101 protein-coding genes and 1 pseudogene (1 of these 102 running past the window's edge) are annotated in these 115,343 nt (G+C 47.2%); 48 read left to right on the top strand and 54 right to left on the bottom strand.

Features of this window, described 5'->3' with window-relative positions; all coding sequences use genetic code 11:
* Together EDC63_RS06790 and EDC63_RS06785 are read left to right on the top strand one after the other, a co-directional pair.
* Nucleotides 1-562, top strand: the 3' end of a protein-coding gene (locus EDC63_RS06790; protein WP_223248210.1) for a phenylacetate--CoA ligase family protein. The gene continues 836 nt to the left of window position 1, outside the view; the window shows 562 of its 1,398 coding nt (coding positions 837-1,398); its start codon lies beyond the left edge, outside the window; its stop codon occupies nucleotides 560-562.
* The gene (locus EDC63_RS06785) at nucleotides 562-1,878 is read left to right on the top strand and encodes a putative O-glycosylation ligase, exosortase A system-associated (RefSeq protein ID WP_124945776.1); all 1,317 of its coding nucleotides are present in this window, start codon (nucleotides 562-564) and stop codon (nucleotides 1,876-1,878) included. Before EDC63_RS06790 ends, EDC63_RS06785 begins: the two co-directional genes overlap by 1 nt.
* On the opposite strand, the gene EDC63_RS06780 is transcribed toward EDC63_RS06785, so the two are convergent.
* Nucleotides 1,865-3,718 carry an asparagine synthetase B family protein gene (locus EDC63_RS06780; RefSeq protein ID WP_124945775.1) on the bottom strand — a complete coding sequence of 618 codons (1,854 nt, stop codon included), beginning with the start codon at nucleotides 3,716-3,718 and terminating at the stop codon, nucleotides 1,865-1,867. The two genes, EDC63_RS06785 and EDC63_RS06780, sit on opposite strands and share 14 nt — an antisense overlap.
* Before the next feature lie 81 nt (nucleotides 3,719-3,799).
* Between EDC63_RS06780 and EDC63_RS06775 the strand changes: the two genes are divergently transcribed.
* The 9 genes from EDC63_RS06775 to EDC63_RS06735 all read left to right on the top strand — a co-directional run bounded on the left by EDC63_RS06775 (nucleotide 3,800) and on the right by EDC63_RS06735 (nucleotide 13,993).
* On the top strand, nucleotides 3,800-4,726 hold the full coding sequence (locus EDC63_RS06775) for a sulfotransferase family protein (protein WP_124945774.1): 927 nt from the start codon (nucleotides 3,800-3,802) through the stop codon (nucleotides 4,724-4,726).
* A gap of 10 nt (nucleotides 4,727-4,736) precedes the next feature.
* Nucleotides 4,737-5,747 carry a hypothetical protein gene (locus tag EDC63_RS06770; protein ID WP_124945773.1) on the top strand — a complete coding sequence of 337 codons (1,011 nt, stop codon included), beginning with the start codon at nucleotides 4,737-4,739 and terminating at the stop codon, nucleotides 5,745-5,747.
* Nucleotides 5,711-7,180, top strand: a complete 1,470-nt coding sequence (locus EDC63_RS06765) for an MBOAT family O-acyltransferase (RefSeq protein WP_223248209.1) — start codon at nucleotides 5,711-5,713, stop codon at nucleotides 7,178-7,180. The genes EDC63_RS06770 and EDC63_RS06765 overlap by 37 nt, the downstream gene beginning before the upstream one ends.
* Nucleotides 7,181-7,333: 153 nt before the next feature.
* Entirely contained in the window at nucleotides 7,334-8,584 is a 1,251-nt protein-coding gene (locus EDC63_RS06760; protein WP_124945772.1) for a hypothetical protein, read from the top strand.
* The gene (locus tag EDC63_RS06755; RefSeq protein WP_124945771.1) at nucleotides 8,581-9,510 is read left to right on the top strand and encodes a glycosyltransferase family 2 protein; all 930 of its coding nucleotides are present in this window, start codon (nucleotides 8,581-8,583) and stop codon (nucleotides 9,508-9,510) included. The genes EDC63_RS06760 and EDC63_RS06755 overlap by 4 nt, the downstream gene beginning before the upstream one ends.
* Before the next feature lie 2 nt (nucleotides 9,511-9,512).
* Nucleotides 9,513-10,658, top strand: a complete 1,146-nt coding sequence (locus tag EDC63_RS06750) for a glycosyltransferase family 4 protein (protein WP_124945770.1) — start codon at nucleotides 9,513-9,515, stop codon at nucleotides 10,656-10,658.
* 22 nt (nucleotides 10,659-10,680) lie between these two features.
* Nucleotides 10,681-11,862, top strand: coding sequence for a glycosyltransferase family 4 protein (locus EDC63_RS06745; RefSeq protein ID WP_124945769.1), 1,182 nt, complete (start codon nucleotides 10,681-10,683; stop codon nucleotides 11,860-11,862).
* Between the two features lie 128 nt (nucleotides 11,863-11,990).
* Nucleotides 11,991-12,866 carry an FkbM family methyltransferase gene (locus EDC63_RS06740; RefSeq protein ID WP_165922932.1) on the top strand — a complete coding sequence of 292 codons (876 nt, stop codon included), beginning with the start codon at nucleotides 11,991-11,993 and terminating at the stop codon, nucleotides 12,864-12,866.
* Nucleotides 12,867-12,970: 104 nt separating this feature from the next.
* Complete coding sequence (locus EDC63_RS06735; RefSeq protein ID WP_165922931.1) at nucleotides 12,971-13,993, top strand: tetratricopeptide repeat protein; 1,023 nt, start codon at nucleotides 12,971-12,973, stop codon at nucleotides 13,991-13,993.
* Nucleotides 13,994-14,032: 39 nt separating this feature from the next.
* Here EDC63_RS06735 and EDC63_RS06730 read toward each other — a convergent pair whose 3' ends face one another.
* From EDC63_RS06730 to EDC63_RS06715, 4 genes are all read right to left on the bottom strand, one after another.
* A complete protein-coding gene (locus tag EDC63_RS06730) occupies nucleotides 14,033-15,676 on the bottom strand; it encodes an ArnT family glycosyltransferase (RefSeq protein WP_124945766.1) in 1,644 nt (547 codons plus the stop codon).
* Nucleotides 15,677-15,901: 225 nt separating this feature from the next.
* Nucleotides 15,902-16,273, bottom strand: a complete 372-nt coding sequence (locus EDC63_RS06725; RefSeq protein ID WP_124945765.1) for a GtrA family protein — start codon at nucleotides 16,271-16,273, stop codon at nucleotides 15,902-15,904.
* Nucleotides 16,273-17,223 (bottom strand): glycosyltransferase family 2 protein, encoded by a 951-nt coding sequence (locus EDC63_RS06720; RefSeq protein ID WP_124945764.1) that lies wholly within the window; start codon nucleotides 17,221-17,223, stop codon nucleotides 16,273-16,275. The genes EDC63_RS06725 and EDC63_RS06720 overlap by 1 nt, the downstream gene beginning before the upstream one ends.
* A 459-nt stretch (nucleotides 17,224-17,682) precedes the next feature.
* On the bottom strand, nucleotides 17,683-18,072 hold the full coding sequence (locus EDC63_RS06715) for a sulfatase-like hydrolase/transferase (protein ID WP_223248219.1): 390 nt from the start codon (nucleotides 18,070-18,072) through the stop codon (nucleotides 17,683-17,685).
* A gap of 292 nt (nucleotides 18,073-18,364) precedes the next feature.
* Between EDC63_RS06715 and EDC63_RS06710 the strand changes: the two genes are divergently transcribed.
* On the top strand, nucleotides 18,365-19,213 hold the full coding sequence (locus tag EDC63_RS06710) for a hypothetical protein (RefSeq protein ID WP_124945762.1): 849 nt from the start codon (nucleotides 18,365-18,367) through the stop codon (nucleotides 19,211-19,213).
* Between the two features lie 122 nt (nucleotides 19,214-19,335).
* On the opposite strand, the gene EDC63_RS06705 is transcribed toward EDC63_RS06710, so the two are convergent.
* The 13 genes from EDC63_RS06705 to EDC63_RS06645 all read right to left on the bottom strand — a co-directional run bounded on the left by EDC63_RS06705 (nucleotide 19,336) and on the right by EDC63_RS06645 (nucleotide 36,398).
* Nucleotides 19,336-22,509: a sulfatase-like hydrolase/transferase gene (locus EDC63_RS06705; protein ID WP_124945761.1), complete on the bottom strand. Its 3,174-nt coding sequence runs from the start codon at nucleotides 22,507-22,509 to the stop codon at nucleotides 19,336-19,338.
* A complete protein-coding gene (locus tag EDC63_RS06700) occupies nucleotides 22,485-23,459 on the bottom strand; it encodes a sulfotransferase family protein (protein ID WP_223248207.1) in 975 nt (324 codons plus the stop codon). Before EDC63_RS06700 ends, EDC63_RS06705 begins: the two co-directional genes overlap by 25 nt.
* Nucleotides 23,460-23,461: 2 nt before the next feature.
* Nucleotides 23,462-24,307 (bottom strand): DUF2334 domain-containing protein, encoded by an 846-nt coding sequence (locus tag EDC63_RS06695; protein ID WP_124945759.1) that lies wholly within the window; start codon nucleotides 24,305-24,307, stop codon nucleotides 23,462-23,464.
* Nucleotides 24,304-25,218, bottom strand: a complete 915-nt coding sequence (locus EDC63_RS06690; RefSeq protein ID WP_124945758.1) for a glycosyltransferase family 2 protein — start codon at nucleotides 25,216-25,218, stop codon at nucleotides 24,304-24,306. The genes EDC63_RS06695 and EDC63_RS06690 overlap by 4 nt, the downstream gene beginning before the upstream one ends.
* Nucleotides 25,219-25,242: 24 nt before the next feature.
* Nucleotides 25,243-26,037: a polysaccharide deacetylase family protein gene (locus tag EDC63_RS06685; RefSeq protein WP_223248206.1), complete on the bottom strand. Its 795-nt coding sequence runs from the start codon at nucleotides 26,035-26,037 to the stop codon at nucleotides 25,243-25,245.
* Nucleotides 26,034-26,999 (bottom strand): glycosyltransferase family 2 protein, encoded by a 966-nt coding sequence (locus tag EDC63_RS06680; RefSeq protein ID WP_124945757.1) that lies wholly within the window; start codon nucleotides 26,997-26,999, stop codon nucleotides 26,034-26,036. Before EDC63_RS06680 ends, EDC63_RS06685 begins: the two co-directional genes overlap by 4 nt.
* A complete protein-coding gene (locus tag EDC63_RS06675) occupies nucleotides 26,996-28,153 on the bottom strand; it encodes a glycosyltransferase family 4 protein (protein ID WP_124945756.1) in 1,158 nt (385 codons plus the stop codon). Before EDC63_RS06675 ends, EDC63_RS06680 begins: the two co-directional genes overlap by 4 nt.
* Nucleotides 28,150-29,997: a hypothetical protein gene (locus EDC63_RS06670; RefSeq protein WP_124945755.1), complete on the bottom strand. Its 1,848-nt coding sequence runs from the start codon at nucleotides 29,995-29,997 to the stop codon at nucleotides 28,150-28,152. Before EDC63_RS06670 ends, EDC63_RS06675 begins: the two co-directional genes overlap by 4 nt.
* A complete protein-coding gene (locus EDC63_RS06665; RefSeq protein ID WP_124945754.1) occupies nucleotides 29,994-31,049 on the bottom strand; it encodes a glycosyltransferase family 2 protein in 1,056 nt (351 codons plus the stop codon). Before EDC63_RS06665 ends, EDC63_RS06670 begins: the two co-directional genes overlap by 4 nt.
* Nucleotides 31,046-33,031 carry a glycosyltransferase family protein gene (locus EDC63_RS06660; RefSeq protein ID WP_124945753.1) on the bottom strand — a complete coding sequence of 662 codons (1,986 nt, stop codon included), beginning with the start codon at nucleotides 33,029-33,031 and terminating at the stop codon, nucleotides 31,046-31,048. Before EDC63_RS06660 ends, EDC63_RS06665 begins: the two co-directional genes overlap by 4 nt.
* Nucleotides 33,032-33,340: 309 nt before the next feature.
* Complete coding sequence (locus EDC63_RS06655; protein WP_124945752.1) at nucleotides 33,341-34,120, bottom strand: class I SAM-dependent methyltransferase; 780 nt, start codon at nucleotides 34,118-34,120, stop codon at nucleotides 33,341-33,343.
* Nucleotides 34,121-34,311: 191 nt separating this feature from the next.
* Nucleotides 34,312-35,577, bottom strand: a complete 1,266-nt coding sequence (locus EDC63_RS06650) for an ABC transporter ATP-binding protein (RefSeq protein WP_124945751.1) — start codon at nucleotides 35,575-35,577, stop codon at nucleotides 34,312-34,314.
* A 2-nt stretch (nucleotides 35,578-35,579) separates the two neighbouring features.
* Nucleotides 35,580-36,398 (bottom strand): ABC transporter permease, encoded by an 819-nt coding sequence (locus tag EDC63_RS06645; RefSeq protein WP_124945750.1) that lies wholly within the window; start codon nucleotides 36,396-36,398, stop codon nucleotides 35,580-35,582.
* Nucleotides 36,399-37,060: 662 nt separating this feature from the next.
* Between EDC63_RS06645 and EDC63_RS06640 the strand changes: the two genes are divergently transcribed.
* The 6 genes from EDC63_RS06640 (at nucleotide 37,061) to EDC63_RS06615 (ending at nucleotide 45,599) form a co-directional block, all read left to right on the top strand.
* Entirely contained in the window at nucleotides 37,061-37,963 is a 903-nt protein-coding gene (locus EDC63_RS06640; protein ID WP_124945749.1) for a hypothetical protein, read from the top strand.
* 98 nt (nucleotides 37,964-38,061) lie between these two features.
* Entirely contained in the window at nucleotides 38,062-39,372 is a 1,311-nt protein-coding gene (locus EDC63_RS06635) for a right-handed parallel beta-helix repeat-containing protein (RefSeq protein WP_124945748.1), read from the top strand.
* A 27-nt stretch (nucleotides 39,373-39,399) separates the two neighbouring features.
* Nucleotides 39,400-40,857, top strand: a complete 1,458-nt coding sequence (locus EDC63_RS06630; protein WP_165922930.1) for a VanZ family protein — start codon at nucleotides 39,400-39,402, stop codon at nucleotides 40,855-40,857.
* A complete protein-coding gene (locus tag EDC63_RS06625; protein WP_124945746.1) occupies nucleotides 40,854-42,140 on the top strand; it encodes a putative O-glycosylation ligase, exosortase A system-associated in 1,287 nt (428 codons plus the stop codon). Before EDC63_RS06630 ends, EDC63_RS06625 begins: the two co-directional genes overlap by 4 nt.
* 192 nt (nucleotides 42,141-42,332) lie before the next feature.
* Nucleotides 42,333-42,908: a PEP-CTERM sorting domain-containing protein gene (locus tag EDC63_RS06620; RefSeq protein WP_165922929.1), complete on the top strand. Its 576-nt coding sequence runs from the start codon at nucleotides 42,333-42,335 to the stop codon at nucleotides 42,906-42,908.
* Nucleotides 42,909-43,133: 225 nt separating this feature from the next.
* On the top strand, nucleotides 43,134-45,599 hold the full coding sequence (locus EDC63_RS06615) for an O-antigen ligase family protein (RefSeq protein WP_124945744.1): 2,466 nt from the start codon (nucleotides 43,134-43,136) through the stop codon (nucleotides 45,597-45,599).
* Between the two features lie 90 nt (nucleotides 45,600-45,689).
* Here the strand turns inward: EDC63_RS06615 and EDC63_RS06610 are convergent, their stop codons facing one another.
* Nucleotides 45,690-46,820: a VanZ family protein gene (locus EDC63_RS06610; RefSeq protein WP_165922928.1), complete on the bottom strand. Its 1,131-nt coding sequence runs from the start codon at nucleotides 46,818-46,820 to the stop codon at nucleotides 45,690-45,692.
* Nucleotides 46,821-46,957: 137 nt separating this feature from the next.
* On the opposite strand from EDC63_RS06610, the gene EDC63_RS06605 reads away from it, so the two are divergent.
* Nucleotides 46,958-47,923: an acetyltransferase gene (locus EDC63_RS06605; protein WP_124945742.1), complete on the top strand. Its 966-nt coding sequence runs from the start codon at nucleotides 46,958-46,960 to the stop codon at nucleotides 47,921-47,923.
* A gap of 2 nt (nucleotides 47,924-47,925) precedes the next feature.
* Nucleotides 47,926-49,644, top strand: coding sequence for a bifunctional sulfate adenylyltransferase/adenylylsulfate kinase (locus tag EDC63_RS06600; RefSeq protein WP_223248205.1), 1,719 nt, complete (start codon nucleotides 47,926-47,928; stop codon nucleotides 49,642-49,644).
* 68 nt (nucleotides 49,645-49,712) lie between these two features.
* Here the strand turns inward: EDC63_RS06600 and EDC63_RS06595 are convergent, their stop codons facing one another.
* From EDC63_RS06595 to EDC63_RS06565, 7 genes are all read right to left on the bottom strand, one after another.
* Nucleotides 49,713-50,453 carry a PEP-CTERM sorting domain-containing protein gene (locus EDC63_RS06595; RefSeq protein ID WP_132920901.1) on the bottom strand — a complete coding sequence of 247 codons (741 nt, stop codon included), beginning with the start codon at nucleotides 50,451-50,453 and terminating at the stop codon, nucleotides 49,713-49,715.
* 67 nt (nucleotides 50,454-50,520) lie between these two features.
* Nucleotides 50,521-51,924, bottom strand: coding sequence for an Ig-like domain-containing protein (locus EDC63_RS06590; RefSeq protein ID WP_124945741.1), 1,404 nt, complete (start codon nucleotides 51,922-51,924; stop codon nucleotides 50,521-50,523).
* Between the two features lie 497 nt (nucleotides 51,925-52,421).
* Complete coding sequence (locus tag EDC63_RS06585; RefSeq protein ID WP_124945740.1) at nucleotides 52,422-53,924, bottom strand: sodium:solute symporter family protein; 1,503 nt, start codon at nucleotides 53,922-53,924, stop codon at nucleotides 52,422-52,424.
* Between the two features lie 20 nt (nucleotides 53,925-53,944).
* Nucleotides 53,945-55,519, bottom strand: a complete 1,575-nt coding sequence (gene ubiB / locus EDC63_RS06580; RefSeq protein WP_124945739.1) for a ubiquinone biosynthesis regulatory protein kinase UbiB — start codon at nucleotides 55,517-55,519, stop codon at nucleotides 53,945-53,947.
* A 6-nt stretch (nucleotides 55,520-55,525) separates the two neighbouring features.
* Nucleotides 55,526-56,146: a ubiquinone biosynthesis accessory factor UbiJ gene (locus EDC63_RS06575; protein ID WP_124945738.1), complete on the bottom strand. Its 621-nt coding sequence runs from the start codon at nucleotides 56,144-56,146 to the stop codon at nucleotides 55,526-55,528.
* Nucleotides 56,147-56,178: 32 nt separating this feature from the next.
* Nucleotides 56,179-56,913: a bifunctional demethylmenaquinone methyltransferase/2-methoxy-6-polyprenyl-1,4-benzoquinol methylase UbiE gene (ubiE, locus tag EDC63_RS06570; protein WP_124945737.1), complete on the bottom strand. Its 735-nt coding sequence runs from the start codon at nucleotides 56,911-56,913 to the stop codon at nucleotides 56,179-56,181.
* Between the two features lie 22 nt (nucleotides 56,914-56,935).
* Nucleotides 56,936-57,331, bottom strand: a complete 396-nt coding sequence (locus EDC63_RS06565) for a gamma-butyrobetaine hydroxylase-like domain-containing protein (RefSeq protein WP_189836491.1) — start codon at nucleotides 57,329-57,331, stop codon at nucleotides 56,936-56,938.
* 295 nt (nucleotides 57,332-57,626) lie between these two features.
* Here EDC63_RS06565 and phoB point away from each other — a divergent pair, with 295 nt between their 5' ends.
* Both phoB and phoR read left to right on the top strand, forming a co-directional pair.
* Nucleotides 57,627-58,316 (top strand): phosphate regulon transcriptional regulator PhoB, encoded by a 690-nt coding sequence (gene phoB, locus EDC63_RS06560; RefSeq protein ID WP_124945735.1) that lies wholly within the window; start codon nucleotides 57,627-57,629, stop codon nucleotides 58,314-58,316.
* A 63-nt stretch (nucleotides 58,317-58,379) separates the two neighbouring features.
* On the top strand, nucleotides 58,380-59,708 hold the full coding sequence (gene phoR / locus EDC63_RS06555; protein WP_124945734.1) for a phosphate regulon sensor histidine kinase PhoR: 1,329 nt from the start codon (nucleotides 58,380-58,382) through the stop codon (nucleotides 59,706-59,708).
* 52 nt (nucleotides 59,709-59,760) lie between these two features.
* Here the strand turns inward: phoR and EDC63_RS06550 are convergent, their stop codons facing one another.
* The 4 genes from EDC63_RS06550 to EDC63_RS06535 all read right to left on the bottom strand — a co-directional run bounded on the left by EDC63_RS06550 (nucleotide 59,761) and on the right by EDC63_RS06535 (nucleotide 66,019).
* Entirely contained in the window at nucleotides 59,761-61,356 is a 1,596-nt protein-coding gene (locus EDC63_RS06550; RefSeq protein ID WP_124945733.1) for a hypothetical protein, read from the bottom strand.
* Nucleotides 61,357-61,380: 24 nt separating this feature from the next.
* Entirely contained in the window at nucleotides 61,381-61,788 is a 408-nt protein-coding gene (locus EDC63_RS06545; protein ID WP_124945732.1) for an HIT family protein, read from the bottom strand.
* Nucleotides 61,789-61,865: 77 nt separating this feature from the next.
* Nucleotides 61,866-65,672: a DUF3683 domain-containing protein gene (locus EDC63_RS06540; RefSeq protein ID WP_124945731.1), complete on the bottom strand. Its 3,807-nt coding sequence runs from the start codon at nucleotides 65,670-65,672 to the stop codon at nucleotides 61,866-61,868.
* Between the two features lie 122 nt (nucleotides 65,673-65,794).
* Nucleotides 65,795-66,019, bottom strand: coding sequence for a hypothetical protein (locus tag EDC63_RS06535; protein ID WP_223248204.1), 225 nt, complete (start codon nucleotides 66,017-66,019; stop codon nucleotides 65,795-65,797).
* Between the two features lie 187 nt (nucleotides 66,020-66,206).
* Here EDC63_RS06535 and EDC63_RS06530 point away from each other — a divergent pair, with 187 nt between their 5' ends.
* Both EDC63_RS06530 and EDC63_RS06525 read left to right on the top strand, forming a co-directional pair.
* A complete protein-coding gene (locus EDC63_RS06530) occupies nucleotides 66,207-66,671 on the top strand; it encodes a hypothetical protein (RefSeq protein WP_124945730.1) in 465 nt (154 codons plus the stop codon).
* Nucleotides 66,672-66,824: 153 nt separating this feature from the next.
* A complete protein-coding gene (locus EDC63_RS06525; RefSeq protein ID WP_124945729.1) occupies nucleotides 66,825-67,346 on the top strand; it encodes a tetratricopeptide repeat protein in 522 nt (173 codons plus the stop codon).
* 167 nt (nucleotides 67,347-67,513) lie between these two features.
* Here EDC63_RS06525 and EDC63_RS06520 read toward each other — a convergent pair whose 3' ends face one another.
* The 3 genes from EDC63_RS06520 to EDC63_RS06510 are packed head-to-tail and all read right to left on the bottom strand — an operon-like array spanning nucleotide 67,514 to nucleotide 69,520.
* A complete protein-coding gene (locus EDC63_RS06520; protein ID WP_124945839.1) occupies nucleotides 67,514-67,915 on the bottom strand; it encodes a YqaA family protein in 402 nt (133 codons plus the stop codon).
* 48 nt (nucleotides 67,916-67,963) lie between these two features.
* Nucleotides 67,964-68,710: a type 1 glutamine amidotransferase domain-containing protein gene (locus EDC63_RS06515; protein WP_124945728.1), complete on the bottom strand. Its 747-nt coding sequence runs from the start codon at nucleotides 68,708-68,710 to the stop codon at nucleotides 67,964-67,966.
* 30 nt (nucleotides 68,711-68,740) lie between these two features.
* Nucleotides 68,741-69,520, bottom strand: a complete 780-nt coding sequence (locus EDC63_RS06510; RefSeq protein ID WP_124945727.1) for a DUF4197 domain-containing protein — start codon at nucleotides 69,518-69,520, stop codon at nucleotides 68,741-68,743.
* Nucleotides 69,521-69,556: 36 nt separating this feature from the next.
* Here EDC63_RS06510 and EDC63_RS06505 point away from each other — a divergent pair, with 36 nt between their 5' ends.
* Complete coding sequence (locus EDC63_RS06505) at nucleotides 69,557-70,060, top strand: peroxiredoxin family protein (RefSeq protein WP_124945726.1); 504 nt, start codon at nucleotides 69,557-69,559, stop codon at nucleotides 70,058-70,060.
* Nucleotides 70,057-70,593 (top strand): DinB family protein, encoded by a 537-nt coding sequence (locus EDC63_RS06500; protein WP_124945725.1) that lies wholly within the window; start codon nucleotides 70,057-70,059, stop codon nucleotides 70,591-70,593. Before EDC63_RS06505 ends, EDC63_RS06500 begins: the two co-directional genes overlap by 4 nt.
* A gap of 5 nt (nucleotides 70,594-70,598) precedes the next feature.
* Here EDC63_RS06500 and EDC63_RS06495 read toward each other — a convergent pair whose 3' ends face one another.
* Nucleotides 70,599-71,144 carry a TlpA family protein disulfide reductase gene (locus tag EDC63_RS06495; RefSeq protein WP_124945724.1) on the bottom strand — a complete coding sequence of 182 codons (546 nt, stop codon included), beginning with the start codon at nucleotides 71,142-71,144 and terminating at the stop codon, nucleotides 70,599-70,601.
* A 77-nt stretch (nucleotides 71,145-71,221) separates the two neighbouring features.
* Between EDC63_RS06495 and EDC63_RS06490 the strand changes: the two genes are divergently transcribed.
* Both EDC63_RS06490 and EDC63_RS06485 read left to right on the top strand, forming a co-directional pair.
* The gene (locus EDC63_RS06490) at nucleotides 71,222-71,638 is read left to right on the top strand and encodes a CopD family protein (protein ID WP_124945723.1); all 417 of its coding nucleotides are present in this window, start codon (nucleotides 71,222-71,224) and stop codon (nucleotides 71,636-71,638) included.
* Nucleotides 71,639-71,649: 11 nt separating this feature from the next.
* Nucleotides 71,650-72,822 (top strand): THUMP domain-containing class I SAM-dependent RNA methyltransferase, encoded by a 1,173-nt coding sequence (locus EDC63_RS06485; protein WP_124945722.1) that lies wholly within the window; start codon nucleotides 71,650-71,652, stop codon nucleotides 72,820-72,822.
* Nucleotides 72,823-72,879: 57 nt separating this feature from the next.
* On the opposite strand, the gene EDC63_RS06480 is transcribed toward EDC63_RS06485, so the two are convergent.
* Nucleotides 72,880-74,016 (bottom strand): PilT/PilU family type 4a pilus ATPase, encoded by a 1,137-nt coding sequence (locus EDC63_RS06480; protein WP_124945721.1) that lies wholly within the window; start codon nucleotides 74,014-74,016, stop codon nucleotides 72,880-72,882.
* Between the two features lie 56 nt (nucleotides 74,017-74,072).
* A complete protein-coding gene (locus tag EDC63_RS06475; protein WP_124945720.1) occupies nucleotides 74,073-75,116 on the bottom strand; it encodes a type IV pilus twitching motility protein PilT in 1,044 nt (347 codons plus the stop codon).
* A gap of 191 nt (nucleotides 75,117-75,307) precedes the next feature.
* On the opposite strand from EDC63_RS06475, the gene EDC63_RS06470 reads away from it, so the two are divergent.
* The 5 genes from EDC63_RS06470 (at nucleotide 75,308) to EDC63_RS06450 (ending at nucleotide 79,834) form a co-directional block, all read left to right on the top strand.
* Nucleotides 75,308-75,997 carry a YggS family pyridoxal phosphate-dependent enzyme gene (locus tag EDC63_RS06470; RefSeq protein ID WP_124945719.1) on the top strand — a complete coding sequence of 230 codons (690 nt, stop codon included), beginning with the start codon at nucleotides 75,308-75,310 and terminating at the stop codon, nucleotides 75,995-75,997.
* A gap of 88 nt (nucleotides 75,998-76,085) precedes the next feature.
* Complete coding sequence (proC, locus tag EDC63_RS06465) at nucleotides 76,086-76,898, top strand: pyrroline-5-carboxylate reductase (RefSeq protein WP_124945718.1); 813 nt, start codon at nucleotides 76,086-76,088, stop codon at nucleotides 76,896-76,898.
* Between the two features lie 47 nt (nucleotides 76,899-76,945).
* Nucleotides 76,946-77,521 carry a YggT family protein gene (locus EDC63_RS06460; RefSeq protein ID WP_124945717.1) on the top strand — a complete coding sequence of 192 codons (576 nt, stop codon included), beginning with the start codon at nucleotides 76,946-76,948 and terminating at the stop codon, nucleotides 77,519-77,521.
* 22 nt (nucleotides 77,522-77,543) lie between these two features.
* Nucleotides 77,544-77,882: a DUF167 domain-containing protein gene (locus EDC63_RS06455; protein WP_306307881.1), complete on the top strand. Its 339-nt coding sequence runs from the start codon at nucleotides 77,544-77,546 to the stop codon at nucleotides 77,880-77,882.
* On the top strand, nucleotides 77,879-79,834 hold the full coding sequence (locus EDC63_RS06450) for a dynamin family protein (protein ID WP_124945716.1): 1,956 nt from the start codon (nucleotides 77,879-77,881) through the stop codon (nucleotides 79,832-79,834). The genes EDC63_RS06455 and EDC63_RS06450 overlap by 4 nt, the downstream gene beginning before the upstream one ends.
* Here EDC63_RS06450 and rng read toward each other — a convergent pair.
* From rng to EDC63_RS06400, 10 genes are all read right to left on the bottom strand, one after another.
* Entirely contained in the window at nucleotides 79,826-81,277 is a 1,452-nt protein-coding gene (rng, locus tag EDC63_RS06445) for a ribonuclease G (protein WP_124945715.1), read from the bottom strand. The two genes, EDC63_RS06450 and rng, sit on opposite strands and share 9 nt — an antisense overlap.
* An 81-nt stretch (nucleotides 81,278-81,358) precedes the next feature.
* A complete protein-coding gene (locus EDC63_RS06440; RefSeq protein ID WP_124945714.1) occupies nucleotides 81,359-81,976 on the bottom strand; it encodes a Maf family protein in 618 nt (205 codons plus the stop codon).
* Nucleotides 81,977-81,991: 15 nt separating this feature from the next.
* Nucleotides 81,992-82,462: a 23S rRNA (pseudouridine(1915)-N(3))-methyltransferase RlmH gene (gene rlmH / locus EDC63_RS06435; protein WP_124945713.1), complete on the bottom strand. Its 471-nt coding sequence runs from the start codon at nucleotides 82,460-82,462 to the stop codon at nucleotides 81,992-81,994.
* A gap of 7 nt (nucleotides 82,463-82,469) precedes the next feature.
* Nucleotides 82,470-82,844 carry a ribosome silencing factor gene (rsfS, locus tag EDC63_RS06430; RefSeq protein ID WP_124945712.1) on the bottom strand — a complete coding sequence of 125 codons (375 nt, stop codon included), beginning with the start codon at nucleotides 82,842-82,844 and terminating at the stop codon, nucleotides 82,470-82,472.
* Between the two features lie 7 nt (nucleotides 82,845-82,851).
* Complete coding sequence (gene nadD / locus EDC63_RS06425; protein ID WP_124945711.1) at nucleotides 82,852-83,514, bottom strand: nicotinate-nucleotide adenylyltransferase; 663 nt, start codon at nucleotides 83,512-83,514, stop codon at nucleotides 82,852-82,854.
* A 143-nt stretch (nucleotides 83,515-83,657) separates the two neighbouring features.
* A complete protein-coding gene (locus tag EDC63_RS06420) occupies nucleotides 83,658-84,914 on the bottom strand; it encodes a glutamate-5-semialdehyde dehydrogenase (RefSeq protein WP_124945710.1) in 1,257 nt (418 codons plus the stop codon).
* 72 nt (nucleotides 84,915-84,986) lie between these two features.
* Nucleotides 84,987-86,003 carry a DNA polymerase III subunit delta gene (holA, locus tag EDC63_RS06415; protein ID WP_124945709.1) on the bottom strand — a complete coding sequence of 339 codons (1,017 nt, stop codon included), beginning with the start codon at nucleotides 86,001-86,003 and terminating at the stop codon, nucleotides 84,987-84,989.
* 4 nt (nucleotides 86,004-86,007) lie between these two features.
* On the bottom strand, nucleotides 86,008-86,493 hold the full coding sequence (locus EDC63_RS06410; protein WP_124945708.1) for an LPS-assembly lipoprotein LptE: 486 nt from the start codon (nucleotides 86,491-86,493) through the stop codon (nucleotides 86,008-86,010).
* A gap of 41 nt (nucleotides 86,494-86,534) precedes the next feature.
* Nucleotides 86,535-88,997: a leucine--tRNA ligase gene (gene leuS / locus EDC63_RS06405; protein WP_124945837.1), complete on the bottom strand. Its 2,463-nt coding sequence runs from the start codon at nucleotides 88,995-88,997 to the stop codon at nucleotides 86,535-86,537.
* A 187-nt stretch (nucleotides 88,998-89,184) separates the two neighbouring features.
* The gene (locus EDC63_RS06400; RefSeq protein WP_223248203.1) at nucleotides 89,185-90,504 is read right to left on the bottom strand and encodes a lytic murein transglycosylase; all 1,320 of its coding nucleotides are present in this window, start codon (nucleotides 90,502-90,504) and stop codon (nucleotides 89,185-89,187) included.
* 425 nt (nucleotides 90,505-90,929) lie between these two features.
* On the opposite strand from EDC63_RS06400, the gene EDC63_RS06395 reads away from it, so the two are divergent.
* The gene (locus EDC63_RS06395) at nucleotides 90,930-91,805 is read left to right on the top strand and encodes a phosphoribulokinase (protein WP_124945706.1); all 876 of its coding nucleotides are present in this window, start codon (nucleotides 90,930-90,932) and stop codon (nucleotides 91,803-91,805) included.
* 342 nt (nucleotides 91,806-92,147) lie between these two features.
* Here the strand turns inward: EDC63_RS06395 and EDC63_RS06390 are convergent, their stop codons facing one another.
* Nucleotides 92,148-93,062 carry a LysR family transcriptional regulator gene (locus tag EDC63_RS06390; protein WP_124945705.1) on the bottom strand — a complete coding sequence of 305 codons (915 nt, stop codon included), beginning with the start codon at nucleotides 93,060-93,062 and terminating at the stop codon, nucleotides 92,148-92,150.
* A 66-nt stretch (nucleotides 93,063-93,128) separates the two neighbouring features.
* On the opposite strand from EDC63_RS06390, the gene dsrE2 reads away from it, so the two are divergent.
* Nucleotides 93,129-93,815 carry a sulfur carrier protein DsrE2 gene (gene dsrE2 / locus EDC63_RS06385; protein ID WP_442267840.1) on the top strand — a complete coding sequence of 229 codons (687 nt, stop codon included), beginning with the start codon at nucleotides 93,129-93,131 and terminating at the stop codon, nucleotides 93,813-93,815.
* 147 nt (nucleotides 93,816-93,962) lie between these two features.
* Here dsrE2 and EDC63_RS06380 read toward each other — a convergent pair whose 3' ends face one another.
* From EDC63_RS06380 to EDC63_RS06370, 3 genes are read right to left on the bottom strand one after another with little or no spacing between them, the layout of a single operon-like run.
* Nucleotides 93,963-94,211, bottom strand: coding sequence for a MoaD/ThiS family protein (locus tag EDC63_RS06380; RefSeq protein ID WP_124945704.1), 249 nt, complete (start codon nucleotides 94,209-94,211; stop codon nucleotides 93,963-93,965).
* Nucleotides 94,208-94,768 (bottom strand): DedA family protein, encoded by a 561-nt coding sequence (locus EDC63_RS06375; protein ID WP_124945703.1) that lies wholly within the window; start codon nucleotides 94,766-94,768, stop codon nucleotides 94,208-94,210. The genes EDC63_RS06380 and EDC63_RS06375 overlap by 4 nt, the downstream gene beginning before the upstream one ends.
* Before the next feature lie 21 nt (nucleotides 94,769-94,789).
* A complete protein-coding gene (locus EDC63_RS06370; protein ID WP_124945702.1) occupies nucleotides 94,790-95,173 on the bottom strand; it encodes a rhodanese-like domain-containing protein in 384 nt (127 codons plus the stop codon).
* 157 nt (nucleotides 95,174-95,330) lie between these two features.
* Between EDC63_RS06370 and uvrD the strand changes: the two genes are divergently transcribed.
* From uvrD to EDC63_RS06350, 4 genes are all read left to right on the top strand, one after another.
* Nucleotides 95,331-97,508 (top strand): DNA helicase II, encoded by a 2,178-nt coding sequence (uvrD, locus tag EDC63_RS06365; protein ID WP_124945701.1) that lies wholly within the window; start codon nucleotides 95,331-95,333, stop codon nucleotides 97,506-97,508.
* A gap of 265 nt (nucleotides 97,509-97,773) precedes the next feature.
* Complete coding sequence (locus EDC63_RS06360; protein WP_124945700.1) at nucleotides 97,774-98,253, top strand: WapI family immunity protein; 480 nt, start codon at nucleotides 97,774-97,776, stop codon at nucleotides 98,251-98,253.
* Complete coding sequence (locus EDC63_RS06355; protein ID WP_124945699.1) at nucleotides 98,250-99,062, top strand: tetratricopeptide repeat protein; 813 nt, start codon at nucleotides 98,250-98,252, stop codon at nucleotides 99,060-99,062. Before EDC63_RS06360 ends, EDC63_RS06355 begins: the two co-directional genes overlap by 4 nt.
* 726 nt (nucleotides 99,063-99,788) lie before the next feature.
* The gene (locus tag EDC63_RS06350; protein ID WP_223248202.1) at nucleotides 99,789-100,739 is read left to right on the top strand and encodes a 2OG-Fe(II) oxygenase; all 951 of its coding nucleotides are present in this window, start codon (nucleotides 99,789-99,791) and stop codon (nucleotides 100,737-100,739) included.
* Between the two features lie 147 nt (nucleotides 100,740-100,886).
* On the opposite strand, the gene EDC63_RS06345 is transcribed toward EDC63_RS06350, so the two are convergent.
* The 4 genes from EDC63_RS06345 to EDC63_RS06330 are packed head-to-tail and all read right to left on the bottom strand — an operon-like array spanning nucleotide 100,887 to nucleotide 103,846.
* Entirely contained in the window at nucleotides 100,887-101,711 is an 825-nt protein-coding gene (locus EDC63_RS06345; RefSeq protein WP_124945698.1) for a BPSS1780 family membrane protein, read from the bottom strand.
* Between the two features lie 20 nt (nucleotides 101,712-101,731).
* Nucleotides 101,732-102,682, bottom strand: a complete 951-nt coding sequence (locus EDC63_RS06340) for a homoserine kinase (RefSeq protein WP_124945697.1) — start codon at nucleotides 102,680-102,682, stop codon at nucleotides 101,732-101,734.
* 51 nt (nucleotides 102,683-102,733) lie between these two features.
* Entirely contained in the window at nucleotides 102,734-103,066 is a 333-nt protein-coding gene (locus EDC63_RS06335) for a DUF2782 domain-containing protein (protein WP_124945696.1), read from the bottom strand.
* A gap of 48 nt (nucleotides 103,067-103,114) precedes the next feature.
* A complete protein-coding gene (locus tag EDC63_RS06330; protein ID WP_124945695.1) occupies nucleotides 103,115-103,846 on the bottom strand; it encodes an LOG family protein in 732 nt (243 codons plus the stop codon).
* A gap of 19 nt (nucleotides 103,847-103,865) precedes the next feature.
* On the opposite strand from EDC63_RS06330, the gene polA reads away from it, so the two are divergent.
* The 9 genes and pseudogenes from polA (at nucleotide 103,866) to EDC63_RS06285 (ending at nucleotide 115,033) form a co-directional block, all read left to right on the top strand.
* Nucleotides 103,866-106,607, top strand: a complete 2,742-nt coding sequence (gene polA / locus EDC63_RS06325; RefSeq protein WP_124945694.1) for a DNA polymerase I — start codon at nucleotides 103,866-103,868, stop codon at nucleotides 106,605-106,607.
* Between the two features lie 112 nt (nucleotides 106,608-106,719).
* Nucleotides 106,720-106,974, top strand: a complete 255-nt coding sequence (locus tag EDC63_RS06320; RefSeq protein WP_223248201.1) for a type II toxin-antitoxin system HicA family toxin — start codon at nucleotides 106,720-106,722, stop codon at nucleotides 106,972-106,974.
* The gene (locus tag EDC63_RS06315; RefSeq protein ID WP_124945692.1) at nucleotides 106,971-107,303 is read left to right on the top strand and encodes a type II toxin-antitoxin system HicB family antitoxin; all 333 of its coding nucleotides are present in this window, start codon (nucleotides 106,971-106,973) and stop codon (nucleotides 107,301-107,303) included. Before EDC63_RS06320 ends, EDC63_RS06315 begins: the two co-directional genes overlap by 4 nt.
* A gap of 169 nt (nucleotides 107,304-107,472) precedes the next feature.
* A pseudogene (locus tag EDC63_RS06310) lies at nucleotides 107,473-107,817 on the top strand (transposase); the annotation flags it as partial.
* Between the two features lie 96 nt (nucleotides 107,818-107,913).
* The gene (locus EDC63_RS06305) at nucleotides 107,914-108,897 is read left to right on the top strand and encodes a TIGR00341 family protein (RefSeq protein WP_124945690.1); all 984 of its coding nucleotides are present in this window, start codon (nucleotides 107,914-107,916) and stop codon (nucleotides 108,895-108,897) included.
* 22 nt (nucleotides 108,898-108,919) lie between these two features.
* A complete protein-coding gene (locus tag EDC63_RS06300) occupies nucleotides 108,920-109,318 on the top strand; it encodes a hypothetical protein (RefSeq protein ID WP_124945689.1) in 399 nt (132 codons plus the stop codon).
* 56 nt (nucleotides 109,319-109,374) lie between these two features.
* On the top strand, nucleotides 109,375-110,472 hold the full coding sequence (locus EDC63_RS06295) for an efflux RND transporter periplasmic adaptor subunit (RefSeq protein WP_124945688.1): 1,098 nt from the start codon (nucleotides 109,375-109,377) through the stop codon (nucleotides 110,470-110,472).
* Nucleotides 110,469-113,576: an efflux RND transporter permease subunit gene (locus EDC63_RS06290; protein ID WP_124945687.1), complete on the top strand. Its 3,108-nt coding sequence runs from the start codon at nucleotides 110,469-110,471 to the stop codon at nucleotides 113,574-113,576. The genes EDC63_RS06295 and EDC63_RS06290 overlap by 4 nt, the downstream gene beginning before the upstream one ends.
* Nucleotides 113,577-113,866: 290 nt before the next feature.
* Complete coding sequence (locus tag EDC63_RS06285; protein ID WP_124945686.1) at nucleotides 113,867-115,033, top strand: hypothetical protein; 1,167 nt, start codon at nucleotides 113,867-113,869, stop codon at nucleotides 115,031-115,033.
* Nucleotides 115,034-115,343 lie beyond the last annotated feature (310 nt).

The following is a 115,343-nucleotide window of genomic DNA, read 5'->3' as shown; positions in this document are numbered from 1 at the left end:
TTCTGGTGGAATGCACATTACAGCAGAAGACATTATTGTAGAAATCGTGGATGATGCTGGCAACCTGCTTCCCCATGGTCAAGCCGGTGAAATTGTCACCACCCACCTGGCCACAAATGACTTCCCGTTTATCCGCTATCGCACAGGGGATGTAGGAATCCTGGATGACAAACCCTGCAGTTGTGGTCGAGGCCTGCCCTTGCTTAAGGAAATTCAGGGTAGAACAACCGATTTCATCGTCGCCCAGAATGGGACAGTGATGCATGGTCTGGCCCTGGTTTATATTCTTCGCGATTTGCCAGGCGTGTCTAAATTCAAGATCATTCAGGAAAATTTACTCCTGACCCGAATTCAGCTGGAAACGGATTCGCAATTTGATGAAACAGCTATCCCTCTTATCGTTGCAGGCTTTAAACAACGTCTGGGAGAAGCTGTGCAAATTGACATTGAACGGGTAACCGACATTCCTAAAGAGTCATCTGGTAAATACCGCTATGTTGTCAGTAACGTAAAGGCAGCTTTATTCTCACCAAATGATACCGATAAGGTTTTGACCCAATAATGAGAGATATTTTTGTTACTGCCGTCGTATTTTTTATATTACCTTTTGTACTGAAAAACCCCTACATCGGTATTTATCTTTGGTCATGGATGAGCTACATGAATCCGCATCGGCTTGCATGGGGATTTGCGTTCTACTTTCCATTTGCCTACATCATCGCACTGACTACCTTTTCGGGTATGTTGATGTCAAAAGAACCAAAAGTCATACCATGGACCAGAGAAACTAAATTACTGATTACACTCATATTATGGATGGTAGTCACGACCATTTTCTCATTACACCAGGAGCTTGCCTGGATACAAATGGAAAAGGTTGCCAAAATTCAGCTGATGGTTTTTGCCACGCTCATGCTAATAACAACGCGTGAACGGCTTCAAACTTTAGTATGGGTAATAGCCCTTTCATTAGCATTTTACGGAATCAAAGGGGGTATTTTTACTATCATCCACGGCGGGGTTTATCACGTCCGAGGGCCGCTGCAGACTTTTATTGGGGGCGACAATGAAATTGGTCTGGCGCTGATTATGACCATTCCTCTTCTGCGTTATTTGCAGCTCACCACTAAAAATAAATGGGTAAACATTGGATTATCCATTTCAATGATGTTATGTGCGCTTGCTGTTATCGGAAGTCAATCTCGAGGTGCTTTGCTTGGTGCCGTTGCCATGGGTGGATTCCTGTGGCTAAAAAGTCGTAACAAATTCTTTACAGGGCTGGTCATCGCTATTTCTGCTGTAATGGTGCTCGCCATCATGCCTCAGCAATGGTTTGACAGGATGAACACCATTAAAACATACGAACAGGACCAGTCTGCGCTAGGACGTATCAATGCCTGGCACATGGCGTTTAACCTGGCCAAAGATCGTCCGTTGGTTGGTGGCGGCTTTGAAACTTTCAAACCCGATACATTCAGAATGTATGCACCAGATCCAAGTAATGTTCACGATTCACACAGTATATATTTTGAAGTATTGGGTGAACATGGCTTTGTTGGACTTGCCTTATTTCTGGCGTTGGGTATTGCCACCTGGAAAACGGGCGGATGGATAATCAAAACGGTCAAACATGATGAGAGCAAGAAATGGGCGTCTGACCTGGCCGCCATGACGCAGGTTAGCATGGTCGGATTTGCTTCAGCTGGCACATTTCTGGGCTTGGCAAACTTTGATCTATATTATCACATTCTCTGTTTGATCATTCTCAGCAAATTTATTATCGAAAAAGAGCCCTCACAGCCGGTACAGGAGCGTTCAAAACCTGTTAATAAAATTCTCTATGCAAGTGCTGCATGGCGTAAACCTAAACAGCTTTAGTCTGATGATGCTGAAGCCATTGCTCCAACATCATCAACACCCAGATCATGACGCCAAAATAAGCCGCATGACCGGATCGATGCTGCTCTATTAGCCCATCAATATATTCTGGCCGGATGTAGCCTCGTTCGCGCAAAGACTTCAGGCTATCGTACGCCAGCTTTTGCAATGGCGGATAAGTTTGCATCCAGACACCAAAAGGCAAACCGAACCCCTGTTTGCTTTTAGTCAGCGTCTCTTTCGGAAGAAAGCCTTTAAGCGCTTCTTTGAAAAAATATCTTAGCTTCAACCCTTTTACTTTAAGAGCGGGAGGAAGCTGAGCGGCAAACATAACGATCTCTTCATCCAGTAGCGGATACTGTACCTCTACGCCAGCAAGCTGGCACATCCGGTTCACTTTACGCAAGTCATTGTCGGCCAGCGTGAATTTTAAATCCAGATGCAACATCCGGTTAGTAGACGCAGTGGCATCTGTACGGCCATATTCTGTTCGCAATAACTCGTCTGGAACCTGGCTGTTCACCTGTTCAAGAAACTCACTGGTGAAAATTTCATCAAGAGATGCACGGTGCAAAAAATTATAAGACTCCAGTCGATCTGGTAAAGGAACACGCGCCTGGGAAATGTAACTTTTCAATTTTCTTAACGGGGGAATATGTTCAATACCTGGCAACCCGAACATGATTGGTTCAAGCACGGAGTCTCTCAGCAATGCGGGCAACATGAAATAAGCTTCAAAAATCTTTTGCTTTGCATAGCGAGCATTTCCTCCAAATATTTCGTCCCCGCCGTCTCCGGCCAGCATGACCCGAATACCCTGCTCTTTGGCTCTTTTGGCGCAAAAATAAGTAGGGACTGCTGATGCATTCCCGAAAGGCTCATCATAGGCACGGGCAATCATCGGAATCGCATCCACCACATCCTGGGCGGTCACATAATATTCATGGGGATGGGTGCCAAAATGGCGGCTTGTAATGCGCGCAAATTCCATTTCGTCGTAACCATCCGCCTCAAACCCAATAGAAAATGTTTCTGCTGGCTTGTGGAGTGTTTCTGTTAATACACCGGCAACTGTCGAGCTGTCAGTACCACCACTTAAAAAAGCGCCTGCTTTTTCGTCAATGACTGCTTTTTTTACAGCCTTATTAAGCAATGATTTCAGTCTCTCTTTACGTTCAGAAATGAGGCTACGACCCGAATCAGCATATTTAAGATGCCAGTAAAAATCCGTCTCAATCTTTCCATTCTGGAAAAAAGCATATTGACCAGGGAGCAACTTAAATACCTGTTTATAAATACTGCCTGGGGAAGGAACCATATGAAAAAACAGATAGTTAAACACCGCCTGAGGGTCAATTTCGTTACTGATCTCAGGATGTGCCACAACACCATCTGTGCTTGTTGCAAAAACAAAATTTTCACGTTGCAATGAATAACACAGGGGATAAATACCAAGCCGATCGATGGCTATCAGTACCCGATCAGCTTGCTCGTCCATGATGGCAACACAAAAAGCACCATGCATCTCTTCCAGAAAAGCCTTACTTGAGGTCGAAAATGCATTAGCAACAGCGGCGGCTGGCGAAGTCTCAAGGGAAAGCCTATTTAACGCCTCACTTTTCCAATGAACATTGCCTACCACCACCACTTTTAGTGAATCAATTTCATAGCAACTGGCCTGCCCCATTTCAGACCAGCCTGCCATGCCATCCCGTGCACCATAAAGCGCCTGTACAGAATCTTTTAGCTCACCCGACATGGAAACAACCAATGAATTGGTGATTTTCCTTGTATCAGGAATCGCTTCCTTAGTCCCGATCCAACCACACATTCCCTTCATGCAAACTCCCAGCTGCTTATACTTTTGTCATCATATTACCTTATAATGTAACAATATGATTATTTCCTCCAAAGGCATCCATTGAGTGAATTCTGGTTAAAAGTTGATAAAACACTGCGATATCATGGAAGGCAGATTCTTCGTGCAACGCGTAATGCCTGGTGGAACGTTCATCAAAAACAATCAGTTAACCCCGTTTTTGTAATAGGCTGCAGCCGTGCCGGTACCACACTTGTTTATAAAACCTTATCTGAATCAAAAGAGCTGGGCACGTTGCAAAGAGAAACCCATGACTTCTGGGTGGACTTGCATCCCTTAGCGGATAAAAACTGGGATACCCATGGGTTAAACTCGCAAGATGCCAACACAAAAGACCGTGACGAGGTAAGCCGCTACTTTTACACTTTCACCGGGAAAACACGGTTTATAGACAAAAACAACCAAAATGGATTGTGCATACCGTTTTTGCATGCTTTGTTTCCCAAGGCCCATTTCATTTTTGTCAAACGCAGTCCCGGTGACAATATTAATTCGCTCATTGAAGGTTGGGGAAAGCCTGAAGAATTCGCAACTTGGTCTCGGGAATTAAAAGAAAAAGTTACCGTAGAAAATGGTCGTTATACCCAATGGTGTTTTTTTCTTTCCGATGGCTGGCGCAACTATCTCAACAAATCCATTGAAGAAGTCTGTGCTTTCCAATACTGCGCCATTAACAATGAAATTCTTGCGGCAAAAAAACAGATTCCTTCCCATCTGTGGAGCGAGGTATTTTACGAGGATCTGGTACGCAACCCCGTATCAGGGTTTCGACAAGCCTTCGAACAATGTGGCCTGGCGTTTACGCAGGATATCGAACAACATTGCGCCCATGTATTATCCACTCCGTATAACGCTTTTTCCGAAATACGGCTGGATAAATGGAAAGACGGACGCAACCGAGAAAAAATCGAACGAATAATGCACTCTGTTGCTCCTACAGCGCAATCCATGGGATACCCAGCCGAATGATACCTGCAGTATGAGAATCTGGCCAGGTTTTGGCGCAGGCGTGGGTGTCGGGCTCATTTTGCTCGGCCTCGTCAACGCCGCTTTATTCAATGACTGGATTATTCAACGATATGGCGCAGTGTTTGCCGTTGGCCGGGCAATGGACAAGCAGTTGTTTACAGAAAAAACCTGCCCCCAGATCCTGATCATGGGGAATAGTCGAGTAGACAATGGTGTAGACCCACGCGCCATGCAAAGTGAATGGGGAACAACCCGCGAAACCTTTAATCTGGGAATTCCCGGAACCAACGCCCGGATAGGTTATGGCATGCTGACGCGTCTAGAGCAGGCAGGATGCCTCGCAAAAGGAAAACTTCAATTAGTCGTCATTGGCCTGGACGAAAGTTATTTGCAAAATGATGACTCTCTCGGCTATGCGACATTTTTCGCGGACAGCGAAGCGTTGCTGGATGAAGGCGCAATAAAAACCTGGCTAGGCACCTGGTTAAAATTATGGGCATACACGGACAACCTTCGACAACTGCGCGAACCTGATAAAGCTTTACGCTTTGTAGAAGCCACCATCAAGCCGCTTGAGCCAGTGGGTGGTGCAGCATGGCGTCATCTTGGGTATCGAGCAGGGTTTGGCGCAACAAACCAGAATGAAGCTCAAGCCCAGCAACAAGAAGAGGGGGCCGACATCCCTCCAACACCTGTCGTTCAGGACTATTTATTCAAAATAACCAAAATACTGCAGCAGCACAACATTTCCGTTGCTGTTTCGTTTCCCCCTTTGCTGAATCGAAGCAGTGCTTATGCAGACCCTGCTCGTGCAAATGGCGCCTATTTTCCCTTGTCAGCGCGCCTGAAAGAAAACGGTGTGTATGTCATCAGCCAACCCGACCCAGTTCCACGCCAACGCGCGTATTTCTTTAATGCCGGGCATCTGAGTGACAAAGGAGCACAGATTTACAGTCGCTGGCTTGCAAAGGAACTTGAAGCAAAATGGAACTGGTTGAGTGTCGAGGGACAGCCCAAGTGATTTTCAGCAGTTTCAACTTCTTTATCTTTTTCGCAGCTTTTTTTGCACTATATGCAGCTGCAACAAGCTATCGGCAACGTGCTGCCATACTGCTTCTGGCGAGTATTATATTTTACGCATCATGGAAACCGGCTTACCTGGTTCTTCTGTTTACGTCCCTGGGGATTAACTATCTCATTTATTCAGCACTTTTCCGATCGCGCAAGTTAAGCACATTAGTATTAGGTCTGGCACTCAACCTGACATTATTGGGCGCCATGAAATACCTCGTGCTTATGGTAGAAACATGGTTTGCAGGATTAGCATTTTTAAATGGCACTACACCTCAACATGCGCCGGACTGGATTCATTGGGCACTCCCTTTAGGCATCAGTTTTTATACGTTTCATATGCTGTCTGTCATGATCGATGTATACCGGGGTGACTGGACGCGCCACATACGTTTCCGAATCTGGGTTCTCTATGTTACTTTTTTCCCGCACATGATTGCAGGGCCCATTCTTAGAGCATCCGAGCTGGTCGACCAGCTGGAAAGTTTAAAGCCTCTCAGGGCAGAAGATGTCCGACTCGGCGCGCTGATATTTCTGGGTGGCCTCATTAAAAAAGTACTCTTCGCAGATAATCTGGCGGATCTTACGGATTTTCTTTTCGCACACCCTGATCAGTTAGGATTTGTAACCGCTTGGGCAGCATCCATTGCCTTTGGGCTACAAATTTATTTCGATTTTTCAGGCTACAGTGAAATGGCTATTGGTATGGCCTGTGCAATGGGAATTATATTGCCGCGCAATTTCTTATACCCCTACATCAGCCGCAACCCGCAGGAATTCTGGCGTCGATGGCACATGACACTGTCCCGCTGGCTTCGTGACTACCTTTATATATCCCTGGGGGGGTCACGTTGCAGTCCGATAAGAACCCATGCAAACATTCTGATTACCATGCTGCTTGGCGGGTTGTGGCACGGCGCAAACTGGACTTTTGTTTTCTGGGGATTTCTGCACGGAATGTATCTTGTTGGACATCGCTTGCTAATCAAGTTTTATGAATACCTTCATTTACCGAACAGTCCAATATGGTCGAAAGCGCTTTCCCTTGCAGGCTGGCCAGTTACCATGGCACTTGTCAGTTTCACCTGGGTCTTTTTCCGCGCGCCCGGATTTACAGAGGCATGGACAATCAGTGCGGCAATGCTGGGCATAGGCGTCACTTCAGTGGCGGAACCCGTGCTGCGTACTTTCGTATGGATCGGGCTTGGCTTAGCCACCTTGGCTGCACTCATAGAGCCATTTCTGGTTCAACTTCTTGAACGAAGCTACACCCGTTGGTGGAGCACGCCTTGGCCGATTAGAAGCCTGGCCTATTTTGGGATTGCCATGTTGTTGATTATGTTTGGGGGCTCTACCCAGAAATTCATTTATTTCGATTTTTAATGATTATCTTGGTTATTGCTGCAATGGGTTTTCGGGTCACACCCCTTAAGCTGGCCCAGTTTATGCTAGTATTAAACAGCTCTTTGATAATCGGAAGTTCATTTCAAAAGGATAGCAGGCCGGGTAAGAGCGTTATCAACCCGGCAATAAAAAATGGGGACTATAACCATTCTAATCATTGTTGCATGGTTTACCGGTATCGGATTGCTGCTCGGAATAATTTACCGAAAGGGGCTTATCGCACTGTGGCGAGAGCCTGTTTTGCGCCATCCCGTGCTTATTTTTGAAAGTGACGACTGGGGTGCCGGACCTCTCCAGCAGGCCGATGCATTAAATGCGCTACACGCCGTCCTTTCACGCTTTAAAGACTGCCGGGGGCACCATCCCGTTATGACCTTAGGTCTGGTGTTATCTATCCCAGATACCCAGCGTATAAACAAGTCCGTACCTCTGGCCTACCATGAATTGGTACTGAGCGAACCCGTATTCATCCCCATTTTGAATGCGATCAAACAAGGCATGGAGTCCGGCACATTTTCGGCTCAACTCCATGGCATGGCCCATTATTGGCCACCAGCATTAATCGCGTCTGCCGAACACAACGTTGAAATTCGAAACTGGTTGAGCCATCAAGAATATGCTTCCACAGAAACGTTACCCGATCATTTGCAAAGCCGCTGGACGGACGGATCTGTGCTGCCAACTCAACCTATCGATGACGCTGCGATTGAACGAGCCATCACCGAAGAAGTAAAGGTGTTCCAAGACATTCTGGGGGTTGCACCGGTGGTAGCCGTCCCGCCCACATTTGTATGGAATGACACTGTTGAACGAATCTGGTCAAAATTAGGGGTGCAAACCGTCATTACACCTGGCACGCGTTATGAATTCCGAGATGCGCAAGGTAAACTGAGCCCAACCGGGATAAAAATTCTGAACGGAGAGCGCAGCGCCAAAACCCTCTACCTGGTTCGTGACGAATATTTCGAACCGGCACGCGGCCACCGCGCTGCTGACACCTTGATGAAAATGGTTAAAAAGTCCGCCCTTGGACGACCCACTTTACTTGAAACCCATCGTTTCAACTTTATCAATGACAAGAACACCTGCAACAATGCACTGAAAGAATTAGAAATATTACTTAAAGCAGTCCTGCAGCGTTTTCCTGATGTGCGCTTTATTTCCACAGCCACCTTAAGCGCTCAGATAGCCGCACATCAAGGCAGCTTGATTAATACTTCATTCTTGCATCAGTTAAATGCCTGGCTGCTGAGGATCAAGGAGATTTCCGGGTTCTGGAAACTGGCGCGAATTAGTGGGTTTGCGCTTCCATTATGGTTGATTTCCCTGGCAGTAAGTCAAAGCAAACATAATGCCTCACACTCAGCAATGAACACACCATGAGTAACCCGACATTTTCCGTGATCATCCCAGCATATAATGCCGCAAAAACGATTAAGCGCGCGATCAAATCGGTATTAAACCAATCCTACCCCGCCAGTGAAATTATCATCGTAGATGATGGCTCCACCGATGCTTTGCAAGAAGCAATCACTGAGTTTACCGGCCAGATAAAGTATATTCGCCAGACCAATCAGGGTGTGTCTGCAGCGCGCAACGCGGGTGCCAAGGCAGCCACTAGCCAATGGCTTGCATTTCTGGATGCCGACGACTGGTATTTACCTGACCGTTTAAAGCATCATAGTGAATGGATTTCTCGCGATCCAACGTTGGATTTCCTTACAGGCGATTACGAATATCGTGACGAAAATGAAAACTTACTGGGGCGCTCTATGGAGGGCAAAGCTTCCGGCAGAATGATGCTTAAAAAAGCTGCAGGCAAGCGCGAAGTAATTATGGAAGAATCAGAGTTCGAAGAGTTTGTAGCTGACCATTTTGGTGACACCCATACTTTAAGCCTTCCGCGCGCTACATTTCTGGAACTGGGAGGCTACCCTCTGGGCTTCAAAGTATGTGAAGACGTCCATCTGCTGACTCGTCTGGTCGCGCGAAGCCATCATGCGGGGGTGATCTGCGAGCCGATGGCGGTATACAGCATTCACGGTACCAGTGCCACACGGGCCGACCCGGTGCGCGCGCAATTCGAGAATGTACGCACACTGATTGCACTCGGCAAAAGTGCAGAGCAGCTACCGCCTGCGGTTCGGCGCGGTTACGCAACCCGACTGCGTCAAGCCAGACTCAATCTTGCTTATTCGCTCACAAAATCAGGTCGAAGAATGGAGGCCATGCGCGCAGTATTGCCTTCACTGATTGAATCGCCAGGCGTTGCCAGCTTCCGCAATATTTTATCCTTGATAAAGAACTGAACATGCCTCGTTACCTGGTACTTACCGAATTATTCCTGCCCACCAAAGGGGGTACAGCCGTCTGGTTTGCAGAAGTGTACCGCCGTCTTTCAGGCAAAGAAACCCATATTGTCACGGCCGACGTACCTGGCGCTTCCGAAGTGGATACCAACCATCCCAATAGCATCCACCGTATCAATATGCGACGTGTGGCCTGGTTGCGCCCGGAATCCCTAAGCATGTACGTAAATCTGTTTTTTAAATCCTTGTATTTGGCAGCAACCCGACGTTTTGATGCGGTTCATGCCGGGCGCGCACTGCCGGAAGGCTTATGCGCATGGGCTGTGGCACGCCTGACCTTCCATCCGGTGGTGATTTACGCCCATGGAGAAGAACTCACCACCTGGGGCCACGGCGGCAAATATAAAGCCATGCGTTTTGCCCTGCGACACGCCGATCATGTGATAGCCAACAGCCAATTCACTCGTGATGAACTCATCAAGATGGATGTTGATCCCATGCATATCACGCTGATTTCTCCGGGCGTTGATATTGAACGCTTTCGCCCTGGCTTGCCCTGTGATGACTTGCGCCAGTCTGTCGGCGTAGCGCCAGAGGGGAAATTGGTTTTGTCGGTAGGGCGGCTATCACGGCGAAAGGGCTTCGACCAGGTGATCAAAGCACTCCCCGAACTCATCAAAGCCGGCATCAATGTTCAGTATGCGCTGATTGGTATAGGCGAAGATCAGGAGTATTTGCTTGATCTCGCGCGTGTACACGGTGTGGCAGATCGCGTACACTTGCTGGGTCATGTCAATGCCATCGACTTACCTCGTTGGTATAATGCCTGCAATGCATTTGCCATGCCGAACCGGGAAATCAATGGTGACACAGAAGGTTTTGGCATGGTGTTCATTGAGGCAGCTGCATGTGGAAAACCATCAGTCGCGGGAGATGCCGGGGGAGCCAAACAAGCCGTACAAGATGGCGTAACCGGAATAGTCGTGGACGGACAATCATGCACTGCAGTCATTGATGCGCTTTCGCAATTATTAAGTGATGCAAATGTTGCCGCAAAAATGGGTAGTGCGGGCTATGAAAGAGCTGTAAATGATTTTTCCTGGGACAGGGTGGCGGAGCAAACACGTTTGTTGTCAATTATAAATTGAAGTACTGATCAGAGACATTACTATGCTCCCCTCCTATATTGTGTTTGCAAGTACATCAGGCCGCTGTGGCCTTAGCGTTCACACTATAGATTGGGTACGTGCATTGGCAGAGGCAGGACACCCCGTTACATTAATAGTTTGTGCAAAAGACTACTTTACTCCCTACTTAAATGACACTCCAGTTCGTATCATTCAATTACCTCTGCCTGAAAATATGCCATTTTACAAAACATTCCGTTTCTGGTCCAAGGCATTAAAACCCTATCCGGCGCAGCGTGCAGTATACCCACGTGGTGTTGGAGGTTCTTCTTCGCTTTCCATCTTGGCTGCACTACGCTTTCGCTACCCACGGCTTTACACTATCGAACATGCCATGGCTAACCTGCCCCAGATTGCCTGGGGCAAGCCAGAACCTCGACATACCCCGGTTCGCACTATCAGAAATGTCGTAGCTTCTCGACTGGTGAGCCGCTCCATCGCCGTTTCAGAGTGCACCAGACAATCTGTAATACAACACTATGATTTTCCCGCTAATAGAATCGTGACACGTCATAACTGGGTAGATGTTAAGCGTTTCCAGCCCGCCCTAGCGGCTCGCACCCAACTACGATCAGGTATTGGCGTTGAAGAGCATGACTTCCTGATTGGTTTTGTAGGGCGATTAGTGATTGAGAAACGAGTAGATGCAATCCTACAGGGTTTTGCTGCATTCGTTTCCACATCACCTAGGAAAGCTCACTTGGTCCTAGTTGGCGACGGCATGTTAAAAGTATTGCGCGCCCTTGCCACAAAATTGGGTGTGGCTGACAAGGTACACTTCGTCGGCATGGTTAACGATACCGCACCTTGGATGAGCGCTGTCGATACTCTCATTCTGGCCAGCAACTCCGAGGCATTCGCACTAGTGGGCTTGGAAGCCATGGCAAGTGGGGCAATTCTGCTAGCTCAGCCGGTGGGTGGATTGCTGGAATATGTCGAACATGGAAAGAATGGCTACCTCGCTAATCTAAACACACCTGAACAGTTTGCTGCTTGGTGGACTACAATCAGCAAACTGCAGCCCGAGGAGCGTGAGCTGCTGCAAAAAAATGCACTACGGACAGCCGTTATATTTCGCCCTGCAGTCAAGCTAGCTGCTTTCTTAGAAGCTCTGGATGCACCTGTAGCAGCAAATTTCTTAAGAGAAAAAGAGGCAAAATCTTAATAGAAAAATTCATGTTTTAATTTTTTAAATTAAAACCAGTATGGTCTGGTGATGACTGGACATATATTATTAAAAAAATCATGGAGAAAATATATGGAGTTATTTTATAGATGTGGGAAGAGAGTCCAATGAAAACCTTGGTCTTCCGTATTATTAGCGCATATCTGCGCCATACCCCTTTTGAGAAAGGGCGATGGTCTCTAATGGTAATTTCGAAGAAGCTTGTTAAAGATACTCGCTTGTCTAACCCAGAAGTATCAATCACAACGAGGGCCGGATTTCCGATGCACGTGAATATCAATGATTATGTTGGCAGGGAACTATATATTTGGGGGGAATATGAGACGGGCGTCTCCAGAACGCTTCGCAGAATTCTCGCCGAAGGGGATGGTTTCGTGGATATTGGCGCCAATATTGGATATTACACAGTCATGGCGAGTAAATACGTCGGTCCGTCAGGAAAAGTAATAGCGTTTGAGCCCGCAACAGTGACTAGAGAAAGGCTAAAAGCCAACATACAGCTTGCTTCTGCTGAAAATGTAGAGATATTTGATTTTGCTCTTTCAGATGACGAAGGTGAGGCTGAATTTTTCCTTGGGCCCGAAGATAACTCAGGAATGGCGTCCTTGCGGTTTCAAGGGAGTGGGATCAATAAAGCTAAAGTAATGCTACGAAAATTTGACAACCTCAACATCAACATGCCCAATGTTCGAATGATCAAGCTTGATGTAGAAGGAGTAGAATTAAAAGTACTATACGGCATGCGTAAATTTCTTGAATCCTACAAACCCCATATTATAGTAGAAATCACCGAATCTTTCTTGTCCCAGTTTAGGCACACACCCGCTGAATTAATTTCATTTCTTGAGGACTTGGGTTATGTGAAAAAATATGAAATCACAGACAATGGCCTTATTCCTCTCGGTAAAAAATTGCCCAGGCAGTTCAATGGATTTTTCACAACTAATGCTAAGAGCTTAGGAAATTGGGCTTTGAAACCTTAATACATATACTATTATTGTTGCGTAAAATAAATGATTATCTCAATGCGATTTCGACTTTTTGAGAAATTGCAGCGCTCATGCTTCAGAAGAAAGGCAAGTCCCATATGAAACTGATATCTAAATATTGTCATTTGAAATTGCAGCAGATTGTTAAGCTCTCTGCAATTACTCTCCAGCGCTTCATATTATTGACTTTGATGGTAATCGCAATTGGCTATACTATTTCGGCAACTGCCGAAGGTTTTCTCCCGGATAAACGGGAAATTTTAATGATGCCCCAACTTTGCCAATGGATGTATGGCGCACGAGCAGGTCTGGATCCTTCAGCCGTTCCACAAAGCCACACCATGGACACAACGGGATGTACGCGTTATCACTATTACTGCGACGCACATACTGACCTGGTTCGTGCTGAAAAAAATGCTTATACCAACCCAGGTTTAGCAAAAGAAAAATTAAATAGAGCCCTGAATACACTCAAAGGCCAAATAGAATTTCATGATGGCGAAGGCAGTTGCTCAAAATACCTGCGCGCGGATATCAGATACACATATGGAAAAGCACTTGAGCGATACGCCAGACTCACCAAATCTTCTAATTATTACGCAGAAGCCATCAGCCCCTTACTTCAAGCAATTCAGCTAACACCCGAAGACTTCAGAGCGTACCAAGTATTGGGCGATGTTTATACCGCACTGAACAAACGTAAAGAGGCTCAAGAAATCCTTTACAATGGCCTTGAAATCAACCCGGATTCAAAAGCCTTATTAAGACGATATAAAGCAGTTGGCGGCCAACGCCCCATCCCTGAAAAAAAATCCGATATACCACCCGAAACTGTGAATACGGAAAAACCGGGAAAACCGGATACGACAGAAGAACCTGCAAAGACACAAGATACGCCTGCTAAACCCAGCGAACCCCTCAGTGTATCCAAAGATGCTTCAACGAGTGGCACTGGAGTTCAGGGCGCAGAAAGCAAAAATCCCCAGGACAACTCGCAATCATCCCCATATTGCCGGTTTTGCCCCGATCTTGGTAGTGACCAAAATACGGATACAACTACCAGCCCGGTTGACAGTGTGAATGCGGAAACAAATAAACCTGCCTGCAGATTTTGCCCTTAAACTCACTAATTGTTATTGCTTAACCGCAAGCAATAACAATTAAATATGATTTATTGTCTTTAATCTAAAAAGCTGAAAGCTATGGCCTTGGATATTTAGAGCGGTCATATCCCCATTATTTTTCAGCCATGTGTACAAACCGCTAGAAGCCAAATCCTTAGCTACATCCAACTCTAGAAGAAAATAGATAGCACCTTTAGGCCTGTTATTTTCTTGACTGATAAGCCGAAAGATTTGATCGGGGGTCGTGATGCTAGGGTGGATAGTACGACGTGAGTAATATGGGAGTATCTTACTATAAGGATTTGTTAGATATTTACTAATGGGCGCCAAGTTAGTTAGTATCTGATCGCCGATAGCAGTTGATCTCCGAATGTAATGGCCTAGTTCCGGAATGAAGTCGGGCTTCTCAAGACGATCCTCTCGCTGAATGCGAGTTTGTATGTTACCGAGTTGCCAAACATTAAAGAGCATAGAAATCAATACTGGGAGAATGACTGCAACAGTTATTCCTGCTTTTGTTGCCTGCTCATGTGAAGGTCTATCGTTATCTGCCAAACTGAGAATACTATTAATAGCTTCAGCGCTAAGAATTGCCAACGGAACTGTCATCAGATGCATCCACCACTGATGAAAATAAAGGCTGCGCCAGAAGATCACTAAGATACCAAATGCAACAACCGATAAAATAATCACTATTCCGCTCATTTCCTTGTTTCTCCGAATAAACACTATGCCAATGAGCGCGAGCAATGCGGAAATAATACCGAAATCGGTGTTGAAATTTTGAACAATCCTAAAAAAATATTCTTTTGGAGAAAAAGTAATTTTGGCCTCAATAATCGTCTTAGCAATTTCACTGTTTGCGGAAATAAATCCCGTATAAGCCAACCCTTGATGTAACAAACCCAATAATGACTCCTTGTCGACATAATAAATGCTGATTAAAAATAAAATAAGGGTCACTGTTGGCACAAAAATCAACCCTGAGAGTAACGTCCAGTCCATCCGTTGATCTTTTCGCATCAGTAAATAATGGGTAAGAATCGCAGGGGGTAAAAAATAGGCCGCCCAATCGCTCGCGGCACCAGCTGCGACCGCACAAAATAGCAAAAACATTGTTCCCAGGCTAGGTCTATCCCTATATTTTAGGTAAAGCCATACAGCTAGTATGACAAAAAATAAAGTTAAGGCTTCATATCCAGGCTTGCGTCCAAATAATATAGTTGATGGGTAAGTCATGAAAAAGAACACACTCATGATACCCACACGGGTATTTGCTGCTTTTTTGACAAGGGCAAATAACACAATGGCGGTTGCCAGAGTGGCAAGCACAGATACTAAGCGAGCAAAAATCTCTGCCTCACCAAAGAGAGAGAAACTTGTCATTACTAGAAGCGGGAAGAGTGGGGGGTGGTGAAGATAATAGGTTCCACCAGGATGAGAAATCTCCTCGAAAGTGATCAACTGGCCAAAATTTAAATCGAATACACCAAATTGCAGATAATTGTGCGCGATTGAACTAAATAAAGCACCATCAGAACCATCAAGACCAATCCATGGCTGAGCGATACCTTGAAAAAAAAGAAAAAAGCCCATTGTTATACCAACAATGGGAAGCATATCAGCAAGTCTTTTCCATACTTTCTGAGTTTGTTTTAAAGCGGAGCTATTCTGTTTCATTTGTTGAACTTTCGTTAATCAAAATAGTGTGTGCACGCAATGATTTCTTCTTTCAAAAAGAGTCCTACCCTACTAAAATGAGTCGTCGCTCCGCGCGCGCAACTGAAGGGTTCTAAAAACCCAAGTGTTCCGGCGGAAGAATTCAGCTTGAAGGTGGATGCAACACGAGCCATCAACTCAGTCAGCCACTTGGTGCGCAATTTCTGTGGGGCCTGCAGTTGAACCTCAGGTGGTTTGCGCGAAAACAAACCGTTTATAAGATACAAAGCTAAAAAACATCAAAACAAAAGTAGAAAGCCCAACCGCAAGAACAGGCCTCATGCTGGAAAGCACCAGTACAGAATACAGTGCAAAATTGAGGCCTGCGGATAAGAACGCTACAGCCACATAGCGCATAGCCTCAGCGTGACTTTTAGGGGCATTAACGCGAAATGTCAGCTGCCGATTTAACAACCACGTGACAGCGACTGCAGAAGCGATGGCCGGAAAACGTGCCAAAATAGGGGAAATCCCATAATATACAAGTAAGAACACGATCCCTGCATCCACTGCAAAGCCAATGCTGCCCACGGCAATAAACCTAAAAAACTGTTGCATCAATGCTTTTCTCTTGGTCGGAGCTGAGCCAAATTAAGGTAGTGCAGTCGCTTGTTTTCAAGTCGTCCCCTTGCCACACTGTCCAAGATCAAGCCTGATACTAGCGCAATAGCGGCCATTAGCATCAAGCCGGTGGCAAGAATCGCTGTTGGGAAACGTGGAACTAAGCCGGTGTTCATATAAACCTCCAAAAGCGGGTAACCCAGCATTATGGAGATGAACGCTAGCGTAACGGCAATCGTTCCGAAAAATTGGGTGGGTTGGATTTCCTTAAAGAATAGAAACATAGTCCAAAGTATCCGGAAGGCATCCCTGAAAGTTCTAAGCTTGCTTACCGAACCATCTTCCCGCGCACCATATTCGGTCTGAAGTTCAGCAATTGGCATGCGAATCTGGCTCGCATGTGCTGATAATTCCGTTTCAATCTCAAATCCACTTGAAATTGCGGGAAAGCTTTTCACGAAACGTCTGGAAAAAACACGATATCCCGAAAAAATATCTGAAAACATAGGACCGAACAATCTGCGATATATGCCGTTGAAGAGACTGTTGCCAAATCCGTGGCCAATTCGGTGGGCATTGGAATATACATTGCGGCGCGTACCTACCACCATGTCAAGTCGATCGGCGATTAGCAGACGCACCATTTCTGGTGCTACGCTTGGGTCGTAGGTGGAGTCACCATCGACCATAATGTACACATCAGCTTCGATTTCGGCAAACATACGTCGCACTACATTTCCCTTTCCAGGCCAAGGCTCTCGACGGATAAAAGCACCAGCCGCCATTGCTCGGACACTTGTATCATCAGTCGAACAATTATCGTAGACAAAAATTTGCGCAGCGGGCAACTCCTGACGAAATCTGCCTATAACGCGTTCAATCGTAAGAGCTTCGTTGTAACAAGGAATCAGTATGGCAATTTGTACTTTGGAAATGAAAATGTTCATTTCTGATGCAGAGCTAGGAGCCAACCTAACAATATCAGAGCAACTAGGATCGATTTGTGCTTCGGCCCTTGCGAGGAACATTTCGGGTGTATTCATGACTATTAAAATTGATTGGCTATGTAAATACAGAACCTAAACACGCTCAAAGTAATACTAAAATTCATATGGTTAAAGTCCATCACGGAAGGTTCCCTCAAAGCAAACTGTAACCAGATCGCATTTTTACATTCTAGTCATACCGGATAAATCTCATGAATGCATTTCAATATAGTCCACGTTCAAAGTTTTAACAGGCCCATTTACATATAATTTTTACAGGATTTTTAGTTCAACTTTTTCTGATGTTTAATCGCGTCACTCACACCTGATTATCAAAAAATCAGAGATGATTCCATCAGCTTTAATGTAACGACGTAAGGTCACATAAACTAAATATTATAATAATGCTTTTATTTACAGCTAGATGCCGGTTTCATTGAAGGCTGCCAAATCCAGATCCAGATTTTCTCCTCTAACCAGACTTGCCAGAGAAACGCCATCCATAACAATGGGACTTTTAAGGCCAGCCAGCTCCAGCAGCGTTGGTGCGATATCCACACTACGCACAGTTTGTTGCTGTACGCCGCTACCCTGGGTTCGCGGGTCACGAATAATCAGTGGTATACGGGCCGAAAAATCACCTACAGCGCTATTACCTTGCCCCCAGGTTTCATGTTCGAAGAATTCCATGCCATGATCACTGTATACCACCACAATCGTATTTTCAGCGAGCCCGCACACTTCCAGGTGGTCGAGAATTCGCCCCGCTTCATCATCAAAACTTTGCACACAACCGTCATAAAGATCGATTATTTGGTCGAGATCAAACTCTTTTCTGCCATCGCCCTGGCGAGCTATCCTTAGGATAATAAGAATTCGGCAAGATCACATGTGGCTTACCATAGCTTCTCGCTACCTCAAAACCGCTAAAATTTACACTTAACCATCTTTGGAAATGTTTAACAGAAAAATATCCCTATAAATTATCTAGCTATACTATATGGAACAAAATTTGTTTATACATTCTAGTCTTAACTTACATATGGTTGATTACCCAACAACCATTATTTAATTTTCTCAATTATTAATAGGGGTCAATATCATGAGTTCAATATTTACACTTCTAAATGATTTTTTATTTCGTTGGGCCATGCAATTAACCCTTAGTGTTGTCATTTTTGTGGCCCACGTTAGCATCTCAATAGCAGGTCCGATAACTCCTGTCTTAGAAAACACGCTTCCAGCATTTTTATCCTTTGACACCGCAATTGGGGTGTTAGGATACAAGTATGGTGTAGATCCATCGTATCCGTCACTAACTGCAGTGGGTAACATCGATGAAAGTGGTTTCGTTTGGACGGTTTCCGGATCAAATTACAATGGATTAAGCTTATTTTTGTCCGCATCAGGAGCATACGATTCGACCAACCATTCAACGAGTTGGGTGGGAACTGGGAGCTATGACGGGCAATCATGGACGATGGAAGGTATTTCCCAGTGGATTTCATCCACCGATTTTCAAGTTAGTGACAGCTTATCAATTGGGGGAACACTAATAACTTATACCTCCGACACTGTGGGCAACCCATCTTGGGATTCAGGAACCTTCACAGACCCAACTTCCAAGATAACATATAAGGAAATTTCGAGCAGTCACTGGTACAATCCCTTTTCGTGGTGGACCGTTGACGGTTTAGACGTGGAAATCACGACGGATGGGAAGATCGCTAACGATACATATACGGTAACAAAAGGGGGAACAACAGTGGGGGGCGGAGGGATCAAAGTTGGCCCCGTTGCTGCTGGAGGCGGCTTCATAACATTTAACGGAGGAACCTATAGTAAAGTAGTTCAAATCACCCCTATACTCGAGCCCAGTAGTAGTATCCTCCTGCTCGTAGGCTTGATAAGCTTGTTTGGTCAAATATCACGCTGGAAACAGATTAAATAGTTACACAATCGATGCATGTTAAATCCTATTCATAGCTGTGCTTGATATCAACCAATCAGAATATTGATTGGTTGAATTTTCTAAAATAAGGTTGCAGGGACATTTTCACAATAACCAAACTTTTATCTAGCGCTTAATAAGCTAACCTTCTGCCTCTGGCTCCGAGATACTTGCCCCTCATTTTCCCCTTTCATCCATTCTGACAACCGAAGCATGAGAGACTCACATATTTCTGGAAACTGTTTTGACACGTCTCGCAAGCATCCCGGATCATTTTCCAAATCAAATAAGCGCAACAAAACCCTGGACTCAAGTGGCTGATAGACTAATTTCCAGGGTCCTAGTCGAACCATCCTGTCTTTAGCTTCAAACACTATGTCATGGTATTCGGGTTTGATTGCCAAGGTGCCGCTGCTTTTATCTGGTACTTCCAGTAGCTCCAATAAATTGGGATAACGCAAATGATCTTCCGGCATGCCCGGCAAATCAGTTAGCCAGATGCCGGTTTCATTGAAGGCTGCCAAATCCAGATCCAGATTTTCTCCTCTAACCAGACTTGCCAGAGAAATGCCATCCATAACAATGGGACTTTTAAGGCCAGCCAGCTCCAGCAGCGTTGGTGCGATATCCACACTACGCACAGTTTGTTGCTGTACGCCGCTACCCTGGGTTCGCGGGTCACGAATAATCAGTGGTATACGGGCCGAAAAATCACCTACCGCGCTATTGCCTTGACCCCAGGTTTCATGCTCAAAGAATTCCATACCATGGTCGCTGTATACCACCACAATCGTATTTTCAGCGAGCCCGCACGCTTCCAGGTGGTCAAGAATTCGCCCCGCTTCATCATCAAAACTTTGAACACAACCATCATAAAGATCAATTATTTGGTCGAGGTCAAACTCTTTTCTGCCATCGCCCTGGCGACGAATAATTTCCTGCGGGTCCGTTAGCCGCGCCATGACGAATTTTGATTCGCCGGAATATTTAGGGTCTGAGAAGCGTGCATAGTAAGGGAATTCAGAGCCGAAGGGGGGATGTGTGGCTGACAAAAACACATTGAGCAAGAACGGCTGATCTGTCCCGGCCAGACTAGACAACCGGGCACGAGCATCACGACCTGCTTGTGTGGTTAGTGGCACACCCGCTAAATAATACTGTTCCGGTAAAAAATATTTACCAAAACGATTGTGGGTGAAAAGTGACAAAAACAGTCTTAAATCCTTTGGACCCTGACGTATCAGATATTTGATGTTCCATTGGTCTTCTGGCGCATCAACTTTCTGAAATCCTAACGAAAACTTACCCAGATCAGCACCACACCAATCACTGACGGCAACGGTGGCATAGCCTGCATCTGCTAGAATTTGTGGAAGACAAGGCACTGACAAACGGGTTTCAGCGTCTGCTACAAAATTGTCTCTGATACCATGCCGGTGGGGCCAGGTGCCCGAAAACAGGGATATTAAACTGGGTGCGGTACGTGCGCAAGGAACGTAGCATTGCGTGAATTGCGTCGCACTTTTGGCCATTTGATCTAACTTGGGTGTCAATTGGCGACGATATCCAGCAACCCCCAGGCGATCAGCCCGAAGCGTATCCGAACCCAACATCAGGATATTGGGTCGCGTATCACTGCGCTTCGATTTGACTGGTGTGGGTGTAGTTGCAGCATTTGCCCACCCAGCCAGTCCAACCAAAGCGGCAAAGCCTCCCCATAGTGCGGTTAGTGGTGCGAGCGCTCCCATCTGGGCAAGCCGTAAACTGGCAAATCCAAACAGTAAAAAAACCAAGAAAGCGATGGATCCGCCAAACAGGTGTAACCGTGAAGCATTAAGCATTCCCCATAAAGGATAAAGCCGGCTCATACGGTAATGCATGGATGAAACCAGACTGGCAGGAATGTAAAAAAGCTGGCGACAAAACTGCCAGCTTGTAATCAACGCAACACCCATAAACGCGGCTACAAATGCACCTGTAAACGTATAATTGAGGCCTGAAACTGCTGCCATCGCCGCATATATAACTGTTCCTACTGCTCCCATAAGGATAAGCAGCAAGAGTGTCCAGCCCACCAGCCTTGCAAAGGCGGCCAAGGTATACCATCGATAATGATGACGGATTTCGGCTTGAATTTGCGGGCCGGTTTGAGAAAAATCGCGGAGTGCTTTTGCGCTGATCAGGAGCGTTATGGCTAGTGCATTACTCAATGTAGCCAGTGCGCCTTCAATCACTTGCTGAAATAATATCGTCGGAAAGAAACGCACTGAAATACCGGCGCTAATCACTCCCGCTATTGTGAGTAGTGCCCAAAATCCAGCCCCAATTCGGTCCGTTAAATGCTTGTTGCGAAGGGGGGAAAGCTCCTGCACTTTTTCACGCATTCCCTGCAATTCGCCGAGCGTTGCGGCAGTACGCATAAGATAAAAGCGGGCTTTGGGCCAGGAAAATGAGAATACGGCATGTGCTACATACTCTGCCAGTTTACGCCAGATATAGCGTGGCACTTGTTTTTCCTGATGATGGACACGGGCTACTGAACGAGACCGCTGGTAACTCTTGCGTATCAAATAACTGAACTTAAGTCGCTCGGCATCTACGTAGTGATGCTGCAACACTTCTGGTACATATTGAAGTTGTTCGCCTTTCTGCAACGCAGTGAGTACAAACTCGCTATCCTCACCACCCCCGAGGTCGTGTCCCCGCGGACCTAGTTCTGTAGAAAAACCACCTACACGTTCAAATACCCCTGATCGCAAAAACAAGTTTCCACCACCCGGTAACGGCCCATGTTCTACGGTGACCAACCTATGCACCATTCCCTGATCATAACGCGGCACCGGGAGTGGATAGATCCGGTAGGGGCCTGTGTCATAGACCCAGGCGGGTTCGGTGCCATCCCAATCTGGCAAAATGCGTCCGCAAAACATCGTGGCTTCTGGATAAGTTTCCAGAGCCTTGCATATTTCCACCAGAAATTCGTGATCTACGCGATGATCGTCATCCACCAACGCGACTGCATCATCGCTCAACAGGCGAATTGCATGGTTGAGCGCGTGGGATTTACCGGGAACAGGTTCCTCAAACCAGGTCAGCGGTAACCAGCCCTGCTGCTCGGCATCTTGCTGATATTGTTGAAGGCTTTCGACTGTCTCATCGCTACAATTGTTTACACCCACCAGAATGCGTATTTGCCATTTCTCCGGGCGCATTGCCAGGTTGATCGATTGCAGCACACGTCTCAGCAGCAGCGCTCGATTGTGGGTACAAATCAGGACGGTGAGTGTGGAGACCATGGTTTTTTCTTTGGGCCAAACTTACGATACCAAGCCGTGCTTAATGCATTTTGCCAGCGATAATATACCCGCAAGACTAATGGCAAGCGGTGGGCTGATGTCGTCAGGGTATAGCCGAAATTTTTCAGAGTGGCCGCTGCGGCAGATTCGAACACGCGAATCTGCCAGGGTGTCATTTCACATTTCCACTTATCCTGATTATCTTTCTGAATGGGCTTTTGCAATAAGGGCGTTTTACCGGCAGTCCCTGATTTTTTGTATTCCAGCAAATCATCAGAATAAGCCTCTCCGAGAAAACCACAAATTTTCTGGAGCGCTGCTTTCTGATCACTGATCATATCCTCATAGCGCAATTCCATATATTGCCCCTCGGGTACTTGCTGGCCGGACATATGGCCGTTATCGACATACTGTTCCCACTGCTTTGCTGCAAGATAAGTGTTGTAAACACGGAAGTCATGCCGCCGGGCAAACATGGAAAGGGCCACATCACGGCCATCGCGCACAATATGAATAATCTGCGCATCCGGCCACCACTCCAGCAACTTGGGAATATGCATAACGTAATACGGTGTCTTGTCGCACCATCGCGGTTTACCTTCACCCGCTGCATTTTTCTCAAATAGCCCAGAAATAATATCACGCACACTCTGGCGACCTTCTGCTACGAAATCTCGTGCCAGGTTTTCCACATTAAACTTGAGGCCATGCATGTCAGTATGTAGAAACTCCGCACTTTGAGCTTCCATCACATTTAAAACCTGTTCTACATTTTCAGGTAGGGACAAATCACCGAATTGTGAAGCATGCCGGTACAGCGGGATAAAAAAGTGTGACTCTCCCGTGGGCAGGGATAGTGCCGGGTGTGAGCGCAACATATACTGCAGAAGGGTAGTGCCGGAGCGGGGGGCGCCAACAATAAATACAGGTCCTTTGGGGGCGCGTTGCATGTTCATATGAGACGAAAAATAGATTTTAAAAACATAAGAGGCCAGCCCTGACTCAACAAAGCATCTTCAGGGAGGTGGCACTGAATTTTACCGGGCAACCTGGCCCAGGCGGTTTGCTTCTGCCTGTTCGCGTAAGATGCCACTGGGTCATTACAAAGTGCTGAAATGGTCGTAACTTGTATACGCTTATCCTGCGTCAACGTTTGAAGAATATGCCCGAAACGTTCCAGGTCAGTTGGTGCATTAGCAATGCCGCTTTCCACAAAGTCATAATGATGCATGACCGCTATGACCACCGGATCAAACTCCGCAAATTTTTCTAACTCGTTAATCGTTTTGGCAAGTGACGCGATTTGGCAGGTACGGGGTAAATAAGCCAAACCGGAATCACAACCAACGGGCAAGTCCATTCCTGCAGAGATATAACGGAATTCAAGCTTGGCTAGTGCTTGAACAGTGGCCTGATCAAACGTATTCCATGGCGGTACAAAACCTTTGACAAGGCAGCCGAAAGTCGCCTCCAGCAGATCACGGCCTTCGCCTATCCGTTCAATTTGAGTAGCAACATCCAACCCCATGAATTCACTGGGCGGCTGCTGTTCACCCCGTACTGTTTCATGACAATATCCATGCAGGGCCACTTCAATTGTCCCTGCATTCTGCGCGTCAATCAGGTGGGTAGCGCGATCTCGGGTCAGGGAAATCAACTCTTCTGCCCTTCGACGAAAAGGGATAACCCCAACAGTTATTGGCATACCTGCTGCTTTTGCCGCAGCGAAAATACCTTGCTCCAACGCGCGATTTGAAGTGGCTGAAGGATCGTCAAAACGTATTGCCAGTCTAATCATATAGGGTCCTTCATCCAGCCCACTACATAACCTGTAAAATAGGCTGCATTCATTTCCTGTCTTAAGGAGTGAGCAGATCCTTTTTTTAATCGCAAAGCAATTGCTTGACCATAAGCCCGCAATATTTGTGGAACAAGATACCTGGGCGGCACACGCGAAAGATTTCCCCGTTTGCGAGCCCCTTCCATTCGTCCTTGACGGAAATGCAGATCAAGAAAGTAGTCCCGCCGCAATTTGGGCGTCTGAATACGATGTTGAATAATTGCGCCAGGCACCCAGCGTACGCGACAACCGTGTTCTAAAAGACGGCGGTAAATTTCCGTATCTTCCCCACCGTTGTTGGCACTCCCCTGGCGGCCCAGTCGCGCGTCAAAGTTACCAATACGATCAAACACGCTAAGGCGAAAAGCAAAATTACCCCCAAAGATTGGCGTGGTTCGTTCAGTCAACCATCTCGCTTCACCATGATCCAGTTTTCCCAGAAAGCCCAGCAGTTCGTCCTGGAGCCAGTCAGGACGCTCCCCGTCTTCGAACAATACTTCAATGCGGCCACCCAGGGCATCTGGCTGGTGTTCAAGCATAGCCTGCTCATAGACCACCAACCAGGCGGGGTCAGGGGTTTCATCATCATCCATGAACAGCAAGTATTCACCATGCGCTTCCTGCAATGCACGGTTCCGGGCATTTGAGAGGCCCAGGTTTTCTTCCCGTACAACTCGCACTGCCACCCCTGCTGGCCGCCACGCCATCTCAGCAAGTAATTCCGACGTACCATCGGCACAACCATTATCTATAACAAGAAATTCCCACGGTTTTACGGGTGGTTGTAGTTGAGCCAGATCAGCAAGCGTTCGCTTTATTCGATCAACGTGATTATGAGTGCACAAGGCAACGGTTATAAAAGGTGGCATTGTTATCGTTATAATGATGAAGTATCAGGGGTGTTGTCTGCCAATTTTTGCTAACAATCGGTTCGCTGCATATTTAACTGCATGGCTCAAGCTGCCATCATTGCTACCCAGCGTAATTTTTCGCCGCAATGCAGCAGCGCTATCCGTGCCAAACACATCTAGCCTGCGCAACCTAAAACGATCAATATCCCTTCGATTGAAGCCTGGTTGTACAGAAAAAGCCGCACCATAACCTGCTTTCCGTACCGTTTGCAGTACGCGGTCATCATAACGCCCATAAGGATAAGCCAGATAATCTACTGGCTCGTTTAGCAAAGCTTGCAAATCTTCGCGTGCACCGGCCAGTTGATCATGCAGTGCTGTGTCATCCAGAGTAGGTAAATCTGCATGGTTGCGCGTATGTGAATGAAAGCTGAATTTTTGCATACGCAACGCTTGAATATGCGATGCGTCCATTAAGGGGTACGTATCCCCGCTTGGGTTATGCGATTCACACCAGGCATCTTGCTGACCAATCAACTGGCTGACCAGAAATACGGTGGCAGGCCATCCAAGTTCAGCCAAAACGGGTGCCGCGTGTTCATATACGCCTAAGAAACCATCATCAAAAGTGAGCAGGAAAGACTGGTCAGGCAATTCCACCGTTCCATCCAGCCAAGCGAAAAAATCATTGATCGATACTGCCTGCCAGCCAGCCCTTGCCAAGGTCTGTATGTGCTCGGAAAAACGCTGAGGGCTCACGCAATATTTGTGTTCCCACTCGTTATGCGCATCACCCACTCGGTGGTACATAAGCACTGGCACTCGCTCGGCACTCATGTGAACTTCTCTTTCAAATGATCAGCAGTTCTGACTAGCCACTGAAAAAGCGCACCCGGCAGAAGCGCAGGGATAAGATATTTCAGATCGCCCATTTTCCATATGCCCTGCACCAAAGCTCGGCGAAATAGTTTTTGCGCATCAATAAGATCACGCTGCCAATAGGCCTTATACGCTTCACGCAAAAGAAAACCATCAGATAGCTCATACACTTTATTTGCAGGCAAATGGGCGACTCTTTGAGGATTTTGTTGCACAAAATCACGCCTTACCTGCAAGGCATCCAGCACCTGCTTCCATTTTGTTTTGGAAATTTGCCCTTTATCATGCCAGCGATAAAAAGCCATCACTTCAGGTACCAGCGCAATATTCTGTGTATACGCATAAATCCGAAGCCATAAATCATAGTCCATGGCAGAAAAGCGCCTTTGGGAAAACCCATTGATCGCATCAATGACTTCACGTTTTACTAAAGCTGCGTGGATAGGCCAGGGGCATGAACGCAAAAACTCTGCCGCTGTATCCATCTGACTATAGTCAGGAGGAACATGGGGTTTTGTTCCGGGCGCACCTTTACCTACATTTTGCCAGCCACAATATACAAGATCGGCATGACTGCTGTTTAAAGCCGATAACAATTTTTCCAGTGCATCCAGCGTCCAATAATCATCGGCATCAAGAAAAGCAATAAGACCACCGCTGGCATGCTGCAAACCAAGATTGCGCGCAGGGTAAGGTCCCATACGATTCTGATAAAGCAACGTTATTCGCGGTGAATGCAGGTCAGCCAGCCGTTGCAGAATTTCTACACTGCCATCGGTCGATCCATCATCTACGACAATAAGTTCCACGTTGCCATAGGTCTGATTCATGACGCAATTAACGGCCTCCTCAACAAAAGAGGCGGCGTTATAGCACGGCATGACAACGCTAATGCGGGCGGGGGAGAAGGTCTCGCTCATTTCGTGAGTTTAACAGAATTTTGTTGGTAGATTGTTTCCACAATGTCCGCTACACGCACCCAGCTGAATTCACGCGCAAACTCTCTGCACCCTTCAGCGTTCAGATTGATTGTGCCTGACAGAAATTGGTTTAGGGCTGTGCTGATAGATATCAAATCAGGCTGCTCAACAAAAAACCCGGAACGGCCTTCCTCTACTGCCTCAGCGGCGCCTGCCAGCTTTGCAGCCAAGCTGGGAATACCACTTGCCGCAGCTTCAAGATAGACGATACCGAACCCTTCATGGCTGCCCGGGATGATGGAAGCCAACAATATGAACAAATCAGCTTTAGCATAAAGGGTGTGTAATTCCGAATCACTGACGCGGCCTACAAAACGCACACGTTCGCCAAGTTCCAGAGTATTTGCCAGCCTTTCCAGTTCTTGCCTTAGCGAACCTTCGCCAGCAATGATGTATTCAAATTCAAACTGATCTTTCAAAGTAGCTAACGCACGCAACACCAGATCCACATTTTTACGTTCTTCAGATAACCTGCAAACAGTGAGAAACTGTGGCACCTTGCCCTTTGATTCATGAGGGACTTCAAAAAAAGCCGGATCAACTCCTACCCAGGCAACGTGTGTTTTGTTAGTACAAGCTGGATATTTGGCAAGAAGCACTTCTGCGGTATAACGACTATTAGCGACTAATGCATTGGCTTTTGGCAAAGCCTTTGCCAGCATGCGTCTTGTCTTGATCCGCCATAAAGAGGACAAATTGCGCCAAGCCCATGACCGAAACCACCAAAATCCAGCTGAAGCAAAAGCCGGTCGCGCTGTGAGAGGGTAGGGCGCAAGAAAATCATTTCCATGCACGGATACTATTACAGTCCGGTTTTTCTCTGCTATCCAGGCGTGGCCCGCAGAAAGTGCGTGCCATACATCAATTGGCTCGTTTTTTAATTTAGGCCAATCCAGCCCCATACAACTTTGCAAAATAGGCTTGATTGTGACGCCTGGAGGTGGCTTGATGTCTGCCGATCTGGGTGGTGCATAAACAGTGATCTGCAAATTCTGCCTGCTACCCAATTCTCTGGCTAATTGCCATGCATAAGTTTCCACACCTCCGTGATCAGGCGGGAACTCCGATGTAATTAGACCAACGCGCAACTTCATGCTTCAATCCGCAGCCAACCCAAAGCGGGTATTTCTGTAGCTGAGACTGACCAGCCTTCAGGTATGGCACACAGCACTTTTCCCAGCTTGACAGGATATTTGCCCGTATTCACCACAAGACAGGATGCACGACCTGAACGGGAAACATTAGCCACGACGACACTTTTCAGCACAGCTTGGGGAACCCTATCTTTCCCTGCCTGCGCTTCAGCATTACCCCCCAGCAATGACGGCGGCAACCCGATGTTTTGCTGGACACACAAAATCAGTGCTTCTGAAAACATGGCGTCAATTTCTTGGTCTGGACCGTGCAAACTGAGCAAATACAGTGCTTCAGCATAGAATCCCAAGGCATAAGAGCGCCCTTTATGTTCCAGCCAACGCCGAGCAATACCCGTTTTAGCACAAAAATGAAGGATGCCCTTGATGTAAGGCATAAACGCTGCCCGCTGCGTGCCGTGTTCCGCACGTACAAGATCCATCAGGTTCACCGCAAGATAATCATAGGCCCATGTCTGCAAACTTAACTCGCGGTCGATATATCCACCCGGCATCACAAGCCGGGGAAACCGTGTTTTCAAACGAGGCAAACGCGGTACAAACACTTGCCATCCGATACGTTTCCACAAACGTTTCCATAGCGGCAACTTCTCCACTTGCTCGGTGGGCAGCAACGTCAGCGTGACTGCGGAGAATACCAGCCTGTAAAGCCATTCCATTGGGCGAAGTGACAACACTGTCTGGGCAGCCTCATAACCTGAATCAACCACTGTCGCATATTGGGTATCACCAGTGAGAATGCTGTAGCGGCTCAATGCAACTAAAGTATCGAGCTGAGTGTTAAGAACCAGCATATTTTGAGGAGACTTACCTAACGAACGCCTTGGCCACCATTTAAATGGCGCGTTGCGCATTCCCGCTTCACTCGTTTCAAGTTCATCGTGATAAAACCAATCTCCGATAGCTGTACGGTCAAACTTGTCGGAAATAAAATGCATGCCTCGTGCAAGCGCCGTTTTCACCACGGGGTCATCATCTTCACACAAACTATCCATCATCAGGTGCATGGCCGAACAATGCAGACGATAGTGGGACTCCATGCCATCAGTCCATTCACCATGGCGGAAACCACCGTCTTCACTTTGCCGCGACAGAACTGAAAGCAGCAATTGGGTTTTCAGTAATCCATAGATGCGCTTACCCGTCGTACGTTCCAAGCCTTCGAAAATCAGGTGCATGGCGTGCGCATCGTTCTCTGAACAAATACGCCGCCTATGCGGCCAGGCATAGCGATCTTCATACACCCATCCATTTACCAGATGACGATAAAGATCAGCAGGGTAGTCATATCGCGTGTGAGATCCAAGCAGAAAATAACCTTGCGTCTCAACCAATGCTAATGACTGCAATTCATCGATCAAAGCAAGGGTATCCAGCTTCCACAAAACCGCATCGACCACCCAACCCTGGGGGGCCGTAAAGGTAATTGTCACACCAGCTGAATCCAGATCAAAATCAACCCACTCAGCAGCAGCTTCGTCCAGAATATGGCCTTGTGGATTAATACGCCGCATTTTTGCCGTGGCAGGCATCCAGTAACTCGGCTCAGTGATGTCCCGGCTTTTCAGCATCCAGCCACCGGACTGACAGCGTTGCAGCGCAAAGCTGCCTTCCAGCTTTAAATGGATCGCATCATCTGCGCGCAGAAAAAAACATGCTGCACCGTCAAATATATCCCCTGTCTGTTGCAAGCCACCGGATTGAGTAGTGCCCCGCTGCCCATGCATCAAGCGCAAATGCGGATCTTTCTGAGACAAAAGCTGGTTGAGATTTAATTCAATCATTGTTTATTATTTTGCTTTGACTGTACGCGTTGCGCCGCCCATGCATTGCTCCAAACACGAACTGTATCAGGGCAATCGCCTAATCGACCATGCATGTAATCCATAATCGCCTGGCGTGCAGACAGATATTCCAGTCGAGAACCCTGTCCCAGCAATGCTTGGCCATAATCCTGTAAAGCCCATACAAAACGTTTGATAAATGAGATAGAAGGGTTGGCACCGACATGAAATTTTGGCAAAAGACGTCTTAAATTCTTTACCCATAGTCGCGACCGAGCAGAAAACGACGCATGCCTGCTGAACCAAAGTAACTCATTCCGAATACTAAAATAAGTGCGTAACGGCGAGGACTCACTTCCAAATGAGACGCCAATTTTGTGCCATATTTTCGCAGCAGGCACGACTAGATTACGCCAACCTGCTTTGCGGGCGTGAAAGCACCAATCCACTTCTTCCCATACCAGAAAAAATTGCTCATCAAGCAACCCGATTTTTCGCGCAACTTCTGTACGAAAAAACAAAGCTGCGCCGCAAGCATAGTCAGTATCGTGTTCGTTTGTACCCAGCTCAGATTCAATTGCACCTTGCCCCGGCCACTCCAACTGCAATGCCGATTCGTTCCAGCGGGCACCATCAAACCACACCACCTCTGGGTTATCGAAATACATCACTCTCGCGCTGAACACGCCTGCGTCTGGGTTGCGCCTGGCGGAGTCTATCAATTGCTCAATCAAGTCGGAAGCAACGGTAGTATCGTTATTCAAAACCAGCACAAAATCAGCTTTTTTTTCTAGCGCATAGCGAGTACCTACGTTATTACCCCCTGCATATCCCAAGTTACTTCCGGTTTCCAGCAAGACAAATGGGTAAGGACTTGCGTAAGCGCGCAACTTAACCAAAGAATCGTCTGTCGAGCCATTATCTACGACAACAACCTGGAAATTAGGATAAATAAGCGATTCTAACGAGCGCAGGCAGGCAAGCGTATCATTGGCACCATTCCAGTTAAGAATGACAATATGCGTAAGGGGTGAAGATTCAGGTGAAGTCATAAACTACCTATTAATTTGACGTGCCCCAGACTGTAAAAGCGCTCCCACTGGGTTTTATTATCCTCTGCCGTGATACGGATTGAATCATAACCGAACTTGATTACATTCTGCGGAACGTCAATAAGATGAGATTTCAATGCGCCTAGGGGTGCAGGGTATAGGGGAATACGAACCTGTGTAAGTATTTTGCCTTCACGCATAAAGGCAAAGGTATATTCATGCGCATGGCCAAGGGTAATTTCCACATGCTGCGCATGCTTGATCTCACCCAGCAATACATCCACCGAGCGCGTAGTGTAATTAAAATTAGCATGATAATAAAGCGTTCCCTCTGGGTTTGCTTTTGTTACACGATCCAAGCTAATTACCATCTTGTTTTCTAACGCTGCAGGGTAACCTGCAGCAGCTAAGTGTTGCCACCCGCCCAGATTCAGTTCGAATATTGCGTGCCAGCGGGAAGAGTCGAAAAGTGGAGCTCGTGTTTGCAGACTAACGAGGTCATACAATTTGGCGAGATCCGGATTTTCAATCTGATTTTTGCCGCTTTTCAGACTTTCTATATAACCCAGCGGCAGCGGTCGGCGAAAATGCCCCATACGCCAGTCCTCGCGAATTGCAGGTAACCGTGCAAGGAAAGGATCAGACAGCGCAACAGCGTCAACAATGTAGGCTTTTGGCCCGGCATGAAACCCGAGAAGACCGATTCCGCCATGAACAATTGGCGTACGTTCCCCATCTGCGTTCAATGCGAGATTCTTATAATCCTTCGGAAAAAACCCTGTAGCAGGTTTTCCTTCATCCAATCGGTTCCTATTTTGGCGCAAAAGTCCGGTGCGCCAGTAATAATCGGCTCGCGTATCGGAAACATCGTAGCCGTACCATGCCCGCTGGCTTGGGCCGCGCCCGTAGTCTTCATCACTCAGTAAATTTGGTGTCGCCGAGAGCAAACCGATTGCCATCAAAACAAGGCTGGGTGCGGTAGCTTCGGCCAGCGTAAGCGATTTCATCACCGGCAGCCGAATCAAAATAATGACCGAAGCGAGAAAAGGCACACTCAGGAAGCGCCCACCCATGAAATCACCCCCTACTTTGAGAGCGTAAACCATATATAACAGAATACCGGCCAGCAATGGTAGCAGGTGCCATGCGCGAAACACGGCAATCCCAAGGGTCGCCAGCAAAATGGTGATAAGCGTGACTGGGTCGGCGCTCAGGGAACCCATCAGGTAACCCAATCCTTGCTCCAGAAGTTTCAAGGCCCATACGCCGGTGCCTAGCTTCGCGAAGGCAGTATTTGGAACGAGGGAGCCATAATAGATAAGTGAGAATATTTCCCACAGTAAAAAGGGAACGAACCCCGCAAACAATAAAGCCAGTGTCCGCCAGGATAAGTGGCGAAAGAGTACGAATATCAGCGCCGGGGCATAGAGCAGACTACTGTCCATCCGGTTAAGCACTGCGAATCCGGCAATCAGGGAGAGTAAAAACAACCATCGGGATGATGCCAGATTTCTGGTTAGGAAAATCCAGTAAAACAAGGCGAGCAGTACATGGCTGAGGGGATTTTCAAGGCCGGAAGTTGAGTAATCCATGAATGCCTTGGACGAAATCACCAGCGCCAATGCGATGAGCCCAGCGGCAGGTGAGACGGGAAGGGATCTTGCAACGATCCACACACTCCAAAGTGACAGAAGGATCGAGCTCGTGATGCTGATAAGGTAAATGTCTCGAATAAAATAATACGGAATCGCCAGAAGCAGCGTCCACAGCACATTGGTGTATGTCTGCACACGCTCGGTCACGTTCCAGGTCAGGCCATAGCCGTTTACAACATTATCGATGGTGCGAAACGAAATATAAGCGTCATCGCAAATCCAGGCAGTACGCAAGAGAACTTCGGCAAACAAGACAAACAAACCCCATAAGGTAAATCGCAGCAAATCATCTTCAGATGTGTACTGAGATTCACGAGATTTAATCATGTCAGTGCTCGCACCGCAGGAAAAAATATGTGGGGATTAAAAATATGATATTCATTATTGCAAATATATGGTCAGGCACTTCAAACAAAAACCACGCCCTAATAATCTTGACCATAATCCTGTAAGGCCCGTAGTAGAAGTTTGATATAGGTGATCCCAAGTTCAGAGCTCATGTGATTTAAGTATAAGACGTCGCAAATCTCCCCACTACCGCAACTGCTAATGCGCAGAAAGTGACACTTGCCAGTTGAACCACAGCAGCTGACTTTTCCTCACCCCCCACGAGATAAATGGAAATAGCAATCAAACTTACCGATGCCCCACGATAGTGAACATTAATCGCTTGCCCCATTGAGTTCGCATCGAGAAAAACTTCGTCTCCGTTTTCTCAAACCCGAGAGTTCGAATGAATTTCCTTAAGATATCTGGAGAGAGACTCCACCAAGTCTCCATTGGTTCGCAAGTCTGGTGGTTTGGCAAGAAAGACATATACGGCAACCCCAGCCTCCTCATTATTTCAAATGCGAGGCTTTTTTCTCGGACAACTTCCGTGATTATCACAGTTTCTTGAGTCAAGCTTAGTGCGTTGTATAGCGCTAAGAATGGGTCACGTACATGCAGAAGGATGGATGTAAAAGTTGTTATATCAACATTGCCAATATCTCGTGGTATTGCATATATTGACCCGTAGACAACTTTTGCCTTTGAGTTGTGGGCGTTGTGGGCGAACCAAAACCCATTATTGAGCTTTCTAATATGAGCCTTGCGCTCTGCAATATGCAACTGTAACTTTTCTTCGCCAAACTTGGCGAATGGCACAATATCCCAAGATTGGTGCTCCGAAAGGTCGTAGCAAACTACTTCAGCTCCAGCTTTCTCCATCTCAAAACACAAGAAGCCACTCGCCGTACCCATCTCTAGGACTCGCTTACTTTTAAATTCGACTCCACCCAGATATTGCTGCACGTAGCTGCGAAGGTCCCATTCCCCCTCTACAACCCCATATTCGGGTATCTCCATAGTATGGTAGAAATAGCAATCATCAATATTAGTAACTATGCGCTGCTGGGTATAAATTTGATTTTGCATTTAAAGCTTCCTAAATTAACAAGTAAGTTAGTGAGTCACAGCCGGGGCTTATGATGTGCTATTGGCAATTCACTCGACACGATCAAGTTTAAAATTGGAATTTCAAGCAATACAGCAACTTCAGGTAGGCGAGCGCGCCCTTAGAGCTATAGAAGTTGCGGTTAATATGACATTAGAAATAAAAGTATAGCTCATCTTGCAGGAAAGCGAAGACGATCAGACATAGAGAAATGCGCACCTTGCAATGTCCATTCCACTGGCACAGCAACAAGTCGAAGTTCATCTTGCAGCGGTGCGTTCATTGTCTTTGCTTTCACATTAAAGAATACGAGACTTTCTCCATGAAACACGACGCGCCCACGCTGATCAATCACTGCAAAACGAATCCCGTACGTACCAGGCACCAAAGGATAAACCGGTATAAACTGTTCAATTTCGTGGTTTCCTGCGGGAAATTCATGGGACTCTCCCAGAACCGCAGTTGATTCGCCAGTAAGATAAACAAAGTCTGTGGTGTGCGTTCCAACGTGAAATTCAGGATTAGATAAAGGCTGCTTTAACGTAAAGCGTATGCGTATCCATAAAGCGCTCCCTTCCGCAAAAGAATCAGTTACCTCCCCTTGAGGATCAAGCACGTTAACTTCAACATTATCTATCTCACCAGACGAAATAATACGCTTTGAGCTGTCTTTCGCTTTTTGATCACGGATTGTCTGGTTACTTAATTGATAAAACTGATCGCAAGTTTTATGGGGATCGCCATCATGAATGATCGAGCCGTGGTTCAACATCATTACGCGAGTGCACATCCTTTCTACTTGGCGGATGTTATGGCTGACGAGTAAAACGGTTCTTCCCTGCCGCCTGATAACATCCTCCATCCGGTCGAAGCATTTTCGTTGGAACGCCAAATCTCCTACGGCCAGCACTTCATCCACAATCAGAATATCTGAGTCCACACTGGTGGCGATAGCAAACCCAAGCCGCACGGACATGCCTGATGAATAGCGCTTGATGGGTGTATCAATAAATTCTTCAAGCTCTGCAAAAGCGACGATATCATCAAACTTGCGATCTATCTCACGCTTGGAAATACCCAGAATAGCGCCATTAAGGTAAACATTTTCACGCCCGGTGAGCTCCCCCACCAAACCTGCACCGACTTCGATCAGCGGTGCCACTTTGCCTTTGACGGTAATGCTGCCACTTGAAGGCTTTGAAATGTTTGCCAACAGCTTGAGCATCGTACTCTTACCCGCTCCATTGTGGCCGATAATCCCAACCACTTCACCCTTCTCTATACTGAAGTTGACATTATCCAGTGCCTTGAATGGCAGGCGCTTTTCAACTTCCTGGCCAGTAACTCTTCGCCATTGGTTTAGCGCCGCTGTCTTTATGCTGTGTATCTGCCCTAATTGATATTCTTTGGTAACGTGGTCAACTTGAATAATAGACATGGTCAGATTACATCCGCAAAATAAGACTCAGCACGCTTGAAGAAAAGAAAGCTCAAGGGAAGAAGAATCGCGATCAGGATCATGCCAGGTAACATGGCCATTAAATCAGGCGGCTGATTTCTCAGAACAACACTTTGGAATGCATCGATAACTCCTGCCATAGGGTTAAGGGTATAAATTGTATAAGCCAGATTCGACCACTCACCAGCTGATTGTTGCACCAGCAATTTATCTTTTACAAGTTGCAATGGGTAAATCACCGGTGAAGCATACATCAACAAAGATAGTAAAACCGGTAAAGCCGTGCCCACATCTCGGTAGTAAACATTCACGGCCGCGCCGACAAAAGCGATGCTAAGTGCAGCCAGAATAGTATAAAAAATGATGAAAGGAACCCATAAAATATAAATACTCGGGACAAAGTGATACCAAATCATCATTCCGGCGAGAATGAAAAAGCTGATACCAAGCTCTACCAGTTTAGTAATAACGGCCGTAAGAGGGAAAATCTCTCGTGGAAAATAGATTTTTTTGATCAGATTTGAATTGCCGACAACGCTGACTACGCCTTCCGACGCTGCCTCTTGAAAAAACACCCATGGCATTAGTGCTGCAAAGGTCAGCAGGGGATACGGAATAGTGCCGCTGTCGATACCGACAAAACTCTTGACCACCGTAAAAATCAGCATGAGGGTGAAAGGCTTCACCACTGCCCATGCAATGCCCAAATAGGCCTGCTTATAGCGTAATGTGACATTTTTCCAAGTGAGTACCGCCATCAACTCCCGGTATTCGTATAAATTTTTTAAGACTGAAATCATTTATATACTGCTTCCTAGCGCTGAGTATTCAATACTTCATCAAATGGGCAACAGAATTGCATCATCCGGCCAAATTAAGACCGGTTACATTATCACTACAAAATCGTTGATTTCACCCGAAGTTACTAATTAAATCAAAACAAACTCGTAGACCAACATCATTATTATTTAAATATTGGATTTTATTCTATCAGAATAGCTTACCAATGTTATGAATGAAAGCCATATTGCTACTTTTTATCTCACCCCTGAAACAAATTGGCCAGATTTAAATTTACCCTGATTTATTTGCGCGGTTTCCACTTGCAACCTGTTTATGCATTATCTTCGGTTAACGTGCTCACAATTCAACATTGCATATCCCTCAATTCAATATACGCCAAGATCTGAATAAATTTTTCATGGCATAGGGAAGAACGCTTCGTCATCAAAATGCATCATGCCGAAAGCATATTTTGGTCTTAATAGCTGAAAATATCGCATATCAATAATATCTCACAGCTTGTTTCAGCAAAGACATGATTGCAATGAATTCCTTAATATGCAATATTTAACACTCAAAAAATACTTTACGCTGATTCATCAATATCCGGCAACACTTGTAAAAATACTAACAACTCAACTCTATAAACGCGGTAAAAGCAAAATGGAAAACGGCCTAAATGTTTTATAGCCTGAAAGATAAACTCCGTAGAAAATGGTTTGCATCTCAATGCAAAGGCATACTTAAAACACCCCCGGTTACTCTTGAACGTAACTGTAATTTAGCAGTATTGAGCCAACTGCAGCACAAGGATGTGCTCATGTTTTTGCTTGCACTTAAATCTTTTGCCCGGGAAGTGCCCATTGGCCACGTTTATCTGCTCAATGATGGCAGCCTCACAGAAAGCGATATAAACTTATTACAAGCGCATATACCAGAGCTTTCTTTTTTTGAATTGAAGGATTTTCAAGGAACATCCTGTCCCCGAAGAGGTTGCTGGGAAAGATTGCTTGCCATTGCTGAACTGGTCAAAAAATATTATGTCATTCAACTGGACAGTGACACTTTGACTATCGGTGCAATGCCGGAACTGGTCGAATGTGTGAAACAAGGCATTGCCTTCACCATTGGCACATGGGATAACCAGACAATTGAAACCATGGAAGAAAGATGTACCACCGCCAAGACCAGAACACCTGATGCCTCATCACATGTACAACTGATGGCAGAAGCCAGTTTAGATAAACTGAAATCATATAAAACGCTACACTACGTCAGAGGATGTGCCGGTTTTGCAGGATTTCCTCAAAACTCCTTCACCAAAGATTTCGTTGAGGGCATTTCAAATGAAATGCACGCTGCCATCGGTTCCAAATGGAGCGAATGGGGTAGCGAACAAGTGATGTCGAACATTGTAGTCGCCAATATTGCCAATGCTTCCGTACTCCCACACCCAAAATACAGTGATTGCAAAAAAATGAAACTGCCCCAAACGGTGTTTATCCATTTTATTGGTAGTTGCCGATTTAACACGGGGGTCTATGCAAACCTTGGGATAAACATCATAAAACAACTGAATTAAGGTGCGGCATAACGGCCCTGGAATTTATTGATAGCTCATCTCACGCTTTAAAGGTCCTTAACAAGATGAATCATAAGTCAAAAAATCGACAGAAAATTATGATTCAAAGTATTGCATTCATTTTACTTGCGTTCTCGCAAACACTATCAATTGCGCGCATTTTTTCAGTTACCCCGAAAAATTATTTTACTTCCTTAAAGTATTTGGAGCCTGGTGATACGCTATTGTTGCAGCCTGGCAATTATCTGAAAGGTCTCCCCATCCACCGAATAAATGGGGAAGCAAATCAGCTTATCACCATTACTGGCCCCACAAATGGACCTCAGCCTGTATTTATCGCTAGACAAGGGCACAACACCATCAGCATCAACAATACCAGTTATATTGTGATTCGTAATCTGGAACTGGATGGACAAGGTTTCCCTGTCGATGGCGTAAAATGTGAAGGCAACGCCGAGTGGGCTCATCACGTTACCTTGGAAAATTTGGTCATCAAAAACCATGGCAATAATCAGCAATCGGTTGGCATCTCGACCAAGTGTCCTGCATGGAACTGGGTGATCCGAGGGAACACCATTCTTGGAGCAGGCACGGGAATTTACCTTGGAAATTCAGATGGCAGCGCACCATTTGTGGCAGGCTTGATCGAATTTAACCGAGTTGCAGATACTATTGGTTATAACTTGCAAATCAAACACCAGAATCCTCGACCCGATATTGCCGGCATGCCAACTGAATCTTCTACCACGATTATCCGTCACAATTTATTCAGCAAAACAAACAATGGTGCTACCGGCCCCTTGGCAAGACCAAACGTGTTGGTGGGCCATTGGCCACTGAGCGGCCACGGAACTACAGATCGTTATGAAATATATGGTAATTTTTTTTACCAGAACCCTACTGAGGCACTGTTTCAGGGAGAGGGAAATATTGCACTTTACAATAACCTGTTCATCAATGATGATGGCAATGCTATCCGGATACGGCCACATAATGATATTCCACGCGCCATAGCTATTTTCTACAATACAGTGATCGCTTCTGGCACTGGGATATCGATTACTATTGGGCCTGAAAGTGAAGGCTTTACCCAAAAAGTAACTGCTAATGCCGTATTTGCCAAGCAGCCTATTGTCGCAAAATGGCAGAAAAGCAATATCACTGACGCACGCCTGATCGCTGCGAATTATCTTGTCAGACCATTTGTAAAATATACCGAAATAAATCTTTACCCCAAAAAAGGGCAATTAAAATTGCAAAAGCTGGATTCCAGCATTTTTAATGCTTTTACGGACGGGGATAAAGATTTTAATGGTCGAAAACGGGAAGGTCTATATTGCGGAGCTTATAGCGGTGACGGTAGAAATCCGGGTTGGATACCAAAACTAAGTGACAAAATCCCATTTTAATGGACAGGCAACAGGATGTCGCGAATCATGCCAGGAAACACAAAAGACCGTTTCATTTCGGGTAGAAAGTCCGATGTACAGTCAATCCAAAGCGTACGCAACTCTCTTTTCTATACGGGTTTAGCGTATCTGACTTTTGTTATATATGGCAGTCTGGTGCCGCTTGATTTTCACAATCGAAGTTGGGATAACGCGTGGCAGGCCTTCATGGCTATTCCCTACCTCAATCTTGGCATCGGCTCCCGTGCCGACTGGGTAGCCAACATTTTGTTATTCATCCCACTGGCTTTTATCTGGCTTGGCATTTTGTGGCATCGCTCAAATTTTGGCCTGAGAGTTTTGTCTACCCTCACCATTCTGTTCTGTGCATTTGCCTTAAGTATTGGCATTGAATTCACCCAACTGTTTTTCCCACCTCGAACAGTATCCCTGAATGACATTATTGCCGAAAGTATAGGCGCTTGCATCGGCATTTTCCTTTGGTGGATATACGGTGAAAAGCTATTGTCGTGGCTGACTCGCTGGTCTTTGGCTAAGGGAAACACCGGATTAGCAGAACGCTTGCTCTTCCTCTACCTGTTTGGGCTGTTTGGTTACAATCTGTTACCACTGGATCTGACTCTGAGTCCCATAGAAATTTATCATAAATGGAAAGAGGGACGGGTAATCCTGATTCCTTTTAGCTATATATTCGAAAATCCACAACAAGCGTTATATGGTGTGATCAGTGATGTGGCGATCTGGGCCCCTGTCGCTTTTTTATGGCAACTAGCCAGCACACGACCGGCATTTTCCATATGGCTTTATGTCATTAGCGCTTCTGCTCTTTTAGAGTTTTTACAATTGTTTGTTTACACACGTGTCAGCAATGTTACCCAAATATTGACTGCCGCCTTAGGCGCTGTAATTGGTTTACAGCTTGTAAACCTCTTCAAAAATGAAAAACTGGGCGCGGCCACCGCTCATTCACGCAAAAGTAATGGCGCCCTCCACCTGATATTATGGCTAGCGGCAACATTATTCTGGACGGCTATTATAATTACCGTTTTCTGGTACCCTTTTGATTTCCACTTCAGCCGGGAGTTCGCCGCCAAAAATTTGCCCGGCATGCTGAGAGTCCCTTTTTTAACATATTATTACGGTACGGAGTATCGTGCTATCACGGAAGTTTTGCATAAAATGGGGTTTTTTTTGCCACTGGGAGCGCTATTAGGGTTGGGAGTGACTCAAATTCACCATTATTCCTGGAGACAATTTGCAGGCTGGTTCGCTATTCTTAGCATCAGTCTATTTGCATTAGGGATCGAACTCGGCCAAGCATTCCTGCCGGGTAAATTTGCGGATATTACTGATTGGATGCTAGAAACGCTTGGCGGCATACTGGGCTACTCTCTATTTAAAATAATTCTGAGCAGATCCGGTCATGGATACCCAACCCATCGCAAGCATCAACGCAACGCTCAACCTACTCGTTTTCAAGAATGACTGAAATGCGCGATTTTGCCATTTTCACCATGTTGCTGAGTTTTGCCATGCTGGCCATGTACCGGCCATGGCTCGGCGTACTTGGATTGGCTATACTCAGTTATATGCATCCGCAGGGCTATGCACTGGGATTCGCGAAACACATACCGGTGTTCCTGATTTTATTCGGCGTTGTAAGTCTCAGTACTGTTACGCATTATGTTCGGACAAGGCCATCCTATACCTTGCCATTCGACTGGCGTTTGGTTTTCTTAATCGCATTATGGTTATGGTTCGGGGTAAGTAGTTACTTTGCCATTTTCCCCTCCGGTGCCCTTGAAAAATACATAGATGTTCTCAAAATTTTGCCTCCGCTCTTGTTGACACTTTTGCTAATTGACGGCAGGGAAAAGCTTCGATATCTGATGATTACCATTGTTGTAGCAATCTTGATAGTTGCAGTAAAAGGTGGCTATTGGGCGGTGATAAATGGTTTTCATGATCGCGTTTATGGCCCCCCAGGAAGCCCGTATGCTGACAACAACGAGTTTGCTGTCGTAGTATCGATGGTTATCCCGCTACTATTTTTATGGCTACGCGAAAGCAAGGATAAACTGCTTCGCATGGTTATTATGGGGGGTATTTTACTATGCTACGGATCAGTTATCTCTTCATGGTCTCGTGGAGGGATGTTAGCATTGTTTGTCGTAACACTGATGTTGTTATGGCACAGTAAAAAGAAATTATTAGCCGTACCCTTCCTGGTGATAGTACTTGCCGGGTTCTTTGTGCAATTGCCCGGAAACTGGTTTGAACGCATGGAAACCCTCTCGGCAGTGGAACAGGATGCTTCAGCTCAAAGTCGCCTGGCCGTCTGGCGAATTGGCCGAGAATTTGTACTGCATCACCCAGTGACAGGAGGTGGCTTTGATGCCTGGCCGGCGTTGACCCTGTCAACGGGCGGGCCACTGGACTGGCATAGCGCCTATGTTGAGATGGCTACCGAGCATGGACTGGTCGGCCTGGCTATTTGGAGTCTATTACTTTTCGGCACTCTCGCTAGCCTCACACGACTTGGAGTGACCGCCGCACGTAAAGGACTCACATGGGCAGCAGACTATGCAGCCATGATACGAGCTTCGCTCATGGCTTACATGGTCGGTGGGCTCACCCTTGGTATTGCATACTGGGAGTTACCTTATCATCTAATTATGATTGCTATCGTGTTAGGGGAGATTGTCACAAAGGGTATTTTCGACAAAAATGAAACAGGAATTGATCAAAATAGCAGTAAGTCTGGTTAGGCGAGTTTTCGCGTGTCGAAAAATTTTACACTTTACCTAGCCGTGGATCCACAAAAATTAATAACCCCATGATTTTTATATCATGGAATGAAACTTGCTTATATATTTAAATATAAAGAAGCAGGAAAACAAATCCCTGCAATAGTTTGGAGAATCCTAAAGATGAAAACAACACACTTAATTTTAATATTCATGCTATCGCTTGCATATTCGCAAATTGCGACTGCCACGAATGCGATTTGGCTGAAAGATACAAATGGGGTGGTATGCACAAACTCCGCTAGCAGCAACTCAGGTCAACTCGTCGGATTGGGTGACGCTGCCTCCGGTAGTGTAACAATTGACAATCCTGGTACCGGAACAACCAACTGCACCGGCATCCCAACCACTACCAGCCCTATCACTTTCAGTGGGTTTGCGCAGAACACTGTGCCAATCAGCATGATAAAACCAGGAACTAACAACAATCCAGAGTGTTTGAATCAAGGGAGTAACTTATCTGGTGTAAATGGGTCGGCGACTACTAGCGGTTTTACCCTGACTTTTGCCTTCTCTTACACAAATGGCTGCCCCGCACCTCTGCCAGTATTTACCAGAACTGCAACGTTGACTGACGGATCGACCGTTTTCAATGGTACTTACTATGTATACAATACCAACACGGTTCCTGAACCCAGCACCATTATGCTGCTATTAGCAGGACTATTGGGTTTGGCTGGAATGAGTTGGCTCAAACGTAGTGGGCGCATGTCACCCCCTCAGTACTAATCAAATAGCACCTTCCGGCGGCACACTTCACAGTTGTTCCGCTTTAGGTGCTACTTACAGCTATCAAAATCTTTTCTCTCAAATACGCCCTGCATAATCATAAAATAGATTTGTCGCTACCAGACAATGTTCAATCCTTTCCATTCATACCCCTTTGCATACCATGGTTTGGGAGGCTGGAGAAGTTGCTCATAATGCACGCAAATATCGCCACAGATCGATTTAATGGCTAAGAATCTAAAACAAATGGGGATGCAATCTAGAAATGGCATCAAGCAGCAGAATAGTCGATTTTCCCATCCGCTCTGGATAATACTGATACTGGTTGGATTTATTTCAGCTCTGGTTCCATTCGATCCAGGTTCTGTGCTCACATCACCAAGCCTTATAAAACCTGAACTGGCTGAGCAATTTTATCGATTTATTAAATCCTCCATGCTATGGGTGCCCATTGGCCTTATGTTCGGCATTGCTGGCTTGGGCAATATTCCTCGCATCTGGGTTGGATTGTTGGTAACTGGCACTTTTCTTTACTTCGGATTTTCACTTGACGTTTTCAATATGGTGACCGTGCAAGAAATTCTGGCGGTGGCACCTGGCTTGGCCACCGGGCTTTGGCTGGGAGAGCGTTCGTTTTTATCTGAGCGGAAAGACACACTACTTCGCACCCAAAGCATCCCAGCTACTACCCGCTCAAGTAACAAAGAAACTTATGCAGGCAATATTGAACCAAAAGCAACCGCTCTTGCCTCGGCTGATAATAATGCAGTCAATGAAAAGACAATGCCTTTGAGTAAAAGTAGGGCAACAACACACAACAGAGACAACACTTCCGTAAATCAGTCTGCTTTATCCATATATTTCAAGTGCTTGATGGCATTCATCATATTATTGGTTGTGTCCGCAGTATTGTTCGGCTTCCCTCGTTGGCCTATCGCCTTGGGTGTCGGTTTAGCACTTTACCTCTCTATACTTTGGCGTTATCCGCAAGCCTGGTTGCTTGTTATCCCTGCTACGTTACCGCTGCTTGACTTGGCGCCCTGGACAGGACGTTTCTTTTTTGATGAATTTGATTTATTGATATTAAGCACCCTGGCCCTTTTGCTTTGCCGGACTACTCCCGAGCCAGCACTGAGTTTCTCACCACGCATGAGACTGTTATTTCTAACTCTCTGTATTTCAGTACTGATAAGTTTTACCAACGGCTTACTTCCATTACAACCCCTAGACGCGAATGCATTCTCCAACTATTTTAGTCACTACAATAGCCTGCGGGTTGCCAAAGGTTTTGTTTGGGGAATAGTTCTCTATGGCATGCTTCGCTCTAGCGAAGACTTATCACAAGCCCAACGATTTTTCAGCATTGGCATGATGATAGGCCTGGCTGGCGTATCAGTAGCTGCTTTACATGAATATTGGCTGTTCAGCGGGACAAGTGCTCTCGATTATCGTGTCACTGCAACTTTCTCCAGCATGCATATTGGAGGGGGGCACATTGAAGCGTATCTGATTTTTGCATTGTCTTTCACTTGGCTCTTACTGTGGCAGGAAAAAAGAATTTGGATTAAAGCAATTGCGATTGGCGTGTTTCTTATTGCCATTTACGCCTTGGTCACGACTGTAGCGCGAGGGGGAATTGTCGCGCTTGCCGTAGTATTCGTCATACTCGCTTTTGGCATGTACCGCAACTTGCGTGCGAGAGGAACTTCACGCACGTTACACTATACTGCGAGCGCATTGCTTGTCAGCGGATTAATAGTGGTCATCTTGGGGATTGGAACTGCCACTTTTTTGCAGCAACGTTTTGCCCAAACTGGGGAAGATGCGCATACCCGATTTACGCATTGGTCCAAATCATTAAACTTACTGCAAAAGTCATGGATCGAGCAGCTTTTTGGTGCTGGGTTAGGCTCGTTCCCCGAACGTTACTTCTACGCTAATTTTGACTCGTCTATGGGCAATTATCGCTACAAGACGGAACAAGATAATCGTTACCTCAGTTTAAACTCAGGCGGTACGTTGTATATGGCACAAAGTATCAAAATTATGCCAAACTCACCCTACACCCTTTCTCTGGATGTACGCGCAAGCGACCAGACTAAACGACTGGATATTTCCATTTGTGAAAAAAAATTATTTAATTCCCATCTTTGCCAATGGCTAAATGTTCCTGTCACCAAAAGTAAAGAGTGGCAGCATCAAAATATTGTTTTTTCCAGTGGCCAAGTTGGGCAAGGGGCGTGGTGGGCTAGACGTCCCGTTCAACTTTCACTTTATAATCCACAAGATAAAGGGGTCGTAGATATTGATAATATCCACCTAACTGATAGTAATGGTGATAATCTCATCTCTAACGGTGATTTCGCTCAAGGGGGAGATTATTGGTTCTTTAAATCAGGGAACCATCTTGCCTGGCATATAAAAAATATGTGGGTTCACCTGATATTTGAACAAGGCATAATCGGCCTGATAATTTTTTGCACCTTAACTCTCGTAGCTGTGTGGCATTTATTACGCAGTTTGTATGCAGGTTCCCCACACGCGACTGCATGGCTGGCTAGCATTAGTGGCTTGCTCACTATCGGATTTGTGGATAGTTTATTTGATGCCCCAAGATTGGGCATGATGCTTGTTTTAGCGTTGCTTGTTGGTATTTCACAATCTACTCGTAGCAAAACAAGTCTTACTTAATTCTCGCCAGAATAAATTACCACCCTTCAAGCAACTTCCCAGCTGAGATTAAGCCTCCCCGATCCGGCAACTTGCAAATGCCATCAAAAATCAAGCCAGCATGCGCGCTCGCCTTGTTATCATGGAACCAACGAACATATGCGCTATCGCCAAAAACGGCCAGATGTCCGAAAAGAAAGATGCCAGGCCCGTCACATTAAGCATGTTATTTTTCAATGCTGGCCATTCAGTCATCAGTGAAACAGTCTGAGGATTGGCCTGCCAGTACAATATTTTCACAATCACAAAGCAAACCAGAATGATCATTGCTGCGCCAAAGGGCCTCCGCCGGTTCTTTAAAAGCAAATATAGCAGCGCCAATCCAGCTAGCAATCCCAAAAGCGCTTCTATAGATAAAAGGCGAGCTAATACATAAAATTTTAGTAATAACGCGGCAGCCAGAAATTTAAGCAATACTGTAGAAGTAAATAGCGCTAATACTAAAGGCGTCATCCTGTGATGGGTTCGAATCATCGCTGCAACGAATAACCCCAGAGCGGTTATCTCCAGCATGTAAATGATGGCTTGATAAAACCTGGCCAGTGAAAAAACACCCCGGGACTCCCAAAATGGATTAAACCCAACGTGCAAATTACCTGCCACAAGGGATGGTGCCTGAAGACTCAATTGCGAAAGCGCCCATATCCCCAGCAATACCAGCCCTGTGTTTACCCACAATCCCGGCAAAAAAAACCGTTTTCGCCAAGCAAAAAACATATTGCCGGGCCAGGTTTGTTTTTCCAATAACCTGGCAAGCATTGCGCCAAATAATGACCCCATTGTGTTGGCCAGAATGTCCACGTTGGAAGAATCTCGGCTTGGCAGGAGCAATTGCAACAATTCCATCACAAAACTGAGAAACAGCCCCATCGTTGTTGCCCAAAACAAGGTCAAGCGCAGTCCCATATAATTCCGCAGCACCACACCCAGTAACAACCCGAGGGGAACATAGACCAGAATATTGGTTGTGATATCGGTGCGCGTGACATACTGCGGCCATGGCGAAATCAGAAAGATTAATGCGCGCGCTGAGGGAAGCGTCCAGTTAGCAAAAGGATACAAACTCCCATACACAATCAGCGCGACATAAACCATCAAGGCGATATATAACACCGCCTGATACCTGTATGGCCGGGCAAGGCCTTCATTTGGATAATGTGTCTTCGATTTGAAATATGTCATGTTTCTAAACAGCAGGGTTTTAGCTGAAGTTAGCACACACGATCTGTTTAGTAAATTTCTTGTGACGTTTTGCAGCCACAATCCGTTTCCCGGATGATGTACAATTTGCTCAATACAAAAATAACCGGGGGGCGGTCGTGGCATTTTATGATGTTTTTAATGGCGATGCAGACGGCATTTGCGCTTTGCACCAGCTACGCCTTGCTCAACCAGTTCAAAGCACTCTGGTCACCGGTATTAAACGCGATATAGCCTTATTATCGCAAGTGAACGCTAACACCGGTGACGAAATCACAGTACTTGACATCGCGTTAAGCAAAAACCGGGATGCGCTATTGGCCCAACTGGAACGGGGTGCAAAGGTGCGTTATTTCGACCACCATATGCCGGGTGAAATCCCTGATCACCCTAATCTGAGTGCCTGTATCGACACCAGCCCAAATGTCTGCACCAGCTTGCTGGTTAACCGTGAACTCAAAGGACAATATTTAATTTGGGCTGTCGTTGCTGCATTTGGAGACAATCTGCATGAAAGTGCATTACAGGCATCCGAAGCCCTGAAGTTAAGTGCTTTGCAGCTGGACGCGTTGCGCCAACTAGGTGAATACATTAATTATAATGCTTACGGGGAATCCATACAGGATTTATACTTTCATCCTGCTGAACTGTACCAAATACTGCATCGCCATATCGACCCATTTACTTTCATACACGATGAACCTGCTTACAATACCCTGCAGAACGGCTATGCAGAAGATATGGCATTAGCCAATAGCATCCGTCCAGAAATTTCAACAGATGCGGGTGAAATTTACATGCTGCCCGATGCATCGTGGAGCAGACGAATTTCCGGGGTGTTTGGAAACTCTCTGGCAACAGCCGCCCCGTTAATAGCCCATGCCGTATTAACCAGGCTTACTGCCGGGGGGTATCTGGTCAGTGTGCGCTCACCTATGGCAACCAAAGCGGGTGCAGATGTATTGTGCAGTCAATTTGCTACTGGCGGCGGACGAAAGGGTGCTGCAGGCATTAACCACCTTCCCGAAAATCAGCTTGCGCATTTCGCGGAATTATTTAATCAAACTTTTAGCCTCAAGGCATAGAAATGGAAGCAATGGACAAATTGATTACGCCTTATGGCGAAAAACTGGTTAATTTACTGGTTGACCAGGCACGCGCGGAAACCTTGCGCCATGAAGCCATCAACTTCAAATCCCTTGACCTCAACAGAAGACAGCAATCAGATCTTGAATTGCTGCTCAACGGCGGCTACTCACCGCTCACTGGTTTCATGAACCAGGCTGACTATTCCCAGGTGTTGAACGACATGCATCTTGCAGATCGTACTTTCTGGCCCATGCCCATCACACTCGACATTTCTGCTGACATGGCCGCAACACTTTCTGTCGGCGACCAGATTGCGCTGCGTGATGCCGAAGGTTTCATGCTGGCGGTACTCTCCTTAGAAGAACTGTGGCAACCGGATAAAGTATTCGAATCACAGGCACTGTTCGCCACTGATGATCCTAGAAATCCTGGGGTAGCGTATCTTAATTCAAAAGTAGGCACACACTATATTTCAGGAAAACTGGAAGGATTGTCTTTACCTTTACGTCATGACTATCCGTCACTTCATCAGAGTCCGGAAGAATTGCGAAAATCCTTTGCGCGCCGAGGCTGGAGACGCATAATTGCCTACCAGTCGCATCAACCCTTGCACCGCGCGCAATATGAATTCACGCTACGGTCGGCTATGGCCTATGAAGCAAACCTGTTGATACACCCCGTTATTGGTAGCGCACTTCCTGATCACCCCGAATACTTTACATTAATGCGCTGCTATCAGGCCATTATGCCCCGCTTTCCCTCCGCAACTACCGATCTCGCATTGTTACCTCTCCACCCTCGCTGTTCAGGCATGCGTGAAATTTTGTGGAAGGCTATTGTTCAAAGGAATTACGGTTGTACCCACCTTATCGTAGGGGGTGAGCATACCAACCTTGGGGGTACTCGCCGTGGCATGGATCTATTTCAGACGGATGGCAAACAGGCAAACGAAGCACAACGCAATATAGTCGGTGTAGAGTTGATTCCCTTCCCGCGCATGGTTTATGTGGAAGAACGCGCTCAACATTTGCCTGAGGAAGAAGTACCTAAGGGTATGCGCACCGCTACCTTAACAGGGATCGAATTAAAGCGAAGGCTGGTAGAAGGGCTTAAAATACCAGACTGGTTTTCTTACCCGGAGGTGTTGCGTGAATTGCGCAATACCTATCCGGACAGAAGCAAACAAGGATTTACGATTTTCTTTACCGGACTCTCAGGCGCTGGAAAATCAACCATCGCCAAAATATTAACCACCAAATTGCTGGAAATGGGTGGACGCCAAATTACTTTACTGGATGGAGACGTGGTCCGAAAGAATCTTTCCAGCGAACTTGGGTTTTCCCGTGAGCACCGTGACATTAATGTTCGCAGAATCGGTTATGTTGCTTCGGAAATTACAAAAAATCACGGCATTGCCATCTGTGCACCCATCGCACCCTACCAAGCCACTCGCCGCGATGTTCGGGCCATGATCGAGCCATATGGTGGTTTTTTTGAGATCCATGTTTCCACTCCACTGGAAGTTTGCGAAAGCCGTGATCGCAAAGGGCTTTATGCCAAAGCTCGTGCTGGCATTGTTAAAGAATTTACCGGAATCAGCGATCCTTATGAAATTCCTGAAAATCCGGAACTATTGATCGATACTACTGATATCAGCGTTGAAGAGGCAGTGCAGCAGATTTTACTGAAGCTGGAACGGGAAGGGTATTTACGATAAGGCAAGACTATTTAAGCGTAAAAATCGATAACGGCGGCAAATGGCCACCGTTATCTGTTGTTCTATTTTTATTTCATCGCTTTACGACGTCGAACTGCACTCAAACCAGCCAAACCAAGCCCCATCAGAGTCAAAGTGGCAGGCTCAGGAATTTGTGAAGGACGTATGCCTTGAGAAAATCGTTGAGAAAAGCTATCAAAACCAGCCTGGTCACCCACATCAGTAGCCCATACCAGGATATTTTTGGTCACCCAAATATCACTTTGCGATGCAAAGGCTGCCGTATCCGTTAGTTTGTTAGTAATGACATCATCCAAGGTACTAAATTCGACATTTTTGCTGCCAAGGTTGCTCAGACCCGCTGCAGTTCCAATTTTTTCCAGAATGAAGCTCCCATCATCATTGATTGGCTGACCCGATGTAGTTGTAAAGGCATTTGCCATTGCCAGAGAGTTGCCATTGATCCGCAGATTAGGGTCCAATACCGAGACATGAAAACCGAACTGGAAATCCAGGTAGGCATAGATCCCATCTCCCTGCACGTTAAATTCCTGATTAGAAATGTTGAACATAAGCCCTGGGCCTGGATCCAGCCCCCCATCGTTCAAGGCCGTAACGTTGATATTGTTGGTGTTAACGGTGGAACCATCTGATTTACCCTGAAAGATTAGCTTAAATTGATCAAACACTTTGTCACCCGCCGTTATCGACTGGCCATTGAACAGATCGGTCAAGGGGATTGCCTGGACATTGCCCACCGCGCTGAATATCAGTGCCAGTGCACTAAGGGTTTGCAGGATGCGTTTCATGGTAAGACTCCTCTAAAGTGTATACGACTACGGTTTGCCCCCCAGACCAGTTGGGGGGCATTCTGGATTACTGGGTAGCGCAGTTGGCTCGGGTGCACAAGGGGATGCAAACCTTCACATCCGCGGGTGTAATCACGCCGTCACCATTGGCATCGCGAGGATCACCGGGTGGAACTGACTGCCCACGTGACCTGCTGATCAATGCCAAATCGTCTTTGTCGATATCGTTATCGCTGTCCACATCACACACCCGCAGTTGTGTCCTGATCCATTCTTTCTTTGCATCCTGAGCACAAATTTGCTGCTGTAGTTGATTAGTGAAACAAGTATGGATAGTGTCGATACCCAAGCTACCGTTACTGGCATAAGTAAAGCTCACTTGACCATTGCTGTCGGTGGTGCAATTGACATTCAATGAGCAGGTGCCCGATACGCCTGAATTCGGTCCCGCTTGCACTACGAAACTCACTGTGACCCCTGCCTGCGGAGCACCCGACTGATTCTTGAGGGTAGCAGTCACTGTATGGCTGTTCTGGCCCGAGGCTAGATCATTGATAGCAGTCAGAGGTGCCTGTGTGATACCCACCACAGCCACGCCACAAGGCATATAGGGCACACCATTTACTTGTAGAGGAGTCGGGTTGAATTGCACCTGAAGTTCCTGTAGCCAAATCTTGGACAAATTTCCCGCAGCAACCGTATTCACAGGCTGGGTGCTAACATTCAAGACATCCACATCGAAACCATTGTATATGATCAGGCCGTTCCCATACCGGGCGTAGGTATGGGTAGGACCTGTTTGATTAATGGAATTGGTACCAGACATATCCAGGCACCAATTGTTATCTAATGAGGTCATCACGTTCATGTCCCCCACTGCATCAGTATTGGCACCTAAGGTAGTCGCATTGATACAGCGCGGATCTCCCCCAGTGCAACTAGGATCTCCCACCTTGGTAGACAGTGCATTATCCTCTACGATGTTCACTGTACCTCTTCCACCACGTGCGCCAGGATTGTTTGTGGTGAAGGGATAGGGCAACCAGGAGTAGTTCTGGGTGGAACACTCGCTGTCGTAGATGATCAGCTTGCCGCCGTTGCTGACGAAGCTGACAAGATCAGTCTTCTGCTGCGTACCTAGCAGGCCATTAACATTACATCGAAATGGTGAAGGACTGGCAACATTCAGAAACACAGTGTCGCATGCTGATGCGCCACAGACTCCACCCGGTCCTAATGCTGTAGAGTAACTGGCCGTATTATAGGGCAAGTTGAAAAAATTAAAGGCTGTAAAAGCCGCGTTGGTGGTGTTTGAGGGGAAGCTGCCACCATTGGAGACAGTCAGGGAATTAATGTAAGCCACGTTCGAAGACTGTGGCTGGGCTTGGACTGGCTGCAGAGCCGCCCCCACTAGCACGAGAGTGGCTGTAGTCGCCATCAAGGTGCTTTTCATTATCTTGGTATTCAACATTACAATCTCCTTATCACTGTATTATGGGCACGCAGATAAAGCATTTGTTTACCAACTCTACATCTGCATTACGCCAAGTAGGCACATAAGTAATTAGCAATTTTCATACCACACTCTTATGTGACTGTATTTTAAAGTAAAAAAATTTATTTCTGAGGATTTACCAAGAATATGTAAAAAATTCTGACGAAATTCATGTCAAATACGCTTGAACTAATAGCACATTAAAAATAGATTTCAAGGTTATTGAAATCAAAACACAATATTAATGAAGCCCTAGGGAGATTAAAATAAGTTCATGAATTACAGCAAGTTATAAAAACATTGCTGCTAATAAGGGAAAAATTCCAACACATTGATATGTAAAATATTTCGACAAAATTGAAGTTTTTTATCGCATATCATCGTAAAAGAACGCACCTCTTTATTGTATGGGCAATACGTTGTGCTTTATCTGGATGATAGACAGGGTTAACTTGTGGCCGCCTCGATAAAAATTAGTCTTTGTGGCGTTGAGATGGAATTTCTGCCACATGCTGAGTCTGTGCTGCCGCATGATGATGCAACTGACTGTGGGTTAATTTCAGCGGGGTTGGTTTACCAACATAGTGCGGCAGTAATGATCCTGCCAACATCCCCAAGAAACTTGCTAACAATCCAAGCAACTGTGGAGGCCACAGTCCATCTGCTGCAAACATCTCAAGCAGAATCCAGGTGGAAAACCCCGCAATAACAGCAAACAATGCACCCTGAGTATTGGCTCGCTTCCAATACAGACCCATTACCAGTGGGATGAATGCCACTACCAAAGTCACTTTATAAGCATTTCCCACCATTTCATAAATGCTGGACGAAGAATTAAGTGCGAAAAGCGTCACAATGGTGGCGAAACAGACCACAACGATACGCATGGTCAACAGGAACCTTTTGTCCGTTTGAGGCCCGACAATACCTTTCAATATATTTTCTGTAAACGTTACGGACGGAGCAAGTAATGTCCCGCTTGCGGTACTCATGATCGCTGATAGCAGGGCACCAAAGAATATGACCTGAGCAAATATCGGCGTGTGTCCCATAATCAGTGTCGGCAATATGTGCTGAGGGTCTTTTTCGATTAGTCCGGCAACCATTTTGGGATCTATCAGCGAAGCTGAATAGGCGAGAAATAAGGGGATAAACGCGAATAAAAAATATAGCCCCCCACCCAGCACCGCGCCACTTACCGCAATACGGGAAGTTTTTGCGGACATTACACGCTGAAAAACGTCCTGCTGAGGAATAGAACCAAACATCATGGTTACCCATGCGCCAATGAAGGCAAGCATGTCCTTGGTTTCCAGCTTTGGCCAGAACTCGAACTTACCTGCTGCAGCCGCATGATTAATCACCACACCAACGCCACCTGCCATCCCACTTAAGAGGTAAGCCAGATAAAGCATACCGACAACAATGATCGTCATCTGGAAGAAATCGGTAAGTGCCACTGACCACATACCACCGAACAGCGTATACATCAGTACGATACCTGCGCCGATAAGCATGCCTTCTGAAGGAGTTACAGCACCTTGGGATACAACAGAAAACACCAGGCCCAACGCGACTATCTGGGCTGAGACCCACCCCAGATAGGAGGCAATAATGGCCAGACTGGTCATCACCTCCACGGTACGGTTATAACGCTGACGATAGTAATCACCTATCGTCAGCAAATTCATTTTGTAGAGCTTTGCTGCAAAAAACACACCAACCAGAATCAGACACATGCTGGCGCCAAACGGGTCTTCAACAATACCTCTCAACCCTTCCTGTACAAACCTGCCTGAAATCCCTAATACTGTTTCAGAACCAAACCAGGTGGCGAATACGGTTGCAACAACGATATAAAGCGGCAGACTACGGCCCGCGATGACATAGTCTCTGGCGTTTTTGACTTTTGTAGCGGCATAGAGGCCGATACCAATCGACACCATCAAATACAAAATCACAAAACCGATCAACATGTCTGTTCTACCTTTCTATATCATATCTGCACGTCAATTCTTGCTGGCGCGTCTGTTCCTTCATCAATCTGTGGTAGATAGGATGTCAGCACCAGCCAGCCAACCAGCAGCCCCAATAACACGGCTATAACTGCCAGCCAGCGGTTTCGCTTGCGCTGCTCGGCGAGCAAAAGACTAAAACCTAGTTCCGCCCGCTCCCAGTTGTCCGTTTTCAATGCCTGATGCGCCAGTCGGGGCAGTTGGGGAAGTATTGCCGCCCATTGCGGGGCTTCTGTTTTAAGCGAACGCACTAACCCACGCCAGCCCATCTGCTCGCTCATCCAGCGCTCAAGAAAAGGTTTGGCTGTCTTCCACAGATCCAGATCAGGATCAAGCTGCCGTCCCAGGCCTTCAATATTGAGAAGTGTTTTTTGAAGCAAGACAAGCTGAGGCTGGATTTGCACATTGAAGCGTCGTGAAGTCTGAAACAACCGAAGCAATACCTTGCCGAAAGAAATTTCTTTTAGCGGCTTATCAAAAATGGGTTCACAAACCGCGCGAATGGCCGACTCAAATTCATCCACACGCGTGTCTGCCGGCGCCCAGCCTGCTTCGATATGGGCCAAAGCGACCCGTTTATAATCCCGTTTGAAGAATGCCAAAAAATTCTGTGCCAGGTAATTCTTGTCCACATCTGTCAGGGTCCCCATAATACCGAAATCCAGCGCGATGTATTGCCCATTGGGTGCAACAAAGATATTGCCTGGGTGCATATCAGCATGAAAAAAACCGTCACGAAACACCTGGGTGAAAAAAATCTCCACGCCGGCTTCCGCTAATCGCGGTACGTTGATCTCCTGTTCACGCAACCGGGTAACCTGACTGATCGGTGTACCGTGCATACGTTCCATTACCATCACTTCACTGTGGCAATAGTCCCAATACACTTCCGGCACAACCAGTAATTTAGACCCTTCAAAATTGCGTCGCAACTGACTGGCGTTGGATGCCTCGCGCATCAGGTCTAACTCGTCGTGCAAATGCTTTTTAAATTCGGATACCACCTCCCGCGGACGCAGTCGTTTACCATCTGCCCACAGAGTTTCAATCAAGCCTGCACCAATATCCAGTAATGCAAGATCATTGGTAATGATTTGCGCTATACCGGGCCGCAACACTTTGACTGCAGCTTCTTTGCCATCCTGTAACAACGCAAAGTGAACTTGCGCTACAGATGCACTGGCTACCGGAAGTGAATCAAACACCTTGAATACCAGGTTAACCGGTTTGCCATAAACCCGTTCCAGCGTGGCCAAGACTCTTGCAGAAGAAAAAGGGGGGACTTGATCTTGCAGCTTGGCCAATTCATCGGCGATATCCAGCGGCAGCAAATCACGTCGGGTAGAAAGCATTTGTCCGAATTTAACAAAAATGGGGCCTAACGCCTCCAATGCCAGACGCAGACGTACCGAACGGGGTTGCGACAGGCGCCGCCAGAACAACATGAAACGGATCAGGAAACGCAGCGCGCGAAATCGCTCATGGCCGAGGAAAAATTCATCCAGCCCGAAACGGACAGATACTGTAATTATTTTAAGTAGTCGGAATAATCGCATAGAAAATCAGGGTTGGCGTTCCAGTCTGGCAATCCTTTTTTCAAGGCGTTCCGCATCATCACGAAGGGTATCTACGTCACGAATGAATTTTTGTAGCGGCAGCGATTTTGCCAGCAGTGGACGTTCTTCCGTCCAGTACTCAACAAGGGTTTGCGCAAAACCAAACAGAGAGTTCTTACGCCATTCCCAAAGCTTTTCAGCCGTGTTTACCATCCGGTGCGCAACAATGTCACCAAAAATACGGCTTAAATCTTCTTCTGCATCCCAGCGAGTATTTTTGGCGATGTAGCCAATTTCTCCTGCTAGCGCGGTATCACCCGACATGGCTACTTCGCTCATGGCTGCGTTATCGGCAGCGATAATACGTAACAACACACCTGATGAAAAAGAAAGAGAAACGTCAGCATTTGTTTCTGCAGACGTTGAAGCAAACTCCCCATTTTCCTGGATCACAAAAACGAAACTGAAAGGTGTTACTGTAAACTGGGCTGCTTTACCCGCATAGGGTTTAAGTCGTTCCAGGGCCCATGACTGACCGCGCAACACATGGTTCACAAATGCTATTGGAGGCGCATTGAACGGTGAGGGCGAAACTTTGGTATTTACTTCCTGCGTATCCAATGTCATTTCTTTAAACTAATTAATCTGTAGAACTGATATTAAAATTTGTAGCCTTTATGTAACGCCACCACACCCGCCGTCAGATTGAAGTATTGCACACGTTCAAAGCTGGCTTGTTCCATCATCTGCTTCAAATCTTCCTGGGAAGGATGCATGCGAATAGACTCTGCCAGATAGCGATAACTTTCGGAATCTTTGGCAAATATCTGTCCCATGAGTGGCAACAGCTTAAATGAATACAGGTCGTACGCAGGTTGCAGGGGTTTCCATACTTTGGAAAACTCCAGTACCAGCAATCTGCCACCCGGTTTTAATACTCGATACATTTCCTGTAAGGCTGCATCTTTATGGGTCATGTTACGCAAACCAAACGCGACCGTTACACAATCAAAATAGTTATCCGGAAACGGGATTTTTTCTGCGTCACATTGCACAGCAGGCATAGCAAAACCCTGATCCAGCATTCTGTCTCTGCCTACTGTCAGCATGGAGCTGTTTATATCTGTCAGCACAACTTGGCCGGTTTTCCCCACACGTTTAGCAAATGCGATGGATAAATCCGCTGTTCCTCCTGCAATATCCAGAACGCGTGAACCTTCCTTGACGCCACTTTGTTCAATAGTAAAGATTTTCCACACGCGATGCAGGCCTGCCGACATCAGATCGTTCATCAGATCATAGCGGCTGGCTACAGAATGAAATACATCTGCAACTTTTTGCGCCTTTTCTGATTCATCAACGGTTTTAAAGCCAAAGTGAGTCGTTTTATCCATTTGCGTTACTCAGCGGAACATATCAGGGTTTATTGAACGCTGCCGAGGCAGGGGCACGGTCTGCGCCTGCGGCTTCCATTCGCGCCAAATACTTATCCCACAACGACAGGTAGTTTCTTCCCAGTTCGTATAAGTAGTCCCAGGAATAAAGACCGCTATCGTGCCCGTCTGAAAAAGTTAGCTGGACGGCGTAGTTACCAACAGGTTCAATCCGGCTGATTTCCACATCCCGCTTACCTACCTGTAATACTTCCTGACCCTGCGCATGTCCCTGCACTTCTGCAGATGGTGAATAAACACGCAGAAACTCGCAAGGCAGCTTAAACGTATCGCCATTATCAAATGACACTTCCAATTGCCGTGACTTCTGATGCAACTTAAGATCAGTTGGGTGGGGGGTATTGTCTGAAGTTGCCATAATTATCCTTAAAACCCTAACTTGTGTACGAAACAGAATATGAAATCATAACCGTTTTAGGGCGAAACTAAAACCAGTACTGTGTCGCTCTATTCAATATCCACCTAAATACACAGCACACCCTGCTCACACACATGCCAAAATAGAATTTATACGGTATAAGCTTATGTAACAAACCTGTAATATTAATGACATATTATGCTTCCAGAGAACACAGTATTATGAGCAGGAGAAACGTGAAGATACCTGCGGAATTTATTTTGGATCAGATTACGGCTTATTTTAGGGGTTAATCATGTCAGCAACTATTCTCCTGGTAGAAGACGAACCAGGCATTCAGGAATTAATAAAATTCAACCTGAATCAGGCAGGACATACAGTAATTAGTGCGCTAAACGCAGAGCGTGCACTTACTTCAATACGCGAAACACTGCCTGATCTGATTTTGCTGGACTGGATGCTTCCCGGGATGAGCGGCATTGAATTGGCTAAAAAAATTCGGTCCGATAGCCGCACCAGCGCGGTCCCTATTATCATGCTGACAGCGCGCGGTGAAGAGCAGGACAAATTAGTTGGCCTGGATGTAGGAGCGGATGACTACATTACAAAACCATTTTCACCCCGGGAATTAATCGCCCGCATCAAGGCTGTATTGCGTCGCCGTGCCCCCCAGATGACAGAGGATCCGGTAGAGGTCCACGGGTTACGCCTCGATCCTGGTAGCCATCGCGTTACCGGCAATAACACGCAACTAGAATTAGGGCCCACTGAATTTCGCCTGTTGCATTATTTAATTACCCACCCGGAGCGCGTTTACTCTCGTTCGCAATTGCTTGACCAAGTGTGGGGTGATCATGTCTTTGTGGAAGAACGTACCGTAGATGTACATATTCGCAGACTTCGCTCTGCTTTGGAACCAACCAAACATGATTATCTTATTCAAACAGTCAGGGGTGCGGGCTACCGATTATCGGGCAATCCTTAACCTGCGGTAACTCACCAAACTTTATGCCATAATAGACGTTTTAAATGGGCAGGATACTCATACGTGTCTGATTTCTGGTTGCGTCCGCTCACCACCCTGGGCTTTCTGACCTTTTCTTCGCTGGTAGTTTGGGCGATATTCAGCGCCGTCGTGGCACTCATCCTGTTCAGCTTCTCCCTACTGCTAATATTATTTTTTCATTTACGCAATCTTCAAGAACTTGATAATTGGCTATTCAAAGCTTCTCCCAATAACGTACCTCACGGTTCTGGCATTTGGGAGCATTCTTTTGCTTCACTTTACAAAGTGGTGCAAAAGCATAAACGCACCAAGCAAGAATTAAAATCTGCCGTCTTACGCCTACAGAATGCGGCAAAAGCCATGCCGGATGGCATCATTATTCTTGGGGATGCCGATAAAATTGAATGGTGTAATTTCATGGCTGAAACCCACTTCGGCCTGGACAATGAGCGAGATCATGGCCAACATATTTCTTACCTGTTACGACAGTCGCAGTTTGCCGATTATCTGAGTGCCCATAATTACAATGAACCGCTTAAACTGGTCTCCACCCGCAATCAAGGTGTGACGCTTTCGATCCAGCTAGTACCTTATGGTGACAAACAAAAATTACTTATCAGCCGTGATATAACACTGCTAGAACAAACTGAAACCATAAGACGCGACTTTGTAGCGAACGTTTCCCATGAAATGCGTACCCCGCTGACTGTAGTAGGTGGCTTCCTGGAAACACTGCTGGATATGGAGCACCTTGATAAGAAGCAAACCCGACAACACATGCAACTTATGCTGGATCAAACCCATCGGATGCAGCATCTGGTTGAAGATTTGCTCACGCTTTCCCGGCTTGAAAGCGAGCAGAATGTGCTGACAGAAGATCCTGTTAATATCCCTGCTCTTGTCGAAAAATTATGTGATGAGGCTGCATCCCTGAGTGGTGGTCAGCACAAAATCAGCCTGACCCTGGACTCAGATTGCTGGCTGCGCGGAAATGAGCATGAGCTGCGAAGCGCATTTGGCAATCTCATCAGTAATGCAGTGCGCTATACCCATGAAGGTGGCAATATCACACTGCGCTGGGCGCAAAAAGGTGACGAAGCCATCTTCAGCGTTCAGGATACAGGGGAGGGTATCAGCCCCCAACATATACCCCGGCTCACTGAACGCTTTTATCGAGTTGACCGCAGTCGCTCACGCGAAACGGGGGGTACTGGATTGGGCTTGGCCATCGTAAAACATGTTTTGTCGCGCCATCAAGGCAAACTGGAGGTAACGAGTGAAGTGGGGAAGGGTAGTACTTTCAGCGCCTGTTTTCCCGCTAATCGCATCATCAAATCCAGCGCATTGATCTCTGATGAAATTGCTGGATAGGCAGCATTTATGTCAATGTTGTTGATTCCAATACCTGCTACTACCCGGGTTTTTACACAATAATAAAACTGACCCGCTCGAAATCACACCCTTTCTCCAATAGACTTTGTAGCTTATAGGTTTGCTTTGGTTGGGACAGCACTTCCAGCAATTTCCCCGGTTGAAACCACCCCAGCGGAATAATTAAACTCTCTTTGCTTTGCAACGCGGGCACTTCCGGTAAACGCAAAACAGGTACAAATTCATTCTGAGCTGATTGATTTAGCACGACTGGCTTAACACCAATAGCCACTGGAACGCCTGGCAATGTCCTGATACCCAACTGCAATTCGCCCGTCAAGGTATGGCTGAGCCAGCGTACGACACCTAACACAAACTGTTTGCAGTCATCAGGCCGCAGCGCTACCAGTTGATTATGGCTGACCTGATATTTGCCATTCTCCTGACGTTTAAGACCGAAACCCAGCGCACTTTCATCCTGAATACTCCAGGTTTCCAGTGAAAAACCGAGTTGAGCCGAACTTGGACGATCATCGTTTCGTTCCATGATTCGCCCAAACAGCTGCAGTTCCTGAGTTTCCTGATACCCTATACTGGCAGGTTTTTTAGGGTGTTCCAGCTGTTTTTCATCGTTAATAAAAAAATGCATAGCTGCCATACCCAGACAAACCTGAGCCATTGCTCGCGAAACATTTCGTTCAAAATTACGGTTAGTCGGCGCTTCGCACCACTCCCTGTACAATGTCATCAGAAAGGCTTCACAAGCCGGCTGGATACATGCTTCTCCTACGTCCAACTCTTCAGGTGCTCCACCTTTACGCAAAAATTTGATTCTTTTGCGCAAACCTTCTGCTAACCGAGTGGTTTCCAGATAACGTGGTGATTTAATCTGAAACTCTGGATTACCCATCATAGGCGGTGCCGAACTTTCAATATCTACGACTACCGAGGGAAAACCAGCTTGGGATGGGTTAGACATGACAAGTGGCACACGCAATCCCCATTTATCCAGCCAACGATCCAGCAACAAAAGCTGCCTGGCGGATAGCTGATAGGGATTTGCCAGACTGGTGAGCAGGATCTGAACATACATTGCAGTGCAGCTGCTGGCATCTGACATTTGGTTCAGGCTGTCTTTTACCGCCTTGCCTGCAAATTTATTCTCTTCTGCGTAAGCATAAAGCGTGTGTACCTGGTACCACAACACGGCCTCAGTCTGTCGGTGGGCACGATAATGCTCCAGCATAATCCAGCCGTTGAAACGCAAGCAACGATGAACAATCAGTGCAACATGTTCAGAAACCTCTGCATCCCCTTCCAGACATCCTTGCAAGCACAACTGATAGGCTTCACCCATGATCTGCCACAAGGCAATAGCTTGATTCCATGCGCTACGTTCAGCATCACCAAAAGGAATGGGTTTGCCCGCGTATTTTTTAGCCAGCTCACCTTGCAAGAACGCCACGGGTTCACGTAATTGCTCGTTTATCTTCAGCCGTTCTAACGGTGTCAGCGTGAACTGGTTTAATTGTGTCAGTTGATTTGATATTTCTTTATGAGCTATAGATACATTGGTAAGAGGCAGGGATGCCAGCCATTGCTTACAGGCTTTGGCATCTTTTATCTTGAGGCTTATTCCATCATCCATTGGCAGGTTCCATGGTTAACGTTATCACACACAAATTTGGTGAATTTTATTTTGCAGCTTCTGCTTGAGATTTTCCGTCACAACTGAAAGGGGTTCACGCATCGGCGTTCCCCAGATTGGATTAGGGAAATGCCGGTCTGTGTTGAATCGGGGGATTACGTGCCAATGTAAATGTGGGACCACATTGCCCAAACTGGCCAGATTGATTTTATCAGGCGTTAACACCTCCCGTATGGCTTGCTCTACTGCAAATACGACCGACATCAGGTGAACGCGAGCCTGAGGGGGCAGATCTGTCATTTCCTTCACGTGGGCTTTCCATATGACGCGGCAAAACCCTGGGTAATCCGGATCATTTACCCAAATTACCCGGCATAATTCATCTTGCCACAGCAGTTCGCCACTGCTTTGATCGCACAGTTCGCAGGTCATTACCAGCTTCCGCAAAATTGGATAATTAAATTGACTTCATATCCAGCCATCGCAGCGACTTCGGCCGCAATTTTAATTTATAACAATACTCGCTCAATCCCCCCATTTGCGGCCTTGGCCAGATAATCTTCCATCCAGCTTTTGCCCAGCAAATGCTTTGCCATTTCAACAACAATATAATCCGCTTCTATAGCCGTATCATCACTATACCGGGAAAGTCCCTGAAGACAAGAGGGGCAGGATGTCAGCATTTTAATTTCAGTCTCCTGACCCTGACGTATTTCAGCAGATACAGTCTGGATTTCTTCCAGTTTTCGCGAGCGTATCTGTGTAGAAATATCCGGACGCGATACCGCCAATGTGCCAGATTCGCCACAGCAGCGCTCGGATAGTTTCACCTCTTCACCCATGAGTGCGTTAACCACTTTCATGGGATTGTATACTTTCATCGGGGTGTGGCATGGGTCATGATACATGTAGCGCACGCCCTTGGCCCCCTCAAGCTTGATGCCTTTTTCCATGAGATATTCGTGGATATCCAGTAAACGACAACCTGGGAAAATCTTGTCAAACTGATATTTCATTAGTTGGTCCATGCAGGTTCCGCAGGACACAATCACCGTTTTGATATCCAGATAATTCAGAGTGTTCGCCACACGGTGGAACAATACGCGGTTGTCCGTGGTGATCTCATCACCTTTATCCTTGTTGCCCGTTGCCGTCTGCGGATAGCCGCAGCACAGATAGCCAGGTGGCAATACGGTTTGCGTACCGATTTCGTACAGCATTGCCTGCGTAGCAAGCCCTACCTGACTAAACAGCCGTTCCGATCCGCAGCCGGGGAAATAAAACACCGCATCGGAATCCTCGTTCACTTTTTGAGGATCACGAATCACCGGCACAATGGTGCTATCTTCCAACCCCATCAATGCGCGCGAGGTTTTCTTGGGCAGTCCGCCCGGCATCGGCTTGTTTATGAAATGAATCACCTGCGGCACAATCTTTGCCTTACCCAGCGTGGCCGGCGGATGCTGAGTTTGTGCTTTGGCCAAACCCAATTTTTTTGCAACCTGATAACCAATGCGTTGCGCCTTGTATCCCCATTCTATCATGACCTTACGCGTCATTTTGATCGTGGTCGGATCGGTCGCGTTGAGGAACATCATGGACGCAAAACTGCCTGGGTTAAATTTCTTCTTACCGCGCTTGCGCAAGAAATTACGCATGGCAATGGACACATCACCAAAATCAATATTTACCGGGCAAGGGTTCAGGCATTTGTGGCAAATCGTGCAATGATCGGCAACATCGCCAAATTCATCAAAATGTTTAAAGGACACGCCCCGCCGGGTCTGCTCTTCATACAAAAATGCTTCGATTAACAAACTGGTGCCAAGAATTTTATTGCGCGGGCTATAGAGCAGATTGGCGCGGGGAATGTGCGTGTTGCACACTGGTTTACACTTGCCGCAACGCAGACAATCCTTGATGGAATCAGCAATTTCGCCAATTTCACTTTGCTCCATAATGAGCGATTCCGCCTCCAGCAAACTGAAACTGGGGGTATAAGCGTTTCTTAAATCACCCCCTGGCAACAACTTACCGCGGTTGAAACGGCCTTCCGGATCCACTTCCCGTTTATAAGCAGCAAAAGTCTCAATTTGCTCAGGATCGAGGAACTCCAACTTGGTAATGCCGATGCCGTGCTCACCGGAAATCACACCACCCAAGTCTTTCGCCAGATGCATGATTCGCACTACAGCCTGATTGGCTTCCTGCAGCATAGGGTAATCATCGGAATTCACCGGAATATTGGTATGTATATTGCCATCCCCGGCATGCATGTGCAACGCAACAAACACTCGGCTTTTCAGCACTTGCTTGTGGATCGCATCACAGCTTTCCAGCACAGGCATAAACTCTCGCCCGCTAAATAGCCGCTGAAGCTCGCTACGCACTTCCAGTTTCCAGGAAACGCGCAAGCTATGATCCTGCAACACTTGGAATACCGTTGAGCCAGGTTTTACCAGATTGCCATCCGGGTGGTATTCATCACAAGGTGAATCCAGGTTATTCAACAAATTCGACCATCGCACCTGAACCGCTTCCAGCAAAGCAAGTGCTCGCTCTCTGCGGTCACCCAATAATTCTTCGTACGGGACATTTTCATCGTCCTGCTGCAAAGGAAGGGTGCCCTGGAAAAAGGCTTGAAGTGCCGGCAGCAACTTGAGCTTGTTTTTTATCGATAGCTCGATGTTAATGCGCTCAATACCATCAGAGTAATCAGCCAGCTTATCCAGCGGGATCACCACGTCTTCATTTATTTTGAAAGCGTTGGTATGGGCTGCTATCGCGGCAGTCCGTGCGCGGTCCAGCCAGAATTTCTTGCGGGCATCTGGACTGACCGCGATAAACCCTTCACCACCCCGAATATTAGCCAGTTTCACAATCTGCGAAGCCGCTTCACCTACGGCATTTTCATCTTCTGACACCACATCGGCCAGCAGCACCATTTTGGGGCGCTCGGCGCGATTCGCTTTAGTGGCGTAACCAACCGCCTTGAGGTATCGCTCGTCAAGATGTTCCAACCCAGCCAATATTGAATGTGGGTGAGCGTCCAGGTAATCTTTGATTTCTACAATCGCCGGTACCGCATCCCTTACCTGGCCAAAAAACTCCAGACATACAGTGCGGGTAAATTTTGGCATTTTGTGCAAAATGAAGCGTGCTGACGTGATAATGCCATCACATCCTTCTTTTTGAATTCCAGGTAAGCCGGACAAAAATTTGTCGGTTACATCTTTACCTAAACCAATTTTACGGAAACGGTTGCCCGGGATTTCCAGCATTTCAGGTTCACCCAGCTGCTTTTTTCCATCTGCTGCGTAGCGAGTAATCTGAAAACGCGCTAGCGCGATATCGTGAATTTTGCCCCGATTATGATCCAGCCGGATCACTTCCAGCCATGTGGCATCGGGTGTCACCATGCGCCAGGATGCCAGATTATCTAGCGCCGTTCCCCACAACACGGCTTTTTTACCGCCAGCGTTCATGGATACGTTGCCGCCAATACACGACGCATCGGCCGAGGTAGGGTCTACCGCAAACACATAGCCAGCCGCTTCCGCTTTTTCCATCACGCGTTTGGTCACCACCCCCGCACCACAATGGATCGTTGCAACCGGTTCAGAAACGCCTGGCAACTTAATCGCATCTACAGCGCTCAAGGTATCAAGTTTTTCCGTGTTAATGACAGCAGACATTTTGGAGAGCGGAATCGCGCCCCCGGTATACCCTGTACCACCACCACGAGGAATGATAGTAAGCCCTAACTCTATGCAGCCCTGCACCAGCAATGCTATTTCCTGCTCGGTATCGGGGTTGAGTACAACAAAAGGATATTCAATACGCCAGTCGGTTGCATCCGTGACATGAGAAACACGGGCTAATCCATCAAACTGAATATTATCGCGGCGCGTAACAGGCAAAAGTCTTTTCAAAATTTGCTTGCGCAAAGAAGCCGTTTGATTGAAATCCGCTTCAAAGGTATCGACAGCCTTATGCGCAGCACCAAGTAATTGAGCAACCAGTTCATTGTTTTGCCTGCGCGCATCAATCTCGTTTAAGCGATGGCGTAAAGCTTCTACCAGCGCTGCCAACCGTTTGGGATTGGCCAGCAAATCATCTTCCAGATACGGGTTGCGGGACACGACCCAAATATCACCCAGCACTTCAAACAACATGCGTGCAGAACGGCCCGTCTTGCGCTCCCCGCGCAATTCATTCAGCAGAGCCCAGGCTTGCTCGCCCAGTAAACGGATGACAATTTCCCGATCGGAAAATGAGGTGTAATTGTAGGGAATTTCTCGAAGGCGCGCGGTCATAAAGCTCAAAGCTGCATACTAAATTCGAATAGTAACATATTTGGATGATTTTTCGCACAAACCACAGGGGAATGAAAGGCTTACTTACCTTGAGGGTTATTTAGAACAAACCGATGTATTTATCAGCCTGTTGATTTAAACCCTAATCTTTGTGTTCTATTCTGCGTGACGTTTTGGTCCTGACAGCCTGCGCCAAACCTATTTCCAATGCCGTTTCCAAGCGAATCACCCGCTCTGTCAGGCTCTCTATTTTCTGCTGCTGCTGGGTAAGCTGCCATGCGCTCCACCTTGTCATTCATTTTGATGACTGTGGTAATTGCATCCCACATCTTGTCGGTTACACCCATCAAGCAGACTTTCAGTAATTACCTCTAAATTTTAAATTCTCATTCTATATCCCGTAGCGGTTATTTCAGAACAAAGGCATAATACCCCTCCAGCTGCCTATATTTCATAAAAACATTAACCGCACGTTTAAACCAGCATTTTTTAAAACAGGCAGTGACTTTTCTACGTCAATTGGAAAAACAAACAATGAATAAAACAACAATTCTCAGCACCGCATTAGTTTCATTTTTACTGTTTGGTTGTGCTACGACGAAAGATGTCATGTTAGCAAAAGCCACACCAACGCATCCGGTAAAAATAGTTGCCCAAGCGCTACAGGAGGGCAACTCATCTGACATGAATACAAATTTGCAGTCTGCACTTTCCAAAGAGGGCCTCACTATTAAGGCTCCATTACCAGCTGACGCACGAAAGTCTACCGAAGTTGATGCGATCGTTAGCTATTCTGACGTTTGGAGATGGGATCTGGTGATGTACTTAAAGTCAGTTTCAATTCGATTATTTGATGCGCAATCAGGAGACCTTCTGGTAGCAGGTAACTGGAGCGACTCCGCTCTTCACGGCTTTCGTGACAGCAAGGAAGTTGTCCAGAATCTGGTTAGCGAGATGTTTGACAAACTTCGCAATGCTACACCAAAGGAAACCAATTAATTCGGTTGGACAAATGGCACTTTAAAAATCATGCGAGTGGGGAATATCATGAGGAAAAATAACATCACAAAAGTTCTCGCCCACTTAGTATTATTAATTGCGACGGCGGGGTGTGCTGGGCCCAATCCGAATATTGGATAAAGAACTACCGATATGGGATGGATGAGTGGGCACTACAAAGACGCAATTGAAACAGCTAGACCACATGCAGAGAGCGGAAAACCATGGGCACAACTAAGATTCGGTATCATGTATGAAAATGGTTGGGGTGTAGAAAAGAGTATTCCAAAAGCCGTTGAATGGTACCAAAAAGCAGCACTTCAAAAAGCCAGTGGTGGTTGGGCAGAGGGTCAGATGGTTGGAACTGTTGGCCCTAATGGTTATTTAAATCAAAATAGTGATGCACGCATTGCTCAATACAATCTCGCTAATATTTATTTAAAAGGCATAGGGATTGAGAAAAATCTTGAACAAGCTTACCTTAATATCCGTGCCGTAATTGATGAAACAAAAGGATATGCCATCTTTTTTTGTTGTGAATTTGCGGGAGGAAGATCCTTCTCTCCTCAGCAGCTTTCGGAAACATATTCCGAAGTATTGAAAGAAATGAGCGAAGAACAAAAGAATAAAGCTGAAGAACTCTATTTGAAGAACAGAAAATCTTTTGAAAAATAATAGTACTCGCAAGCTGCATTAGACACTAGTGCTATCCAATTCGCTATTGAAATCCTGCGAGAAATTTATCATTTAAAGTGAAATTTTGACAGCTTCACAATTAAGCGATAAATCGCACAAATCTCCAAAAATTATAATACTACAAATACTTATAATTACAATAATCATTAAAACAGACTTGATGTTTGTGCCACCACCCAATACCGCACAAATTTGCCCAGTGCCATTAACAATACAACCTGCAATGCGTTTAACCGCAACCAACCAGCCGCCACGCACAATGCATCGCCAATGATTGGTGCCCAGGCAAACAGCAGCGCAAACACACCATATTGCTGAACCCAGGCCAGCCCTTTGCCCGGTTTTCTTTCGGGCAATATTCTCCCGATTAAATAAGAGCTCATCCCGCCCAGCGTGTTACCGATCGTCGCCACAACCAACGCAGAAGCAAACAAATTGGGATGCATTTTTAATACACCAAACAGGACTAATTCAGAACCACCTGGCAATAAGGTGGCACCAAGAAAGCTGCTTAGAAACAGGGAAAGGAGGCTGGCATCCTCAGTCAAACCAAAATCAAACGACACAGAGGCTATTCTTTTGGCACAAAAAAGTAATCAATCGCATGGCACACCACAGGCCGCTTTATCTAAAGCAGACAGCTTCTTGAGCTTGCGCGCCATTTCCCAGGCAAGTTTCCCTGCTGAAGCCGGGTTTTGACCGGTGTATAACTGACGATCAATCACAACGTGTTCAAGGCCCGGAGCCGCAAAACTTAATTCGGCGCCTTCATTTTTCAAACGATCCGCCAGCAACCACGGCAATTGAAGTGCAAAATCATTGGCTTTTTCTTCTTCCGGGCTAAAGCAGGTCATGCGATATCCGGCAAAAAGCCACTGAGTTTCATGGCGTGCCGCCAAAAGCGTCGCCTGACCGTGACAGACCGCCCCAATCAAGCCGTCTTTTGCAAGAACTCGCTTGATGATATTTCCGGTCGAACCGGAATTAACCAAATCGACCATCGGACCGTAGCCACCAGGGAAAAATACAGCGCCATAATCAGTCGTACTTAATGCCAGTCTTTCGAGGGATAAGGGGGCTTGCCAGGCTTCTATTTCAAAAAGCTGCTCTTTGAGATTCAGCGCCCGGCCAACATCATTACCGTGGTATTGGGGATCAAGCGATACTAAATCTAAGGGAGCTGGTTTACCTCGCGGAGTGGCAATATGCACTTCAAACCCATGTTCCATAAAAATATGATGTGGAATCACCAGTTCCTGCGCCCAGAAACCGGCAGGCACAACCTCACTCCCTGCCAAAGGCAGTTCTGACGCAGCAGTCAACACGATCAATACTTTTACCATAGTAGGTTGTCTGAATAAACGCTGCCCGGGTTATTGCACTTGCGTGCCAAATACCTTTTTGACCCAATAGCCAGTGCGCTCAACCGGATTGGCACGAATTGCCTGTTCCTCTTCTGCCATCATCAAAAACAGCCCATCCAGCGCTTTGGAAGTGACATACTCCTGAACGCTAGCCTGTTTGTCATCAACCAGCCCCAATTTGGAGGCTTTCCCGGCATATTGGTTGTATTTTTCCGCTGCACCCAGCTTGCTGGTGGTTTTAGTGACGATGGGCAAGAATTTAGTATGCAGGTCTGACTCCGTGGCATTACGAAAATAACGTGTTGCTGCATCATTGCCGCCGGTCAGGATATTCTTGGCATCCTGAACAGACATTTTCTTTATCGCTGCCATTAACAATGTTTTTGCCTCGGGCACAGCTGCTTCTGCGGCACGGTTCATGGTGGTGATCAGATCATCCACCATTTTACCCTGGCCGAAGGTACGCATGGTGCCTTCTACTTTATCCAGCGGTGAAGGCAGGGGGATTTTAACTTTTTCATTTCCCAGGAAGCCATTCACTGCGCCGAGTTTGGATACTGCAGTAGAAGAACTCTGACTCAGCGCTTCTTTAAGGCCTTTAACCACATCGCCATCGCTTAATGCATCAAGTTTTGAATTGTTTCCGGCAGGAGCGGCTATACTTGGATTTTGACCCGCCGCATTTTTTATCGTATCCAGTGTGTCATTATTGATTAAACCGCCAAGATCAAATGCGCTTGCATTGGCACTGATGACAAGTAGTGCAAAAAACCAGACAATGTTATTCATATTTAACCTCCAACCAGTGAAAATAGTGTGCCTTTCATGAAAAGCAAGAAACTCATTTTACTCCTAATCGCTGCCATCGTGCTTTTTGCAGCCATTTCAGCAGGACTATCCCAACAAAAAGCGGCGCCCTCTATCGCATTCACCACGCTCAAAGGCGAGCAACTCACTTTAGAGAATATGCGAGGCAAAGTGGTACTGGTCAATTTCTGGGCGACCAGTTGCCCAGGCTGCATTAAAGAAATGCCGGAACTGAAAGACACTTATCAGAAGTTCCATGCACAAGGCTTTGAAACTATCGCCGTGGCGATGAGTTACGACCCACCCAACTATGTACTCACCTACGTTGAAAAAAATGCCTTGCCCTTTATGGTCACCCTGGATATGAAGGGTGAGATAGCCCAGGCTTTTGGTGATATCAAACTTACACCCACCTCCTTCCTGATAGATATAAAGGGTAACATCATTCAGCAGGTGCTGGGAGAGCCGGATTTTGCAAAGCTCCATGCATTAATCGAAGAAAAATTAAAGGAGGCAATATGACAGCAATGACCTGGAAAAACTACTTCATCTATCAGGCTGACTATCAACATTGGGCCAATGATATTTTATTTGCTTCACTCGACCATCTGGATGACGCTTCGCGCAACAGTTCGCAAGGGCTGTTCTTTGACAGCATTCACAAAACGACGGATCACATGCTGGTAGTCTCACGCAACTGGATGTGGCGCTTACAACAGGACAAGCAGGCTATCGGCTACGGCGTCGTACTTTATCCTGACTGGAAAGAGTTGAAAAATGCGCTTCGCCATGATGTTCGGGCCATGCAGCACTGGCTGGAAGCGCAATCCGAAGACTTTTTCGAATCGCAGATAAGCTACCCAAGCGCCAATAATCAGGTTCGCACCAACTGGGTACGTGACCTGCTAACCCACATGATGACGCACATGGTGCATCACCGGGGACAGCTTTCAGCCGTCGCTACACGCCTGGGTGCCCCCGTTGCGGAAATGGACTACCTTTATTACAAGCGCGAAATGGATGCCCATCTGGAGCATAGCAAGCAACATCCGTAACACGACTACTCTTTTAACAGGGGAACCACCAGTTCTTCCAGACGGGCGTAATGCACCTGCCCGCTGATTTTTTTGCGGATACGGCCTTGTTTGTCGATCAGGTAAGAAGTGGGCACCTTACTCACCCCCCCAAAGATAGTATCCAGGGAGGAATTACTCATTGCCGTTGGAAAATGATATTTTTCATCACGCATAAATGAAACCACTTTAGCCGGGTCATCGTCGATGCTGAGGGCAAGTATTTCAAAACCCTTAGCCTGATATTCAGTATAGAATTTTTCCATGGCTGGCATTTCATGACGGCAATAGGGACACCACGTTGCCCAGAAGTTAACCAGCACTACTTTGCCGCGCAACGATTCAAGCGAGACTGATTGCCCATTTGTCTTTAATACGGTGAATTGCGGCACGGGTTTATTTTCATCTGTCACCCAGGCGGGCGGACGAAACCATACATAAGCAATCAACCCGATCAGAATCAAATTTACCGGGCCTGGACGAAATTTTTTAATGCGCTCAATGAGTGACAAATGCTTTCCTGTTTCTTTCATGATCACTAAGGATCGATTATAGTGTGCCCGTTCAGGCAAAATACTGTTTCTGAGAATTAACCAAGGAAAATTAAGACATGCTCTGGATCAAATCGTTTCACATTATTTTCATGGTGACCTGGTTTGCCGGGCTCTTTTACCTGCCGCGCCTGTTTGTATACCATGCCATGAGTGAAGATGACGCCAGCAACCAGCGTTTTAAAATCATGGAAAGAAAGTTGTTCTACGGCATCATGACGCCGGGCGGTATAATCACTATCGCACTCGGTTTATGGTTGTGGTTAGGTTATGGCTTCAGTGGTGCCTGGCTACATGCCAAAGTCACACTTGTGACTATACTGGTCTTTTACCATATCTATTGCGGAAAATTGTTACTGGATTTCAAGCATGACCGCAACCAGCACAACCATGTTTTTTACCGGTGGTTTAATGAATTCCCGGTATTGATCCTCATTGCAGTGATCATTCTAGTTGAAATCAAACCTGAATTTTAAGAGCACATATCATGAATCAAGAGACCCATCGTTTTTTTGCCCCATGTCCACGCGGCCTGGAAACACCTTTAAATGAGGAACTTACCCAACTGGGTGCACAGTTCGTTAAACAAACTGATGGTGGCGTCAGTTTCTCTGGTCCGTTCACTTTGTGCTATCGCGTCAATCTGGAAAGCCGTATTGCCAGCAGAGTGCTTTGGCAGGTTGCGCACGGAGGGTACCGCTCAGAAGAAGATGTGTATAAAGCTGTTTTCTCTCTGCCATGGAATGATTGGTTTAGTGTTGATCGCACCATTATGGTCAAAGTCAGCGCACAAAGGTGTCCGCTGCGCAGCCTGGATTTTGTTACTCTGAAAATCAAAGATGCAGTATGTGACAAGTTTCGTGAAAACAACGATGGTAAACGTCCCAGTGTGAATACTGCCGAACCGGATATTCGTATTCATGCTTTCCTGGATGAATCCAATTTCACGCTTTATCTGGATACCTCAGGCCAGGCACTTTTTAAAAGAGGACTCCGCCAAGTGGCGGGAGAAGCGCCAATCCGTGAAAACCTGGCTGCCGGTATCATCATGCTCAGCGGATGGAAACCCGGCGTTCCTTTCCTTGATCCCATGTGTGGTAGCGGCACATTTTTGATGGAAGCCGCGCAAATGGCGCTCAATATTTCTCCAGGCCTCGGCAGAAATTTCGCCTTTGAAAAAATGAACAACTTTGACTCGCAAGCATGGGCTGCAATGAGGCAGGAAAGCGAGGCCAAACAACTGCCTCGAACTACCCAGCCCATTTATGGCAGCGATCTTTTTGGTGAAATGCTGAACCTGGCCAAGGAAAATATCGAAGCGGCAGGTCTGAGTGAAGTGATCAGCCTGAACCAGGCCAATGTCGTGGAAATATCCCCACCTGCCGAAGAAGGCGTGCTGGTCACTAATCCGCCTTACGGTGTGCGTCTTGATGAACTGGAGCGACTCGCTGAGTTTTATCCCCGCTTAGGCGATGCATTGAAACAAAAATTTGCTGGCTGGAATGCCTATATTTTTACAGCTGATTTACGCTTGCCCAACTTGATTCGCCTGACCACCTCACGCCGCACGCCACTTTTCAATGGCGCACTGGAATGCCGGTTGTTTGAATATAAAGTAGTGGCGGGGGGAATGCGACGAGAAAAACCTGAAAAAGCCTGATCCACTTCTTATGACCAAACACACTATCGTGTGTTTGGTGCCTGAAATTTACTGCCCTTAAATAATATCCAGATGGTCCAGACCTGACATCATGTCGCGGTCTTTCGTATCCTGACCGTGAAGTTTGATATTCAGGCGCAGGTCGTTGAGTGAGTCCGCATTACGCAACGCATCCTCGTAACCGATCAGTCTGGCCTCATACAGATCAAATAATGCCTGATCGAATGTCTGCATGCCTAATTCTCTGGATCTGGACATCACTTCCTTGATCTCGTGCACATCGCCTTTGAAAATCAGATCAGAAATCAGCGGGGAGTTCAGCATGATTTCGACCGCGGCTACACGACCGGCACTGTCTTTCTTGGGTAATAACCGCTGGGAAATAAACGCTTTCAGGTTAAGCGAAAGATCCATTAACAACTGCTGACGGCGCTCTTCCGGGAAAAAGTTGATGATACGATCCAGCGCCTGGTTGGCACTGTTGGCATGCAACGTAGACAGGCACAAATGACCTGTTTCAGCAAAGGCGATGGCATAGTCCATGGTTTCCCGGTCGCGTATCTCACCGATCAGAATCACGTCGGGTGCTTGCCGCAAGGTGTTCTTGAGCGCTGAAAACCAGTTATCGGTATCCACCCCGACTTCACGCTGGGAAATAATGCAATTCTTGTGTTCATGCACGTATTCCACAGGGTCTTCAATGGTGATGATGTGCCCGTAACTGTTTTCATTGCGATAACCCACCATGGCAGCCAGCGAGGTGGACTTACCGGAACCCGTACCACCGACGAAAATCACCAGACCGCGTTTGGTCATGGCCACATCCCTGAGCACTTCTGGCAATCCCAGCTCTTCAAACTTTGGAATTTTAGTGGTAATAGTCCGCAACACGAGACCAGTCCTACCCTGCTGCACATAGGCATTGACACGGAAGCGCCCTAAGTCGGGCTGAGAAATAGCAAAATTACATTCCCGGGTTTCTTCAAACTCACGTGCCTGCTTATCATTCATGATAGCGCGGGCCAATTCACGAGTGTGCTGCGGCGTAAGCGTCTGTGGAGAAACCGGCGTTAATTTGCCATCGACCTTAATCGCAGCAGGAAACCCTGCAGTAATAAACAAATCGGAACCATTTTTACTGAGCATAAGGCGCAGCAAATCTTGCATAAATTTCAAGGACTGATCACTTGCCATTATCTTTATCTCCTGACTCTACTGATTCATCAGACGAGCCATTACTCAATTTATCGTTAACCGGCAAACGCATCTTTATTCATCGCTTTTGTCCGTGCTTCACCTACAGCAACTACATTGCGGCGTACCAATTCTGTCAGGTTCTGATCCAGCGTCTGCATTCCTACGTTCTGGCCTGTCTGTATGGACGAATACATCTGGGCGATTTTATTTTCGCGAATCAGGTTTCGAATAGCGGGGGTTCCAATCATGATTTCATGCGCGGCAATCCGACCGGTACCATCTTTGGTTTTAAGCAAGGTCTGTGAAATAACAGCACGCAAGCTCTCTGACAACATGGAACGAACCATTTCTTTTTCAGCGGCAGGGAAAACGTCAATAATACGATCCACCGTTTTTGCAGCAGAACTGGTGTGTAGCGTACCAAACACCAGGTGACCGGTTTCAGCTGCTGTCAGTGCCAGACGGATGGTTTCCAGATCACGCAACTCACCCACAAGAATAACGTCGGGATCTTCACGCAATGCGGAGCGAAGCGCGTTGTTGAAGCTCAGTGTATGGGGACCGACTTCACGCTGGTTGATCAGACACTTTTTGCTTTGGTGCACAAATTCGATCGGGTCTTCTACGGTAAGAATATGACCGAATTCTTTATCATTTACATAATCGATCATAGCCGCCAGGGTAGTGGATTTACCAGAACCCGTAGGGCCGGTTACCAGGACAATACCCCGAGGCTGATCGGAAATTTCCTTGAAAATAGTCGGGGCATTCAATTCTTCCAAGGATAATACTTTGGAAGGAATGGTACGAAATACAGCGCCTGCACCTCGATTTTGTACAAAGGCATTCACCCGGAAACGCGCAAGATTCGGGACTTCAAAAGAAAAATCTACTTCCAGATTTTCTTCGTAAAACTTCCGCTGACCATCATTCATGATGTCATAAACCATGCTATGTACGGCCTTGTGATCAAGCGCGGGTACGTTGATGCGTCGAACATCACCATGCACCCGGATCATGGGTGGCAGCCCGGCTGACAGATGAAGATCGGATGCCTTGTTCTTTACCGAGAAGGCGAGCAGTTCAGCAATTTCCATTTATAATCCCCTGATTACACTGTAACGAGATGCGTACAATCAAAATGCTTTCCAATCTCGCATTCACCTCACATTAATTAGGCAATCGCTCACAATCAATAAATATCCCATGAAGCACAGCTACAGCCTGATGATTGAGATAAAATCGACTATATAGCACACGACCTGTTTATTCGTTGCACAAGGGCATTATGACAATAATTTCTGATAACTTGCAAGCCGTAAAGAGTCGCCTCGCGCTAGCCGCAGCGAGTGCAGGGCGACCTTGTGAGGATATTTTGTTGCTTGCGGTAAGCAAAACCTGGCCGGCCCAGTCTGTACGCGAAGCAAATGCTGCAGGTCAAATCGCATTTGGCGAAAGCTATCTGCAAGAGGCGCTAGACAAGATCGCTGCGTTGCAGGACCTGCATTTGGAATGGCACTTTATCGGCCCCATCCAGAGTAATAAAACACGCCCAATTGCAGCCCATTTCGACTGGGTACATAGCGTGGATCGCCTGAAGGTAGCCGAGCGACTTTCCGAGGCCAGACCGACTGAATTGCCTCCACTCAATGTCACCCTGCAAGTGAACATCAGCAGAGAAACAACCAAAAGTGGCGCTTTACCCGAGGAAGTTACGGCGCTCGCACAAGCAGTACAATTACTCCCCAGGCTCAAATTGAGGGGGCTGATGGCCATCCCTAAAGCTTCTGAAGATTACGCAGAACAGCGTGCGCAGTTTAGAATGCTTAAAGTACTCATGTCGGAGCTTAATGAGATCGGCTTAAAGATGGATACGCTATCAATGGGTATGTCACATGATATGGAAGCCGCTATCGTTGAGGGTGCCACCATTGTGAGAGTAGGATCTGCCATTTTTGGTACACGTGAAAAATATTGACTTGCATAAGCTTAAATTAAACATATTTATTAGATATCAACATGTCGAAAGCACTGACAATAACTAGAAAACCCAGAAGGAACTAAACATGATTATCACTTTTATCGGCGGCGGCAATATGGCTAAAGCGCTTATCAGCGGGATGCTGCGAAAAGGTTTTGCTGCAGATTCGATACGTGTTGTTGATATTTCGGACGAAAACCGCCGGCAAATCATGCAGGAATACAACATCAAGACATTTACTGATCTCGCACCAGCCATAGAAGGCAGCGATATTGTTATTCTGGCAGTGAAACCACAGCAGTTACACGAAGTTGCCTCGCAACTTGCTCCGTCACTCAAAGAACAGTTAGTAATATCTATTGCTGCCGGTATCCGCAGCAACGACCTTTCACGCTGGTTAGGCGGTTTCAGTCTGGTAGTCCGGGTGATGCCCAATACACCTGCAATGGTGATGCACGGAGTATCTGGCATGTATGCCCTGCCTAGTGTCAGTGCAGAACAAAAACAAAAAGCGGAAGGGATTTTACAGGCAGTGGGTTCCACGTTATGGGTTGAAGACGAACACCATATGGACACCATCACCGCGATTTCGGGCAGTGGTCCTGCCTATGTATTTTATTTTATCGAAGCCCTTGAAGAGGCAGCTATTCAGCTAGGACTGGATGCGAAACAAGCCCGTCAGTTAAGTCTCGAAACCTTCTTCGGAGCCAGCCTGCTGGCCAGCAAAAGCGATGAGGACATTGCTACCTTACGCGCACGGGTCACATCCAAAGGTGGCACAACGGAACGCGCCTTGCACACTATGGAAGCCGCAACAGTCAAACGTCACATTATTGAAGCCATTCAATCCGCAGCGGAGCGGTCCCGAGAACTCGGCGACGAGCTTGGGAAAAAATAACATACGCCCCACATTAACTTAATGTTTATAAAGGAAAGTACCTAGCCATGCTAATTCAGGCCCTGCAATTTATCTTGGACACGATACTGGGCTTATTTATCTACGCCCTGTTATTGCGTTTTTATCTTCAATTAATGCGCGCCGCTTATAGCAACCCGATTTCGCAATTTATCGCGGCACTCACTGACTTTGTTGTCAAACCTGCCCGAAAAATCATCCCCGGGCTGTTTGGTGTCGATCTTTCCACGCTATTTTTAGCCTGGATTACTGCATTGCTGCTTACTGTCGGGATTTATTTTCTCAATGGTTATCCGTTTCTGCTCGCTAATCCATCCGCCTATCTTGGCTTCATTTTACTTGCTGCTGTCACCATTATTGAAAAAAGCCTTTATTTGCTGATTTTTGTTCAAATCATGCTTTTTGTCCTGAGCTTTGCCAATCCGCACAGCCCCTATATGTCTGTGATCAGCAGTTTGTCCCGCCCTTTCACGAAGATAGTACAAAAATTTATCCCTCCTATAGGCAATGTTGATCTTTCACCGATGGTGATTGTACTGGCTTGCCAGCTCATGCTCATGTTACCCGTCGCATTTCTAACTGGTTTGGCGAAAAGCTTGATCTAGACCGCTGCTGTGGTGATGATTTTTGATTAAAGAAATTGTTCTATCTGCCGATATGAGTGATTCATGGTTTCGTATTACAACAGATGCGCAAATTTTGACTTTGACATTGCATGTTCAACCCAATGCGCGGAAGACGGCTATCACTGGGTTACATGGTGATGCCCTGAAGATCAAGATTGCAGCAGCTGCCGTAGATGGACAGGCAAATGCCAGACTACTGGCATTTTTGGCAAAGGAATTTGAAGTTCCATTACGTCAAATCAAGCTAAAACAGGGAGAACACTCGCGGCACAAGGTAGTTGAAGTTCAAGGCTCAAGCATAAACCCCATAACCTTGCTCAGTGATGTACACAATCCATGACCACCCAACTAAAAGCGCAAATTGAACACTACCAGCACTGGCGTGAGGAACTGATACAAGCCATCACCGCCTATGCATCGTGGCTTGAAAAGTCCGGCAACCAGGACGCCAGCCAATCTCTGCGGTTATCCGAACTGCTGGAAAGCCTGAAGCACGACCATATGACCCTGGCTTTTGTTGCTGAATTCTCCCGTGGCAAGACTGAGCTGATTAACGCACTGTTTTTTTCAGACTTTAATCAGCGTCTTTTACCTTCTGACGTGGGCCGCACGACCATGTGCCCCACTGAAATTTTTTCTGAGCCGGGCCAGGCTCCGTATATTCGCTTGTTACCGATTGAGACGCGCGCCCGGGATGACAGTATTGGTGCACTTAAAAAACTATCTAAAGAATGGAACCGGATTAAACTCGACCTGAGTTCGCCGGATGAGATGCTTGCCGCAATGCAGCGGCTGACTGAAACCAAAATGGTCACCCCGGATGAAGCAAAAAAATTAGGGCTATGGAGCGATGATCCGGCCTTGATAAATATGATTGGCCATAACGGCAAGATTGAAGTCCCTTCCTGGCGCTATGCGCAAATCAATTATCCCCACCCCTTGCTTAATAGCGGGCTGGTCATTCTTGATACCCCAGGTTTAAATGCACTCGGTACCGAGCCGGAATTAACCCTTAATATCATTCCTAACGCCCATGCTGTGTTGTTTTTACTGGCAACCGATACGGGTGTGACGCAATCGGATATGGTTATCTGGCGTCAATTTGTTGAACCCCATGCACAACGCCGTGTTGCTGTATTAAATAAAATTGATACCGTATGGGATGATTTGAAATCACAAAAACAGATCGAAGACAGTATTCAACGGCAACTGGAAAAAACAGCCAGTCAGCTCAATCTGCCACCTGAAAGCGTGATTACGATTTCAGCGCAAAAAGCATTGTTAGCAAAAATTCGTAATGATGCTGTGTTGTTGGAAAAAAGTGGCATTGAAAAATTGGAAAGCCTGTTTGCAAATGATTTTATTCCCGGCAAACAGGTCATTGTATGCAACTCAGTACTTAAAGAAATCGGCGACATGGTCGCATCATCTCGTCAACAAATCGACAATCAGCTGCTTTCTTCCCGTCATGAGCTATCTGAACTGGTTTCCCTGACCGGAAAAAACCGTGGGGTCATTGAAATGCTTCGGGAAAAAATTCTTGAAGACAAAAAACAGTACGACTCTTCTGTAAAAAATTTCAACCTGACCAAGCAGGCTTTATCACAACAGGGCAGTGCAATGCTAGCCAACCTTGATCAGCAATGGCTTGAAGAAACGCTGGATAAAAGCCGCCTGTCTATTCAGGACAGGTGGACAACAACTGGCCTGATGCGCGGCATGCAATCTTTATTGGCACTACTCATGAGTCAGTTTGAAAGCACTCAGGAAGGCAGCATGCATATTCAACGCCTGCTTGACACAGCGTATACGCGTTTTTATAAAAAACATCAGCTTAAGCGGGTCAACCCACCCGCTTTAAATCTGGAAATGCATCATGCCAAGCTGACAGAGTTAATTCAGTCTACGTCAGATTTCTGTAATGACCCAGTCAACGTCATGACTGAAAAGCATTTTCTCATTAAGAAATTCTACCTGGCACTGGTGGGTCAGGCAGAAGATGTCTTTATTTTGGCGAGATATGATGCAGGCAACTGGTTAAAAAGCGCACTCAATCCTTTGTTTAGTGAAATTAAGGAATATAAAGTCCATTTACAAAAACGACTGGATAACGTCAAAAAAATTCATGAAAATGTGGACACTCTGAAACAGCGTATCAACGACCAGCAAAGTACTATCAGGCATTTGGAAGAACATGTCGCTTTTCTTGATGGCATCATGAAACAGTTTTCAAACCCGCAAGGGGAAACCCCCGACAAGGCAATTGAGCACAATACGGCCCTGCTACATTAATACCACATCATATTGTTCCTGGGTATATTGGCTTTCAACCTGCAGGGAAATGGGTTTGGCGATGAAATCACCCAACTGCGCCAGACTTTGTGACTCTTCCTCCAGGAACATATCTATCACATTTTGAGATGCCAATATCCGGTATTCCCGCGCATTAAATTGACGAGCCTCACGCACGATATCCCGCAGAATTTGATAACAGACGGTCTTTGCAGTTTTCACTTCGCCGCGTCCCTGGCAAGTAGGGCAGGGTTCACACAGAATATGGGCAAGACTTTCGCGCGTTCGTTTGCGCGTCATTTCTACCAGTCCTAGTGCAGTAAAGCCGTTGATAGTCATGCGGGTTCGGTCACGTGACAGCCCTTTTTTGAACTCCGCCAATACAGCTTCGCGGTGCTCTTCATTATCCATATCAATAAAATCCACGATAATGATACCGCCCAGATTTCGCAATCGTAGTTGGCGCGCAATCACCTGAGAGGCTTCCAGATTGGTTTTGAAAATTGTATCATCAAAACTGCGTACTCCGACAAAGCCCCCGGTATTTACATCAATCGTTGTTAGCGCTTCGGTTTGATCAATAATCAAATAGCCACCGGATTTCAGTTCTACCTTGCGCGAGAGCGCTTTTTCAATCTCATCTTCGATGACGTATAAATCAAACAAAGGCCTTTCACCGGAATAATGCTCCAGCTTGGGTAATACGTTACTGGTATAGGCCTGGGCGAAAGACTGCATTTTCAGATAGGTTTCACGTGAATCAACCAAAAGCCGATCCGTTTGCTCATTCACAAAGTCGCGCAATACTCGCAATGCCAGATTGAGATCCTGATACAACAAGGTTTTTTGCGGGGCAGTTTTCGACTTTTCTGCAATATCATTCCATAACTTTCGCAAGTACTCTATATCAGCCAGCAGTTCATTATTTTCTGCCGTTTCTGCCATGGTCCTGATGATAAATCCACCATGTTCCTCCGGTGGCATCAACTGCTGCAATTTCTCGCGCAAGATAACGCGTTCAGCTTCATCTTCTATTCGCTGAGAAATACCGATGTGCGTTTCCTGGGGCAAATACACCAGAAACCGCCCGGCAAAACTGATTTGGGTAGATAAGCGGGCACCTTTGGTGCCAATCGGGTCCTTGATTACCTGTACCAACAGAGACTGACCTTCAAACAATAGCTTTTCAATCGGCTTTTGTTCTTCATCCGTTCTCTGTGCCCAGATATCTGCCACATGCAGAAATGCAGCGCGCTCCAGCCCTATCTCTATAAAAGCCGATTGCATACCGGGCAATACCCGGCAAACCCGGCCCTGATAAATGTTACCCACTAGCCCACGTGCAGAGCTGCGTTCAATATGGAGCTCTTGCACTACGCCAAATTGCATTACAGCAACACGTGTTTCCTGTGGGGTAACGTTAATTAAGATTTCGTCGCTCATATTCCTGGATTCGCTAATTGAACGGGCTGTCGTGTGTCTGGATTATTTTGATCTATCTAATTGAAAGATACCTTGCCGTATCTAAGACAACACATTGCCCTCATATTTTTTTAATAATTGTACAGTTTCATAAAGCGGAAGCCCCATTACACCAGAATAACTGCCTTCAATGCGTGTAATAAACGCTGCCGCAATCCCCTGTATGGCGTATCCACCCGCTTTATCCAGTGGCTCCCCTGTCATGATGTAATGTTTTATTTCAGACTCACTTAACACTGCAAAAGTAACGGTTGAGGTTGAAAGCAACATTTCCACTTTCTCATCAAAAGCCACCGCTACGCAAGTCAGCACTTGATGAGTTTTACCCGAAAGCTTTTTCAACATCGATTCTGCATGCTCGCGGCTATCCGGTTTACCTAAAATCTCTCCTTCGAGGCTAACCATCGTATCCGCCGCCAGCACCACCCGCTTTGGCAAATGTCGTCCTAGTACAGCCTTCCAGCCTGCCTCTGCCTTATTCTGTGCAATGCGCTGGACATAGGTTTCCGGCGATTCCCCTTTCTCTGGGGTTTCATCTACGCCATTACGGCCATGCTCTGTTCTGAGAAGCAATACTTCGTATTTTACATGGATCTGCTGCAGCAACTCTCTGCGGCGCGGACTGGCAGAGGCCAGGTAAATACTCAGATTATTGATCACGCTTTTTTCTCATTATTATTCTCGATGATACGGATGATTCTGAATGATCGAGATCGCCCGATACAACTGCTCCGCCAAAATCACACGCACAAGCCCATGGGGCAGCACCATCGCTGACAGAGACATCAGTAAATCGCCGCTGCGCCGCATATCTTCGTGTAATCCATCTGCACCGCCAATAACAAATGCCACATCACGCCCTGAACGCATCCATTCAGTCATTGCGCTCGCTAATTGCGGTGTTGGCATGCCTTTACCCCGTTCGTCCAGCACTACTTTCATTGCCTGGGGGGGGATGGCGGCCAACAATCGGTCACGTTCTGCTTCCATGATTTGCTGAGTAGATTTTCCGCTGCCGCGTTTCTCCGGCTTAATTTCAACCAGCTCTATTCTGGCCTCGCGGGGCATGCGCTTCGTATACTCTTCAAAACCGGCCACCACCCAGCCTGGCATTTTGTTACCAACAGCAAAAATCCAGAGCTTCATCTATGTATTACTTGGGTGTCACAGTTCCTTCCGTACCTTCTGCTTTTTTACGGCGATCCTCTGCGGCACCCCACAATTGTTCGAGGTTATAGTATTCACGGGTAACCGGTATCATGATATGAACCACGACATCGCCCAGATCAACCAGCACCCATTCCCCACTGTCCTGACCTTCCACGCCCAAGACCGTAGCGCCACGCTCTTTTAATTTCACGATTACATTGTTGGCTAGCGCCTTGGTCTGGCGGTTTGAGTCACCCGTAGCGATAATCATGGCTTCACACATGGAAGTCAGTTTTTTGACGTCCAGTACAGTAATATCCTTTGCCTTGATGTCTTCCAGTGCCGCAACAACGGCTTGTTGCATTTCGTTTGTATCCATTTTGCCTCTACATATATAAGTTATTGGTTTGAATATAATCGAGAACTGCATCGGGTAGCAAATAACGGGGACTTTGTCCCCTTTGCAAACTGTTCCGTATGCTGGTTGCAGAAATATCCAGTGGGGTAATAGGTTGGGTGTAGATGTGACCACTTGGCAATGTATACAAAGCATTCACTTCTGTCCGCTGACGTGAAATCACCTCTTTTTGTAACGCATCAGGCATATTGTCTGCCCATGAAATCTGGGGAAATCCGGGACGGTGTGCTACCACAACATGGGCTAACGCAAATAATGCCTGCCAGTTATGCCAGGATGGCAAACCAAGAAACTGGTCTGCACCCATTAATAAACACAACGGTTGCTCCGGCCCCATCTCATGGCGCAATTCACCCAATGTATCAACAGTATAACAGAGACCATCTTTTCGTACTTCACGCTCATCCAGAACGAACCGCGAATTTGCTTCAATCGCCAGTTGCACCATTTCCAAACGCTGAGAGGATGAAACCGCAGGTTCAGCACGGTGAGGAGGGCGGCCCGCCGGAATAAACCGCACCTCTTTTAAAGCCAGCTCAGTCAGCAGTTCCTGCGCAAGCCGCAAATGCCCAAAGTGGACAGGGTCAAAAGTGCCGCCAAAAATACCTATCGGGGCTAACAACGTGCTCATCGGCTAAACACATGCAAACAAAACACCCCTGATCGCGAACAATCTTTGCACGGCACAAACCGTATCTTCGGGATTTCACGACCAGATTGATCATTCGATAGCTCGATGTTGTTGAATACGCCTGTATCACCCAGGTTCAACTGCTAGCCTCGAACATGACCTTCACCCAGCACAATGTATTTCTGCGAAGTAAGTCCTTCCAGACCTACCGGGCCGCGTGCGTGAATCTTGTCCGTGGAAATACCAATCTCGGCACCTAATCCGTATTCAAAACCATCCGCAAAGCGTGTGGACGCGTTCACCATCACTGAACTGGAATCCACTTCCCGTAAAAAACGACGGGCACGACTGTAGTCTTCTGTCACGATGGATTCCGTATGCTGTGAACTATACGTATTGATATGATCGATTGCAGCATCCATATCCTTTACCACGCGGATCGACAGAATCGGTGCCAAATATTCGGTGGTCCAGTCCTCCTCGGTTGCTGCCAACATCTGCGGTACGATTGCGCGGGATGCCTCACAGCCACGTAGTTCAACGCCTTTATCCTGATAAATTTTGCACAGCGGTGGCAGTACTGATTGCGCCACGCCTTCAGCTACCAGCAAAGTTTCCATCGTGTTGCAAGTACCATATCGAGAAGTTTTGGCATTATCGGCAATCTTGATCGCCTTTTCCTGATCGGCTTTATCATCAATATACACGTGGCACACACCATGCAAATGCTTGATAACCGGGATACGCGCTTCATTGATTAAACGCTCGATCAGCCCCTTGCCACCACGTGGCACAATCACGTCAACAAATTCCCGCATGGTAATCAACTCACCAACGGCAGCACGATCGGTGGTTTCAATCACCTGAACGGAGTTTTCTGGCAACCCGGCGGCTTTCAAACCTTCTCTCACGCACGCTGCAATTGCCTGATTAGAGTGCATCGCCTCGGATCCGCCACGCAGAATAGCGGCATTGCCTGATTTCAGGCATAACCCGGCAGCATCTGCCGTTACATTAGGACGGGCTTCGTAGATAATTCCAACCACGCCCAATGGCACACGCATACGCCCAACCTGAATACCGGATGGCCGGAAATTAAGATCGGTAATTTCTCCTACCGGGTCCGGTAATGCAGCAATTTGGAGCAACCCTTCTGCCATGGAAACAATCCCTTTTTCTGTCAGGGACAAACGGTCCAGCATGGCGCTATCCAGTCCGGCCGTTTTTGCTGCAGCCATATCTATTGCGTTTGCTTCCAACAGTTTGGCAGCGTCACGCTGAATGGCATGTGCCATAGCGGTCAAAGCGGTGTTCTTGGCATTGGTGTCTGACTTTGCCATTTCACGCGATGCTGCCCGAGCCTGACGGCCCACTTGCTGCATATAGACTTTCACATCCATCTTGCTTACCTCTTAAAAACTTTTTCAATTGCAAATATACACGAATTGCTTAAATAACCACTTGAATCATCACTATTTTTTCTGCATTGGCGCAGTGAGCAATAACCCCAGTTGTAAAATTTCGTCCCAGACATCGCCGGAACGCAGACCCTTTATCAATTTATCCAGCGCTGCAGCTTGCTGCAATGCCAGCTTGAGGGTGGGCTCTGCCACTCGCATTAATGCTTTTTCTACCAACGGCTGACGGGATTCCCAGATCCTGGCGGATCGCATCAACTGGTTCAGCGCCGCGCCCTTGCGTTGCCCTTGCTTGATTTTCATCAGGGCCCGGATTTCATTGCTCAGTACCCACAATATGAGTGTTGGCGCTTCACCCTCTCCTTGCAGTCCTTCTACCATTTTAGCAAATCGGATGGTATCACCCATCAACATGGTGTCACCCAGTTTGAAAACGTCGTAACGAGACACATCCAGTACCGCATTTTTGACTTCTTCAAAAGATAATCTGCCTTGTGGCAACAGCAATGATAGTTTCTGGATTTCCTGCTTTGCTGCGGTTAAATTGCCTTCAACACTATCCGCCAGAAATTCAAGGGTTTCTTTATCCGCCTGCTGGCCTTGATTAGAGAGGCGTTGCTGAATCCACTGGGGCAGACGGTTTCGTTCTACTGGATATACCGCCACCACAACCCCGGCGCTTTCCAGCGATTTGAACCATTGGGAATTTTGCGTTTGCCGTTCAAGTTTGGGCAACGTCACCAGTGTGACCGTATCCTGAGGCAGCGACCCGCAATATTGCTGAATAACCTTGCCGCCTTCTATGCCCGGCTTTCCGCTGGGGATGCGCACATCCAGCAGCCGCTGATCCCCAAACAGCGAAAAACTGTTCCCTGAAAAAAGCAGGTTTTCCCAGCTGAATCCGGCTTCAACGGTAAAGATTTCCCTTCCCGCATAACCCGATTTTTTGGCGGCTGCCCGTATCCAGTCAGCCGCTTCTAATGCCAGCAATGGCTCATCGCCATGCACGACATACAGCGGCGCCAACTTTCCCTGCAAATGCTGAGCGAGTTGTTCTGGCCGCACATTCATATTGTTACTGGTTCAACTTGGGCACTTGCAACCGTCGGAACAGCTGCTGGACCGCATCAGACTGCATATCACGATAAAGCAAAGCTTCTTCCGATTCCTTGGCAAGTAACTGCGTATCATCATAGGAAACTTCCCTTTTCAGCGAAATTTCACCTTGGGGTCTCAAATCTTTTCCCTTTCCATCATGCACTCGGTAAGCAATATTATAAAGTAACTTATATTCCCGTACCCGACCGCCACCGCTCAAGGTCAGAATAACTTTCTGCCTGGTTTCACCCACGATTTGCACTATGCCTTGTGCTTCGGAAGGATTATCGACGAGTTTTGTTGCACTACCTGATCTGACCGCACGTTTCAGTTCATTAACAAACGGAGAATCACGGTTTCCATCAATATAGAGCGTTTCAAAAGGCAAAGTTGCCTGGCCGCGCAAATGGAATCCACAAGATGCCAGCATCAGACTCAGTACTGCAACAAATAAAATACGCACTCACAGCTCCCTAACAGTTTGTAATAAGGGGTTCAAAACCACTATACAACAATATTAACCAAACGCCCCGGCACAACTACCACTTTCTTGGGTGGCTGCCCATCCAGAAATTTCTGCACAGCAGCATTAGCCAACGCCAGGCGTTCAATTTCCGCCTTATCCGTGTCTTTGGCAACGCGCATATTGCCACGCAACTTGCCATTCACCTGCAACACCAGTTCTATCTCATCCTGCACCAGGGCAGTTTCATCCACTTTTGGCCAGCCTGCATCCAGCAAATTCACGTTCGGCTTAAGTACCGCCCAGAGAGCATGACCAATATGGGGCACGATAGGAGAAAGCATTTGCACCGCTTTTTCCAACGCCTCCTGCCTGACACTCCTTCCTGCAGGGGTAGAATCATCCATCTTGCCTAGCGCATTCATCAGTTCCATGATGGCAGCAATTACCGTATTAAATGTCTGGCGCCGTCCGTAATCATCCGTTACTTTCTGAATGGTTTGATGTAACTGGAAACGCAACGCCTTCCATTCAACGCTCAACTCACCCCCTGCGTACGCAGGCACAACGCCTTGAGCAACATGTTCCTGCACCGCTTTCCACAGCCGTTTCAGGAAACGGAACGCACCTTCCACACCGGCATCCGACCATTCCAGACTCTGCTCAGGCGGGGCGGCAAACATCATGAACAAACGCGCAGTATCGGCACCATATTGATCAATCAAACCCTGCGGGTCAACCGTATTGCCTTTGGATTTGGACATTTTGGAACCGTCTTTCAGCACCATACCCTGGGTAAGCAAGTTGTTAAATGGCTCGCTGGACGTGACCAGACCCGCGTCCCGCATTAATTTATGGAAAAAACGCGCATATAATAGATGCAAAATGGCATGTTCTATCCCACCAATATACTGGTCAACAGGCAACCAGTAATTGGCCCGTTCATCCAGCATGGCATTGCCGCTATCATGGCTGGCAAAGCGGGCGTAATACCAGGAAGACTCGACAAAGGTGTCCATGGTGTCGGTCTCGCGTTTTGCTTCGCCACCGCATTTAGGGCAAGTGGTTTGGTAAAACTCGGGCATTTTTTTGATAGGTGAACCGATATCGATTTTCACATCTTCCGGCAACACCACGGGTAAATCGGTTTCCGGCACGGGCACATCGCCACAACTTGCACAGTGAATAATCGGTATCGGGCAACCCCAGTAGCGTTGACGGGAAATTCCCCAGTCACGCAAACGGAACTGGGTGCGCTTGCTACCCAGTGATTTGGCTTCCAGATCCCCGGCAATGGCATCAAATGCCGACTGAAAATCCAATCCGTCATATTTCCCGGAATTCACGCAAACGCCGTGTTCAGCGTAGGCATCCACCCACTCGCCGTTAACATCAATGGTTTCATAACCACCAGATTTTGAAGTAATAACGGTTTTGAGCGGCAAACTGTATTTACGGGCAAATGCAAAATCCCGCTCATCATGGGCTGGCACAGCCATGACAGCACCCTCGCCGTAACCCATCAGTACATAATTGGCCACCCACACCGGCAGTTTTTCACCATTTAAGGGGTGCAAAACGAACTGCCCAGTTGGCATGCCCTTTTTTTCCATGGTGGCGAGATCAGCCTCGGCCACACCGCCATGCTTGCATTCAGCAATAAAGGCAGCAAGCTCGGCATTATCTTTAGCGGCTTCCATCGCCAGTGGGTGCTCACCGGCAACTGCCACATAGGTTGCGCCCATCAGCGTATCTGGACGAGTGGTATAAACCTTGAGCACACCTTCACCCGTTGCATACGGAAAATGCACTTCGCAACCAAAGCTCTTGCCAATCCAGTTGCGCTGCATGGTCTTCACCTGATCGGGCCATCCCGTCAGGTTATCCAGTTCCGCCAGCAATTCTTCGGCGTAGGCGGTAATCCGCATAAAGTACATGGGGATATCGCGCTTTTCCACCAACGCACCACTGCGCCACCCACGACCATCAATCACTTGCTCGTTGGCAAGCACCGTCATATCTACCGGGTCCCAGTTTACCTGGGCAGTTTTCTTATAGATCAGGCCTTTTTCGAACAGTTTGGTAAACAGCCACTGTTCCCAGCGGTAATATTTTGGCTGGCAAGTAGCAAACTCCCGATCCCAGTCAATCGCCAAACCAAGCGATTTTAGTTGTCCGCGCATGTAATCAATATTGGAATACGTCCACGCTGCAGGCGCTACTTTATTTTGTATGGCCGCATTTTCTGCAGGTAATCCGAAAGCATCCCACCCCATTGGCTGTAAAACGTTATAGCCCTGCATGCGGTGGAAACGAGAAAGCACATCCCCAATCGTATAATTGCGCACATGCCCCATATGGAGTTTGCCGGAAGGGTAGGGGAACATGGACAGACAATAGTATTTAGGCTTGTCTGAAGCCTCGTTTGCCTTGAATGCCTGGGTAGACTCCCAGTATTGCTGGGCATCCTTTTCAACCTGTTCGGGATGGTATTGCATATCCATGTCTTGCATGACTCAAAATCCGTGATTACCTTGAAAAACCAGCATTATACAGCAAGGAGGCTTTACCCGGATATCTCATCAATTCGAGGCTCAGCGTTCACAAGAAAGGGACATTGACGGCAGGCTTACGCTGCATACTGATTAGCAGGCAGAGAAGCATTTTGCTTTCCCTGCCTTAGCGAATGGGCTACTTACTCGCGGCAGCCGCCATCACTGCGTTATACGCTGAAGAACCGACATAACCATCGGCATCGAGATGCTTGGCACGCTGAAAATCCCGCAATGCGCGGCGAGTATTGGGTCCGGCCAAACCGTCTGGCTGGCCCGAATTATATCCCAGCACATTAAGCGCAACCTGCAATTCGCGGGTTTGAGAGGTGGTCAACGGCACGTTATCCTTCGGCCAGGCGCCAGTAATAGTTGCGCCACCGGCAATCCCTTCGGCCAGATACGCAACACCGAGCGCATATGATGTGGAATTATTATAGCGTTTGATCACCCTGAAATTCGGGAAAGTTAAAAATCCTGGGCCACCCCTCCCTGCAGGTAGTTCCAGCCTTGCAGCTCGTTCAAGGTCTTCAGCGCTCCAGGCTTCACCGCCAGCACGACGAAGCCCGCGCGCCGCCCATTCGCTGACCAGATAACTGCGCTCCGGATCCCACTGGTCCAGTTTAAATGTGTCGGGGACAACCACTTCCTGCACTACCGGAGCACCTGACTGCCACCCTGCCTGCTTGAGCAAATTAGCTGCAGAAGCCAAAGCATCAAACTCATCAGTCCAGATATTGCGGCGACCATCACCATCCCAGTCAGCGGACCACTCAAGATAAGCAGTCGGGATAAATTGAGTCTGGCCCATTGCTCCGGCCCACGAGCCGGTAAGTTGATCTCGTGTTGCAAAGCCGCGATCAATCATTTGCGCTGCAGCAATTAGCTGGCTTTCTGCCCACTCGCGACGACGGCCTTCCCACGCCAGGGTTGCCAGAGATCGAATAATGTCATTATTGCCGGTAATCGTACCGTAGGAACTTTCCAGCCCCCATACGGCAAGCAAAATTTCAGCGCGTACGCCATAGCGTGCAGCTATCGCATTAATTGTTTTACGACGGGATGCATAGGCCTCCCTTCCGTTGAATATCCGCAAATCTGATGCCGCACTCTCAAGATAGGACCAGATCGGACGTACAAATTCCGGCTGGCTTTGATCACGCTCAATAATCCGCTCATCGGGCTCAAGCCCATCAAGCATGGAGGCTATCGTCTCAGGCTTTGCACCCGCATTGCTCAACCGAATGCGAAAACCGGCAAGCCAGTCAGAAAATAGCATCCCCTCCTGCTTCGCCACTGCCTGATCCACGTCCTTTAAACCACAATTGGGACATGGCTCAGCCTTCTGTGGCTGACTTTGTTCGGGGGAAGCTTTCACCGCTTGCCCATTTGCTGCACAGCCGAAGATTGTCATCGAAACTAAAAATGCGGCTGCTTTTGCAGCTATTTTCTTATTCATTTTTCTCATCCAACCTTATCCTCAAAAAAACCGATCGACCAACAAGGGCTTGCTCCAACTTCTCAAACCAGATGCGGGGCGCCGTTTTTACCTTCTTTGTTCTCAACACTACCAAAAGATGTAATCATTCGCTAAAACAGACAACTATTATAACCGCTATTATCCACATGCACGTTTGCCTGCGACTTGCGGCACATAGTCTGGCCTGGTCTGCAAATTACAGCCGACAAACATTCCGGGCTTTATTCACAGATTATTGCAAAATGATGTTTTCAAACCAATTGCCCCAAAATTTGATCCCCTTCAATCTGTTGCCGATAGTTTCTCAAGCCACCCGCTGCGATTCCGTGCCACCTAGTGACAAAAGCAGCGCTAAGAAGCTATACTGACTCATTTTTATCATTTAAAAGCTGTAGGAGAGCCTGATGTCCAAGAAGCATCCTGTTATCGCTGTGACCGGTTCATCCGGCGCCGGTACTACCACGGTAAAACGTGCTTTCGAGCATATTTTCCGCCGTGAAAATCTGAACCCTGCCATTGTCGAAGGTGATAGCTTTCACAGCTTGGATCGCACCGCATTCAAAGAAGCGGTAGCCAAGGCTGAAAAAGCCAAAACCCGCGCACCTAGTCACTTTGGGCCAGAAGCCAACCACTTCGACAAAATTGAAGAGTTGTTCAAAACCTATGGTGAAACCGGTTCGGGCAAGCGTCGCTTCTACCTGCACAATGACGAAGAGGCTGCTCCATACAAGCAGGCTGCTGGTACTTTTACCCCTTGGAAAGCGATTCCCAAAGGAAGCGACCTGCTGTTTTATGAAGGTTTGCATGGCGGCGTTGTAAATGGCAAGGTTGACGTATCCAAGTATGCGGATTTGCTGATTGGCGTTGTGCCTATTGTGAATCTGGAGTGGATCCAGAAAATTCATCGCGATTGCGCTGAGCGTGGTTACTCCGCTGAAGCTGTCACTGACACGATTTTGCGCCGTATGCACGACTATGTGCACTACATCACACCGCAATTTTCTCGCAGCCATGTTAACTTCCAGCGCGTGCCAACGGTTGATACATCAAACCCGTTTATCGCTCGTGATATCCCCACACCGGATGAGAGCTTCATCGTTATCCGCTTCAAGGATGCCAAGAAAGTGGATTTCCCTTACATGCTTAACATGATTAACGGTTCTTTCATGTCCCGTCCTAACACCATCGTCGTGCCTGGCGCGAAAATGGGCTTTGCGATGGAAGTGATTCTGACACCGCTGATTCATGAAATGATTTTGAACAAGAAAAAAGCGAAATAACGGGTTCCTCCGTATTTTCAGACCGGCATAGTGAAGCAGTTGCTTTACTTGCCGGTTTTTTTATTCTGCTAACTCTATAACAATTGATTTTACTCTTCCGCTAATTTGCGTCTTATCAAAGCCGAATTTTTTCCAACTGTACACGCAAGTGACTTCCTGGACTTACCGAAAATCTTCACGATCATTTTACTTGCGCAGCATTACCATTCGACCGTTCCGTGCTTAGCCCCTGACCTTCGCTTACAGTGGAGTAAAACTGATTCAAATTTATACCTGACGTTAAAGAATTCATAAAGTGATAATTGGTTAGTGCTTCACCCAATTTTTGGGGATATTTTCCCTTTAAGGTAAATCCCAATATGGCGTTTCGCCAAATGATTCGCACAGCAGATCAATAAATACCCTTACTTTTTGCGACAAATGTCGCCTACTAGGATAAACCGCCTGTATGTTGACTGAAGGGTGTGTGTATTCAGGTAATAATACCTGCAAGTTTCCTGCTTTTATGTCTTCCCATACATCCCAGACAGGGCGCAATGCAATTCCTGCATCGGCATAAATAGCTGCTCTTAAAGCATCACAATTATTCGTTTCAAAATTACCGGTTACTTTTACACTGTGGGGTTTACCGTTTGAGTTGATGAATTGCCATTGATCTAAAGGAGTTGGATTGGCAAATAACAGCACATTATGATTAATAAGATCATCAGGTGTTTGGGGGCTGCCGAATTTTTTAAGATAAGAAGGTGTCGCAACTACTTTTCTTCGATCTATTCCAAGATGCCTTGCTACTAAATTAGAATCTTTCATGTCGCCAATACGGACAGCAACATCGTATCCTTCTTCAATAATATCAACTTTAGTGTCCGATAAATGAAGTGATAAACGCAAATCCGGGTAACGCCTTAAAAACTCGGGAACCAGAGTGGCAATATGCAAACGTCCAAATGCAGCTGGGACGGTGACACGTAAAGTGCCTTTAGGTTGGCTATGCCCGCTGGTAATGAGCGTTTCTGCTTCATCAAGCTCGGCCAGTACTCGCACACAATAGTCATGATAGCGAATTCCTTCTTCCGTTATGCACAGTTTTCTAGTCGAGCGATTGAGTAAACGAACGCCCAACTGTTCTTCAAGGCGTTGCAACCGCTTACTGACAACCGCGCTTGAAAATCCCAACTCTCGTCCAGCGGCAGACAAACTTCCGGCTTTTATAACGGCGACAAAAATAACCAAGTCAGTGATGTTTTCAACCAGCATATTGTTAACTAAATAGAGAAAGTGAATCAATTATATAAGCAATTATCAAATTAACGCGAATAGTAGATGATGATGTTTCTGCCAATTAGGATTTTGGTTGTGGCGCAATTTAATATGAAAGGGGCAAATATTATGAATAGGACATCATTAGCTATTGTGAGCGAATCCGATCAGTTGGAACGGGATAGATTTAACCAGTGGTTTAAGGAGGAATTTGAAAAGGAAAGCAATATTCGTGCAGAGGCTAAAACCAATACCATGGCGTTGATTGCAACCAAAGGTACATTGGATTGGGCATACCCACCTTTTATCTTGGCCTCCACGGCATCAGCACTCGGGTGGGAAGTGTCTATCTTTTTTAGTTTCTATGGCTTGGAGTTATTGAAAAAAGACTTGCAGCTAGGTGTGTCGCCACTGGGGAATCCAGCCATGCCCATGAAAATGCCCATTGGACCAGAATGGTTTCGTGGTATTGACTGGAAAATTCCGAATATAGTGATGGGCAATATTCCAGGATTTGAGTTGATGGCCAAATCGATGTTTAACAGTACCTTAAAGCAGAAGGGTGTTGCGAGTATTGAAGAGCTACGTTCTGCCTGCATTGAAGCTGAAGTTAAATTGGTTGCGTGCCAGATGACGGTGGATTTATTCGGATATAGCAAAACGGACTTTGTGCCGGAAGTCGCTGAATGGGTTGGAGCAGCGAGCTTCCTTCCATTGGCTGCCAAAGCGGATGTATGTTTATACATTTAATGCCATTTTGGAACTGGCCCACAACCGGCAAATGACTCGAATCGTTGGATAACCTGACCAACGATGAGGGTCTCTTCAGGATCTATATCCCCATTTACTGTAAACACCCTGAACCACTCTCAAATCATCATGCACCAACCTCTGCCTTCATTTTAATGTAGGGAAAAATGCGATCTCGTCACCATTCTGAACGGGGGCATCCGGTTCAACAAAACGCTTATTTATAGTGATCTGAAGCTTCGTTACATCGGCCAGGGCCTTTTGATACTGCTGACCACGTTTTATGAGACTTTCCAACAAAGATTTCACATCCAGCACGTCTTCAGGCAACGGTATTTCTTCCTGAGCGCAACCAATCACGTCCACCAATCCCATGAAATACAATATTTTTATCATTTTTGTCCCCTGTTTCGCCAACGGTAAATTGCCCACATGAGCAAACCAGCCAGCAAGAAAAATCCTAATATGGCTTCTTCATAGTGGCGTATGTCTGCTATCAGTAATTCAAGCACACTGCCAAAAAAGTAACCCAGCGTACCTATTACAACAGCCCAAACGGCTGCACCCACCATATTCAATATCAAAAATCGGTGCCACAGTATGCCGCTCATCCCTATGGCAACCGGTCCAACAATTCGCAAACCGTAGAGAAAACGGATGACTAAAATAAGCAGGGTATGATATTTGTGCAGCAATGATTGAACATGGGTTGCGCGCTCGGCCAACCGTGGGTAACGCGCCAGAATCGCAACACCTTTATGCTGACCAAGTAAAAAATAAAGTTGATCGCCTAGAAAACTGCCTGCAAATGCCACCGCGATTACTAGCGGCAGATCGAGATAACCACGAAATGCGGCAAATCCGGCCATCACCAGAACCGTTTCACCTTCCAGAAAAGTACCTAGTAAAACGGCGAAGTAACCATAATTTTCGATGAATGATTGGAGTGTCACGCTAACCTTAAATTTGCCCGATTATTTTTCAAGGGGGTAGCCTTCCGCGTCCCATAATTCAACACCGCCTGCCAGGTTATATACGGTTGCAAAACCCATTTGCTGCAATGTCAGTGCAGCCAGAGCACTGCGCCCCCCGCTTTGGCAATAAAGCAGGATAGTTTCATCCTGTGCATGACACAGTCGCTCATCCCTATACTTGGTACCGGCGTCTGCAGCGCCCTCCAGCAACCCACGGGGAATGCAAATTGCGCCGGGTAAATGGCTTTTTTCAAACTCATAGGGTTCTCTGATGTCCACAACCAGGACTTTCTCTTCTTCGAGATTGTCTTTTGCTGTGTCAGCATCCCATTCATTGATCTGTTTGCGTGCTTCGCGCACGAAATCCCCAAGCGTCATCGCCATGATTTATAATACCTTCTCAATTAATCTTTTCGCCAAGTTTCACCACAACGCTAAAAACCAGTATTTTTGATTCGCCTGTTTCCTGGTTATTTGTGAACTTTAATAAAAACAGGGTCATACGGTTTTGCTCTTGGCTACCATCCGGAAATTCTAGCACATGCCTTCTTCAATTTTATCTGGTCTCAACCCTCCTCAACTTGAAGCAGTCACGTTGCCCCATGAATCCGCGCTGATTTTAGCAGGCGCGGGGAGCGGTAAAACACGGGTACTCACTACCCGAATCGCTCACCTGATCCAAACCGGACAAACCAGCCCAAACGGTATTTTAGCGGTGACCTTTACCAATAAAGCCGCAAAAGAAATGCTGGCGCGTCTTTCTACAATGCTGCCCATCAACCTTCGCGGCATGTGGATTGGCACATTCCATGGGCTATGTAACCGCTTACTTCGTGCTCATTATCATGACGCAGGACTGCCGGCACTATTTCAGATTCTGGACAGTGCAGACCAGCTTGCCACCATCAAACGCTTATTGAAGAGCCTGAATGTAGACGATGAAAAATATCCCCCCAAACAGGTACAGCATTTTATCAATAGCAACAAAGAGTCCGGCATCCGTGCGGCCAAGGTAGAAAGCTATGATGCTTTCACCCACAAACTGACTGAGCTATATGCGGCCTACGACGAACAATGCATCCGTGAAGGGGTCGTGGACTTTGCCGAATTACTGTTGCGCTGCTATGAACTGCTCAGCCGAAATGAAATACTGCGGGAGCATTATCAGCGAAGATTCAATTATATTCTGGTGGACGAATTCCAGGATACCAACCGCCTGCAATACCTTTGGTTGAAGCTATTGGCAGGTAGTAACAGTGCTGTTTTTGCTGTGGGTGACGATGATCAGTCCATTTATGCCTTCCGTGGCGCCCATTCCGGCAACATGCGCGATTTTGAACAGGATTTTGCCGTAGAGAAAGTCATTAAGCTGGAGCAAAACTACCGTTCACATGGCAATATTCTGGACGCCGCCAATGCACTGATCAGCCAGAACAGAGGGCGTTTGGGTAAAAACCTGTGGACCTCTGAAGGCTCAGGCGAACCGATCCGCCTGTATGAAGCGGCTTCTGACCTGGAGGAAGCGTCTTTTATCGTAGATGAAGTGCGCAACTTGCACAAAAATGAAGGCTTGGCGCTTTCTAACATGGCCCTGCTTTACCGTTCCAATGCGCAATCCCGCATTTTGGAGCACGCGCTCTTCAGTGCAAATATTCCCTATAAAGTGTACGGTGGCCTGCGATTTTTTGAACGCCAGGAGATCAAGCATGCGCTGGCCTATCTGCGCCTCACAGCCAATGCCAATGATGACGGCGCGTTCTTGCGTATTATCAATTTCCCCACGAGAGGTATTGGTAACCGCAGTCTGGAACAGCTTCAGGATATAGCAAAGCAACAAAACATCAGCCTGTGGCAGGCTGCCACATCGGGTGCATTAAGTGGAAAGGCCGGCAGCAATATCGCTACATTTATTCAATTGATCAACTCCATGCGCGAAACCTGCACCGGGCTTCCGCTACAAGAACAAATGGAACATATTCTGGTTCATAGCGGTTTGTATACGCACTACCAGAACAGCAAAACCGAATCAGACCGCGTTGAAAATCTGGATGAACTGGTGAATGCAGCCACACTGTTCATGAATGACTTTGAAAACCAGCAGCAAGCGGATAGTGAACAACAAGATGTACTGGCCTCATTTCTCACCCACGCTTCTCTGGAAGCAGGGGAGCATCAGGCCATTGCGGGTTCCGATGCGTTACAGTTAATGACCGTACATGCTGCCAAGGGATTGGAGTTTCATGCGGTATTTTTGAGCGGGATAGAAGAAGGCCTATTCCCTCACGAACAAAGCCTGAATGAAAGAGATGGCATCGAAGAAGAACGGCGATTGATGTATGTTGCCATTACCCGTGCCAAGCGCAGATTGTATTTAAGCCTGGCTCAAAGCCGCATGCTGCACGGGCAAATCCGTTACGGCATACCTTCACGCTTTTTATCCGAATTACCTCCTGAACTGCTCAAGCGCATTAATACCTGGGCGCAACCGGCCTATGCCGAACAAACTTATTCCACTAAATCTGCCAGCAAGCCCATAAACCGATCCAGTAACAATGACTCCCCCTGGCACATTGGGCAAAGCGTGACTCATCCCAAATTTGGTGCCGGGGTGATTATCAACCATGAAGGGAAGGGAGGCGATGCCAGAGTACAAGTGAATTTCAGCCAGTCCGGGGCTAAATGGCTGGCATTGGAATATGCCAAACTGGAACCTGCTTAACCCTTACTAACTGGTGCTATCGCTCCTAATCCAGCAGTCACAAGCTCATCATCTTCTGTCCGTAATGCGATTCAATAGCGGCCATCCCGTCGGCAAAATCCATCCAAAACTAAAGCTTTATGCAATGAGGTTATTGATTTGCAGTATTATTACATCAGATACGGACAGGATAATTTATGGAGTTGCATTGAATCAACAACTTAATGGAAATAAGCACGCTTTCTTATTAACAATAATTCTGACCTCTGGGTCCGTATAATAACTGTTGGGTGTCTTAAGCATGAGTGATCGTGAACTTGAAGCTCTTGGTGAGCCGGACCTCCAAATTGCGGGGCTTCGCGTCTGGGTACATGGCCGCCAGTTTCCTCAATTGCAAGACTATTGGGATGGAAACTGGCTCAGAGTTACAGCGTATTGCTCATACCCACAATCTTCAGTTTGTGTGCACGGCTCCTTTGTCCACCTCGGAGAAATCCACGGCCTGCACCGAGAAGTGGAAGCGCTGCATCAAACACTTCAGGGGCAAGCAGAGTTGCGGTGCATTGAGCCGAATCTTGGAGTTGAGCTTCAAGCACAAACTGGTGGGCACATTCGGGTCAAGATATCCATCACGCCAGACCACATGACCGAGTCGCACTCATACACCGACGGTTTCGATCAAACATACCTTCCGCCAATAATCGGGGGCTGCAAAGCGATTCTGGACAAGTTCCCTCTCAGAGAACCGGAGGCGCTGCAACGGTGAAGCAGACGCCCAACCCATCAATCGAGTGGATCTCGCGCATAAAACCGCGCGAGGCCGCTCATTTCAGACGTAGCCACAAGAGAGAATTCATGAGCCACCGAATTGCACAATCGCTTCTCGCCTTCACAGCGCTTGGTCTGATGGCCCTATCGGGATGCGCGTCGGCGCCAGCCGAAAAGCGGATCGACAACATTCCTATGTATGGCCAACCTGCGATACCTCGCCCCGACTTCCTCAAGCAAGCGGACGAAGATTTCATCAAGCAAGCATCCGAAGGATTTGGAAACAGGGAGGCCGCGAGTAAGGCCTGGTTTGCACAAGCTGAACAATTCGTTGCAAAAGATGATCTCGACTTTGCAATGCGTCGGTATAACCAGTCGTGGTTATTGAATCCAAACAACTACCAACCTTATTGGGGTTTTGGTCGTGTGATGCTTCAGCGCGGGAAATTTGAAGAAGCAATCCAGTACCTGGAGAAATCCAAACAACTCGCAGATGATCCGTTTCAAAAAACAGCTCTGCTTTCTGATCTGGGCTCAGCATATTCTGCACAAGCCGAGAGCACGCCGATGGAAAAGGTGCAGGATAGAGCACGATTGTTTTCTTTGGCCAATCAGAATTTTTCCGAGAGCACAGCCCTTGATCCAACTTACGGGAATAGCTGGCGACGTTGGGCCATGTCCTCATATGAACAAGGCAACTATGCAGGTGCATGGGAGAAGGTTAAGAAAGCGCGGGTGCAAAATGCACGGCCGCTTCCACCAACATTTCTTCATGCTCTAGAACAAAAGCTACCAGAACCCAACTAGGCGGGAATGTGGCTAACCCGGTCAACCTCGCTCCCTCCGGTCGTTGGACGGCGCTGAAGCTCACCGGTTAACTCTACGTTAAGCTCCTGAAATGAGATACCTTACAAATATTCCCAAATCAGAACAAGATCGACTGAGAAAAGTATTTCCTGACTTGGTTAATTTGATTTGTAACATTGAGCCGTATGATTACAAAAAAACATTCATGTCCATCTTTGATCACTGTTTGGGTCTTGAAGAAGCAAGTTAACTACTGGATAAAGTTTCACTTGAAGAGCAAAAAAGAAGAGATGATGCTTTTTGCAAATTCAATGAAATTCTCATTCAGAGCACGGCATGTTACAAGGTGAGTTTACGTGGCAGAAAAAAGGATCGAGTGCTATTCAAACAATTCAACACAGACAAAACAGCTCTAGAATATATAAATCCATTTTCATGGCCACACTTCTTCGTTGCCTTGCCTGAATATGAGGCAATCTATTACCAATCATGGGATGACACGGTTATATTTTTCTATATTAACGACAAGATTACAGAGTACCTAAGCGATCTAGCTTCAAAAAGTGGCTTGCATGTGTATGCCTAATCGAAACTTAACAAGTAGCTCCAGCGGACGCGCCAAAAGCGCGCGCTGCTGAGCATGGTCGTTAAAGATCAATAAAAAAAGAATTCAGCAAATCGTAGGTGCAAATACGTTCACATATCATTCATAAAGGAGTCGAGTCATTGCTCTTACACCCCGAGCACCACCATCACCCATTCCCCTTTTTCTTTGTGAAAGCCGCATTTTCTGAAGAACAATGCGCTGCGCTTGAGCAGCTATTTTTGCAAGACAGTGAATGGCAGCATCAGGATGGTGAGTTTTACCGCTGTTCTCTTTGCAACGTTACCGAGAGTATTCCAGCAACGTTTCAGACCGAAATACTCGCAAGAATGCGCGAGATTACTGGATTACCACTCGTCAATCGTGTGGTGGTCACGGCTCAACGAATGCTGCCCGGACAAGTCATTGGTATACACAGTGACCGGCCGCTATTAGGCTATGAAATTGTGCGGCTGGTCGTGCAATTCAATAAGCAATGGCAAGCTGAACATGGCGGTGTTTTGGAATTATTCTCATCTCCAGAGGGAGAAGCCGAATTCAGTGTTAATCCTGAATACAACAAAGCCGTTGGCTTTCTGTTGCACGAGGATTCTTATCATGGCGTTACTGAAGTTACCCAGCCACGCCAAACCATAGTCTTCAATTTCTGGCACATGGCGAACACGCCCGAACTGGCGGCACACGTTCAAGCTTTGTTTGCCAACCTTAATTTCTCTGAATTTCCGGTAACGCTCGATCCTATTGCCTCGGCAGCAGAATCTAGTTTGCCTGAAGACGTGACATTTCGTGCAGGCACAGCAGCGATTGCACTGCATCGCTGGGGCTATGACGCGGAAACCATTGTGACTGGATACCAGCACAGTGCGGGGCTTTCTACCTGTGATACCAGCGATGCAGAATCCCATGCAGCTGTGCTATTGGCGGACTGGATGGCGTACTTGTACCGGGATTCTTTTGATCTAATGCGCTGGAATCGCCTGCAAAGCGCACTTGCCGGAATAGAAATGTTTCCGCGCCTGATGCCCACATGGCAGCTTTGTTTGCCGGTATGGAATGAATTGCTTCGGTCGTAATAATCAAGTCAGCTACAGATGCTGCATTTTGCAGCCAGTTTTCTGACCTTAAACCAAACTAACTCGAATTAGCCGTTGAAGGATTTAACAAATGGCCCACAGGAAAACCCGAAACCCTGATAATTTATTACATCACCAGGCAGTAAGTTAATCAGCGACTGGATCAGGTGTTGTTGATTCCGGCTCAGGTGATACGAAAATATCCCTGTATCCACTGTAGATGGAACCCACCAATAAAACAAAAAAGATGAATATCACTGGAAAAACCAGCAGCGTCGCAATGGTTTGCCCCATTGCAGGGCCACCCAGCTTGCTGAATATCGCAATAATAATACCCAGCAAATAAGACACGATTAAATCAGCCAGCAAATACAACATGCCATAAACCAGAAATGGCCACATGTTGCGGATGGATGCCTTGAAAGACAGGACCATGGCAGCTACAGGGGGCACTTTATCAAATATTACCAGTGCCGGCGCAAACCAGACGGCGGTGGTAAATGGCAAAAAAATGAGCAAGCCTACGATGGACGGCCAGATCAGGTTGCTGCTGGCTTCTTTAAAGGCTTCTACATCTGAGCTCTCTGAAGCCATCAGCTTCAAAAGGGCGTCAAACTCGGTTCCCCATCCCATCGTTAATATCCAGATGGTAATCATCGCAGCCAGCAACGAAAAACCGCCTATGGCTACAAGTGGTTTAGGGGTAGATTTAAACCCGGCCAGGAGGTGTTTGAGTTCTAGCGGTTTGCCTTCTTCCAGATCTTTCACACCGAGCAGCAACCCCGCTTGCAGTATTGGCCATAACATAAAAAAAGCCACAATGCCGATCACCGGTACTGCCATCAGAAACAGGCTGCCAAAAAAAGACAACGCCATGATTGCCATCCACAACGAGGGGTTAGCTAAAAATATGTGCCAACCATCTCGGAGCCATTTCCACCCATAAAGTGGATTTAATTTACGTATAACCATTTATTTAATTCAAGTTTAGATCAGACCCACAACCGCTGCAGTTCGTTCTGAGCAGTAATGTGGCCTTGCAGGATACGCTGAAAGTGAGAAGGGTCTTTGGCATGAGTCAGTTCGCCAGCCCTCGGGAAGTGAAAATCGTACAAGCGGGATAGCCAGAAACGTAAAGCCCCGGCGCGTAGCATAACTGGCCAGGCACCGCGTTCCAGTGCTGTAAAAGGGCGCGTAGCATGGTATGCCTTCAGCAATGCCAGCATGCGTTCGCGGTCCAGCTGCCCATCAGCATCCACACACCAGTCATTCACGGTAATGGCTACATCGTAAAGCCAGGCATCGTTGCACGCATAGTAAAAATCAATGACCCCACCAATGGTGTCGCCATTAAACAGGACATTATCGCGGAACAGATCTGCATGGATAACCCCTCTAGGCAAATCCTGAAAACGGTATAACGCCTGATAACGCAATTCTTCCTTGAGCATTTCAGCTTCTGCCGGTGGCAGTTTGGGTAACACTTCGGGGGCAGTCACTTTCCACCAGTGGGGGCCACGCGAGTTTTCCATGGTTGCGCCATAGGATTTTCCCGCCAGATGAATATCGGCCAGCATTTCGCCTACTTGCGCGCAATGATGCGCTGTAGCCAGTTCGATGGATTTGCCTTGCAGGCAGCTGACGAGGCAGGCAGGCTTGCCTTCCAATTCGCCCAGAAAAGAATTGTCCTGACTGGCTATCGGGCTGGGGCAGGGCACACCATGACTGGAGAGATGCGCCATCAGATTGATGAAATAGGGCAATTCTTTCGCCGTCAATTTCTCAAACAGGGTCAGCACAAAACGGCCATGACTGGTTGTGACAAAGTAATTGGTGTTTTCGATGCCGGAAGCGATTCCCTGTAAATCGCTCAGGGAGCCAATCGCATAGCGCTTGAGCCAGAGAGTCAGCTGCTCTGTGGAGACGGTTGTATAAACAGACATAATTTAATCGTAGAGGATAAACAGAAAAAGCATGATGAATACTGCTTATCCTTAAAACTTCATCAAAACCCACTGGGGTACGCGCACGCCTGAATCCAGATTATCCTGTCGAGCAAACTGGCCATCGCCACGCTGATCAACCAGATAATATGACACGCCATGTGGCGGTGTGACTTTCAGCATATAAAGCCGGCCATTAAGGCGATACTGTTCTACTTTGTCTTCGCCCTGCTTGATAATGGTTACTTGCGGCTCCATAGACTCATCCACCATTGCTGGCGGCTCTGGCAGCGGCTCCAAATCTTTCGGTTGTGTGCCGGTACCTGCTGCATAGGCAGGGAGTGTAGTCAGACAAAACATGAGTGTAGCGATTGTGTGGCGCATAGGATTTCCTTTAATTTAAACCCATTTTAGCATGATTATCCCGCCTGCTTACAGGCTAAGCTGGATCTCGCGTTCTTCTGCAGATGGCTCGAAACCACGGGCTTCGTAATGCTTGAAGATGGCGTCTACGACTTCCTTGGGTTCATTGATAATCTTGATCAGATCCATATCTTCCGGGTTGATCATCCCTTCTTTTACTAACGTCGTCTTGAACCAGTCGATTAAACCTGCCCAAAAAGGCTCATGCACCAAAATGATCGGAATTTTGCGCGTTTTGCCGGTTTGCACCAGTGTCAGCGCCTCCATCAGTTCATCCATGGTGCCGAAACCGCCCGGCATAACGACATAAGCTGTCGCAAATTTGACGAACATGACCTTGCGTGCAAAAAAATGGCCAAACGTCTGACTGATATCCTGATAAGGGTTATTATTCTGCTCATGGGGAAGTTGAATATTCAGGCCGACACTGGGCGATTTTCCAAAAAAAGCCCCTTTGTTTGCAGCCTCCATGATGCCAGGGCCACCACCGGAAATCACACTGAATCCAGCGTCTGACAGTTGCCGTGCAATTTGCTCGGTCAACATATAATAGGCATCATCAGGCGGGGTACGGGCACTACCAAAAATACTGACAGCGGGCCGAATGCCACTTAAGCGTTCCGTGGATTCAACAAATTCTGCCATAATCTCAAAAACGCGCCATGATTCCCGCGCAGTATATGAAGATTTGGCAAGTAACTCCGGATCAGCCATTTTAGGCAATTTATCGATAGAACTCATAGCTGGATACCCGCATTTAATGGAAACGCAATCACAAAACAACCCTGTCGAACCCGCATCCAGCGCTAAAACACTGCTACTGGTAGATGGCTCTTCCTATCTTTACCGTGCCTTTCATGCCATGCCGGACTTGCGCAATCAGCGCAATGAACCTACGGGTGCCATTTATGGCGTACTCAACATGTTACGCCGGCTGCATAAAGACCACATCGCCGATTATAGCGCGTGTGTGTTTGACGCAAAAGGAAAAACCTTCCGCGATGACTGGTTTCCGGAATATAAAGCCCATCGCCCCCCCATGCCGGATGACCTGCGGTGCCAGATCGAACCGCTGCTGGAGGCCATTCGGGCCATGGGCTGGCCACTGCTGATTGTGGATGGGGTTGAAGCGGACGATGTCATTGGCACACTGGGTTTGCTGGCTGAAAAAGAGGGGATTCGCACCATCATTTCAACTGGCGACAAAGATATGGCCCAGCTGGTGAACCCCCATGTCACACTGGTCAATACCATGACCAATGAAACGCTGGACAGGGAAGGGGTGATTAACAAGTTTGGCGTCCCGCCGGAACGTATACAGGATTATCTGACACTGGTCGGCGACACGGTGGACAATGTTCCCGGCGTGGAAAAAGTCGGCCCCAAAACAGCCGTGAAATGGTTGGCAGAATATGGTTCACTGGACAACCTGGTCGCCAATGCAGATAAAATTAAAGGAGTAGTCGGCGATAATCTGCGCAAAGCGCTGGATTGGCTGCCCATGGGTTACAAACTGGTTACCATTAAAACCGATGTGCCCTTACCCGTGGAAGTCCGAGCCTTACACCCTCAACCTCAGGACCAGGCCAAACTGACTGAACTGTTTGGTCAATTTGGATTTAAAACCTGGCTCAGGGAAGTGGGAGGCGAAGCAACTGACGCCTCAACAGCAGCTACGACAACACTCCCCACCGTTGCGCGCAACTACGAAACCATTACAACCGAAGCAGCGCTGAATGACTGGCTGGCCAGAATCGGTGCGAGCGCACTGGTTTCCGTTGATACAGAAACCACGGGCCTTGATCCTATGATCGCCCGTCTGGTTGGCATTTCGCTTTCGGTGGAAACCCACCATGGCGCGTATATTCCCCTCAACCATCGCTATCCCGGCGCGCCGGACCAGCTCAGCGAAGCCTATGTGCTGCAACGCCTGAAACCCTGGCTGGAAGACCCGAGCATGCTCAAACTGGGGCAAAACATCAAATACGATCTGCACATTTTCGCCAACCACGGTATCAAACTGGCGGGCGTGCATCACGATACCTTGCTTGAATCCTATGTACTGGAAAGCCATCGCCCCCATGATATGGACAACATGGCGTTACGCCACCTGGGCGTTAAAACCATTGCTTATGCCGAAGTTGCGGGTAAAGGGGCGAGCCAGATCGGTTTTGAAGATGTCTCTATTGAAACAGCCGCTGAATATGCCGCAGAAGATGCGGACATCACCCTGCAATTACACGAATCCCTGTACCCGCAAGTCAGTGCTGACAGCAAACTGGAATACGTGTACCGCCACATTGAAATGCCCCTGATCCAGATTTTGTATCAGATAGAACGCAATGGCGTACTGCTGGATTCCAGACTGCTGGGCATTCAAAGTCATGAGCTGGGCTTAAAGATACAAGAACTGGAGAAGCAAGCCCATATTCTGGCAGGGCAGCCGTTCAACCTGAACTCCCCCAAACAGATACAGGAAATTCTTTTCACCCAGCAAAACCTGCCAGTGATCAAAAAAACCCCTGGCGGTACCCCTTCAACGGATGAAGACGTATTGCAAAAGCTGGCCGAAGACTACCCGCTGCCCAAACTGTTACTGGAATATCGCGGCATCGCCAAACTAAAATCCACTTACACAGACAAGCTCCCGCGTATGGTGAACCCTGCGACCGGGCGCGTGCATACCAACTACAACCAGGCCGTTGCTATCACCGGGCGACTGGCTAGCTCCGAGCCTAACCTTCAAAACATCCCTGTGCGCAGCGCAGAAGGTCGGCGTATCCGAGAAGCGTTTATCGCTCCGGCGGGCAGCCATATCGTTTCGGCGGATTACTCCCAGATCGAATTGCGCATCATGGCGCATATTTCACAGGATGCCAGCTTGCTGAAAGCCTTTGCAGAGGGCCAGGACGTGCACCGCGCTACCGCAGCGGAAATCTTTGGCGTGGCACCAGAAGAAGTCTCATCCGAACAGCGTCGTTACGCCAAAGTAATCAACTTCGGTCTGATTTACGGCATGTCTGCCTTTGGACTGGCCGGCCAGCTAGGCTTGGAGCGCTCCGCCGCGCAAGCTTATATTGACCGTTACTTCGCCCGCTATCCTGGCGTAGCCAACTACATGCAGCGCACCCGGGAGGAAGCCCAAAGCAAAGGCTATGTAGAAACCGTATTTGGCCGACGCCTGTGGCTACCGGAAATCAGCGGGAAAAACGGCCCGCGCCGACAGGCTGCAGAACGCGCTGCCATCAACGCACCGATGCAAGGCACCGCTGCTGACCTGATTAAGCTGGCCATGATCGCCGTACAAGGCTGGCTGGAACATCACAAAAAACAATCCATGATCATCATGCAGGTGCACGATGAACTGGTGCTGGAAGTGCCAGATGCAGAACTGGAAGAAATCAAACGGGAACTGCCAAGGTTAATGTGCGAAGTGGCCAAACTGGATGTCCCGTTACTGGCAGAAGTAGGGGTTGGACCTAATTGGGAGCAGGCGCATTAGCCTGTATCTTTCTGAAATTTGCATGTAGGTCGCGGAGAATTCATGCAAAGGTTGTGCCGCCCGCTTTTTTTGATATATCTTTTCGATACTAATTTCTGATACTATAATAATCATGAACAGCAAACACAGAAAAACCCTCAAAGCTATATTCTCTAATCCCATACTTTCAAACATTCCCTGGAAGGACATTGAGGCCATGATTGAAGCAACAGGGGCAAAAAAATCTGAGGGCGCAGGTTCAAGGGTGCGGTTTCTGCTGAATGGTGTGCCGGGCATGTTTCATCGCCCGCACCCACAAAAGGAGACTGACAAAGGCGCGGTGGAGTCCGTGCGTAAATTTTTAATTGATGCGGGAATCGAGCCATGATGGAATACAAAGGTTATTACGGCGTAGTCAAATATGACGATGAAGCCGAAATTTTTCACGGGGATGTGCTGCTAGCAAAAGGCGCAGTTACTTTCCAGGGAAGAAGTGTCAAGGAGATCAAACAAGCTTTCCAGGACTCTGTAGACGAATATCTAAAATTCTGCGAGGAAAGCGGCATAGAGGCAGAAAAACCCTTTTCTGGAAAACTGGTGCTACGGATGAACCCCAAACTTCACCGCGCGCTTGCCGTGGCAGCTAGACGCGAACACAAAAGCTTAAACACGCTAATTACCGATAAGCTAGCCGAAGATTTTGGCGTCACGGCTTAACCCGCGAGGATTTAGGGGATCGTGACGTACGTTTCATTGCGGATATGTTAATGTAAGACATGCTACTATGATTTGCTTTGATTTATTATGTATTCGCGCACAACTAAGGAAGTTCTGAACAAGTCCCTGTCCTGTAAAATATGAATTGTCATCCCGCCGAGATCAGCTTATGAAACAACTCAGTTTTGCTGTCAGTGAATTTACCAAGAAGCCCAAGCAGACGTGACGGGAGAAGTTTTTACTGGAAATGGACGCTGTCGTGCCGTGGTCACGACTCCTGGCGTTGATTGAGCCACACTACTCCAAAGCAGGGAATGGCCGTAGGCCTTATGCGTTGGCAACGATGCTGCGCATCCACTTCATGCAACAGTGGTTCGGTTACTCCGATGCTGTGATGGAAGAAGCTTTACATGAAGTACCGTTGCTGCGGCACTTCGCCGGACTGGATGGGGGCACGGACACGATGCCTGACGAAACCACGATCCTGAACTTCCGGCACCTGCTGGAACATCATTAAAAAGCACTAATCAGTGCAGCAAGGAGATTATGATTTGATTGAACAAGGTGCTCGAGCAATTTTACGACTTACTTTCGAAGGATAAGAAGAAAAATGAAGTACGTTGAAGTAATCACTGACGCAGGTAGTGCTGACACGGTTGCTGCAATCTCGGAAAAACATGAAGTCAGCGATTTCCGTCTGAGCATAGTCGGCAATGATGGCATGCAGTCTATGCGGCTGCTCGTAGGTGACGACAAGCTCCAGTCAGTACTGGATGCTTTACAGACCTTGCTTGGCAAACAGGCATCCACACGAATTGTCGTACTACCCGTAGAAATTGCACTACCTAAACTCACTGAAGAAGAAAGAGAGGAAGAAGATTCTGCGGCAGCAACCCGTGAGGCGCTCTATGAAGAGGTGGAGAAAAATGCACGGCTGGATCTGAATTTTATCGTGCTGGTCGTTTTGTCGACAGCAGTTGCTGCTATAGGACTGATAGAAAACAACGTGGCTGTCGTCATCGGAGCCATGGTCATTGCGCCGTTACTTGGCCCAAACCTGGCATTTGGTCTCGGAACGGCTCTGGGCGATATTGCATTAATGCGCAAATCCGTCCTCACTTCTACTGTTGGCATTGCTTTAGCGATCATCCTGTCAATTATAATTGGCATTGCCTGGCCCTTAGAGGTATCCAGTCCGGAGCTTGTTTCTCGTACTCAGGTAGGGATGGATTCCGTTGCGCTGGCACTTGCTTCGGGCGCAGCAGCTGCGCTTTCCATGACAACCGGCTTATCCAGCGTGCTGGTTGGAGTGATGGTTGCAGTAGCTTTGCTGCCGCCGGCAGTCACACTTGGCCTCATGCTGGGCTATGGAAACATCAACCTCGCCATTAGTGCGGCTTTGCTTCTAGCCATTAATCTGGTGTGCGTGAACTTATCCAGCAAAGTGGTCTTTTTTGTTAAAGGCATCCGCCCACGAACCGGGTGGGAAAAAAAGAAGGCCAAGCATTCAATGGTCATTTACATTCTGGTATGGCTATTCACCTTGATTTTTCTTGTATTATTCATTTATGTGCGCCGTGCTTATACTAACTAGCGGCGAGACATCAGGAAGTAAAATGTTTCGCTACATTCGTTTTGCTGTTATCACGATCTTCGTAACCATGGCGGTTGTTGCTCAAGCCAAAGACAATGATGCAAATGGGCAGAAATATCAGGATGTTATATCCGTCAAAGTACAAGCCCGGGGCGATAATCGTTTTGATTTCGATGCCACTATTGCTTCGCCATATGACACCCCCCAACGCTACGCCGATGCTTTTCGCGTCATTAATAAGGATGGCATGACTTACGGGGTGCGCAAACTTTTTCATGATCATGCTGGCGAGCAGCCATTTACACGGGATCCTTATGGCGTGGACATACCTGCAGGGATTCAGTCCGTGACTATTCAGGCAGGTGACCAGAAATACGGGTACGGTGGCAAAACCGTACAAGTCACCTTGCCGGGACGATAAGCAGGTAACATAGCGCTTTGCTGGATCTGAACTAATACTTTTTTTTCGAGAATGACATGCATCTTTTTGCCATCCCGCTTCTGACCCTGTTTTTCTTGTCTGGCTGCACCAAACCAGTTGAAAAGCCGGAACAAGTTCGCCCTGCCATGATTTATACCGTCACGCAAAATAGCAGCTCCCAAGCTTCCGTTTATTCCGGTGAAGTTCATGCGCGCCGTGAAGCAGAGCTGGGGTTCCGAATTGGCGGAAAAGTAACGTCACGAGGTGTTGAGCTGGGGAGCGAAGTAAAACCAGGACAAGTGCTGGCCCAATTAGATCCACAGGATGCACAACTGGCAACTGCCAGCGCTCGAGCACAATTGGCAGGGGCTGAATCTGAAGTAGCCAATGCTGCCGCCGAACTGGACCGCGCACAAAAATTGGTAAAACAACAATTTTTAAGCCAGGCGGCACTGGATGCGCGCATCAATGCCGACAAAACTGCCCGCGCCCGGTTGGCCGCAAGCCGGGCCCAATTGAACATTTCCGGTAACCAACTAAGCTACACCACGCTCAAAGCCGATACTGCCGGAGTAGTCACGAGCGTAAATTTTGAAACCGGGCAGGTAGTGAGCGCAGGCCAGCCGTTGGTGCGAATCGCTTATGCTGGCGAAAAAGAAGTCTATATTCGCGTGGGGGAAGCGCAAACGCAACAGTTTAAGGCCGGGTCAAAAGTCCAGGTAAGACTGTGGGCTGCGACACAAAAAGCCTATACCGGGGTTGTGCGTGAGATAGCCCCTGCTGCTGATGAAAATCGCACTTATTTACTGAAAATTACGATTAATCAAGCGGATGAAGCTGTTCGGCTCGGCATGACGGCAACTGTAGCATTCGTTAACCTGGCTGATTCATTTTCAACTGTGGCATTGCCCGCAGGGGCATTATTTCAGGTGGGTAAACAAACCAAGGTCTGGGTGGTAAACGCACAGCAACAAGTGAGTGCTGTGCCCGTCCAGGTAGTGCAGTATCGCGAAAATGGCTTACTGGTTCGCGGTCAGTTGCCTGCTGGTACACAGGTCATTGCTGCGGGTGCCCATAAATTGCAGCCCGGCCAAAAAATCCGGCCTGTCCCTTATGATGGCCCTGTTCTCCATGCTGCCGAGGGCAACGCGTGAGTCGTTTCAACCTTTCCGAGTGGGCGCTTGGCCATCGCACTTTTGTACTCTACCTGATGATGCTGTTTACGGTACTGGGCATCATGGGCTATAACAAGCTGGGGCAATCTGAAGACCCGCCTTTTACTTTCAAGGTCATGCTGATTCAGGCTTACTGGCCCGGTGCCACAGCGCTGGAAATGGAAAAACTGGTCGCTGACCGTATTGAGAAAGTACTGCTTGAATCCCCCCACGTAGACATAGTAAAAAGCTTTTCTCGCCCAGGCGAGACAAAAATCATTGTCAGCGCTCAGGATGCCACTCGCGGTGACGAAATGCCGAATATGTTTTATCAGGTGAGAAAACGTGTTCAGGATATTCAACACACCCTGCCGCAAGGTGTTCAGGGTCCATTTTTCAACGACGAGTTCGGTGAAACTTACGGGAACGTATTTGCCCTGACGGGCGATGGCTTTAGCCTGGCCCAACTGCGGGATACTGCTGACGATTTGCGCAAAGAGTTGCTGCGGGTGCCAGGTGTCGCCAAGGTTGATATCATCGGCGTGCAGGATGAAAAAATCTATGTGGAATTGTCTAACCAAAAACTCGCCAACCTGGGTTTTGATTCGCAAGAAGTCATTAAATCCCTGCAAACCTGGAATGCAATGGCATCGGCGGGCAGCTTTGAAACGATCACCGACCGTATCTATCTTCGCCCTTCAGGGCGTTTTCAGACTGTGGCTGAAATCCGCGAGCTACCCATCCGCGTCGGCAAACGTACGGTATTATTAAAAGAAATTGCCGATGTAAAACGCGGCTATGCCGATCCAGCGCAACCCAGTATGCATTTTGAAGGCACACCGGCTATCGGCATCGGTGTTTCCATGAAAAAAGGGGGCGATATTATTGCCCTTGGCAAACATCTTTACAGCACCATTGAGCGCATAGAATCTCAATTACCCATCGGCCTTTCGCTTCATCGTGTCAACGACCAGCCGCAAGCTGTGCGTAAATCCATCGCTGAATTTCAAAATTCAGTGCTGGAGGCCGTCATTATTGTGCTTGCAGTCAGTTTTATCAGCCTTGGGTTGCGCGCAGGCGCGGTGGTAGCACTATCCATCCCGCTGGTGCTGGCAGCAACGTTCTTTTTCATGAGCCTGTTTAACGTGGGCCTGCACAAGATTTCTCTCGGTGCACTCATTTTAGCCCTGGGCTTGCTGGTGGACGATGCGATCATTGCCGTGGAGATGATGTCCGTTAAAATGGAACAAGGTTTTGATCGTGTCAAAGCTGCGAGCTTCACCTTTACTACCACTGCCTTACCTATGCTCACAGGCACACTCATTACTGCCGCCGGATTTCTTCCCATTTCCACCGCGCAATCTACCGTTGGCGAATACACTATTTCATTATTTCAAGTGGTCACCATTGCGTTGCTGCTGTCCTGGATTGCCTCCGTAGTAGTGATTCCTTTTCTGGGCTTTAAACTGTTACCCGATCCCCACAAAGTCCCATCCGGACCGGGTCGTTTTGATTTTATCTCACGCAACATGCGCGAGTTCAGTGCATGGCAGCATAAACTGAGCGAGGGATTCTACAAACGCTTTCGCGTGTTGGTAACCTGGTGCGTTACAAAACGTAAAACAGTCATATTACTGACCCTGATCACTTTCATGCTTGCGGTATACAGCTTCCAATTCGTTCAAAAGCAGTTTTTTCCGGATGCTACCCGGCTGGAGTTACTGGTTGACCTGAAGCTCGCGGAAGGCAGTTCGCTCCCTGCTACCGAACATGAAGTAACCAAGATGGAGCAATTGTTAAAAAGCCATCAAGGGGATATCGATAATTACGTTACCTACATTGGCAGTGGTGCACCACGATTTTATCTGCCCCTTGATCAGCAATTGCCCGCACCCAGTTTTGCGCAATTCGTCATCACCACAAAAAGCATAGAGGCCCGGGAGCGATTACGCACCCAGTTGATTGGTTACCTGGATGGCCCGGCTTTTGCAGCTATTCGCGGGCGGGTATTACGCCTGGAAAACGGACCACCCGTCGGCTTTCCTGTGCAATTTCGTATTTCCGGGGAAAACTTTGGTACGTTACGCGACATTGCCCAGCAGATGGCCACCGTCATGCGCAACAACCCCCATTTAAGGAATGTACAGCTGGATTGGGATGAACGCACCAAAGCCATTTTTCTGGATATTGATCCGGCTAAAGCACAATCTCTGGGCGTTACCCAGCAAAGCATTTCGCAATTGTTGCAATCGGCCATACAAGGCAGCCAGGTCACCACCTACCGGGAGCGTGATCAGCTGATTGAAGTCGTATTGCGTGGTGCACCACTGGAGCGCGAACACCTTAGCCAACTCATTAACCTGAATATCCCAACGGCTTCCGGTCGTACCGTACCGCTATCGCAAATCGCGACCTTACGCTATGAAATGGAAGAAGGACTGATCTGGCACCGCAACCGAATCCCCACTATCACAGTACGTGGAGACATCTACAGCAAAATTCAGGCACCAGAAGTCTCGGCTCTGGTAGAAGCCGGCATGGATGCAATCCGGGCCAAATTACCCATGGGCTACCGGCTGGAAACCGGTGGTGCTGTGGAAGAAAGTGCCAAAGCGAATGAATCCATCAGTGCTGGCATGCCTATTTTCCTGATCGTTGTCATCACCTTGTTAATCATGCAATTACACAGTTTCCAGCGAGTGATCATGGTGCTGCTTACTGCGCCCCTTGGTTTAATTGGTGTCGCTATGGCGCTGTTACTGCTCAACCGGCCGTTTGGATTTGTTGCCATGCTGGGCACCCTCGCGCTGACAGGCATGATTATGCGCAACTCGGTGATTCTGATTGACCAGATAGAACGCAATATTCTGGACGGCCAATCCACCTGGGATGCCATTATTGAAGCGGCTGTCAGACGCTTCCGCCCGATCATGCTCACGGCTTTGGCGGCTATTCTGGCGATGGTACCGCTTTCTCGCAGCGTGTTCTTCGGCCCCATGGCCTCTGCCATCATGGGGGGCCTGCTGGTTGCCACCGTTTTGACGTTGCTGTTTCTGCCAGCCATGTATGCCGCCTGGTTCAGGGTAAAGCCACCCGTCAGTTAATCCGAAAGCGACCGTTACCACCAGCCCTGACATCCCGTTTATCGCCCTCGACGAGGGTGTCAATCAGGATGGACATACACCAAACTTATATACACTTAACAACAGTTTATTGGCGGTTGATACCTTATTCACGCAAAATAGATGCCTGTTTGACTGAAACAAAATCGGCAAAACCTGTTAATACATACAATAAATTGCCGTTTTCTCTTCGCTTGATCAGCCTAACAATAGCCGAATATTTACTATTAACTTACGCACATAGTCATACAACGTCATCCTGAGGAACCCTAATGCAATCCGGCCCACGCGAAATAGTCACGCCTTTTCGAGCCATTCCCCTTGAAATACCTGAAGGAATGAAGCATAACGAGTTCTTCAACAGCACTGAAAACCTCAACGACCTGGTCAACAACAACGGGCTGTTAGTCAATTCGGAAAATTTGTTGCTGTACCGCAAAGCCTTGGGCCACAGCACCGAATTTGATACCTCTATTATCTACAACACCTCGCAATGCATTCTCAATCCGCTAGGACGGCCAGTACGACGCACACAAGTACCACCCAACGTACTGCACTCCTGGAACAGGATGAACCAGATTATCATCGACTATATGCTGGAGTGTTACCCGAATCCGGACGACGCCCTGATTTTAGCAGGCGAAGCCAGCCTGGATGCTACCTGGCCGCTCACTTCTCCCGGGGTCCCCAGTATTCGTATGCTACATAACCACTTTATTGTTTTCCCGAAAGAAGAACTCCGTAACGCCAAACTGGCAGACTCAAAGAATCCCAACTTGACTGACGGCGGCCAGCATAGTTTGTTTCAAGCCTATATGCGCGATGTTTACCGCGAATTTTTTGACAAGGCACTGAATCTGAAAATTCTCAAACCCGCCAGTGAGGCAGACGCTCGTATCGAGCTGACGGGTTATCCGCAAGGGTTACCCAGCTGGGAAGTTCAAGGCGGGTCTGCTGCGCTGAAAGATATTCGGTTCTGGCAAGAATACGATGCGGTGCTAAAAGGGTTTATCGATTTCTACCGCACTTTTTTTTCGCAGGTTTCTACGCGCAATGCCCCCATGCCTGTTGATGCCTATTTTCCGGATGAAGTGGAAAGCGTACTGTTGTTCAACAACGATTTCTTGAAAACCGCAAAAAAAGTACGCGATCACTGCATTATCGATGCGAAATATGCGAATGCTATTCGCTGGCAACCTGCGTTTAAACAGCTCATTTACCGTAATGATGAAGGGAAATTGATTGTTACCATCAGTCAAAATTCCATCGGCAACGCCATTACCGAATTGCTGGGCGTAGTTGTGAATCGCGTTCCAGATGCAGATGCTTACGAAAAAAAGGAAACCCAGTTAGTCGAAAAACTGCTCGAAGTTCGTCGCCGCTTGATCGAAGCTGATCTGGGTGACGGCATTGGTACTGACTATTGGCCAAAAGAATAGACATCCAGAAATGGGCGCGAAACTGAACTTGTCTAGCTTTGCGCTATTTACTGTGCCTGAATTAAGGTATCAGGTTACACGCTGTATAAATTCCCAGGTTTGTTGGTCAAAATAAATAATTTAGTTAAAACTTCGCATCACTAGTGCTTACAATTTGAAACAGTTGTTTCAGTATTTCCTTACTGTTAAAGTGGTATTAATAAATGTTGCGCCATCAGTAGTGTCCGGTTAAATCGCGAATCGAGCCGCCAAGATCCAATCTGGGCGGGGTTTAGAAAGCAAAATATTTTGGTGCCGATTTGAAATCATC

The sequence above is a fragment of the Sulfurirhabdus autotrophica genome (genome assembly GCF_004346685.1).
GTDB lineage: Bacteria > Pseudomonadota > Gammaproteobacteria > Burkholderiales > SMCO01 > Sulfurirhabdus > Sulfurirhabdus autotrophica.
The sequence above is the reverse complement of the archived record's forward strand: the minus strand, read 5'-3'. Positions and strand labels throughout refer to the sequence as shown.

What these genes read in the sequence shown, in the direction of transcription:
- EDC63_RS06305 (WP_124945690.1), top strand. Translation starts at nt 107,914, where the DNA reads ATGAAGTACGTTGAAGTAATCACTGACGCAGGTAGTGCTGACACGGTT.
- rsfS (WP_124945712.1), bottom strand. Translation starts at nt 82,844, where the DNA reads ATGGATACAAACGAAATGCAACAAGCCGTTGTTGCGGCACTGGAAGAC.
- EDC63_RS06725 (WP_124945765.1), bottom strand. Translation starts at nt 16,273, where the DNA reads ATGCAACAGTTTTTTAGGTTTATTGCCGTGGGCAGCATTGGCTTTGCA.
- uvrD (WP_124945701.1), top strand. Translation starts at nt 95,331, where the DNA reads ATGCCTTCTTCAATTTTATCTGGTCTCAACCCTCCTCAACTTGAAGCA.
- phoB (WP_124945735.1), top strand. Translation starts at nt 57,627, where the DNA reads ATGTCAGCAACTATTCTCCTGGTAGAAGACGAACCAGGCATTCAGGAA.
- EDC63_RS06750 (WP_124945770.1), top strand. Translation starts at nt 9,513, where the DNA reads ATGCCTCGTTACCTGGTACTTACCGAATTATTCCTGCCCACCAAAGGG.
- EDC63_RS06630 (WP_165922930.1), top strand. Translation starts at nt 39,400, where the DNA reads ATGCCAGGAAACACAAAAGACCGTTTCATTTCGGGTAGAAAGTCCGAT.
- EDC63_RS06330 (WP_124945695.1), bottom strand. Translation starts at nt 103,846, where the DNA reads ATGAGTTCTATCGATAAATTGCCTAAAATGGCTGATCCGGAGTTACTT.
- EDC63_RS06565 (WP_189836491.1), bottom strand. Translation starts at nt 57,331, where the DNA reads ATGGCAACTTCAGACAATACCCCCCACCCAACTGATCTTAAGTTGCAT.
- EDC63_RS06705 (WP_124945761.1), bottom strand. Translation starts at nt 22,509, where the DNA reads ATGGTCTCCACACTCACCGTCCTGATTTGTACCCACAATCGAGCGCTG.
- EDC63_RS06670 (WP_124945755.1), bottom strand. Translation starts at nt 29,997, where the DNA reads ATGATTGAATTAAATCTCAACCAGCTTTTGTCTCAGAAAGATCCGCAT.
- EDC63_RS06700 (WP_223248207.1), bottom strand. Translation starts at nt 23,459, where the DNA reads ATGCAACGCGCCCCCAAAGGACCTGTATTTATTGTTGGCGCCCCCCGC.
- EDC63_RS06505 (WP_124945726.1), top strand. Translation starts at nt 69,557, where the DNA reads ATGAAAAGCAAGAAACTCATTTTACTCCTAATCGCTGCCATCGTGCTT.
- EDC63_RS06610 (WP_165922928.1), bottom strand. Translation starts at nt 46,820, where the DNA reads ATGACATATTTCAAATCGAAGACACATTATCCAAATGAAGGCCTTGCC.
- EDC63_RS06645 (WP_124945750.1), bottom strand. Translation starts at nt 36,398, where the DNA reads ATGATTTCAGTCTTAAAAAATTTATACGAATACCGGGAGTTGATGGCG.
- EDC63_RS06335 (WP_124945696.1), bottom strand. Translation starts at nt 103,066, where the DNA reads ATGCGCCACACAATCGCTACACTCATGTTTTGTCTGACTACACTCCCT.
- polA (WP_124945694.1), top strand. Translation starts at nt 103,866, where the DNA reads ATGGAAACGCAATCACAAAACAACCCTGTCGAACCCGCATCCAGCGCT.
- EDC63_RS06545 (WP_124945732.1), bottom strand. Translation starts at nt 61,788, where the DNA reads ATGACCTGCGAACTGTGCGATCAAAGCAGTGGCGAACTGCTGTGGCAA.
- EDC63_RS06450 (WP_124945716.1), top strand. Translation starts at nt 77,879, where the DNA reads ATGACCACCCAACTAAAAGCGCAAATTGAACACTACCAGCACTGGCGT.
- EDC63_RS06745 (WP_124945769.1), top strand. Translation starts at nt 10,681, where the DNA reads ATGCTCCCCTCCTATATTGTGTTTGCAAGTACATCAGGCCGCTGTGGC.
- EDC63_RS06320 (WP_223248201.1), top strand. Translation starts at nt 106,720, where the DNA reads ATGAACAGCAAACACAGAAAAACCCTCAAAGCTATATTCTCTAATCCC.
- EDC63_RS06620 (WP_165922929.1), top strand. Translation starts at nt 42,333, where the DNA reads ATGCTATCGCTTGCATATTCGCAAATTGCGACTGCCACGAATGCGATT.
- EDC63_RS06755 (WP_124945771.1), top strand. Translation starts at nt 8,581, where the DNA reads ATGAGTAACCCGACATTTTCCGTGATCATCCCAGCATATAATGCCGCA.
- EDC63_RS06370 (WP_124945702.1), bottom strand. Translation starts at nt 95,173, where the DNA reads ATGGCGATGACGCTTGGGGATTTCGTGCGCGAAGCACGCAAACAGATC.
- EDC63_RS06780 (WP_124945775.1), bottom strand. Translation starts at nt 3,718, where the DNA reads ATGAAGGGAATGTGTGGTTGGATCGGGACTAAGGAAGCGATTCCTGAT.
- EDC63_RS06615 (WP_124945744.1), top strand. Translation starts at nt 43,134, where the DNA reads ATGGCTAAGAATCTAAAACAAATGGGGATGCAATCTAGAAATGGCATC.
- EDC63_RS06535 (WP_223248204.1), bottom strand. Translation starts at nt 66,019, where the DNA reads ATGGGTGTAACCGACAAGATGTGGGATGCAATTACCACAGTCATCAAA.
- EDC63_RS06650 (WP_124945751.1), bottom strand. Translation starts at nt 35,577, where the DNA reads ATGTCTATTATTCAAGTTGACCACGTTACCAAAGAATATCAATTAGGG.
- EDC63_RS06395 (WP_124945706.1), top strand. Translation starts at nt 90,930, where the DNA reads ATGTCCAAGAAGCATCCTGTTATCGCTGTGACCGGTTCATCCGGCGCC.
- rlmH (WP_124945713.1), bottom strand. Translation starts at nt 82,462, where the DNA reads ATGAAGCTCTGGATTTTTGCTGTTGGTAACAAAATGCCAGGCTGGGTG.
- EDC63_RS06475 (WP_124945720.1), bottom strand. Translation starts at nt 75,116, where the DNA reads ATGGAAATTGCTGAACTGCTCGCCTTCTCGGTAAAGAACAAGGCATCC.
- EDC63_RS06770 (WP_124945773.1), top strand. Translation starts at nt 4,737, where the DNA reads ATGAGAATCTGGCCAGGTTTTGGCGCAGGCGTGGGTGTCGGGCTCATT.
- EDC63_RS06295 (WP_124945688.1), top strand. Translation starts at nt 109,375, where the DNA reads ATGCATCTTTTTGCCATCCCGCTTCTGACCCTGTTTTTCTTGTCTGGC.
- EDC63_RS06420 (WP_124945710.1), bottom strand. Translation starts at nt 84,914, where the DNA reads ATGGATGTGAAAGTCTATATGCAGCAAGTGGGCCGTCAGGCTCGGGCA.
- EDC63_RS06460 (WP_124945717.1), top strand. Translation starts at nt 76,946, where the DNA reads ATGCTAATTCAGGCCCTGCAATTTATCTTGGACACGATACTGGGCTTA.
- EDC63_RS06640 (WP_124945749.1), top strand. Translation starts at nt 37,061, where the DNA reads ATGTTTTATAGCCTGAAAGATAAACTCCGTAGAAAATGGTTTGCATCT.
- ubiE (WP_124945737.1), bottom strand. Translation starts at nt 56,913, where the DNA reads ATGGATAAAACGACTCACTTTGGCTTTAAAACCGTTGATGAATCAGAA.
- EDC63_RS06660 (WP_124945753.1), bottom strand. Translation starts at nt 33,031, where the DNA reads ATGATTAAATCTCGTGAATCTCAGTACACATCTGAAGATGATTTGCTG.
- EDC63_RS06595 (WP_132920901.1), bottom strand. Translation starts at nt 50,453, where the DNA reads ATGAAACGCATCCTGCAAACCCTTAGTGCACTGGCACTGATATTCAGC.
- rng (WP_124945715.1), bottom strand. Translation starts at nt 81,277, where the DNA reads ATGAGCGACGAAATCTTAATTAACGTTACCCCACAGGAAACACGTGTT.
- proC (WP_124945718.1), top strand. Translation starts at nt 76,086, where the DNA reads ATGATTATCACTTTTATCGGCGGCGGCAATATGGCTAAAGCGCTTATC.
- EDC63_RS06550 (WP_124945733.1), bottom strand. Translation starts at nt 61,356, where the DNA reads ATGGATGATGGAATAAGCCTCAAGATAAAAGATGCCAAAGCCTGTAAG.
- EDC63_RS06655 (WP_124945752.1), bottom strand. Translation starts at nt 34,120, where the DNA reads ATGCAAAATCAAATTTATACCCAGCAGCGCATAGTTACTAATATTGAT.
- EDC63_RS06300 (WP_124945689.1), top strand. Translation starts at nt 108,920, where the DNA reads ATGTTTCGCTACATTCGTTTTGCTGTTATCACGATCTTCGTAACCATG.
- EDC63_RS06625 (WP_124945746.1), top strand. Translation starts at nt 40,854, where the DNA reads ATGACTGAAATGCGCGATTTTGCCATTTTCACCATGTTGCTGAGTTTT.
- EDC63_RS06720 (WP_124945764.1), bottom strand. Translation starts at nt 17,223, where the DNA reads ATGAACATTTTCATTTCCAAAGTACAAATTGCCATACTGATTCCTTGT.
- EDC63_RS06710 (WP_124945762.1), top strand. Translation starts at nt 18,365, where the DNA reads ATGAGTTCAATATTTACACTTCTAAATGATTTTTTATTTCGTTGGGCC.
- EDC63_RS06390 (WP_124945705.1), bottom strand. Translation starts at nt 93,062, where the DNA reads ATGCTGGTTGAAAACATCACTGACTTGGTTATTTTTGTCGCCGTTATA.
- leuS (WP_124945837.1), bottom strand. Translation starts at nt 88,997, where the DNA reads ATGGATATGCAATACCATCCCGAACAGGTTGAAAAGGATGCCCAGCAA.
- EDC63_RS06665 (WP_124945754.1), bottom strand. Translation starts at nt 31,049, where the DNA reads ATGACTTCACCTGAATCTTCACCCCTTACGCATATTGTCATTCTTAAC.
- EDC63_RS06575 (WP_124945738.1), bottom strand. Translation starts at nt 56,146, where the DNA reads ATGACATTGGATACGCAGGAAGTAAATACCAAAGTTTCGCCCTCACCG.
- nadD (WP_124945711.1), bottom strand. Translation starts at nt 83,514, where the DNA reads ATGAGCACGTTGTTAGCCCCGATAGGTATTTTTGGCGGCACTTTTGAC.
- EDC63_RS06590 (WP_124945741.1), bottom strand. Translation starts at nt 51,924, where the DNA reads ATGTTGAATACCAAGATAATGAAAAGCACCTTGATGGCGACTACAGCC.
- EDC63_RS06760 (WP_124945772.1), top strand. Translation starts at nt 7,334, where the DNA reads ATGGGGACTATAACCATTCTAATCATTGTTGCATGGTTTACCGGTATC.
- EDC63_RS06675 (WP_124945756.1), bottom strand. Translation starts at nt 28,153, where the DNA reads ATGAAGTTGCGCGTTGGTCTAATTACATCGGAGTTCCCGCCTGATCAC.
- EDC63_RS06515 (WP_124945728.1), bottom strand. Translation starts at nt 68,710, where the DNA reads ATGGTAAAAGTATTGATCGTGTTGACTGCTGCGTCAGAACTGCCTTTG.
- EDC63_RS06690 (WP_124945758.1), bottom strand. Translation starts at nt 25,218, where the DNA reads ATGCCACCTTTTATAACCGTTGCCTTGTGCACTCATAATCACGTTGAT.
- EDC63_RS06585 (WP_124945740.1), bottom strand. Translation starts at nt 53,924, where the DNA reads ATGTTGATCGGTTTTGTGATTTTGTATTTGATGGTGTCGATTGGTATC.
- EDC63_RS06540 (WP_124945731.1), bottom strand. Translation starts at nt 65,672, where the DNA reads ATGACCGCGCGCCTTCGAGAAATTCCCTACAATTACACCTCATTTTCC.
- dsrE2 (WP_442267840.1), top strand. Translation starts at nt 93,129, where the DNA reads ATGATGATGTTTCTGCCAATTAGGATTTTGGTTGTGGCGCAATTTAAT.
- EDC63_RS06735 (WP_165922931.1), top strand. Translation starts at nt 12,971, where the DNA reads ATGAAACTGATATCTAAATATTGTCATTTGAAATTGCAGCAGATTGTT.
- EDC63_RS06490 (WP_124945723.1), top strand. Translation starts at nt 71,222, where the DNA reads ATGCTCTGGATCAAATCGTTTCACATTATTTTCATGGTGACCTGGTTT.
- EDC63_RS06525 (WP_124945729.1), top strand. Translation starts at nt 66,825, where the DNA reads ATGGGATGGATGAGTGGGCACTACAAAGACGCAATTGAAACAGCTAGA.
- ubiB (WP_124945739.1), bottom strand. Translation starts at nt 55,519, where the DNA reads ATGCGATTATTCCGACTACTTAAAATAATTACAGTATCTGTCCGTTTC.
- EDC63_RS06685 (WP_223248206.1), bottom strand. Translation starts at nt 26,037, where the DNA reads ATGAGTGCCGAGCGAGTGCCAGTGCTTATGTACCACCGAGTGGGTGAT.
- EDC63_RS06600 (WP_223248205.1), top strand. Translation starts at nt 47,926, where the DNA reads ATGGAAGCAATGGACAAATTGATTACGCCTTATGGCGAAAAACTGGTT.
- holA (WP_124945709.1), bottom strand. Translation starts at nt 86,003, where the DNA reads ATGAATGTGCGGCCAGAACAACTCGCTCAGCATTTGCAGGGAAAGTTG.
- EDC63_RS06380 (WP_124945704.1), bottom strand. Translation starts at nt 94,211, where the DNA reads ATGATAAAAATATTGTATTTCATGGGATTGGTGGACGTGATTGGTTGC.
- EDC63_RS06285 (WP_124945686.1), top strand. Translation starts at nt 113,867, where the DNA reads ATGCAATCCGGCCCACGCGAAATAGTCACGCCTTTTCGAGCCATTCCC.
- EDC63_RS06785 (WP_124945776.1), top strand. Translation starts at nt 562, where the DNA reads ATGAGAGATATTTTTGTTACTGCCGTCGTATTTTTTATATTACCTTTT.
- EDC63_RS06400 (WP_223248203.1), bottom strand. Translation starts at nt 90,504, where the DNA reads ATGAATAAGAAAATAGCTGCAAAAGCAGCCGCATTTTTAGTTTCGATG.
- EDC63_RS06530 (WP_124945730.1), top strand. Translation starts at nt 66,207, where the DNA reads ATGAATAAAACAACAATTCTCAGCACCGCATTAGTTTCATTTTTACTG.
- EDC63_RS06495 (WP_124945724.1), bottom strand. Translation starts at nt 71,144, where the DNA reads ATGAAAGAAACAGGAAAGCATTTGTCACTCATTGAGCGCATTAAAAAA.
- EDC63_RS06510 (WP_124945727.1), bottom strand. Translation starts at nt 69,520, where the DNA reads ATGAATAACATTGTCTGGTTTTTTGCACTACTTGTCATCAGTGCCAAT.
- EDC63_RS06695 (WP_124945759.1), bottom strand. Translation starts at nt 24,307, where the DNA reads ATGATTAGACTGGCAATACGTTTTGACGATCCTTCAGCCACTTCAAAT.
- EDC63_RS06480 (WP_124945721.1), bottom strand. Translation starts at nt 74,016, where the DNA reads ATGGCAAGTGATCAGTCCTTGAAATTTATGCAAGATTTGCTGCGCCTT.
- EDC63_RS06740 (WP_165922932.1), top strand. Translation starts at nt 11,991, where the DNA reads ATGAAAACCTTGGTCTTCCGTATTATTAGCGCATATCTGCGCCATACC.
- EDC63_RS06765 (WP_223248209.1), top strand. Translation starts at nt 5,711, where the DNA reads ATGGAACTGGTTGAGTGTCGAGGGACAGCCCAAGTGATTTTCAGCAGT.
- EDC63_RS06680 (WP_124945757.1), bottom strand. Translation starts at nt 26,999, where the DNA reads ATGAGCGAGACCTTCTCCCCCGCCCGCATTAGCGTTGTCATGCCGTGC.
- EDC63_RS06730 (WP_124945766.1), bottom strand. Translation starts at nt 15,676, where the DNA reads ATGAAACAGAATAGCTCCGCTTTAAAACAAACTCAGAAAGTATGGAAA.
- EDC63_RS06485 (WP_124945722.1), top strand. Translation starts at nt 71,650, where the DNA reads ATGAATCAAGAGACCCATCGTTTTTTTGCCCCATGTCCACGCGGCCTG.
- EDC63_RS06500 (WP_124945725.1), top strand. Translation starts at nt 70,057, where the DNA reads ATGACAGCAATGACCTGGAAAAACTACTTCATCTATCAGGCTGACTAT.
- EDC63_RS06635 (WP_124945748.1), top strand. Translation starts at nt 38,062, where the DNA reads ATGATTCAAAGTATTGCATTCATTTTACTTGCGTTCTCGCAAACACTA.
- EDC63_RS06340 (WP_124945697.1), bottom strand. Translation starts at nt 102,682, where the DNA reads ATGTCTGTTTATACAACCGTCTCCACAGAGCAGCTGACTCTCTGGCTC.
- EDC63_RS06315 (WP_124945692.1), top strand. Translation starts at nt 106,971, where the DNA reads ATGATGGAATACAAAGGTTATTACGGCGTAGTCAAATATGACGATGAA.
- EDC63_RS06345 (WP_124945698.1), bottom strand. Translation starts at nt 101,711, where the DNA reads ATGGTTATACGTAAATTAAATCCACTTTATGGGTGGAAATGGCTCCGA.
- EDC63_RS06470 (WP_124945719.1), top strand. Translation starts at nt 75,308, where the DNA reads ATGACAATAATTTCTGATAACTTGCAAGCCGTAAAGAGTCGCCTCGCG.